Origin of the sequence: Janthinobacterium fluminis (assembly GCF_028595325.1) — a bacterium.
GTDB lineage: Bacteria > Pseudomonadota > Gammaproteobacteria > Burkholderiales > Burkholderiaceae_D > Janthinobacterium > Janthinobacterium fluminis.
The window spans coordinates 456180-571522 of the sequence record NZ_JAQQXR010000003.1; the positions used below are offsets into that span (position 1 = coordinate 456180).

Annotated in this window: 72 protein-coding genes (2 of these 72 cut by a window edge); 37 read left to right on the plus strand and 35 right to left on the minus strand. The window is 67.1% G+C overall.

What is annotated here, in order from left to right:
- Positions 1–547: the 3' end of an ATP-binding protein gene (locus tag OIK44_RS10710; RefSeq protein WP_273670732.1), read on the plus strand. It extends 851 nt beyond the left edge of the window; 547 of the gene's 1398 nt are visible here — the last part of the coding sequence; its start codon lies beyond the left edge, outside the window; the stop codon is at positions 545–547.
- Here the strand turns inward: OIK44_RS10710 and OIK44_RS10715 are convergent.
- Genes OIK44_RS10715 through OIK44_RS10735 form a run of 5 tightly spaced genes read right to left on the minus strand, consistent with a single transcriptional unit; the run spans position 544 to position 5470 of the window.
- A complete protein-coding gene (locus tag OIK44_RS10715) occupies positions 544–1269 on the minus strand; it encodes a 4'-phosphopantetheinyl transferase family protein (protein ID WP_273670733.1) in 726 nt (241 codons plus the stop codon). The genes OIK44_RS10710 and OIK44_RS10715 overlap by 4 nt on opposite strands.
- The gene (locus OIK44_RS10720; RefSeq protein ID WP_273670734.1) at positions 1266–2678 is read right to left on the minus strand and encodes an efflux transporter outer membrane subunit; all 1413 of its coding nucleotides are present in this window, start codon (positions 2676–2678) and stop codon (positions 1266–1268) included. The genes OIK44_RS10715 and OIK44_RS10720 overlap by 4 nt, the downstream gene beginning before the upstream one ends.
- Positions 2675–3625 carry an HlyD family secretion protein gene (locus OIK44_RS10725; protein WP_273670736.1) on the minus strand — a complete coding sequence of 317 codons (951 nt, stop codon included), beginning with the start codon at positions 3623–3625 and terminating at the stop codon, positions 2675–2677. The genes OIK44_RS10720 and OIK44_RS10725 overlap by 4 nt, the downstream gene beginning before the upstream one ends.
- The gene (locus OIK44_RS10730; protein ID WP_273670737.1) at positions 3622–4338 is read right to left on the minus strand and encodes an ABC transporter ATP-binding protein; all 717 of its coding nucleotides are present in this window, start codon (positions 4336–4338) and stop codon (positions 3622–3624) included. The genes OIK44_RS10725 and OIK44_RS10730 overlap by 4 nt, the downstream gene beginning before the upstream one ends.
- Positions 4339–4342: 4 nt before the next feature.
- On the minus strand, positions 4343–5470 hold the full coding sequence (locus OIK44_RS10735) for an ABC transporter permease (RefSeq protein WP_273670738.1): 1128 nt from the start codon (positions 5468–5470) through the stop codon (positions 4343–4345).
- A gap of 974 nt (positions 5471–6444) precedes the next feature.
- Here OIK44_RS10735 and OIK44_RS10740 point away from each other — a divergent pair.
- The 14 genes from OIK44_RS10740 (at position 6445) to OIK44_RS10805 (ending at position 53202) form a co-directional block, all read left to right on the plus strand.
- The gene (locus OIK44_RS10740; RefSeq protein WP_273670739.1) at positions 6445–13485 is read left to right on the plus strand and encodes a type I polyketide synthase; all 7041 of its coding nucleotides are present in this window, start codon (positions 6445–6447) and stop codon (positions 13483–13485) included.
- 150 nt (positions 13486–13635) lie between these two features.
- Entirely contained in the window at positions 13636–17946 is a 4311-nt protein-coding gene (locus OIK44_RS10745) for a hotdog fold thioesterase (RefSeq protein ID WP_273670740.1), read from the plus strand.
- Positions 17943–21017 carry a PfaD family polyunsaturated fatty acid/polyketide biosynthesis protein gene (locus OIK44_RS10750; protein ID WP_273670741.1) on the plus strand — a complete coding sequence of 1025 codons (3075 nt, stop codon included), beginning with the start codon at positions 17943–17945 and terminating at the stop codon, positions 21015–21017. Before OIK44_RS10745 ends, OIK44_RS10750 begins: the two co-directional genes overlap by 4 nt.
- A complete protein-coding gene (locus OIK44_RS10755) occupies positions 21014–21781 on the plus strand; it encodes an SDR family NAD(P)-dependent oxidoreductase (protein ID WP_273670742.1) in 768 nt (255 codons plus the stop codon). The genes OIK44_RS10750 and OIK44_RS10755 overlap by 4 nt, the downstream gene beginning before the upstream one ends.
- A 96-nt stretch (positions 21782–21877) precedes the next feature.
- A complete protein-coding gene (locus OIK44_RS10760) occupies positions 21878–23146 on the plus strand; it encodes an SDR family oxidoreductase (RefSeq protein ID WP_273670743.1) in 1269 nt (422 codons plus the stop codon).
- Positions 23124–23810, plus strand: a complete 687-nt coding sequence (locus OIK44_RS10765) for a hypothetical protein (RefSeq protein ID WP_273670744.1) — start codon at positions 23124–23126, stop codon at positions 23808–23810. Before OIK44_RS10760 ends, OIK44_RS10765 begins: the two co-directional genes overlap by 23 nt.
- Before the next feature lie 4 nt (positions 23811–23814).
- Complete coding sequence (locus OIK44_RS10770) at positions 23815–24597, plus strand: amidohydrolase (RefSeq protein ID WP_273670745.1); 783 nt, start codon at positions 23815–23817, stop codon at positions 24595–24597.
- Positions 24598–24645: 48 nt separating this feature from the next.
- Positions 24646–37284 (plus strand): non-ribosomal peptide synthetase, encoded by a 12639-nt coding sequence (locus OIK44_RS10775; protein ID WP_273670746.1) that lies wholly within the window; start codon positions 24646–24648, stop codon positions 37282–37284.
- Positions 37285–37402: 118 nt separating this feature from the next.
- Positions 37403–43930, plus strand: coding sequence for a non-ribosomal peptide synthetase (locus OIK44_RS10780; RefSeq protein WP_273670747.1), 6528 nt, complete (start codon positions 37403–37405; stop codon positions 43928–43930).
- A gap of 25 nt (positions 43931–43955) precedes the next feature.
- Positions 43956–48470, plus strand: a complete 4515-nt coding sequence (locus OIK44_RS10785) for a type I polyketide synthase (RefSeq protein WP_273670748.1) — start codon at positions 43956–43958, stop codon at positions 48468–48470.
- Positions 48467–50113, plus strand: a complete 1647-nt coding sequence (locus tag OIK44_RS10790) for a condensation domain-containing protein (RefSeq protein WP_273670749.1) — start codon at positions 48467–48469, stop codon at positions 50111–50113. The genes OIK44_RS10785 and OIK44_RS10790 overlap by 4 nt, the downstream gene beginning before the upstream one ends.
- Positions 50114–50159: 46 nt before the next feature.
- Entirely contained in the window at positions 50160–51062 is a 903-nt protein-coding gene (locus OIK44_RS10795; protein WP_273670750.1) for an ABC transporter ATP-binding protein, read from the plus strand.
- Entirely contained in the window at positions 51055–52164 is a 1110-nt protein-coding gene (locus OIK44_RS10800) for an ABC transporter permease (RefSeq protein ID WP_273670751.1), read from the plus strand. The genes OIK44_RS10795 and OIK44_RS10800 overlap by 8 nt, the downstream gene beginning before the upstream one ends.
- Positions 52165–52305: 141 nt before the next feature.
- Entirely contained in the window at positions 52306–53202 is an 897-nt protein-coding gene (locus OIK44_RS10805; RefSeq protein ID WP_273670752.1) for a recombination-associated protein RdgC, read from the plus strand.
- A 63-nt stretch (positions 53203–53265) separates the two neighbouring features.
- Here the strand turns inward: OIK44_RS10805 and OIK44_RS10810 are convergent, their stop codons facing one another.
- Entirely contained in the window at positions 53266–53751 is a 486-nt protein-coding gene (locus OIK44_RS10810) for an asparaginase domain-containing protein (RefSeq protein ID WP_273670753.1), read from the minus strand.
- A 164-nt stretch (positions 53752–53915) separates the two neighbouring features.
- On the opposite strand from OIK44_RS10810, the gene OIK44_RS10815 reads away from it, so the two are divergent.
- Positions 53916–54671 (plus strand): L-asparaginase, encoded by a 756-nt coding sequence (locus tag OIK44_RS10815; protein ID WP_273670754.1) that lies wholly within the window; start codon positions 53916–53918, stop codon positions 54669–54671.
- A 12-nt stretch (positions 54672–54683) separates the two neighbouring features.
- On the opposite strand, the gene OIK44_RS10820 is transcribed toward OIK44_RS10815, so the two are convergent.
- A complete protein-coding gene (locus OIK44_RS10820; protein WP_273670755.1) occupies positions 54684–55685 on the minus strand; it encodes a D-2-hydroxyacid dehydrogenase family protein in 1002 nt (333 codons plus the stop codon).
- A gap of 352 nt (positions 55686–56037) precedes the next feature.
- Here OIK44_RS10820 and OIK44_RS10825 point away from each other — a divergent pair, with 352 nt between their 5' ends.
- Entirely contained in the window at positions 56038–57903 is a 1866-nt protein-coding gene (locus OIK44_RS10825; RefSeq protein WP_273670756.1) for a phosphoenolpyruvate carboxykinase (GTP), read from the plus strand.
- A gap of 120 nt (positions 57904–58023) precedes the next feature.
- Here the strand turns inward: OIK44_RS10825 and uvrA are convergent, their stop codons facing one another.
- Complete coding sequence (gene uvrA, locus OIK44_RS10830) at positions 58024–60870, minus strand: excinuclease ABC subunit UvrA (protein ID WP_273670757.1); 2847 nt, start codon at positions 60868–60870, stop codon at positions 58024–58026.
- A gap of 375 nt (positions 60871–61245) precedes the next feature.
- Between uvrA and ssb the strand changes: the two genes are divergently transcribed.
- Positions 61246–61785 (plus strand): single-stranded DNA-binding protein, encoded by a 540-nt coding sequence (ssb, locus tag OIK44_RS10835; RefSeq protein WP_273670758.1) that lies wholly within the window; start codon positions 61246–61248, stop codon positions 61783–61785.
- A gap of 115 nt (positions 61786–61900) precedes the next feature.
- Here ssb and OIK44_RS10840 read toward each other — a convergent pair whose 3' ends face one another.
- Positions 61901–62230 carry a winged helix-turn-helix transcriptional regulator gene (locus tag OIK44_RS10840; protein WP_273670840.1) on the minus strand — a complete coding sequence of 110 codons (330 nt, stop codon included), beginning with the start codon at positions 62228–62230 and terminating at the stop codon, positions 61901–61903.
- 133 nt (positions 62231–62363) lie between these two features.
- On the opposite strand from OIK44_RS10840, the gene gstA reads away from it, so the two are divergent.
- From gstA to dmeF, 4 genes are all read left to right on the plus strand, one after another.
- Positions 62364–63005 (plus strand): glutathione transferase GstA, encoded by a 642-nt coding sequence (gene gstA / locus OIK44_RS10845; protein WP_273670759.1) that lies wholly within the window; start codon positions 62364–62366, stop codon positions 63003–63005.
- Between the two features lie 78 nt (positions 63006–63083).
- On the plus strand, positions 63084–63362 hold the full coding sequence (locus tag OIK44_RS10850) for a metal/formaldehyde-sensitive transcriptional repressor (RefSeq protein WP_273670760.1): 279 nt from the start codon (positions 63084–63086) through the stop codon (positions 63360–63362).
- Positions 63363–63371: 9 nt separating this feature from the next.
- A complete protein-coding gene (locus OIK44_RS10855; RefSeq protein WP_273670761.1) occupies positions 63372–63578 on the plus strand; it encodes a DUF1289 domain-containing protein in 207 nt (68 codons plus the stop codon).
- Positions 63568–64539, plus strand: coding sequence for a CDF family Co(II)/Ni(II) efflux transporter DmeF (gene dmeF / locus OIK44_RS10860; protein WP_273670762.1), 972 nt, complete (start codon positions 63568–63570; stop codon positions 64537–64539). The genes OIK44_RS10855 and dmeF overlap by 11 nt, the downstream gene beginning before the upstream one ends.
- Here dmeF and cadR read toward each other — a convergent pair.
- The gene (gene cadR, locus OIK44_RS10865; RefSeq protein ID WP_273670763.1) at positions 64524–64952 is read right to left on the minus strand and encodes a Cd(II)/Pb(II)-responsive transcriptional regulator; all 429 of its coding nucleotides are present in this window, start codon (positions 64950–64952) and stop codon (positions 64524–64526) included. The two genes, dmeF and cadR, sit on opposite strands and share 16 nt — an antisense overlap.
- A gap of 81 nt (positions 64953–65033) precedes the next feature.
- Between cadR and OIK44_RS10870 the strand changes: the two genes are divergently transcribed.
- On the plus strand, positions 65034–67265 hold the full coding sequence (locus tag OIK44_RS10870; RefSeq protein WP_273670764.1) for a heavy metal translocating P-type ATPase: 2232 nt from the start codon (positions 65034–65036) through the stop codon (positions 67263–67265).
- Between the two features lie 23 nt (positions 67266–67288).
- On the opposite strand, the gene OIK44_RS10875 is transcribed toward OIK44_RS10870, so the two are convergent.
- Both OIK44_RS10875 and OIK44_RS10880 read right to left on the minus strand, forming a co-directional pair.
- The gene (locus tag OIK44_RS10875) at positions 67289–68143 is read right to left on the minus strand and encodes a GIN domain-containing protein (protein WP_273670765.1); all 855 of its coding nucleotides are present in this window, start codon (positions 68141–68143) and stop codon (positions 67289–67291) included.
- A gap of 148 nt (positions 68144–68291) precedes the next feature.
- Positions 68292–68765: a glycine zipper 2TM domain-containing protein gene (locus tag OIK44_RS10880; RefSeq protein ID WP_273670766.1), complete on the minus strand. Its 474-nt coding sequence runs from the start codon at positions 68763–68765 to the stop codon at positions 68292–68294.
- Between the two features lie 246 nt (positions 68766–69011).
- Between OIK44_RS10880 and OIK44_RS10885 the strand changes: the two genes are divergently transcribed.
- Positions 69012–70001 (plus strand): MORN repeat-containing protein, encoded by a 990-nt coding sequence (locus OIK44_RS10885; RefSeq protein ID WP_273670767.1) that lies wholly within the window; start codon positions 69012–69014, stop codon positions 69999–70001.
- Positions 70002–70014: 13 nt separating this feature from the next.
- Here the strand turns inward: OIK44_RS10885 and OIK44_RS10890 are convergent, their stop codons facing one another.
- The 5 genes from OIK44_RS10890 to OIK44_RS10910 form a co-directional block, all read right to left on the minus strand.
- The gene (locus OIK44_RS10890) at positions 70015–71358 is read right to left on the minus strand and encodes a sigma-54-dependent transcriptional regulator (protein ID WP_273670768.1); all 1344 of its coding nucleotides are present in this window, start codon (positions 71356–71358) and stop codon (positions 70015–70017) included.
- Entirely contained in the window at positions 71351–73264 is a 1914-nt protein-coding gene (locus OIK44_RS10895; RefSeq protein WP_273670769.1) for a sensor histidine kinase, read from the minus strand. The genes OIK44_RS10890 and OIK44_RS10895 overlap by 8 nt, the downstream gene beginning before the upstream one ends.
- Positions 73265–73411: 147 nt before the next feature.
- Entirely contained in the window at positions 73412–74728 is a 1317-nt protein-coding gene (locus tag OIK44_RS10900; RefSeq protein WP_273670770.1) for a dicarboxylate/amino acid:cation symporter, read from the minus strand.
- Between the two features lie 370 nt (positions 74729–75098).
- Entirely contained in the window at positions 75099–75779 is a 681-nt protein-coding gene (locus OIK44_RS10905; protein ID WP_273670771.1) for a Fe2+-dependent dioxygenase, read from the minus strand.
- A 74-nt stretch (positions 75780–75853) separates the two neighbouring features.
- Entirely contained in the window at positions 75854–78160 is a 2307-nt protein-coding gene (locus tag OIK44_RS10910; RefSeq protein WP_273670772.1) for a catecholate siderophore receptor Fiu, read from the minus strand.
- A gap of 282 nt (positions 78161–78442) precedes the next feature.
- Here OIK44_RS10910 and nudC point away from each other — a divergent pair, with 282 nt between their 5' ends.
- Both nudC and folE read left to right on the plus strand, forming a co-directional pair.
- The gene (nudC, locus tag OIK44_RS10915; RefSeq protein WP_273670773.1) at positions 78443–79261 is read left to right on the plus strand and encodes an NAD(+) diphosphatase; all 819 of its coding nucleotides are present in this window, start codon (positions 78443–78445) and stop codon (positions 79259–79261) included.
- Between the two features lie 135 nt (positions 79262–79396).
- Complete coding sequence (folE, locus tag OIK44_RS10920; RefSeq protein WP_273670774.1) at positions 79397–79963, plus strand: GTP cyclohydrolase I FolE; 567 nt, start codon at positions 79397–79399, stop codon at positions 79961–79963.
- Positions 79964–80002: 39 nt separating this feature from the next.
- On the opposite strand, the gene OIK44_RS10925 is transcribed toward folE, so the two are convergent.
- Together OIK44_RS10925 and OIK44_RS10930 are read right to left on the minus strand one after the other, a co-directional pair.
- Entirely contained in the window at positions 80003–80368 is a 366-nt protein-coding gene (locus OIK44_RS10925; protein WP_273670775.1) for a hypothetical protein, read from the minus strand.
- A 54-nt stretch (positions 80369–80422) separates the two neighbouring features.
- A complete protein-coding gene (locus OIK44_RS10930; protein ID WP_273670776.1) occupies positions 80423–81316 on the minus strand; it encodes a LysR family transcriptional regulator in 894 nt (297 codons plus the stop codon).
- A 132-nt stretch (positions 81317–81448) separates the two neighbouring features.
- Here OIK44_RS10930 and OIK44_RS10935 point away from each other — a divergent pair, with 132 nt between their 5' ends.
- Both OIK44_RS10935 and OIK44_RS10940 read left to right on the plus strand, forming a co-directional pair.
- Positions 81449–82453, plus strand: a complete 1005-nt coding sequence (locus OIK44_RS10935) for an aldo/keto reductase (protein WP_273670777.1) — start codon at positions 81449–81451, stop codon at positions 82451–82453.
- A 357-nt stretch (positions 82454–82810) separates the two neighbouring features.
- Positions 82811–84445, plus strand: a complete 1635-nt coding sequence (locus OIK44_RS10940) for a methyl-accepting chemotaxis protein (RefSeq protein ID WP_273670778.1) — start codon at positions 82811–82813, stop codon at positions 84443–84445.
- 60 nt (positions 84446–84505) lie between these two features.
- Here the strand turns inward: OIK44_RS10940 and OIK44_RS10945 are convergent, their stop codons facing one another.
- Positions 84506–84934 (minus strand): hypothetical protein, encoded by a 429-nt coding sequence (locus OIK44_RS10945; protein ID WP_273670779.1) that lies wholly within the window; start codon positions 84932–84934, stop codon positions 84506–84508.
- Between the two features lie 256 nt (positions 84935–85190).
- On the opposite strand from OIK44_RS10945, the gene OIK44_RS10950 reads away from it, so the two are divergent.
- Positions 85191–85889 (plus strand): glutathione binding-like protein, encoded by a 699-nt coding sequence (locus tag OIK44_RS10950; RefSeq protein ID WP_273670780.1) that lies wholly within the window; start codon positions 85191–85193, stop codon positions 85887–85889.
- A gap of 10 nt (positions 85890–85899) precedes the next feature.
- On the opposite strand, the gene OIK44_RS10955 is transcribed toward OIK44_RS10950, so the two are convergent.
- The 8 genes from OIK44_RS10955 to OIK44_RS10990 all read right to left on the minus strand — a co-directional run bounded on the left by OIK44_RS10955 (position 85900) and on the right by OIK44_RS10990 (position 98973).
- Positions 85900–89220, minus strand: coding sequence for a DEAD/DEAH box helicase (locus OIK44_RS10955; RefSeq protein WP_273670781.1), 3321 nt, complete (start codon positions 89218–89220; stop codon positions 85900–85902).
- A gap of 122 nt (positions 89221–89342) precedes the next feature.
- Positions 89343–90989: a methyl-accepting chemotaxis protein gene (locus OIK44_RS10960; RefSeq protein WP_273670782.1), complete on the minus strand. Its 1647-nt coding sequence runs from the start codon at positions 90987–90989 to the stop codon at positions 89343–89345.
- Positions 90990–91306: 317 nt separating this feature from the next.
- Positions 91307–92992: a methyl-accepting chemotaxis protein gene (locus OIK44_RS10965; RefSeq protein ID WP_273670783.1), complete on the minus strand. Its 1686-nt coding sequence runs from the start codon at positions 92990–92992 to the stop codon at positions 91307–91309.
- Positions 92993–93314: 322 nt separating this feature from the next.
- Complete coding sequence (locus OIK44_RS10970) at positions 93315–94667, minus strand: TRAP transporter large permease (protein ID WP_273670784.1); 1353 nt, start codon at positions 94665–94667, stop codon at positions 93315–93317.
- Positions 94664–95218, minus strand: a complete 555-nt coding sequence (locus OIK44_RS10975) for a TRAP transporter small permease (RefSeq protein WP_273670785.1) — start codon at positions 95216–95218, stop codon at positions 94664–94666. Before OIK44_RS10975 ends, OIK44_RS10970 begins: the two co-directional genes overlap by 4 nt.
- On the minus strand, positions 95215–96252 hold the full coding sequence (dctP, locus tag OIK44_RS10980) for a TRAP transporter substrate-binding protein DctP (protein WP_273670786.1): 1038 nt from the start codon (positions 96250–96252) through the stop codon (positions 95215–95217). The genes OIK44_RS10975 and dctP overlap by 4 nt, the downstream gene beginning before the upstream one ends.
- A gap of 53 nt (positions 96253–96305) precedes the next feature.
- Positions 96306–97820 carry an AMP-binding protein gene (locus OIK44_RS10985; RefSeq protein WP_273670787.1) on the minus strand — a complete coding sequence of 505 codons (1515 nt, stop codon included), beginning with the start codon at positions 97818–97820 and terminating at the stop codon, positions 96306–96308.
- Positions 97821–97833: 13 nt separating this feature from the next.
- Positions 97834–98973 (minus strand): Clp protease/crotonase-like domain-containing protein, encoded by a 1140-nt coding sequence (locus OIK44_RS10990; protein ID WP_273670788.1) that lies wholly within the window; start codon positions 98971–98973, stop codon positions 97834–97836.
- Positions 98974–99167: 194 nt separating this feature from the next.
- Between OIK44_RS10990 and OIK44_RS10995 the strand changes: the two genes are divergently transcribed.
- Positions 99168–99848 (plus strand): GntR family transcriptional regulator, encoded by a 681-nt coding sequence (locus OIK44_RS10995; RefSeq protein WP_273670789.1) that lies wholly within the window; start codon positions 99168–99170, stop codon positions 99846–99848.
- On the opposite strand, the gene OIK44_RS11000 is transcribed toward OIK44_RS10995, so the two are convergent.
- Positions 99803–100744 (minus strand): LysR family transcriptional regulator, encoded by a 942-nt coding sequence (locus tag OIK44_RS11000; protein ID WP_273670790.1) that lies wholly within the window; start codon positions 100742–100744, stop codon positions 99803–99805. The two genes, OIK44_RS10995 and OIK44_RS11000, sit on opposite strands and share 46 nt — an antisense overlap.
- Positions 100745–100866: 122 nt before the next feature.
- Here OIK44_RS11000 and OIK44_RS11005 point away from each other — a divergent pair, with 122 nt between their 5' ends.
- From OIK44_RS11005 to OIK44_RS11015, 3 genes are all read left to right on the plus strand, one after another.
- Complete coding sequence (locus OIK44_RS11005; RefSeq protein WP_273670791.1) at positions 100867–102051, plus strand: serine hydrolase domain-containing protein; 1185 nt, start codon at positions 100867–100869, stop codon at positions 102049–102051.
- The gene (locus OIK44_RS11010) at positions 102048–103223 is read left to right on the plus strand and encodes an MFS transporter (RefSeq protein ID WP_273670792.1); all 1176 of its coding nucleotides are present in this window, start codon (positions 102048–102050) and stop codon (positions 103221–103223) included. Before OIK44_RS11005 ends, OIK44_RS11010 begins: the two co-directional genes overlap by 4 nt.
- 162 nt (positions 103224–103385) lie before the next feature.
- Positions 103386–104177 carry a mechanosensitive ion channel family protein gene (locus tag OIK44_RS11015; protein WP_273670793.1) on the plus strand — a complete coding sequence of 264 codons (792 nt, stop codon included), beginning with the start codon at positions 103386–103388 and terminating at the stop codon, positions 104175–104177.
- Between the two features lies 1 nt (position 104178).
- Here OIK44_RS11015 and OIK44_RS11020 read toward each other — a convergent pair whose 3' ends face one another.
- The gene (locus tag OIK44_RS11020; protein WP_273670794.1) at positions 104179–104691 is read right to left on the minus strand and encodes a DinB family protein; all 513 of its coding nucleotides are present in this window, start codon (positions 104689–104691) and stop codon (positions 104179–104181) included.
- A 214-nt stretch (positions 104692–104905) separates the two neighbouring features.
- On the opposite strand from OIK44_RS11020, the gene dsdA reads away from it, so the two are divergent.
- The gene (dsdA, locus tag OIK44_RS11025; protein ID WP_273670795.1) at positions 104906–106264 is read left to right on the plus strand and encodes a D-serine ammonia-lyase; all 1359 of its coding nucleotides are present in this window, start codon (positions 104906–104908) and stop codon (positions 106262–106264) included.
- 54 nt (positions 106265–106318) lie between these two features.
- Here dsdA and OIK44_RS11030 read toward each other — a convergent pair whose 3' ends face one another.
- Positions 106319–106915 carry a MarC family protein gene (locus OIK44_RS11030; RefSeq protein ID WP_273670796.1) on the minus strand — a complete coding sequence of 199 codons (597 nt, stop codon included), beginning with the start codon at positions 106913–106915 and terminating at the stop codon, positions 106319–106321.
- A 228-nt stretch (positions 106916–107143) separates the two neighbouring features.
- Between OIK44_RS11030 and OIK44_RS11035 the strand changes: the two genes are divergently transcribed.
- Positions 107144–107473, plus strand: a complete 330-nt coding sequence (locus tag OIK44_RS11035) for a DHCW motif cupin fold protein (protein WP_273670797.1) — start codon at positions 107144–107146, stop codon at positions 107471–107473.
- An 8-nt stretch (positions 107474–107481) separates the two neighbouring features.
- On the opposite strand, the gene OIK44_RS11040 is transcribed toward OIK44_RS11035, so the two are convergent.
- From OIK44_RS11040 to OIK44_RS11055, 4 genes are all read right to left on the minus strand, one after another.
- Positions 107482–108258, minus strand: a complete 777-nt coding sequence (locus tag OIK44_RS11040; protein ID WP_273670798.1) for a hypothetical protein — start codon at positions 108256–108258, stop codon at positions 107482–107484.
- A 206-nt stretch (positions 108259–108464) separates the two neighbouring features.
- The gene (locus OIK44_RS11045; RefSeq protein WP_273670799.1) at positions 108465–109076 is read right to left on the minus strand and encodes a hypothetical protein; all 612 of its coding nucleotides are present in this window, start codon (positions 109074–109076) and stop codon (positions 108465–108467) included.
- A 92-nt stretch (positions 109077–109168) separates the two neighbouring features.
- Positions 109169–110377 (minus strand): hypothetical protein, encoded by a 1209-nt coding sequence (locus tag OIK44_RS11050; RefSeq protein WP_273670800.1) that lies wholly within the window; start codon positions 110375–110377, stop codon positions 109169–109171.
- 311 nt (positions 110378–110688) lie between these two features.
- Positions 110689–111839, minus strand: a protein-coding gene (locus tag OIK44_RS11055; protein WP_273670801.1) for an IS3 family transposase whose coding sequence is annotated in 2 segments (ribosomal slippage) — positions 110689–111593 and positions 111593–111839 — 1152 coding nt in all. Because the reading frame shifts where the segments join, the coding sequence is not laid out codon by codon here.
- 188 nt (positions 111840–112027) lie between these two features.
- Here OIK44_RS11055 and OIK44_RS11060 point away from each other — a divergent pair.
- Both OIK44_RS11060 and OIK44_RS11065 read left to right on the plus strand, forming a co-directional pair.
- Positions 112028–114931 (plus strand): DEAD/DEAH box helicase, encoded by a 2904-nt coding sequence (locus tag OIK44_RS11060; RefSeq protein WP_273670802.1) that lies wholly within the window; start codon positions 112028–112030, stop codon positions 114929–114931.
- Between the two features lie 151 nt (positions 114932–115082).
- A protein-coding gene (locus OIK44_RS11065; protein WP_273670803.1) for an ABC-three component system protein crosses the window boundary here: on the plus strand, positions 115083–115343 show its beginning. 978 nt of this gene lie beyond the right edge of the window; only the first 261 of its 1239 coding nucleotides appear in the window; it begins with the start codon at positions 115083–115085; its stop codon lies off the right edge, out of view.

Genomic DNA, 115343 nt, shown 5'->3' on the forward strand with positions numbered 1-115343 from the left:
TATCGCGCGCCACGCCGGCCTGGTCAGCAAGCTGCTGCTGTTGTCGCGGCTGGACGCGGAGTCGACCAAGACGCCGCCGCAGGCGCTCGACCTGGCCCGCCTGGCGCGCGCCGCCGTGGCCCGCCACGCGCCGCACGCGGTGGCGCGCGGCATCGAGCTGGCCTACGACGGCACGGCCGCCGCCGCGCCCTACCGCGGCGACCCGGCGGCGCTCGACAGCCTGCTCGACAATCTGGTCGACAACGCCATCCGCCACTGCCCGCCGGGCGCCGCGATCAGCGTCGAAGTCGTCGAGGGCCGCCATTTCGCCCGCATCTCCGTGTGCGACGACGGGCCGGGCATCGCCCCCGCGTGGCGAGAGGATGTGCTGAAGCGCTTCGTCCGCCTGCCCGACGCCACGGCCACCGGCAGCGGCCTTGGCCTGGCCATCGTGAAAAAAGTCGTCGAGCTGCACGGCGGCACGCTGCTGTTCAGCGACGGCATGTCCGGGCGCGGCCTCGGCGTCGAGATCCGCCTGCCGCACGCGCTGCAGGGCGGCGCCGTTTAAGCGGCCACCAGGCAGCGCGTGACCAGCCGCTGGCGGCCCAGCGCGAAGTCGATGGCGTAGCGGGCGCCGGCGTGGTGCCGCGGCGTCAGCGTCGTCGTCAGCCGCAGGTGCAGTACGCGGCCCTCCCGGTCCAGCGATTCGGCGGCCGCGTCGGGGAAATGGAAATACCGCCCGACGGACGGATACAGGGCCTTGAACAGGCTTTCCTTGGCGGAGAACAGCAGCGTCGTCCAAGTCTCGAACGCCAGGCCGGCGGCCGCGCCGACGGCCATCTCGGCGGCGTTGCCGATGTGCGCGCCGACCGAGCGCGCGGTGCGGTCGTCCATGCAATGTTCGAGGTCGATGCCGACGCCGCTGAGGGTGTCGCTGGCGGCCGTGATGGCGACGGCCCAGCCCTTGCTGTGGCTGATCGAACCGAGGTAGCCGGCCGGCCAGCAGGGCGCCCGCTGCGCGCCCACGCCGATGGCCGGCGGGCCGCGGTAGCCGCTGCGGCGCAGGGCGCGCGCGGCGCACCAGCGCCCGGCGGCGAATTCCACCTGGCGCTTCAGCACGGCGCCGGCCAGCGCCGGCGGCGCCGGCGCGTCCGGCTGCGCCAGCTCGCGCAGCGCCGCGGCGCTGACCGTGAACGGCCGCGCCACCATCGCCAGCGCCTGGGGCGGCGGCGCCAGCCGCGCCAGCATGGCGTCGGTGTCGTCGCCGTCCTCGTGGTGCTGCGGCATCATGGCCGGCGCGGCGCCGCCTCGGCGGCGCCGTCCCAGCCGCCGCCGAGGGCGGCGATCAGGTTGACGGCGGCCAGCAATTGCTCGTGCCGCGCCGCCACGCTGTCCTGTTCGGCCTGCAACTGCGCCAGATGCGCGCTCCACTCGGCGCTGCCGTGCACCATGCCGGCGCGGCGCGCGCGCCGCACACTGTCGAGCTGGGCCTCGGCGATGGCGTGCTGGCGCTGGCGCGCCGCGTAATTGACCTGGCTGTGCAGCACGGCGGCGCTGCTGTCCTCGACTTCGTGGACGGCGCGGGCGATGCTGCCGTGCCACTGCGCATACTGTTCCGCCGCCGCCGATTTGGCGCGCGCCAGGTCGGCCTGGCGGCGCCCGCCGTCGAACAGCGGCAGCTCCAGCTGCGGCATCAGCGACCAGCTGCTCGCGCCGCTCTTGCGCAGCGCGCCCAGGCCGCCGGCGTTGATGCCCACCGCGCCGCCCAGCGTCAGCGCCGGCCAGCGCGCCGCGTCGGCCTCGTCGATGCGCGCGCGCGCGGCGTCGTAGCGGGCCTGGGCCGCGGCCAGGTCGGGGCGGCGCTGCAGCAGTTGCGCCGGCACGGCGTTGCCCACGGCCGGCAGGCGCAGCTGCCGCAACGGCTGCGCCGGCGGCAGGGCGCAATCGGCCGGCATGCTGGCGGCCAGCAGGCACAGGCCCCGTTCGATGCGCTGCGCGGCGTCGCGCTGGCGCTGGACCAGCAGGTCGGCGCCGACGCTTTCGCTGTCTTGCTGGCGCAGCGGGTTGGCGTTGCTCAGGCCGGCGCCGAGGCGCGCCTGCTCGCCCTGGCGCCACTGCCGGCGCAGGCGCGCGCTGTCCTCGGCCAGCCCGGCGGCGGCGTGCAGCTCGGCGCGCGCCAACCACAGCTCGGCCGTCTGGCGCGCCAGGCTCAGGCGCAGCGCCGTCAGGTCGTGGCCGCTGGCGGCCCGCTCGGCCTGGCCGGCGCGCACGGCCGCGCGCACCCGCCCGCGCAGGTCCAGCTCGTAGCCGAGCGTCAGCTGGCCGGCGTAGCGGGTGGCCGGGTTGCGCGTGTCGGCGTCGCTCTCGCCCTGGTCGAATTTGGACAGCTTGCGCCGCTCCACCGATGTTTCCAGCGCGACGCGCGGCGATTGCTCGGCCGTGGCCGCGCGCAAGTCGGCGGCGGCGGCGTCGAGCCGCGCCAGGCCGGCGGCGATGTCGGTGTTGCCGGCCCAGACCCGCTCTATCCATGCCGTCAGGCCGGCGTCGCCCAGCGCCGCCCAGGCGTCGGCGCCGGGCGCGGCGCCGCCGACGGCGCTGCTGAAGTGCGCCGGCACGGCCGGCGCCGCGCGCGGCGGCGCGGTGTCGTGGGCGCAGGCGCCCAGCGCGGCGCAGATCAGGATGGCAAGCGGGCGCTTCATGGCGCCGCCGCCCCGTTCTGGCGGGCGATGCGGACGATGACGCGCTGGCCGATGCGCAATTCCGGCGCGTCGATCTGCAGCACGCATTCGATCACCCGCACATCCTGTTTCTCGTTGGGGTCGTCGCTTTCCGGGCGGTTGCCGAACACCTGGCCGAGGCGCAGCACGCGCGCCTTGTAGACCTTGCTCTCGTCGGCCTCCAGGGCCACCTCGGCCGCCTGGCCCGCCTTCACGGCGCCGACGAAGCGCTCCTCCAGGTCGGCGCGGACGATGCGCGGACCGTGCGGGGCGAACAGGAACAGCGGCGTCACGTTCAGCGTCGAGGCGCCGTCGCCGGGGCGGGCCTGGCGCCGCACGATGCGCCCGTCCAGCGGCGCGCGCACCAGGTGCTGCTCCACTTCGAACTTGGCGGCGGCCACGTGGGCGCCGCTGGTGGCCAGCGCGGCCTGCTGGCGCGCCACCTCGGCCGCGGCGATGCCGACCTGGTCGCGCGCCTGGTCGCGCTCCTGGTCGGAGACGACGTCGTCGCCGGCCAGGCCGGCCAGGCGCTTCAGTTCGCGCTGGGCGATGCCGTGGCGCAGCTGCAGCAGCGCGAGGGCCGGCCTGGCCTCGTTGTACTCTTGCTCGCGCACGCGCAGCGCCAGTTTCGCCTCGCCGTCGTCGATGCGCGCCAGAATCGTGCCGCCCTTGACCTCGGCGCCCTCCTCGGCCAGCACCTGGCGGATGATGCCGGGGCGGGTGGCGGCGATGTTGATGACGCCGCCCTCGATGCTGATGCTGCCCTTGGCGATCGCGGCCCACGGCGACGCCGCCGGCGCCGCGTTGACCGGCGTCTCGTCGCAGCCGCCGAGCAGCAGGCAGGCCAGCGACAGGCCGCAGACCGCCAGCAGGCCGGGTGGCCGGGCGCGCCGGGACGGCGCCGTCAGGGTGGGGTGAAACACAGTCATGTAGTCTCCATAAGGTGGCGGGCGCGTTGATCCATGACCACCCGGCCGTCTTCCAGCGTGACGACGCGGTCGGCGTGTTTGATCAGGCGGTGGTCGTGCGACACGCCCAGCACCGTGGTGCCCTGGGTTTGTGCCGCGTGGTGCAGGATGTCGATGACGATCTGGCCGTTCTGGCTGTCGAGCGCGCTGGTCGGCTCGTCGGCGAACAGCAGGCGCGGCCGTTTGACGAGGGCGCGGGCGATGGCGACGCGCTGCTTTTCGCCGCCTGACAGCTCGGTCGGGCGCAGGTGCATGCGGGCGCCCAGGCCGACCTCGTCGAGCGCCTCGCGGGCGCGCGCCGTGGCCGTGGCCGGGTCCACCTTGGGGCCGTACTTCAGTGCCAGCAGCACGTTTTCCAGCGCCGTCAGCGAGGCGAACAGATTGAAGCCCTGGAAGACGAAACCGCAGTTTTCCAGGCGGAACTGGTCGAGTTCCGTGCGCGACAGGCGGTTGAGTTCGATGCCGAGGGCGTGCACCGTGCCGGAGTCGGGCGTCAACAGGCCCGACAGCACCGACAGCAGCGTGCTCTTGCCGGAGCCGGACGGGCCGATGATCAGGGTCAGTTCGCCGGGCAGCACCGACAGCGACACGGCATGCAGCACGGTTTGCTCGGTCTTGCCCGTCGTGAAGGAACGGCTCAGCTGCTTGCCGACAATGGCGGGGGGCGTGGTCATAGGCTTAGCGCAACAGGGTGAAGGGTTCTGCCTGGTTCAGCGCGCGCAGGGCGCCCAGGCCGGACAGCAGGGCGATGCTGAGCACCAGGATGCCGGTGGCGATGCCGCCCCACAGGGGCAGTTCCAGCGACACGTGGGCGGCGCGGGCCAGCATCACCAGCACGGCGCCGACGAGCAGCGTGATCAGCTGGCCGGCCAGGCCGACCCAGAACGACTGCTCGAGCACGACGGCGCGCAGCGAAGCCGTCGACACGCCCAGCGCGCGCAGCGTCGCATATTCGCGCAGGGCGGCGACGATGGCGCCCATCAGCGTCTGGCTGGTGATGACGATGCCCACCAACAGGCCCAGCGCCGAGGAGAACAGGAAGCCGGCCCCGGCGCCCGACTCGAACAGCCAGTAGGCTTGCGACTGTATCGACAATTCCTCGGCCGTCCAAACCTGGAACTGTTTCAGCGTGCCGTTCGGCTGCAGCGCGTCGCGCACCGCCTCGGCCCGCTCCGGATGCTTGAGGCGCACCAGGAAATAGTCGGTGGTGTCGTGGCGCAGGTTCGCGTCCATGCGCCGCGCCGTGCTCAGCGAGGTCAGCACGTTCGCCCCGCCCATCGAGCGCATGCCGTTGACGGTGCCGGCCACGCGCACGCGCTTGCCGACCACTTCCGTATAGTCGCCGACGGCCACGCCCAGCTTGCTGAGGTCGGCCACGTCCACCAGCACATTGCCGGGCTGTGTCAGCAATTGCCGTAATTGTGGCGTAAGAAGATTGGCAAAGGTCAGGGCATCGGCATCGGGATTGATCCCGATCAATACGGCGCTTAATTTTCCGCCTTGCGGCCGCTTCCAGTCGCCGACGGTCCAGGTGAAGCGCTCGACGGCCGCCACGTCGGGATGCATGCGCAGGCTGTTGGCCACCTTGCCGGGAATCGGCCGGGCCAGGTCGACGCTTTGCGTGTCCGGATAGCCGACCCACAGGTCGGCGCTGGAGCGGTCGATGTAGACGGAGATCGAGCTGAACATGCCCAGCAGCAGGCTCAATTGCACCTGCACGAGCAGGCCGGCGAAGGCGACGGCCAGCGCCGCGGGCAGGAAGCGGCGCCATTCGTAGATCAGCGCGGAACGGGCTATCGATACCATGCTCAGCGCCGGCCCGCGCCAACGGCGGGGGGCCGCCGGGGCGGCGACGGCGGGGGCGAGCAAACAGGACGTGGCATGGCGTGCTCCAGAATTGAATGCCGCGTAGTGTGCCCGCCAATGCTGAGTTTTTCCTGAGTGCGGAGGCAGAATGGTGTTTTTTTGCAAAATTGACTTTAAGATAAAATTTCCACTTGACAAGCAATTTATCGCGCTGTAACTTAAAAAAAAGACATTCTCTATCCAATTATCTTCGGCCCTGGGGCGCGCGGATTGTTATCGGAAAAAATAATCGCCACACTGTTTTCGCTGTGGTTCTGCTGCAAGGGCCACAGCTGCCCTCGTATTCATGTTTATGGCGCCTCGCTAGCCGCATAAACTGCGGCCCGGATGTATTCCCGGACGGCCGCCATGGTTTCATTTCAGGACGCTTGAAAATTTTTTGCTTGCTTGAATCGGAACTATTGTTGCTAATTGCAAACGATTCCCATTCAATGCCGTGAACGACGACGATGGACGTGGCGCGGGCGCCGCCGCGCCCGCCGTGTCGGCATTTTCCTACTACATGTTTGTGCGTTGCAAAATATTTTGAACACATTGATTTAAAAGGTTTTTGTGTGCTTGCGGCGGATTTTCAGGCGCTTGTTTGTTGTATTTGCACATCAATTTCGCCCGCGGACCGGGCGCGGCGGCCGTGCCGCCGCCCGGCGCGGCGAAATGTCACGATATTGAAATATATATATTCAATTGCGGCGCTCTTGACATGCGATTTTTACCGCTGTAATTTAAAAAAAGACAAGGTTTTGTTATTCGGTTTTACGCATTATGAAATACCGGTTTTACTCGATTATGTGACTGTTCGTTTCTATCCCGGCGAACAGTTTGTGAAAATGCCGGCGCGCCCGACTCTTACCCGAAAACGGTAATGGGGCAGCCTTGCAGAAAACGATCTGTCGATGTGAAAAGAGGAATGGATTATGTATAAAGCGCATTTGAACGACGCAGAAACGCGGGGGGCGGATATCGCCATCGTCGGCATGGCGAGCCACTTTCCGGACGCCGCGACGCTGTACGATTTCTGGACCAACGTGGTCAACAAAAAGGACTCGATCGTCGACGTCGACTCCATGGACAGCGGCGAATACTGGCGCAAGGCGGACTTCTACGACCCCGACCCGAGCGCCGTCGACAAAACCTACGGTTACAAGGCCGGCTTCGTGCCGCCGATCGAATTCGACCCGGTCGAATTCAAGCTGCCGCCGCTGATGCTCGAATCGATCAGCACGGCGCAGATCTTCGCCTTGCACGTGGCCAAGCAGGCCATGCTCGACGCCCGTTTGACGGGCGAGAACGCGCTGCCGGTGGACCGCGACCGCGTCGGCGTCATCCTCGGCGGCGCCGGCAACGGCAACACCTCGTTCTCGCTCGGCTCGCGCCAGCAGGCGCCCTACCTGAAAAAAATCATGCTCAACGCCGGCCTGTCGGCCGCCGTCGCCGACGAGGTGATCGAGCGCGCCAACGGCCTGTACCTGGACTGGACCGAGGATAGCTTCCCCGGCTTCCTCGGCAACGTCGCCTGCGGCCGCATCGCCAGTTATTTCGACCTTGGCGGCACCTCCTACATGGTCGACGCGGCCTGCGCCAGCAGCCTGGCGGCCATCAAGGCGGCCATGGGCGAGCTGGCCGACGGCAGTTGCGACGTCGTGCTGACGGGCGGCGTGAACCTGGAAAACTCGGTGTTTTCCTTCCTCTGCTTCAGCAAGACCCCGGCCCTGTCGAAGAGCAATGTGTCGCGCCCCTTCGACGACGCGTCCGACGGCATGATGCTGGGCGACGGCGTCGGCTTCCTGGTGCTCAAGCGCCTCGCCGACGCCGAGCGCGACGGCGACCGCATCTACGCCGTGATCAAGTCGCTGCAGGCGTCCAGCGACGGCCGCGCCAAGAGCATTTTCGCGCCGCGCCTGGAGGGCCAGGTGAAGGCGATGAACCGCGCCTATGCGCGCGCCCAGGTGACGCCGGCCGACATCCAGCTGGTCGAGGCGCACGGCACCGGCACGGCGTCCGGCGACAAGACCGAGATCAAGAGCCTGCGCGCCGTCTACGAAGCCTGCAATCTGGCGCCCGGTTCGGTGGCCATCGGCAGCGTCAAGTCGCAGATCGGCCACACCCGCTGCGCCGCCGGCGCGGCCTCGATGATGAAGGTGGCGCTGGGCCTGTACCACAAGGTGCTGCCGCCGACCATCAACGTGAAAAAGCCCAGCACCGACCTGGTGGTCGAAGGCGGGCCCTTCTATGTCAACGTCGAAAGCCGCCCGTGGTTCCGTCCGGCCGGCGGCGCGCCGCGCCGCGCCGCCTTGAGCGCCTTCGGTTTCGGCGGCACCAACTACCACGCCATCCTCGAAGAGCACCGGCCCGAGGCGGCCGGCAATTTCCGCCTCAACCGCCGCCCCGAAGTGGTGTTGCTGCAGGCGTCGACGCCGGCGCAATTGCTGGCGCAGTGCCAGGAGCGCCTGGCGTCTTTCGGCTCGGCCGAGGGCGCGACCCACTTCCGCATGCACCAGCAGCAGGCCGACGCGGCCAAGGTGCCGGTCGGCGCCGCGCGCCTGGCCTTCGTCGCCGACGGCGCCGGGCAGGCCGTGGACTTGCTGAGCGAGGCCGTCAAGCAATTGGCGCTCCAGTCCGACACGGGCTGGGAGCATCCGCTGGGCATCTACTACAAGCCCCGCGGCGCGGCGCTGGACGGCGCCGTCGTCGCGCTGTTCCCCGGCCAGGGCGCGCAGTACGTCAACATGGGCCGCGACATCACCAACGACTATCCGCAGATGCGCCAGGCGATCGAGGCCATGGATGCGGCGGCCGCCGCGGCCGGCGTGGCGCCGTTGTCGGCCAGCATCTACCCGATCCCGGTGTTTTCGGAGGAGGCGGCCGAGCGCCAGATGGGCGAGCTGACCCGCAGCAGCCGGGCCCAGCCCGCCATCGGCGCGCTCAGCGCCGGCTACTACCAGATTTTGCGCGGCATGGGCTTGCGCGCCGACTTCCTGGCCGGCCACAGCTATGGCGAGGTGACGGCCCTGTGGGCCGCCGGCGCCCTCAGCGACGCCGACTTTTACCGCGTCTCGCTGGCGCGCGGCGCGGCCATCGAAACGCCGGGCGGCGGCGCCGAGCCGGGCGCGATGGTGGCGGCCTCGCTGACGCCGGAGCGGGCCAAGGAGGTGCTGGCCGCATTCCCCGACGTCGTCGTCGCCAACTACAACTCGCCGGAGCAATTGGTGTTCGGCGGACCGACGGCCTCGGTGCGCGCCGTGCAAGCCTCGCTGGCCGCGCGCCAGGTGCGCAGCCAGTTGCTGCCGGTGGCGGCCGCCTTCCACACGCCCCTGGTGGGGCATGCCTGCGCGCCGTTCCGGCGCAGCCTGGCCGGGATCGCGTTCGCGGCGCCGGCCGGCGCGGTGTTCTCGTCGGCCACCGGCGAGCGCCACGGCGCCGACCCGGCGGCGCTCGCCGAGGCCCTCGTCACGCAACTGGTCAGCCCGGTGCGTTTCACGCAAACGATACAGCGCATCTACGAGCAGGGCGGCCGCGTCTTCGTCGAAATCGGACCGAAGGGGATTCTGGGCAAGCTGGTGGCCGACATTTTGAAAGGCCAGCCGCACACGGTGGTGTCGCTCAATCCGAGCGCCAACGGCGAAGAGGCGCGGCAATTCAAGCGCGCCATCGCCAAGCTGGTGGTGGAGGGGGCCGAGCTGAACAGCCTCGATCCGCAACTGGCGCCGCTGCCGCCGGCCGCGCTGAAGAAGAAGTCCTTGACCTACACCATGCGGGGGGGGTTCTTCCTGTCCGCCAAGGCAAAACAGAAGCGCGCACACGCGCTGCGCAATGACACGGCAATTGTCGATGCGTTCGTCGGCGCGCGCCGGGCGGCGCTGCCGCCCGCCGCCGCCGCCGCGGAGGAAGTGGCGGTGCCCGCCAAGCCGGCGGTCGCCGTGGCAGTGGCCAGGGCCGCCGAAGCGGCGCCGGCGGCGGACGTGGCCAAGGTCGTGGCCAAGGTCGTCGAAGCGGCGCCGGCGGTGGACGTGGCCAGGGTCGCCGCAGTGGCGGCCGCAGAGGTACAGCTAGTCGAGGTGGCCGTCGCGGCCGCGCCGGTCGCAGCGACCGTCGCCCAGCCGCAAGGTGAGGTAGTAGTGCAAAGCTTGCTTGAAACCGAAACCAGCATGGATGGGGTAGGCCCAGACCATGCTTTAACTGGAGAGGGAATGATGCAAAACGTTAGCCCGGAAAATGAAGTGCTGAGCATTTTAGATGCCCAGATTCATGCACAGAATGTGCTGAGTCAGGTGCATCAACAGTTCCAACTGAATCAGAAAGACTATATTCAGTTCCTCAACACGCTGGTCAGCAAACAGCACTCCTTGCTGGAGAAATTCCATGACAGCAATCAACTGAAGGAGGTCGTGGGCAGCTTGAGCCAAAGCCTGCAACTGCTGGATAAAAACCAGGAGATGTACCACATCAACCACGAGCATTATTTCGACAACCAGCAGATCATGCTGGGCGGCAGCGCCCTGCGCGGCAGCCGCGTCAATGCCGGCGTGGCCCAGCGCGTGCCGGTGCAGATCGCGCCGCGTCAGCAAGCGCTGGCCGTCGAGTTGCCGCAGGTCAGCCCTACGCTGAGCGTGCCGCAGCCGGCCGCCGTCGTGGCCCAGCCTGCCCCGGCTCCCGTCGTCGCCGCGGCTCCTGTCGCTGCTGCCCCTGTCGCCCCGGCCCCCGTCGCCGCCGCGCCGGTGGCCGCCGTGCAGGCGCCCAAGCCTACATTGCAAGACCTGCCCGTCGCCGCCCCGGCGCCCGTCGCCGCCCCGGCGCCGGTCGCCGCGCCGGCCCCGGCCGCCGCTCCCGTGGTGCATGCCGCAGCGCCTGCCGCACCCGTCCTCAGCGCCGAAGACCGCGCCACGGTCGCCCGTTTCGAGGCGATCACCCAGGCCGAGCTGGTACGCCAACTGATCGCCATCGTCAGCGACCGCACCGGCTATCCGGCCGATATGATCAATGAAAACATGGACCTGGAATCGGATCTGGGCATCGACTCGATCAAGCGCCTGGAAATCCTCGGCGCCATGTTCGACGCGCTGGCCACGTCCGTGCCGCAATTCCAGAACGCCGAAGAGCACAAGGAAATGGAAACCTTCGACATCGACGCCTTCAGCAGCATTCTGAAAATGGCGATCTTCTTCGAGGAAACCATCGCCGAGTTGCTGGCCAAGCTGAAAAACGGCGGCGCCGCGCCGGCCGCCGAAGCGCCGGCCGCCGCGCCTGTTGCCGTCGCCGACAACGCCGCCGCCGCCGTGGCGATCGTCGAAACCCCGCATGCCGATGCCGCACCGCTGCGCAAACTGGGCTTCGTCGCGACTACCCGAAAACTGGAAGGCAGCGAGGAGGAGTTCGAATCAAAAAAGCTTTCAGCTGAACCACGGGAGACTGCATCTGCCCCGGTTCAGCGTGTACTTGTCAGTGATGCAGAGACAACGTCTGAGACCATTCATCGGTATCAGGCACAGAAATTCAATTTGCCCAAGCCGGACCGGACGGCCTTGCAACTGCCGCCAGGACAGATATGGTTGCTGACGGACGACGGCATGGGTTTGAGCGAGGAGTTGGCCAAATTACTGTTGGCGCAAGGCCAGGCGGTGGCGCGCCTGGTGTTGAGCTGGCAACCGGGGCCGGGCCGCCCCGCCCGCAAAGCCATCCCCGGCGTCAGCGACCACCTGCTGGAGCGCGTCGACGAGGCGGCCCTGCAGGCGCTGCTGGCGAACGTCACGGCGACGCGCGGCGCGGTCGGCGGCTTCATCCATCTGAGCCCGACGCGCAGCAACGTGAAGACGCTGGACTGCGCCTTCAGCGCCGCCGAGTACGACACGGCGTGGGCCGTGTTCACCATGGCCAAGCTGCTGCAGCCGGGCTTTGCCGACAGCGAGGGCGGGCGCCACTACTTCTTCACCGTCAGCCAGATGGACGGCGAGCTGGGCACGGCGCAGCGCCAGCCCTTCCCGGTGGTGGCCTCGGGCATGAGCGGTTTGACGAAGTCCCTGAACATCGAGTGGCCGGGCGTGTTCTGCCGCAACGTCGACATTGAGCCGAGCTGCGCCAAGGCGCACGCCGCCGAGATGCTGCTCGAAGAATTGGGCGACGCCCGCACCGACCTGGCCGAGGTGGGCCGCGGCGCGCACGGCGAACGCATCGGCATCGGCTTCCGCCAGGCCGCCGACGCCGCGCCGCAGCTGGACCCGACGATAGACGCGCGCAGCGTGTTCCTCGTCACCGGCGGCGGCCGCGGCATCACGGCCGAATGCGTGATCGCGCTGGCCAAGCGCTATCCGGCCCGCTTTGCGCTGCTGGGGCGCACGCCGATCGACGCCGAGTTGCCGGCCTGGGCCGAGGGCGGCGGCGAGCTCGGCGTGCTGAAGACGCGCGCCATCCGCCACCTGCAGGCCCAGGGCGAACAGCCGACCCCGGTCAAGGTGGAGCGCATGCTCAAGCAAGTGCTGCAGATGAGCGAGGTGAAACAGACCGTCGCGCAGATCGAGCAGGCGGGCGGCCAGGCGCTGTACCTGGCTTGCGACATCACCGACGGCGCCGACGTGGCCCGCGTCGTCGCCGAGGTCGAGCAGCGCCTGGGCCCCGTTTCCGGCCTGATCCACGGCGCCGGCAACCTGGCCGACAAGCGCATCGAAAAGAAAACCTCGGCCGACTTCAACGCCGTCTTCGACACCAAGGTCAGGGGGCTGGAAAACCTGCTGGCGGCGCTGCGGCTGGAGCGCCTGCGCCACATGGTGCTGTTCTCGTCGGTGTCGGGCTTCTTCGGCAACGCCGGCCAGACCGATTACGCGATGGCCAACGAGGTGCTGAACAAGTTCGCCCATCTGTTCCAGTCGCTCTACCCGGACCGCTTCGTGCGCAGCATTAACTGGGGACCGTGGGACACCGGCATGGTCAACGACGTGCTCAAGCGCGCCTACGCCGAGCGCAAGTTGGAGATCATCCCGACGGCCGTCGGCACGGCCTGCTTCGTCAACGCCTTCGGCCGCGACGGCGAGGTGCAGTTGATCGTCGGCGGCGGCAGTTACAAGGTGGCGCGCAAGATCAAGACGCTGCCGGCCGTCAGCCGCGCCGAGCGCCAGTTGGCGCCCGAGCACAACCGCTTCCTGCAAGACCACGTCGTGGGCGCCAATGCGGTGCTGCCGGCAACGGCGGCGCTGGGCTGGATGGTGCAGTTGTGCGAAGACCTGTTGCCCGGCTACCGCATGGAAAAGGTGGCCGACTTCCGTGTCCTCAAGGGGGTGGTGTTCGACGCCGCCGAACAGCGCCACTTCGTCGCCGAGGCGCGCGCCGTGCCCGGCAGCGAGCGCGGCGGCGAGCGGCACACGCTGGACGTGTCGATCTTCAACGAGAGCAATGGCAAAACGCTGCAGCGCTACCAGGCCCGCGTGACGATGAGCCTGGCCGGAGCGGAGCAGCCGCCGCCGCAGGCGCCGGCGCGCCGCGCCGGCGCGGCACTGGCGACGCCGGCCATTTACGGCGATATGCGCGGCGGCGCCCTGCTGTTCCACGGGCCGGCCTTCCGCGGCATCGACGCGGTGCTGCAGGCCGACCAGCGCGGACTGCTCGCCAGCGGCGTGCTGGCGGCCGGCAACGCGGCCGCGCAGGGGCAGTTTGCGGTGAATTCCTTCAACCCCTACATCGGCGACGTGTTTTTGCAGACGCCGCTGCTGTGGTTGATGCTGCAGAGCGACATGGCCGGCCTGCCGTCGCAGATCGGCCAGTGGGAACAGTTTGCCGCGCTCGGCTTCGGCCAGCCCTTCCAGTTGTCGATGACGCTGGTGTCGCACAGCCGCGCCGCCCTGGAGGTCGACGTCGTCGTCCACGACGAGGCGGGCAAGGTGTTCAGCAAGCTGTCCGGCCTGGTGTTCACCGTGTCGAAAAAGATGCGGCAACTGCTTTGCGATCCGGAGACCGCCACCACGGCCTGATCGGGCCACGACACATCACCGGGACGGGCGCGCGCGCCCAACAGTGCGGCGAGACGGGAAGCCGGCGGCATGGATGCCGCCGGCGCCCGGAGGGCGGACTGTGGCGCCTGGCGATCCTGAAACATAGGCAACTTCAAGCTTGGAATGCACATGGAAAAAATCGCTATCATCGGCTTAGGCTGCCTGTTCCCCGGCGCCGAAACGCCGGAACAATACTGGCGCAATTTGCTGGAGCGCCAGGACAGCAGCAGTGAGTTGTCCAGCGCGGAGCTGGACGCCGACCCGGCCTTGTACCACCACCCGCAGGCGGGCACCGCCGACAAGATCGGCTACAGCAAGAACGGCCACGTGCGCGGCTTCGCGTTCGACGCCGAGGGCTACCGCCTGCCGGCCGCGCAATTGCGCCAGCTCGACCCGCTGTTCCAGTGGACCCTGTACGCGGCCGAGCAGGCGCTCAAGGACAGCCGTTATGCCGACAAGGCGCCGGCGCTGGCGCGCTGCGGCCTGATCATCGGCAACATCGGCATGCCCACCCACGCCGGCAAGAAGCTGATGAACGGCTTCTACCAGCAGGCGCTGGAGCCGTACCTGCAAACCCTGACGGGCCGCCCGGACTTCCATTTCCACAGCGACTGGAAGGCCGACGGCTTGTCCGAGCTGAACCTGAAAACGGTCAGCCACAACGCCACCATCGCGGCCCAGGCGCTGGGCCTGGGCGGGCCATGTTTCGCGCTCGACGCCGCCTGCGCCTCGGCGCTGTACGCGATCCAGATGGCCAGTTACTACCTGCAAAGCGGCAAGGCCGACCTGATGCTGGCCGGCGCCGTCTGCCGCGCCGACCATATCTACATCGACCACGGCTTCAACGTGCTGCAAGCCTTCCCCAGCCACGGCGCGTCGACGCCGTTCGACCGCGATTCGCAGGGTTTGAAGGCGGGCGAGGGCAGCAGCCTGATCGCGCTGAAGCGCCATGCCGACGCGGTGCGCGACGGCGACCAGATTTACGGCGTCATCGAATCGATCGGCCTGTCCAACGACGGCGGCGCCAAGCACATCCTGGTGCCGGACGTGAACGGCCAGCTGCTGTCGCTGCAGCGCGCCTACGCCGGCATCGAGCGCGGCATCGACTACCTCGAATGCCACGCCACCGGCACGCCGGTCGGCGACCAGGTCGAACTGGCTTCCGTGGAAGCCTTCTTCGGCGGCTGCGCGCGGCGTCCCCTGATCGGCGCCAACAAGGGCAATATCGGCCACATGCTGACGGCTTCGGGCATGGCCAGCACCCTGAAGGTGCTGCTGGCCATGCGCCACGGCGTGATTCCGCCGACGCTGAACGTGCAGAACATGGTGGCCACGCCGAAGGGCGAACTGAACCTCGGCCACATCGTGCGCGAGGCCACGCCGTGGCCGCAGCAGGGCGCGCTGAAGCGCGCCGGCATCAACGCCTTCGGTTTCGGCGGCGTCAACGGCCACATGGTGCTGCGCGAGCATGTCGCCCAGGCGGCGCCGCCGCGCGCCGCGGCGCCGGCGCCGCTGGCCAGCCTGGCCATCATCGGCAGCGCCGTGCTGATGGCCGATACCGAGGCCAACGAGGGTTTCGACGACACCATCCTGCAGGGCCGCAGCGTGCTGGGCGCCTTGCCGCACACCCGCTGGCTGGGGCTGGAGGGGCGCGCCGACATCCTGCAGACGCGCGGCCTGAGCCAGGCGCCGCTGGGCGCCTACATCGAAAAATTCGAGTTCGACTGCAAGCGCTTCCGCCTGCCGCCGAAAGTCGTCGGCACCCATCTGCTGGCGCACCTGTCGCTGATGCCGACCGCCGAGCGGGCCTTCCACGACGCCGGCTATGTCATCGACGGGCACAAGCGCAACATCGCCGTCATCGTCGCCGGCGACATCGATTACAGCTGCCTGCGCTACCAGGCCCGCAATGAAATGGCCTGGCAGGTGCGCGACAGCCTGGCGCGCTGCGGCATCGAGCTGAGCCCGGAGCAGGTGGACGCGCTGGAGCGCATCGCCAAGGACAGCCTGTTCCCGGCGCCCTACCCGGAGGGCATCACCGGCGGCATCGGCAACGTCGTCGCCAGCCGCATCGCCGCCCACTTGAAGCTGGACGGCCCGGCCTTCTTCCTCGGCTCGCATGAAAACGCCGCGTTCAAGGCCATCGAACTGGCGCAGTTCATGCTGTCGAACCAGCTCGTCGAGGCCGTCATCGTGGCCGGCGGCAGCTTCGCCGGCGGCATTGAAAACGTCTTGTGGGGCGAGCGCGACGCGAACGGCGCGGCGCTGCCGGCAGGCGACGGCGCCGGCGTCATCCTGCTCAAGCGCGAGCAGGACGCGCGCGCCGCCAACGAGCGCATCTATGCCGTCATGCGCGGCCTGGCGATCGTCCACGAGTGCGGCGACGACACGCGTTACCGCCCGGCGGCCGGCGCCGTCGCGCGCGCCGCCGCCGCCGCCCTGGCGCAGGCCGGCGCCGCGGCCGGCGCGGTCGACTATATCGAGCTGGGCGGCGGCCAGGCGGCCGAGCGCGGCGTCGAGCTGGACGGCCTGGCGCAAGCCTACGCCGGCCGCAGCGCGCCGCTCGGCGTCGGCAGCGTCAGCGCCAACTACGGCAACCTGGCGGCCGCCCAGGGCATCCTCGGCATCATCAAGACGGCGCATTGCCTGTACCGGCGCGCGCTGCCGGCCGGCGCGGGCGTGGCCGGCTCGCCGGAAGGGGCGGCGCGGCCGGCCTTCCAGCCGGCCGCCGCCAGCCTGGCGTGGCCCGCGCCGGCCGCCGGCCTGCGCCTGGCCGCCGTCAACAGCCTGGGCATCGACCGCGCCTACGCGCACATGCTGCTGCAGGAGCCCGACGAGGACAACCGCCGCACGGCGCGGGCGCCGGCGGCGGCCGCCGCCGCCACCGGCAGCCTGATGACGACCGTCTACACGGGGCGCGAACAGACGATCCCGGAGATGATACTGAATCCGGCCAATTGCGCGCTGTTCGGCACCACGTATGTGCCGGCAGCCGCTCCCGCGGCCGCGGCGGCGCCTTCCGGCGTCGCCGCCCAGCTGGACGGCGAGCACCCGGTCGAGCGCGCCTGCCTGCGCAACGCCCAGACCCAGTTGCGCTATCTGCAGGCCGAGCAGCATTTCTACCAGCGCATGGCGGCCATGATGGAGGGCCAGTGGCTGGCCGTCGAGCCGCTGCGCGCGGCGGCGGCGCCGGTGCCGGCGCCGCGCCGGCTGGTGTTCGACGAAGCCCAGCTGGTCGAGCTGACCAACGGCTCGGTGGCCAAGGTGCTGGGGCCGGACTACGCCGAGGCCGACACGTATCCGATCCGCACGCGCATGCCGTCGCCGCCGTATATGTTCGCCTCGCGCGTCACCGCGATGTCGGCGCAGAAGGGCAAGCTGGAACCCTGCTTCATCGAGTGGGAATGCGACTTGCCGGTGGACGCCTGGTACGTCAACAACGGCATGGTGCCGGCCTTCGTCGCGCTGGAATCCTCGCACGCGATGATCGTCGCCTTCACCTATATCGGTTGCGACCAGCTGTTCAAGGGCCAGTTGCGCTACCGCGCGGTGGACAGCCAGACCACCGTCTACGGCGCCATGCCGAAGGCCGGCGAGGTGCTGCGCGGCCGGGTCAACATCAAGTCCTTCCTGCGCGTCGGCCGCAATGTGCTGATCGCCTACGAGTTCCTGTGCTATGTCGGCACGCGCCTGGCGTTCAAGCTGGAGGCCAATTCCGGCTTCTTCCTGCCCAAGGACATTGAGAAGTCGAAGGGCGTCAACACGGCGCCGTATCTGAAGACGGACGGCCCGGCGGCGCCGTTCACGCCGCCGCTGCGCTGCGAGCGCGGCGCCTTCGACGACGCCGCCATCGACGCGCTGCTGCGCGGCGACCTGGCGCGCTGCTTCGGCCCGGCCTACCACACGCCGCACGCGGCGCCGCTGTGCGCGCCGGCCGCGAAGATGCTGCACCGCGTGCTGTCGGTCACGGCCGACGGCGGCGCCTTCGGCCTCGGCGAGGTGCTCGGCGAGTGCGACATCGACCCGGCGCACTGGGTCTTCAAGGCCCACTTCATGAACGATCCGGTGATGCCGGGGACCTTCCTGGTCGAGGGCTGCGAGCAGATGGTCAAGTTCTACCTGTGCTACCTGGGCCTGTACACCCAGCCGCAACTGACGCCGCATGTGCTGAGCGACCACCACTACAGCGCCAAGTTCCGCGGCGAGGTCAAGTGCGAGGCCGAGACGCTGCGCTACCGCCTCACCTGCAAGGCGATCGAGCGCAGCTACGGCGCCGACGGCGCGCTGGAGCGGGTGGCGCTGGTCTTCCTCGCCGAGATCATTTACCGCGGCAATGTGATCGGCATCTGCGACAACCTCGGCGCCGGCTTCAGCACGCTGGCGCTACCCAACGGCGCGCCGCAGGCGGCGCCGCAACCCGTCACGGAGGCATCGACTTGAACCAAACAAAACTGAGCATGGCGCCGCGTTTGGCGCCACCGACTTGCAAATGGCAGGGCCGCGCCGGCCTGGCGCCGCAGACCCTGGAGCAGGCGCAGCAGTTGCTGCTGCAACTGGAGCTGCCGCTGCATGTGCTGGAGCAGCAGGGCGCCCTGCTGCTGGAGCCGGGCGGCAGCCTGGGCGGCGCCGGCCAGACGGCCTGCCTGGGCACCGTGCCGGCGTGGCCGCCGGAATCCTTCGGCGACCCGTCCTTCCTGCGCGACTACGGCGTGCGCTTCGCCTATTACGCCGGGGCGATGGCCGGCGGCATCAACTCGGAAGAGATGGTGATCGCGCTCGGCTCGCGGCGCATCCTCAGCGCCTTCGGCGCCGGCGGCCTAACGGTCGAGCGGGTGCGCAGCGCGATCCGGCGCATCAAGGACGCGCTGCCGAACGGCCCCTACGCGATCAACCTGCTGCACAACCCCGGCCAGCCGGAGTGGGAGATGGCGTGCGTCAAGCTGTTCATCGAGCAGGACGTCAAGGTGGTCGAGGCTTCCGCCTACATCAACCTGTCGCCGGCCATCGTCTACTACCGCATCACGGGCTTGAAGGCGGGCGAGAACGACAGCGTGGTGCGGCGCCACCACGTCATCGCCAAGGTGTCGCGGCGCGAGGTGGCGCAGCACTTCCTCAAGCCGGCGCCGGAAAAGATCGTCCGCCAGCTGCTCGCCGACGGCCTCATCACCGAGCAGCAGGCCAGCCTGGCCGCGCGCGTGCCGATGGCCGACGACATCACGGTCGAGGGCGATTCGGGCGGCCACACGGATAGCGGCGTGTTGAGCTGCATCTTCCGCTCGATCAGCGACCTGCGCGACGAGATCGCGGCGCAGCAGCGCCACCCCTTCCACGTGCGCATCGGCGCCGCCGGCGGCATCGGCAGCCCGCACGCCGTGGCGGCCGCGTTCGCGCTGGGCGCCGCCTATGTCGTGACGGGCTCGATCAACCAGGCCTGCGTCGAGGCCGGCACCTCGGAGTCGGTGCGGCGCCTGCTGGCCAAGGCCAGCATCCAGGACGTGGCGATGGCGCCGTCGGCCGATATGTTCGAGCTGGGCGCCAAGGTGCAGGTGCTCAAGGGCGGCAGCATGTACGCGGTGCGGGCGCAAAAGATGTACGGCTTCTACAAGCAGTATGAGCGCATCGAGGACTTGCCCGAGGCCGAGATCGCCAACCTGGAAAAGAACGTCTTCAAGAAGTCGCTGGCCGAGGTGTGGGCGGAGACGGAAGCCTTCTTCACGGGGCGCGGCAACCTGGCGCCGCTGGCGGCGGCCAGGGCCAACCCGAAGAAAAAGATGGCCCTGCTGTTCCAGTGGTATCTGGGCAATTCCTCGCGCTGGGCCATCGCCGGCACCGCCGAGCGCAGCGTCGACTTCCAGGTGTGGTGCGGCGCGGCGATGGGCGCGGCCAATGAATGGCTCAAGGGCGGCCCCTTCGAGGCCGTCGAACAGCGCCGCGTCGCCGCCATCGCGCTGGAACTCATGGCCGGCGCGGCCTATCTGGGCCGCGTCCACGCTTTACAGCAACTGGGCGTGCTGGTGCCGCAACCCTTGCAGCGCTACCAGGCCCGCGCCGCCGACGGCGCCGACCAGGATGGCGACGAGGCCGAACTGGCCGAACCGCAACTCGCTTCACCCATCGATTCACCTACCCTTCTGAAAGAGGAACGTAAAAACATGGACGCTAAAACGAAACTTTCCCTGAGCAAATCGAAAGACTTCTACAAACAGTGCTGGGACTTGCTGCCGGGCGGCACGCACTACAATTTCGGCGACCCCGAGCGTCCGCTGGTGATCCCCTTCAACCGCGGCCGCAACTCCCGCGTCTGGGACCTGGACGGCAACGAGCACCTGGACTTGTTTTGCAAATTCGGCGCGCTCTTCGTCGGCCACCACAACGAGGCGTACAACGCCGCGCTGATCAAGTACATGGAGAAGGTCACCTCGGTCGACACCTGCGACCTGGAGGTGGAGGTGTGCTCGCAGCTCATCAAGCACATCCCCTGCGCCGAAATGGTCCGTTTTTGCCTGAGCGGCACCGAGGCCGTGCAGAACGCGCTGCGCCTGGCGCGCGGCTACACGGGCAAGAACCGCTTCATCCGCTTCCACGGCCACTACCACGGCAACGCCGACAACATCATGGGCTGGCGCAAGAAGAAGGACTTGAGCTTCCCCGTGCCCGAGCAGTTCAAGGGCGATTTGCTGGACACCCTGGGCCGCTCCGGCAGCCTGCTGGAAGACCAGTCCTTCATGCTGCCATGGAACGACATCCAGGCGCTGGAAGCGACCATCGAGCGCTACCACCATGAAATCGCGGCCGTGCTGATGGAGCCGATTTGCATCAACGGCGGCGGCATCATGCCGCGCGAGGGCTACCTGGAGCGCGCCAAGGAAATTTGCGAGAAGCACAACGTCGTGCTGATCTTCGACGAAATCATCACCGGCGTGCGCCTCGGCCTGTCCGGCGCCCAGGGCATCCTCGGCGTCACGCCGCATCTGGCCACCTTCGGCAAGGCGCTGGGCGGCGGCTCGATGCCGATCGCCGCCATCGTCGGCCGCCGCGACATCATGGACCTGTATTCGCGCGGCAAGGTGATCCACGCCGGCACCTTCAACGGCTACCCGCTGGGCCTGGCCGCGATCAAGGCCACCTTCGACCTGGTCGAGCAGGACCCCGGCTGCTACGAGCGCATGGCCGGCTTCACCTCGCAGATTTCCGACATCTTCATCCGCGCCGCCCACGCCAACGGCCTGCCGCTGGTGGTGCAGGGCATGCCGACGGCCCTGGTCTATCACTCGCAGGAGACGACGGTCGACTTCTCCGAGGGCTATAGCGACAAGGTCAAGTTCTGCGACATCATCATCCGCGAAATCTCCAAGCGCTACGGCATCCAGTTCTCGCCGCTGTCGCGCATGTACTCGAACATGCTGATGAACCAGGACGACGTGCGCTTCTTCGAGGAGCGCATCTTCGACGCCATGGCCAACGCGCGCCAGGTCATCGACATCACCTTCAAGGAAGGGATCGCCGCATGACGCAGCAGGTGGCCATCGTCACGGGCGCCGGCGGCGGCTTCGGCGCCGCCATCGCCAAGTCCCTGCTGGAGGTCGGCTACGCGGTGGCGGCCACCGACGTCGACGCCGCCGCGCTGGAGCAGCTGCTGGTGCGCCTGGAGCGCCACCCGCGCCTGCGCACCTTCGACATGGACGTGACGGACCCGGCCAGCGTCGAGCAGGCCGGCCTGGCGATCGCCGACGCGATGGGCGCGCAGATCACGGTGCTGGTGAACAACGCCGGCATCATCGGCCGCGGCTACTGCATCGCCGAGAGCAGCATCGCGCTGTCGCGCCGCGTCATCGACGTCAACCTGACGGGGGCCTTCAACTGCACGGCCGTGTTCTCGCGCTATATGGCCAAGGGCAAGTACGGGCGCATCGTCAACATCGCCTCCGTGGCCGGCATCTGGGGTTCGGCCGGCGGCGCCGCCTACGCGGCCTCGAAGGCCGGCCTGATCAAGGCGTCGGAGTCGTGGGCGCGCGAGCTGGGGCCGCTGAACATCAGCGTGACGGCGCTGGCGCCCGGCATTTGCAAGACGAACATGCTCAACAAGTTCGTCGACGAGGAGGCGCAGATGTCGGCCGACGAGGCGAAGATCGTCAAGTCCATCGTGCCGGTGGGGCGCTGGGGCACGCCCGAGGATGTGGCCGAGGTGGTCACCTTCCTGGCGACGTGCAAAACCAACTACCTGAACGCGGCCGTGATCCCGATGGATGGCGGCATGCGCGTCGGTTCGTTGTAGCAGCAAGACAATTGGGAGGGGACAGCGGCGGGCCGCCCTGGCGGCGCCCGCGCTGCACCCGGTGTTCATGCAGACATTTCGCAGGGGAGGTTTCGAATGAATCAGCTGGCCGATACAACTGTAAAAAACATTTTGCTGACGGGCGCGACGGGCGTGCTCGGCGGCCGTCTGCTGCAGGAAGTCCTCAGCGCCACCGGCGCCGAGGTGCATTGCGTGGTGCGCGCGGCCGACGCGGTGGAGGCGCGGCGGCGCATCGAGGAAGTGCTGTTCTCGTATGACGAGCAGGGCGCGCTGAAGGACCAGGCCTGGCGCATCCGTCCGGTGCTGGGCGACGTCAGCCTGCCGCAGTTCGGGCTGGCCGACGCCGCCTACGCCGAGCTGGCCGGCGCCGTCGACCTGGCGCTGCACTGCGCCGCCAACGTCAGCCTGGTGGCGTCCTACGCGAAGATCGCGCCGGTCAACGTCGGCGGCGCCGCCAACGTCGTCGAGTTCTGCCTGGCGGCCGGCGCGCCGCTGCTCTACACGTCCAGCTTCAGCGTCGTCGGCGACAAGCTGTACGAGGACGGCTTCGTGCTGAAGGAAACCGACCTGGACGTCGGCCAGGGCTTCGAGGACATGGCTTACGAGCGCTCGAAGTTCGACGCCGAGCGGCTGGTGCAGGAGGCCGGCGCGCGCGGCCTGGAGTGGGTGATCGTGCGGCCGGGCAATATCTGGGGCGACAGCCGCACCGGCTGCTATCCGCTCAAGCAGACCAAGGTCAAGGGCATCTATTACGAGATGCTCAAGGCGCTGGTGGAAACGGGGCTGAGCTTCAAGTCGGACGAGGACTTCGACATTTCGCCGGTCGACTATGTGGCCAAGGCGGCCCTGTTCGCGGCGCTGAACCTGCCGGCGACGCGGCACCGCACCTACAACCTGACGAGTCCGGCGCCCATCAGTTACGACGCCATCGTCGAGCAGGTGCGCGGCTACGGCTACCGCGTCGACGCCGTCGAGACGCGCGTGTATTTCGAGGCGCTGCAGGAGGGCCGCATCAGCCGCGCCGGCAAGCCCTACCGCTCGACCTTCACCGACCTGATGTCGATTTTCTACGACGGCAGCGATTGCAAGGAGCGCGCCAAGTACGACACGCGCAAGATCGACGCCTTGCTGGCCGGCAGCGACATCGTTTGCCACGCCTCGGACGCCACGCTGATGGCGCGCTACCTCGACTACGCGATCCGCAGCGGCTTCATCGCCGCGCCGCGGGAGCAGCAGCCGCTGGCGCAGATCAGCGCGGCGGCGATCCGCGGCGGCGGCTACATGGAAAGCCTGTACGACGCCGATTTGAGCGAGGTCGGCCATGTCGCCAGCGCCGCTGCTTAAGAGCGCGCCGGCGGCGCCGGCCGCGCCGCTGCAGCTGCAGTACCAGCTGCTGAGCAACGGCGCCGTCGTCGGCAGCATCGAGGCCAGCCGCAGCCGCTTCGACGAGGACGGCGAGGCGCTGCTGGCGCTGCACTACCGGGTGCGCATCCGCAGCGGCGGCATCTGGTCCGACTACAGCCTCGACGCCGACGAGGAGATCGTCATCGGCGCCGGGGGCGTGCGGCGCTACGCCAACGCGGCCCACGAGGACGGCGACAAGAGCTCCGTGCTGGGCGGACTGGAGCACGGCGTGATGACCTTGCGCGTCGACGACGGCAAGGTGCGCCTGAGCACCTTCCGCCAGGCCGAGTACGACGCCACCTCGGAGGACGCGCCCGGCCTGTTCCTGGCCAGCGGGCGCGAGGCGGCCGTGCTGCGCGTGCTGGACCTGGAGCACGTCGACATCGACGAGGTGGCCTACCGGCGCTTGCCGGACGAGACGCTGGCGCTGCCGGGCCGGCCGCGGCTGGCGCGGGTGCTGTCGTTCGCCTCGACGCGGCGCAAGCTGGCCGGCCAGCAGTGGTATGTCGAGGACGCCAGCGGCGACGTGCTGGTGCGCGAGCACAGCGAGGAGCCGGGCGAGCGCAATGAAGTATTACTGATCAACTGGACAATGGGGAAATGAGCCTATGCACACGCAAGATTTGAATGTCACCCTGCTGCAAACGGATATCGCCTGGGAGGCGCCGGCGGAAAACCTGCACCGCCTGGAGCAGCGCCTCAACGACGTCGGCGCCACCAGCCTGATCGTGCTGCCGGAGATGTTTACCACCGGCTTCACGATGAACCCGGCCGGCGTCGCCGAACGCATGGACGGCCCGGCCGTCGCCTGGATGCGCGCCAAGGCGGCCGCCAAGGGCTGCGACATCGTCGGCAGCCTCGTCATCGAGGACGGCGGCCGCTATTTCAACCGCCTCGTCTGGGCCAAGGCGGACGGCGGCCTGCTGCACTACGACAAGAAGCACCTGTTCACCTTCGCCGGCGAGGACCGCCACTACACGGCCGGCGCGGCGCCGCTGATCGTGCCGGTCGGCGGCTGGAAGGTGGCCACCTTCATTTGCTACGACCTGCGTTTCCCCGCCTGGTCGCGCAACACCGACGGCCAGTACGACATCGCCCTGTACATCGCCAGCTGGCCGGAGCGGCGCGCCAAGCACTGGCAGGCGCTGCTGCAGGCGCGGGCCATCGAAAACCAGGCCTATGTGATCGGCGTGAACCGCGTCGGCACCGACGGCAACGGCGTCGCCTACAGCGGCGATTCGATGCTGATCGACCCGCTCGGCGAGGTGCTGTTCCACGAGCGCCACAAGGAATGCCTGCACGCGGCGGCGCTGTCGGGCGCGCGGCTCGACGAGGTGCGCAGCACCTTCCCCTTCCTCAAGGACGCCGACCGTTTCGTGCTGAGCCGCTGACGCCGCGCGCCGCCCGCTCCCCCCTCCACCATTGAAAAAAAGTGCGTCATGAACATATTGCTTGAATTCAGTCAAATCGCTGCGCGTTTCCCCGACCATCTGGCCATCGATGGCGAGGGTGGGCCGCTCAGTTATAGGCAGTTACAAGGGCAATTGGAGGGGGTGCGCAGCGCCGTCGCCGCCGTCTGCGGCGCCAGTCCGATGGTGGTGACGCTGCTGCCGCAGTCGCTGGCGCTGGTGCGCGGCGCGCTCGGCAGCATGGGCGCGGGCAAGGTCTTCGTGCCGCTCGACCCGCTGCTGCCGGCGGGCCGGCTGGCGCTGCTGCTGGCGCAGCTGGACATCGGCCTGGTCGTCACCGAGCGCCAATGGCTGCCGCTGCTGCAAACGGCGCTGCCGCGGGGCGCCGAGCCGCCGCCCGTGCTGCTGCTCGACGACGTGGCGGCGGCCGCGCCGGCCGGCGCCGCCGAGTATCCGGCGGCGCCGCACTGCTATCTGTATTTCACGTCGGGCTCGACCGGCACGCCGAAAGCCGTGCTGGGGCGCACCGACAGCCTGCTGCACTTCATCGGCTGGGAGGGCCGGGCCCTGGCGCTGACGCCGGCCGACCGCGTCAGCCTGCTGACGGCGCAAATGTTCGACCCCTTCCTGCGCGACCTGCTGCTGCCCTTGCTGCACGGCGCCACGCTGTGCATCCCGCCCAGCCGCGAGCTGGTGTATGCGCCGATGGCGCTGCTGGCCTGGTTCGCCCAGCAGCGCATCAGCATCACGCACATGATTCCATCGCTGTTCCAGATGCTGCTGGAGCAGCCGGGCGCGGCCGCCGGCCTGGCGCGGCTGCGCGTGGCGGCGCTGGCCGGCGAGATGCTCAAGGGCTCGCTGGTCGAGCGCTTCTACGCCCTGGAGCTGGGCAACACCCGGCTGTTCAACCTGTACGGCCCGACCGAGACGACGCTGGCCAAGTTCCACTACGAGGTCGGCATCGCCGACCGCAGCCGCGCCGTGATCCCCGTGGGCCGGCCGATCGACGGCGCGGCCGCCTATCTGGTCGACCAGGACGGCTGCCTGGTCGCCGACGGCGTCGTCGGCGAGGTGCTGATCGCCACGCCGCATATGTCGGCCGGCTACCTGCACGCGCCGGCCGGCGCGGCCGCGCCCTTCTTCACCGGCGCCGGCGAGCTGGCCGGGCTGGCGCTGTACCGCACCGGCGACCTGGGCCGGCGCCTCGACAACGGCGACCTGGAACTGGCCGGCCGCAAGGACTTCCAGATCAAGATCGACGGCCAGCGCATCGAGCTGGGCGAAATCGAGAGCGCGCTGGAGCGCCACGCCGGCGTGAAACAGGCGATCGTCCACTATGTCGACGGCGCCGCCGGCCAGAAAATCCTGATCGCCTACCTGAAACTGCGCGCCGGCGCGGCCGTCCCCGACGCCGCCGCGTGGCGGGCCTTTTTGGCGCCGCAGCTGATTGCCGGCGCGATCCCCTCGCACTACCAGTTGCTGGACAGTTTTCCGATGCTGGCCAACGGCAAAATCGACCGCGGCGCGCTGCGCCCGGAGCTGACGCTGCGCGCCGCCGGCGGCGCCGCCGACGCGCCGCTGACGCCCTTGCAGGCGCAGCTGGCGCAGATCTGGCGGCAGGTGCTGCGCATCGACCGCGTCGGCGTCGAGGACGGCTTTTTCGCGCTGGGCGGCAGCTCGCTGCTGGCCATCCGCATGCTGGCCCAGGTGCAGCAGATGAGCGGCGTCGGCGTGCCCTTCGGCCGCTTCTTCGCCGAGCCGACGCTGGCCGCGCTGGCGCTCTACCTGGCCAGCGACGCCGGCGGCCACGCCGCCGCGCCGCAGGCGCGCGGCGCGCAACGGGGCCTGCCCAGCGCCGACCAGCAGCGCATCGTCTTCCACCAGCACCTGGCGCCGGACAGCTGCGTCTACAACATGGCCTATACGGCGATCTGGGAGGGGCCGGTCGAGCGCGCCGCGCTGCAGGGCGCCGTCGACGCGCTGCTGGCGCGCCACGCCGCGCTGCGCACGCGCTTCGTGCTGGAGCGCGGCGAGGCGGTGGCCGAGATCGACGCCTCGGCGACGGCCGCCGTCAACTGGCTGGCGCCGGCCTCGGCGTCGGCGGCCCAGGCCTGGCTGGCGGCCGACGCGCGCCGCCCCTTCGACCTGGCGCAGCCGCCGCTGCTGCGCGTGGCCGTGCTGAGCCTGGCGCCGGCCGAGCATGTGCTGTATCTGTGCCTGCACCACAGCGTCGCCGACGCCTGGTCGCTGAACCTGATCTGGGAAGAGCTGTTCGGCGCGTACTGCCGCACGCTGGACGGCCAGACCGGCGCGGCCACGCCGGCGCCGGCGCTGACGCTGCTCGACGTGGCCGACTGGCAGGCGCGCCAGCTCGACGGCGCCGCCTTCGCCGACGCCAGCCGCTACTGGCTGGCGCGCCTGGCGGCGCTGCCGGCCGTCGCGCAACTGCCCTACGACCGGGCGCCGGCCGCCGCGCCCAGCCAGCGCGGCGCGCGCTTCCCCTTCACCCTGCCGGCGGCGCTGACGCGCGACCTCAAGGCGCTGGCCGCCGCGCACGGTGCGACGCCGTACATGGCGCTGCTGGCGGCCTTCTCCACCTTCCTGCAGCGCTACACGCAGCAGCGCGACGTGCTGGTCGGCACGCCGCTGGCGCGGCGCCAGCAGGCGGGGCTGGCCGATCTGGTCGGCTTCCTCGTCAACATCCTGGTGATCCGCAGCGACGTCGACCCGCAGGCCAGCTTCGCGGCCGTGCTGGCCCAGGTGCGCCAGGGCGTGCTGGAGGCGATCGCCCACCAGGAGATGCCCTTCGATAAACTGGTGGAATTGCTCAATCCGCCGCGCGAGCCCGGCGTATCGCCGCTGTTCCAGGTGATGTTCGCCTACCAGGACGCGCCGCCGGCGGCGCGCCGGGTCGGCCCGGCCCGCGTGTCGGCGCCGGCGCAGTTCGACAACGCCACGGCGAAATACGACTTGACGCTGGAAATGTGGGACGACGGCCAGCACTTTTCCGGCCTGCTGGAATACGCCAGCGAGCGCTTCGACGCCACCACGGTGGCGCGCATGGCGGCCAATTTCGAGTGCCTGCTGGGCGCCATCGTCGCCGCGCCGCAGGCCGAGCTGGGCCGCCTGGCGCTGCTGGCGCCGGGCGAGCGCGCCACGCTGGCGGCCTGGAACGACACGGCCGCGCCGTTCAGCGACCGGCTCTGCATCCACCAGCTGATCGAGCGCCAGGCCCGCGCCACGCCGGACGGCGTGGCCGTCGTCTTCGGCGCCGAACAACTCAGTTACGCCGAGCTGGACGCCCGCGCCAACCAGTTGGCGCAGCGCCTGGTCGGCCTGGGCGTCGGCCGCAACGCCACGGTCGGCATCAGCGTCGAGCGCTCGCCGGCGCTGGTGATCGGCTTCCTGGCCATCCTCAAGGCCGGCGGCGTCTACGTGCCGGTCGACCCCGACTATCCGCTGGAGCGGCGCCGCTTCATGATCGGCGACGCCGGCCTGCGCCTGCTGCTGACGCAGGAGAAATTCGCCGACGTCTACCGCGAAGTGGCGGTCGAGACGCTGTTCCTGGAGCGCGACGCCGCCGCCATCGCGCGCTGCCCGGCGACGCCGCCGGCCGTCCATGTGGGCGCCGAGGACAGCGCCTACATCATCTACACCTCCGGCTCGACGGGGCGGCCGAAGGGCGTGCTGGTGGGCCACCGCGGCGTGTGCAACCTGGCCGAGGCGGAAATCGCGCTGCTGGCGATGACGCCGGCCAGCCGCGTGCTGCAATTCGCCTCGTTCAGCTTTGACACCTCGATCTGGGAAATCGTCATGACGCTGTGCGCCGGCGGCGCGCTGGTGATGGCGCCGGCGCGGGCGCTGCTGCCGGGGCCGGACCTGCTGACGCTCATCGAGCGCCAGCGCGTCAGCCACGCGACGCTGCCGGCGTCGGCGCTGGCGGCGCTGCCCTTCGCCGCGCTGCCCGCGCTGGAAGTGCTGATCGTCGCCGGCGAAGCCTGCGGCCTGGACCTGCTGCGCAAATGGGCGCCGGGGCGCCGCTTCGTCAATTCCTACGGCCCCACCGAGGCCACGGTCAGCGCCAGCAATGCCGTGCTGCCGGCCGACGCCGCCCGCATCCACATCGGCAAGCCGCTGCACAACACCCAGATCCACCTGCTGGACGGGCAGATGCAGCAATTGCCGATCGGCGTGGCCGGCGAGTTGTACATAGGCGGCGTCGGCCTGGCCAGCGGCTACCACCGCCGCCCCGAGCTGAGCGCCGAGCGCTTCGTCGACAACCCCTTCGGCGCCGCCGGCAGCCGCCTGTACCGCAGCGGCGACCTGGCCCGCTGGCTGCCCGACGGTAACATCGAATACCTGGGCCGTATCGACCAGCAAGTCAAGATCCGCGGCTTCCGCGTCGAGCTGGGCGAAATCGAAACCGTGCTGCGCGGCCTGCCGGCCGTGCGCGACGCGGTGGCGATGGTGCGCGCCGACTATCTGGACGCCAGCGCCGTCGTCGCCTATGTGCTGCTCGACGCGCCGGACGGCGCCGACCTGGCGGGGTTCCAGGCGCAGCTGCGCGCCAGCCTGCCGGAGTTCATGCTGCCGGCGGCCCTGGTGCCGCTGGCGGCCTTCCCGCGCCTGCCCAACAACAAGGTCGACCGGGCCCGCTTCCCCCGGCCGGAACAGCAGGGCGGCGCCGTCGCCGCCGACGCCGCGCCGCGGGGCGACATCGAAACGGCGCTGGCCGCCGTCTGGTCGCAACTGCTGGGCCGCGGCGGCATCGGCCGCGCGCAATCGTTCTTCGAGCTGGGCGGCCATTCGCTGCTGGCGGCGAAGGCGGCGGCGCTGCTGGCCGCCGAGCATGGCATCGGCCTCGGCGTGGCCGAGGTGTTCGAGCACAAGAGCATCGCCGAGCTGGCGCTGCGGGCCCGCCGGCTGCGCGCCGACACGGCGCTCGACCCGCTGCTGCTGGACGGCGCCGGCGCCGCGCCGCTCAGCTTCGCGCAGCAGCGCATGTGGTTCGTCGAGCAGCTTGACGGCGGCTCGGCCGCCTACAACATCGGCGTCGTCAAGCATGTCGACGGCGCCGTCGACGCCGCGCTGCTATGCCGCAGCCTGGACCTGCTGCTGGCGCGCCACGGCGTGTTCGCCACGCGCCTGGGCCTGGACGGCGGCGCGGTCAGCCAGTCGGCGGCCGCGCCGCTGCCGCCATGCCGGCCGCAGGCGCTGGGCGCGCTCGACGCCGCCGCGTGGCAGGCGGCCGTGCGGGCGCAGGCCGAGGCCGACGCCGGCGCGCCGTTCGAGCTGCTGGGCCAGCCGCTGTACCGGCTGCGCGTGCTGCTCGGCGGCGCCGGCCAGTGCGCCGTCGTGCTGGTGGCCCACCACCTGCTGCTCGACGAAGCGTCGATGGCGGTGCTCGACGACGAGCTGCCGGCCATCTACGCCGCGCTGGAGCAGGGCCGCGCGGCGGACCTGGCGCCGCTGGCGCTGTCCTACCAGGGCTTTGCGCGCTGGGACCGCTCGCCGCGGCGCCAGGCCGCGTGGCAGCCGCAGCTGGCCTATTGGCAGGCGGCCTTCGCCAGCCTGCCGCCCCTGCTGGCGCTGCCGGCCGACTTCCCCCGCGACGCCGCGCGCGAGCGCGACCGCCGCGCCGGCGGCGCCCACTTCGCGCTCGACGGCGCCGCCAGCGCCGCCGTGCGCGCGCTGGCGGCCCGTTGCGGCACCACCGCCTTCAACGTGCTGCTGGCCGCCTTCCAGCTGCTGCTGCACCGCTACACCGGCGAGCGCGACATCTGCGTCGGCGTGCCGGTCGCGGTGCGTCCGCTGCCCCAGCTCGACGGCGTCGTCGGCCTGTTCCTGAACACCGTGGCGCTGCGCGCGCGGCTGGCGCCGGGGCAGTCCTTCCTGACGCTGCTGGCGGCGGCGCGCGACAACAGCGCCGCCGCGCTGGCCAGCCAGGAGGTGCCGTTCGAGCGCGTCGTCGACGCCGTCGATCCGCGCCGCGAGCGCGCCGGACAGGGCCTGTTCCAGGTCATGCTGGCCTTCACGGGGCGGCGCGCGCCGGCCGGCGCAGACCAGGCGCTGCGCGTGCGCAGCGCCAACATCGACACGCCGGCCGCGAAGTTCGACCTGACCCTGTTCATCGACGAGCACGAGGCCCACTTCAGCGGCAAGTTCGAGTACCGCAGCGCGCTGTTCCTGCCGGAGACGATGGCGCGGCTGGCGGCGCATTTCGTGCACCTGCTCGGCAGCGTCGCGGCCGAGCCGGAGCGGGCCGTGGCGGAATTGCCGATGCTGGCGCCGGACGAGCGCCAGTTGCTGCTGCACGAATGGAACGCCACCGAGGTGGCGTTGCCGAACTGGTGCGCGCACCAGCGCTTCGAGGCGCAGGTGCGGCGCGTGCCCGGCGCCACCGCCTGGTCCTGCGGCGCCGCGCGGCAGGATTACCGCACCTTGAATGAGCGGGCGAACCGGCTGGCGCGCCACCTGCGCGGCGCCGGCATCGGCCGCGACAGCGTGGTCGGCGTGTTCCTGCCGCGCTCCGAGCACCTGCTGGTGGCGCTGCTGGCCGTGCTCAAGGCCGGCGCCGCCTATCTGCCGATCGACGCCGGCCTGCCGGCGCAGCGCCTGGATTTCATCCTGCGCGACTCGGCGGCGCGGCTGCTGATCACCAGCGCCGGGCTGGCCGGCAAGCTGCCGGCCGACGCCGACGCGCTCGTGCTGGACCGCTTCGAGGCTACGCTGGCCGGCAACGACGCCAGCGACCTCGGTCTGGAGGTGGCGGCCGACGACCTCGCCTACGTGATTTACACCTCCGGCTCGACCGGCCAGCCGAAGGGCGTGATGATGCCGCACCGGGGCTTGAGCAATTACCTGGCGCACGCGCTGGAAGTCTACGACCGCGCCGACGGCATCGGCAACCCGGTGCATTCGTCGATCGCCTTCGACGCCACCATCACCAGCCTGTACCTGCCGCTGCTGACCGGCAAGCAGTTGTTCATCGTGCCGGAGGAGGACGAGATCGCCTGCCTGGGCGAGCTGTGGCAGAACCAGCCCGGCCTGACGCTGGCGAAGATCACGCCGGCCCACCTGGAATTGCTGAGCAAAATACTGCCGGCCGGGGCGGCCAGCCACACGGCCGTGCTGGTGATAGGCGGCGAAGCCCTGCACGCCAACGCGCTGCGCTTCTGGCGCGAGCATGCGCCGGCCGTGCGCGTCATCAACGAGTACGGCCCGACCGAGGCGACCGTCGGCTGCTGCATCCACGACATCGCCGCCGGCGAGTGCGGCATGCCGGGCGCCGTGCCGATCGGCCGGCCGATCCGCAACACCCGCCTGTACGTGCTGAACGAGGCCATGCAGCCGCTGCCGCTGGGCGCCGTCGGCGAGTTGTACATCGGCGGCGCCGGCCTGGCGCGCGGCTACCTGAACCGGCCCGACCTGACGGCCGAGCGCTTCGTCAGCGACCCCTTCAGCGCCGACCCGTCGGCGCGCCTGTACAAGAGCGGCGACCTGGTCAAGTACGCGCCGGACGGCGTGCTGCACTTCCTCGGCCGGCGCGACCACCAGATCAAGCTGCGCGGCTACCGCATCGAGCTGGGCGAGGTCGAGGCCAGCCTGAGTGGCCACCCCTTCGTGCTGGAGGCCGCCGCCGCCGTGCTGGAGCGCCACGGCCGCAAGCATTTGCTGGCCTATGTGGTGCTGGCCGAGGGCATCGGCGACACGGCGGCGATCCGCACCCACCTGGCCGAGCAACTGCCCAGCTACATGGTGCCGTCCGAGATCGTCGCGCTGGCGGCCCTGCCGCTGACCAGCAACGGCAAGATCGACCGCGAGGCCTTGGCGCGGCTCGACGTGAAGACGGCGGCGACGCCCCACGCGGCCGCCCGCACGCCGCTGGAGGCGACGCTGGCCGAGATCTGGCAGGGCGTGCTGGAATGCCCGGCCGTCGGCGTCAACGACAATTTCTTCGAGCTGGGCGGCGACTCCATCCTCAGCCTGCAAATCGTCTTCAAGGCGCGCCAGGCCGGGCTGCTGATCCATCCGCGCATGGTGTTCGAGTACCCGACCATCGCCGAGCTGGCCAGCGTGACGCGGGCCGGGCCGGCGGCGCCGGCGGCCGAGCAGGTGGTCGGCGGCGCGCTGGCGCTGACGCCGATCCAGCGCTGGTTCTTCCAGTACAACGCGGCCAATCCCCACCATTTCAACCAGTCCTACCTGTTCGACGTCGCGCCGGCGCTGGACCTGGCGGCGCTGGAGGCGGCCTTCGCCGCCGTGCTCGAGCACCACGACGGCCTGCGCACGCGCTACAGCAAGGTCGGCGGCCAGTGGCAGGCCAGCATAGGCGCGGCCGGGGCGACGCCGTTCCGCCTGCAGCGCTGCCGCCTGCCGGCCGACGCCGGCGAGCTGGGCCAGGCGCTGGCGCAGCACCAGCGCATGCTCAACATCGAAACGGGGCCGCTGCTGAAGGCCGTGCATTTCGACGGCGCCGGCGGCGCCCTGCTGCTGGTGGTCGTGCACCACCTGGTGGTCGACGGCGTCTCCTGGCGCATCCTGCTGGACGACCTGCTGCACGCCTACGCGGCGCTGGCGGCGGGCCGCGCGCTTGCGCTGCCGGCCAAGACGGCCTCGTTCCAGCAGTGGGCCGGCCATCTGGCGCACAGCGCCGGTACGGCCGCGATGGCGGCCCAGGCCGGCTTCTGGCGCGACTATCTGGCGCGGCCCGTGACGCCGCTGCCGCGCGACCTCGACATGGCGGCGGCGCGCAACAGCGCGGCCTCGTCGCGCAAGGTGGTGTTCGCCCTCGACGCCGACGCGACGCGGCAGTTGCTGGCCGCCGCGCCGGCGGCCTACCACGCCAAGGTCAGCGACGTGCTGCTGGCGGCGCTGGCGGCGACGCTGCGCGGCTGGGGCGGCGGGCGCGACTGGCGCATCGACATGGAGGGCCACGGCCGCGACGGTTTCGACGCGGCGCCGGACGTCAGCCGCACGGTCGGCTGGTTCACCACCATCTATCCGGTGCTGGTGGCGCTGGGGCCGGACGCGGACGATCTCGACGCGCTGCTGAAAACCGTCAAGGAGGCGGTGCGCGGCGTGCCGCAGCAGGGCGCCGGCTTCGGCCTGCTGGCGTATGGCGGCGCGGACCAGGCGCCGCCGGCCGGCGGCGAGCTGTGCTTCAACTATCTGGGCCGCTTCGACCATGGCTTCACCCGCGCGCCGCTGCTGGGCGTGTCGGCGCTGCCGACCGGCCCGCGCCAGGCGGCCGAGAACCGGCGCGCCTATCTGCTGGAAGTGGACGCCTTTGTCCACGGCGCCACGCTGACGGTGGAATGGACGTATAGCGAATGCTGCCACCGCGAGGCCACCGTGCGCGCGCTGGCCGCCGATTTCGGCGCCCGCCTCGGCGCGCTGATCCGTCATTGCGCGGCGCAGGCGGCGCCGCAGCACACGCCGTCGGACTTCCCGCTGGCCGCGCTGGACCAGGCGCAGACGGACCTGCTGTGCGCGCGCGACGCGCAGCTGCGCGACGTCTATCCGCTCACGCCGACGCAGGAGGGCATGGTGTTCCACGCGCTGAGCGCGCCGGCGGCCAGCCTGTATGTCGAACAATTGTGCTTCCGCCTGGCGCAAGCGGTGGCGCCGCAAGCCTTGCGGGCCGCCTGGCAACGGGTGGCCGAGCGCCACCCGGCGCTGCGCACCCGCTTCGACCTGGTCACGGCCGGCACGCCGCTGCAGCTCGTCAGCGAGCGCGCCGCGCCCGACTGGCGCGAGCGCGACTGCCGCGCCGGCGGGGCCGACGACGCGGCGGCGCTGGACGCCTTCCTGCTGGCCGACCGCCTGGAGGGCTTCGACCTGCGCGCGCCGCTGTACCGCATCACGCTGCTGCAACTGCCGCAAGGCGGCCAGTGCATGGTGCTGAGCCACCACCACGCGCTGCTGGACGGCTGGTCGGTGCAACTGCTGCTCGACGAGGTCGGCGAGGTGTGCCGCGGCGGCGCGCCGGCGCAGCAGCCGCGGCCTTTCCGCGACTACCTGCAGGCGCAGCGCCTGCGCCAGGACGCCGACGCGGCCCATTGGCGCCAGCGCCTGGGCGGGCTGGCCGAGGCGACGCCGCTGCCGGCGGCGCGCGCCGTGCTGGCGCCGGAGGACGGCATCGGCCGCGCCGAGTTCCGTCTGGCGCCGCAGGCGCAGCGCGCGCTGGAGGGCTTCGCCCGCGGCCAGCGCGTCACCGTCAGCACCGTCGTGCAGGCCGCCTGGGCGCTGCTGCTGCAGCGCTACACGGGCAGCGCCGACTGCCTGTTCGGCGTCACCGTGTCCGGCCGCGCCGGCGCGCTGCCCGGCATCGAGGCGATGGTCGGCCTGTTCATCTGCACCGTGCCGGCCCGCATCGGCGTCGACGGCGCGGCGCCGGTCGGCGACTGGCTGCGGCGCATCCAGCGCGAGCACCAGGAGAACGAGCAGCACACCGGCCTGTCGCTGGCCGACATCAAGCAGCAGGCCGGCATCGACTGGCAGGGCGGCCTGTTCGAGTCGATCCTGGTGTTTGAAAACTACCCGGGCAGCGCCGCGCCGCAGGAGCCGCTGTTCCGCTTCGAGCAGGCCGCCGAGCGCACCAACTTCCCGTTGACGGTGGTGCTGTCGGCGCGCGGCGGCCTGCACGGCCACATCCACTACGAGCGGCGCCATTACACGGCCGCCGCCGCCGAGGGGCTGGCGCGCCACCTGCTGCAGCTGGTCGAGGCGCTGGCCGCGCGCGCCGACGCCGCGCTGGACCAGGTGGCGATGCTGGCGCCCGAGGAAAGCGCGGCGCTGCTGGCGGCCTGGGCGCCGCCCGCGCGGCCCTTCTTCGACGGTTGCGCGCACCAGTTGTTCGAGGCGCAGGCGCGCGCCACGCCGGAGCGGGCGGCGCTGCGCTACCAGGGCGCGGACATCAGTTACGCCGAGCTGGAGCGGCGCGCCGAGCACATGGCGGCGCAGTTGCGCGCCCGCGGCGTCGGCCCGGACCGTCTGGTCGGCCTGTACCTGCGGCGCACCCCGGAACTGGTGGTGGCGATGCTGGCGACGCTGAAGGCCGGCGGCGCCTACATTCCCATCGACGCGTCCTATCCGGCCGAGCGGGTCGCCTACATGGTCGCCGACAGCCGGGCCGCGCTGCTGATCACCGAGACGGCGCTGCGGGCGGCCTTGCCGCAGCAGAGCGGCACCGTGCTGCTGGTCGACGGGCCGTGGCCGCCGGCGCCGGCCCACCCCGCCGTGGCGCAGGCGCCGACGGCCGCCAGCCTGGCCTATGTGATCTATACCTCGGGTTCGACCGGCCAGCCGAAGGGCGTGATGATCGAGCACCGCGGCCTGGTCAACTACCTGACGTATGCGCGCCGCGCCTACGGCGCCGGGGCGCACACGCGCGCCTTCCTGCACTCGTCGATCAGCTTCGACGCCACCATCACCAGCCTGTGGCTGCCGCTGATCGCCGGCGGCACCGTGCTGATCGTGCCGGACGAGCGCGACGCCACCGGCCTGGCCGCGCAACTGGCGGCCGAGGGCGGCGCGCACCTGCTGAAGATCACGCCGGTGCACCTGGAGCTGCTGGGCCAGACGCTGCCGGCCGGCGCGGCCGCCAACGTGGCGGCGATGGTGGTCGGCGGCGAAGCCTTGCCGGGCGCGGCGCTGGCGCCGTGGCGCGCCGGCGCGCCGGCGATCCGCATCTTCAACGAGTACGGCCCCACCGAAACCGTGGTCGGCTGCTGCGTCTATGAAGTGGCGGCCGGCGAGCGCCTGGCCGGCAGCGTGCCGATCGGCCAGCCCATCGACAACACCCAGTTGTACGTGCTCGACGCGCAACTGCGGCCGTTGCCGTTCGGCGCCACGGGCGAGCTGTACATCGGCGGCGCCGGCGTGGCGCGCGGCTACCTGGGGCGCGCGGAGCTGAGCCGCGAGCGCTTCGTCGCCAGCCCCTTCGCCGCGTCGCCGGGGCGCCTGTACCGCAGCGGCGACCTGGTGCGCGCCCTGCCGGACGGCAATCTGGACTATGTCGGCCGGCGCGACCAGCAGGTCAAGCTGCGCGGCTACCGCATCGAGCTGGGCGAGATCGAGGCGCAGCTGGCGGTCCACCCGGCGCTGCGCCAGGCCGCCGTGGCCCTGCACCGCGACGGCGCGGCGGCGGGCGACGCCAGCCTGGTCGCCTATGTCGTCGCCGAGCGCGGCGAGGGCCCCGGCGCGGCGGCCCTGCGCGAGTACCTGCGCGCGCGCCTGCCGGAGTACATGGTGCCCAACCATTTCGTGGTGCTCGACAGCCTGCCGCAGACGGCCAACGGCAAGCTCGATTACAAGGCGCTGCCGGCGCCGGCGGCGCGCGCCGGCGCCGGGCGGGCGCCCGCCACGCCGCTGGAACAGTCCCTGCACGCGATCTGGTGCGAGGTGCTGGGGCGCGCCGACATCGGCGTCGACGACAGCTTCTTCGACCTGGGCGGGCATTCGCTGAAGGCGCTGCGGATGATGGCGCGCATCGAGCAGCAACTGGCGGTGGCCCTGTCGGTGCGCCAGGTGTTCGACCAGCCGACGATCGCGCAGCTGGCGCTGCTGGTCGGGCAGCGCCGCGGCGCCGGCGTCGCCGCCGGCGGCGCGATTCCGCGCGCGGCCAGGGAGGGCCGGCGCGTGGCGGCCCTCGACAGCGGCAAGTAAGGAGCAGGTAAGGAGCAGGTAAGGAGCAGTGGAGCAGCACCGGGGCGGCCCGACGAGGGGGGGCCGCTCTTTCATTGACGTTATGTGGCAATTCAACAACCAACAGAAGAAAGCGCATATGCAGGCCTCATCCTATTTGTTTACGCCATCGTTTGCCCAACAGCGTTTGTGGCTGCTGGACCAATTGGAGCCCGCCACGGCCCAGTACAACATCGTCACGGCGCTGCGCCTGACGGGCCGTCTCGACGGCGCCGCGCTGGCCGCCGCGCTGAACGCCGTGGTGCAGCGGCACGAATCGCTGCGCACGGTGTTCCAGTACGAAGACCAGGTGTTGCAGCAGCGCTGCCTGGAAACGCTGACCCTGCCGGTCGAGCTGAGCGAGGCCGACGCCGCCGACGCGCACAGCGTCAGCCGCTTCCTGCTCGACGCCTACCACCAGGGCTTCGACCTGGCGCGGCCGCCGCTGCTGCGCTGCCGCCTGCTGCGCCTGGCCGACGAGCAGCACGTGCTGGCGCTAACCATGCACCACATCGTCTCGGACGGCTGGTCGGCCGAGATACTCGGGCGCGAGCTGGCGCACTGCTACCGGGCCTTCCGCGAGGGCGCCGAGCCGGCGCTGCCGGAACTGGAGATCCAGTACGCCGACTTCGCCGAATGGCAGCGCGGCGCCGCCGCCGCCGTCGAGCCGCAGCTGGACTACTGGAAGACGCAGCTGCGCGGCGTCACGCCGATCGCCCTGCCGCACGACCGGCCGCGCCCGGCGCGCCAATCCTTCAAGGGCGCCACCCATTACTTCGACCTGCCGCCGGCGCTGACGGCGCGCATGGCGGACAGCGCGCGCGCCCAGGGCCACACCCTGTTCATCGAATTGCTGACGGCGTTCTACGTGCTGCTGCACCGCTACACGGGGCAGAGCGACCTGGTGGTCGGCTCGCCGGTGTCCGGGCGCAGCCGCCTGGAGCTGGAAAACCTGATCGGCTTCTTCGTCAACACGCTGGCCTTCCGCGTCGACGTCCAGCCCGAGGCCAGCTTCGCCGAGCTGCTGCAGCAGGTGCGCCGCGTGGTGCTGGACGGCCAGTCGCACCAGGACGTCACTTTCGACCGCGTGGTGCAGGCGCTGCGCCCCGAGCGCGACCTGAGCCACGCGCCGATTTTCCAGGTGATGTTCGCCTACCAGGAGTCGTCCGGCCAGCACTGGCAGTTCGACGGCCTGGCCGTCGAGCGTCTCGACATCCCCGTCGACACCGCCAAGTTCGACCTGACGCTGTCGCTCGACAACGTCGACGGCCAGGTGCGCTGCGCGCTCGAATACAGCAGCGACCTGTTCGACGCCGCCACCATGGTTCGCCTGGGCGAGCACTACACGACGCTGCTGGCGCAGATCGGCGAGCGCGGCGCCGAGCCGATCGCCGACTACACGCTGCTGTCGGCGGCCGAGCGGGCGACGCTGCTGTCGTGCTGGCAGCAGCCGGTGGCCGAGTATCCGGTCGAGCTCTGCCTGCACCAGGCTTTCGAGCGCCAGGCGCGCCTGAGGCCGGACGCCGAGGCGCTCAGCGCGGGCCGGCAGCGCCTCAGCTACCAGGCGCTGAACGCGCGCGCCAACCAGCTGGCGCACTACATCCGCTGCTCGCTCGGCGCGGCCGGCGCGCCCGCCGACGCCGCGGCGCTGATCGGCATCTGCCTGCCGCGCCAGGAAGACCTGGTGGTGGCGATGCTGGCCGTGCTGAAGGCCGGCTACGGCTATCTGCCGATCGACCCGGCGCTGTCGGCCGAGCGCGTCGGCTTCTACGTGGCCGACTCGCAAGTGTCGCTGGTCATCAGCAACGCCGAGCACAGCGCGCTGTTCGACGGCACCGGCATCGACACGGTCGGCATCGACAGCGAGCTGCTGTTCATCCTCTCGATGTCCGACGAGAACCTCGATCTGCCCTGCCAGCCCTCGCAGCTGGCGTATGTGATCTACACCTCGGGCTCGACCGGCACGCCGAAGGGCGTGATGGTGACGCACCATAACGTGATGCGCCTGTTCAAGGCCACCGACGCCTGGTTCGGCTTCCACGGCGACGACGTCTGGACGCTGTTCCATTCCACCGCCTTCGACTTCTCCGTGTGGGAGATCTGGGGCGCGCTGCTGTACGGCGGCCGCCTGGTCGTGGTGCCGTATCTGGTGTCGCGCTCGCCGGAAGCCTTCCACCAGCTGGTGCTGGACGAGGGCGTGACGGTGCTGAACCAGACGCCGTCCGCGTTCAAGCTGTTCAGCGCGGCCGACGCCGCCGCGGCGGCGCCGGCCGGCGCGCTGAAACTGCGCTACGTGGTGTTCGGCGGCGAGGCGCTGGAGCCGTCCAGCCTGCGCTCCTGGTTCGCCCGCCACGGCGACGCCGCGCCGCGCCTGATCAATATGTACGGCATCACGGAAACCACGGTGCACGTGAGCTACCGCCCGATCACGGCGGCCGACGCGCTGCGCAGCGGCGCCAGCCCGATCGGCGTCGCCATCCCCGACCTGCGCCTGTTCATCCTTGACGCGCGCCTGCGTCCGGTGCCGATCGGCGTCACCGGCGAAATCCACGTCGCCGGCGCCGGCGTCGCCACCGGCTACCTGCGCCGCGAGGCCCTGACGGCCGAGCGCTTCATCGCCTGGCCGGCCGCGCTGGCCGGCGCCGCCGGCCACAGCGACGGCGCGCGCCTGTACAAGACCGGCGACCTGGCGCGCTTCCTGGCCGACGGCAGCGTCGAGTACCAGGGCCGCGCCGACGACCAGGTGAAGATCCGCGGTTTCCGCATCGAGCTCGGCGAGATCGAGGCGGCGCTGCGCCACTGCGCCCAGGTGCGCGAGGCCACCGTGACCACCCTGCGCGACGGCGTCGACGGCGACGCCCGCCTGGTCGCGTATGTCGTCGCCGACGACGCCGCCGTCAAGGTCGAGCAGTTGCGCGCGGCGCTGAAGACCACCCTGCCGGACTATATGGTGCCGGCCAGCTTCGTCTTCCTCGACGCGCTGCCGCTGACGCACAACGGCAAGATCGACCGCAAGGCGCTGCCGGCGCCGGCCGCCGCCCGGCCGCAACTGGCCAGCGACTACGCGGCGCCGTCGAACCAGGCGGAGCGCCAGTTGGTGGAGATCTGGTGCGCCGTGCTGGGGCTGGAGCAGATCGGCGTGCACGACAACTTCTTCGCGCTGGGCGGCGACTCGCTGCGCGGCGTGCAGGCGATCGGCCAGGCCCGCGCGCTCGGCCTGCAACTGGCGCTGGTCGACCTGTTCGCGCACCAGAACATCGCCGCGCTGGCCGCCGCGGCCGCGCGCCAGGCCCCGGCCGCGGCCCGTCCGGCCGACGCGCGCCAGCCCTTCAGCCTGATCGAGGCGGAAGACCGGGCGCGCCTGCCGGCCGGCGCCGTCGACGCCTATCCGCTCAGCCGGATGCAGGGCGCGATGTTCTATCACATGCAGCTGGCGCCGGAATCGAACGTCTACCATTGCACCGGCACCTCGCACATCGGCCTGAAAAGCCCGTTCGACGAGGCCGCCTTCCGCCAGGCCGTGCAGGACACGGTGGCGCGCCACGACGTGCTGCGCATCTCCTTCGAGCTGGCCGGCTACAGCCAGCCGCTGCAGGTGGTGCACGGCCACGCCGTGCTGCCGCTGGTGGTCGAGGACTTGCGCGGGCTCGACGACGCCGCCCAGGAGCGGCGCATCAAGGCCCTGCTGGAGACGGAGCGCAACACGCCGTTCGACTTGTCGAAGCCCAGCCTGCTGCGCTTTTTCATCCAGCTGCGCGGCGACCGCTCGCTGCAGTTCACGATGACGGAATGCCACCCGGTGTTCGACGGCTGGAGCTACCACACGATGATCGTCGAGGTGTTCAACCGCTACGCCGGCCTGAACGGCGACGGCCATTTCACCGAGCCGGCGCCGCTGGCGGTGAACTACCGCGACTTCGTCGAAATGGAACTGGCCGCCGTGGCCGACCCGGCGCACCAGAACTACTGGTCGGACAAGCTGGCCGACTGCACCATCCTGCGCCTGCCGCGCCTGCAGGGCGCGCGGGCGAAGGGCGCCGCGCCGAGCCTGAAGGCGCTGCGCCTGGACTTGCCGGAGGCCGTCTACGCCGGCCTGCAGCGGCTGATGCACGACGCCTCGGTGCCGATGAAGAGCGTGCTGCTGGCCGGCCACGTCAAGGTGATGAGCCTGGTCACCGGCGAGGCCGACATCCTGACCGGCATTCCGACCAACGGCCGTCCCGAGGAGGTCGGCGGCGACCAGTTGTACGGCCTGTTCCTGAACACGCTGCCGTTCCGCTTCAAGCTGGCGCGCGACGCGTCCTGGCGCGACACGGTGCGCGCCGTGTTCGCCAACGAGTGCGAGGGCATGCCGTTCCGCCGCTTCCCGCTGGCCGAGATCCAGCGCCGCTTCGGCCGCCAGGCCCTGCTCGACGACGTGCTGTTCAACTATATGGACTTCCACGTGTATGAGCGGCTCGACGCCGATCTCGGCTTCGAGGTCGTCGACACGCTCGACAGCGGCGAGGTCAACGAGGGCACCAACTTCGCGCTGAACGTGCATTTCCAGCACCTGACGCTGTCCTCGCGGCTGCAGCGCCGCCAGTTGTCGATCCAGATCGACTACGACGCCACCCAGCTGAGCCGGGCCCAGGCCGAGCAGTTGTCGGACTTCTACCTGGCCGTCTTCACGGCGATGGCGGAGACGCCGGCGCAGCCGCACCACGCCCAGGACTTCCTGCCGGCGGCCACGCGCGCGCAGGTCCTCGAACAGTTCAGCGGCGCCGGCGCCGCCTACCAGGGCCAGGCCACGCTGGCGGCGCTGTTCGCCGAGCAGGTCGCGCGCCGCGGCGACGCCCTGGCGCTGACGGACGGCGAGCAGGAGCTCAGCTACCGCCAGCTGAACGTGCGCGCCAACCAGCTGGCCCGCCACCTGGCCGAGCGCGGCGTCGCGCCGGGCCAGCGCGTCGGCCTGCACCTGGCCCGCTCGCCCGAACTGATCGTCGCGATGCTGGCCGTGCTCAAGGCCGAGGCGGTGTATGTGCCGATGGACGTGGAAGACCCGCGCGAGCGCATCGACACCATCCTGCACGACAGCGCCTGCTGCATCGTGCTGACGCAGGAGCGCTATCTGGCGCGCTTCAACGCGGCCACGCCGCTGGTGCTGCTCGACCGCATGGCCGGCGGGCTGGCCGCCCTGCCGGCCGGCGACCCGCCGGTCACGCTCGACGCGGCGGCGCCGGCGTATGTGATGTACACGTCCGGCTCTACCGGCACGCCGAAGGGCGCGGTGATCCGCCAGCGCGGCGTGGCGCGGCTGGTCAAGCAGGCCGGCTACGTCGATTTCGAGCGCAACGGCCGCGTGCTGCAGATGTCGAGCGCCAGCTTCGACGCGTCGACGCTGGAAATCTGGGGCGCGCTGCTGAACGGCGGCACGCTGGTGCTGTATCCGAACACCCTGCCCAGCATCCCCGTGCTGGAAACCTTGATCGCCCAGCAGCGGGTGCAGACGCTGTTCCTGACCACCTCGCTGTTCAACGCCGTCGTCGACGAGAAACCGCAGGTGCTGGCGCCGCTGCGCCAGGTGATCACCGGCGGCGAGACGATGTCGCCGGCGCACGCGCGCAAGCTGCTGGCGGCGCTGCCGGAGCTGCGCCTGACGAACGGCTACGGCCCGACGGAAAACACGACGTTCACGACGACCCACGACGTCACGCCGGCGCAGGCCGACGGCGTCGAGGCGATCCCGCTGGGCCGGCCGATCGCCCACACGCAGATCTATGTGCTGGACCAGTTCATGCAGCCGGTGCCGCCGGGCACGCCGGGCGAGCTGTATGCGGGCGGCGACGGCGTCGCGCAGGGCTATCTGAACCGCGACGAGTTGAACGCGGCCAGCTTCCGGCCCGACCCGTTCCGCGCCGCCCCCGGCGCGCTGCTGTACCGCACCGGCGACCTGGCCAGCTTCGACGCCGACGGCGTGCTGCGCTACCTCGGCCGCATCGACGGCCAGGTGAAGATCCGCGGCTTCCGCATCGAGCTCGGCGAGATCGAAAGCGCCCTGTGCCGCCACGCCAAGGTGCGCCAGGCGGCCGTGCGCGTGGTCGACGAGGCCGGCGGCAAGCGCATCAGCGCCTATGTCGTCGCCGACGCCGCGCTGGAGGGCGACGCGCTGGCGCTGAAGACCCACCTGGCGCAGTTGCTGCCGAAGTACATGCTGCCCACCTATGTGGTGTTCCTGGCGTCGCTGCCGCTGACCCGCAACGGCAAGCTCGACGCCAGGCGCCTGCCGCCGCCGGCGCCGCTGGCGGCGCCGCGCGCGGCCGACCCGGCCAGCGACCTGGAACGCGCCATCGCCGCCGTGTGGGCGCAGGTGCTGGGCGTGGCCCAGCCCGGCATCGACGACAACTTCTTCGACCTGGGCGGCCATTCGCTGCTGCTGGCGCGGGTGCACCAGCAACTGCGCGCCCGCGGCCACGCCGCGCTGTCGATCGTCGACCTGCTGAACTACCCGACCATCCGCGCGCTGGCCGGCCACCTGCAGCGCGCCGGCGCCGGCGCCGGCGGCATCGGGCTGCCGCAGATCGAGCAACAGCTCAACGACGGGCGCCGCCGCCTGGCCCAGTTGCAGCAGCAAAAACAGAGGGCATGATATGGACGGCCACACAGAGATGGACATGACTACGCAGACGGAGAACGGCCTGGAGATCGCCGTCATCGGCATGGCCGGGCGCTATCCCGGCGCCGCCGACATCGGCCAGTACTGGCGCAACATCGAGGCGGGCACGGAATCGGTGCGCCCGCTGACGCCGGAGGAACTGGCCGCCGCCGGCGTCGACCCGGCGCAGCTGGCGCAGCCGGAGTATGTCAATTCCGGCGCCTTCCTCGACGACATCGAGCACTTCGACGCCGGCCTGTTCGGCTACGCCGCCAAGGAGGCGCAGCTGATGGACCCGCAGCACCGCCTGTTCCTGGAAACGGCCTGGCAGGCGCTGGAGCACGCCGGTTGCGCGCCGGAGCAGTTCGACGGCCAGATCGGCGTGTTCGCCGGCGCCTCGGCCAGCAGCTATCTGGTGGAAACCGTGGTCAACAATCCGGCCGCGCTGCGCCACGTCTCGCTGCAGGACCTGATGTATGAAAACAACCACGACTTGCTGGCCAGCCGGGTTTCCTACAAGCTGAACCTGACCGGCCCCGCCATCGTCGTCGGCACCGCCTGCTCGACCTCGCTGGTGCTGCTGCACTACGCCTGCCAGTCGCTGCTGGCGGGCGACTGCGACGTCGCGCTGGCCGGCGGCGCCCGCGTCAGCGTGCCGCACAAGTCCGTCTACGCCTACGCCGAGGGCGGCATCCTGTCGCGCGACGGCCACTGCCGCAGCTTCGACGCCAAGGCGTGCGGCACGATTTCCAGCAACGGCGTCGGCGTCGTCGTGCTGAAGCGCCTGAGCGACGCGCTGCGCGACGGCGACACCGTGCACGCCATCGTCAAGGGCACGGCCGTCAACAACGACGGCGCGCAGAAGGTCGGCTTCACGGCGCCGTCCGTGGACGGCCAGGCCGAGGTGGTGAAGAAGGCGCTGGCCGCCGCCGGGGTGCCGGCCGAGTCGATCGGCTACGTCGAGGCGCACGGCACGGCCACCCACCTGGGCGATCCGGTCGAGGTGGCGGCGCTGAGCAAGGCTTACCGCCACTTCACCGGACGGCGCGGCTTCTGCGCGCTCGGCTCGGTGAAGGCCAACATCGGCCACGCCGACACGGCCGCCGGCGTGGCCGGCGTCATCAAGGTGGTGCACATGCTGCGCCACGCGGTGCTGCCGCCCAGCGTCAACTTCGACGCGCCGAATCCGGAAATCGACTTCGCCGACACGCCGTTCTATGTGTCGGCCGCGCGCCGGCCGTGGCAGGACGCCGTGCGGCGGGCCGGCGTCAGCGCCTTCGGCATCGGCGGCACGAACGCCCACGCGATCCTCGAATCGGCCGCCGCGGCGGCGCCGTCGGGGCCGTCGCGGCCGTGGCAGCTGCTGTGCTTCTCGGGCAAAAACAAGGCCGCGCTGCAGGCCAACATCGCCCAGTTCCGCGCCTGGCTGGCGGACGCCGGCGAGGCCGCCCTGGCCGACGCCGCCTACACGCTGCAAAGCGGGCGCACGGCGCTGGAGTACCGCGCCGCCGTGCTGTGCCGCGACAGCGCCGACGCGCTGGCCAAGCTGGGCCAGGCGCTGGCGCCCAGCCACAGCCGCCTGGCCAACCGCCCGGTGGTGTTCATGTTCAGCGGCCAGGGCACGCAGTATCCCGACATGATGCGCGGCCTGTACGAGGCCGAGCCGGCCTTCCGCCGCAGCGTCGACGCCAGCGCCGCCATCCTGCTGCCGCTGCTGGGGCGCGATATCCGCGAGCTGCTGTTCGCGCCCCCCGGCGCCAGCCAGGCGGCGCCGGGCGAGCTGCAGCGCACCCGCTACACGCAGCCGGCCCTGTTCGTCGTCGAGTACGCGCTGGCGCAGTTGCTGATGGGCTGGGGCGTGCGGCCGAAGGCATGCATCGGCCACAGCATCGGTGAATACGTGGCCGCCTGCGTCGCCGGCGTGTTCACGCCGGAGCAGGCGCTGGCGCTGGTGGCGGCGCGCGCCGCCGCGATGGACGCCATGCCGGCCGGGGCCATGCTGTCGGTGGCGCTCGGCGAGGCCGAGGTGGCGCCCTACCTGCTGCCGGGCGTGTCGCTGGCGGCCGTGAACGCGCCGCAGATGGTCGTCGTCGCCGGCCCCGGCGCGGCCATCGACGCCGTCGAGGCGGCGTTGCTGGAGGCCGACGTGGCGGTGCGGCGCCTGCGCAGCGCCCACGCCTTCCATTCGGCGATGATGGAGCCCTGCCTGGAGGTGTTCGGGCGCGCCTTCGATGGCATCGTGCCGCAGGCGCCGGCGATCCCCTTCATCTCGAACGTGACGGGCACCTGGATCACGGCGCAGCAGGCCGTCTCGCCGGCGTACTGGCTGAGCCAGCTGCGCGCGCCGGTGCGCTTCGCCGACGGCGTCGCCGGCGCGCTGGCCGACCCGGCCAGCGTGCTGCTGGAGGTGGGGCCGGGCCGCACGCTGGCCAGCCTGGCCGAGCAGCAGCTGCCGCCGGAGCGGCGCGCCCAGGTGCTCGCCTGCGTGCGCGACATCAAGCGCCACGCCGCCGACGAGGCCGTGCTGTACGGCGTGCTGGGCCAGTTGTGGAGCCTGGGCGTGCACGTCGACTGGCGCGGCTTCTACGGCGCCGAGCGGCGCCGCAAGGTGCCCTTGCCGACCTACGCCTTCCAGCGCCAGCGCTACTGGCTGGAGCAGGTGGCGGGCGCCAAGGCGGCGCCTGCCGCCGGCGCGCGCCTGCCGCTGGCGCAATGGTTCCACCAGCCGGTGTGGCGCCAGGCGGCGCTGCCGCTGCCGGCCGCCGCCGCGCCGCGCCAGCGCAACTGGCTGCTGTTCGAGGACCAGCGCGGCCTGGCCGGCGCGCTGGCGCGCGAGCTGGAGGCGGCCGGCCAGCGCGTCTGGCTGGTGCGCGCCGGCCGCCGCTTCCGCATGCTCGGGCCGCAGCGCCTGCAACTGCGGCCCGGCAGCGGCAAGGACGTCGAGCAGTTGTTCGACTGGCTGGCCGCCCAGGCGGCGCTGCCGGAGAAGATCGTCAACTGCTGGGGCGTGACGCCGCTGGCCAAGCCGGGCGCCGCCGTCGACTACGCGCAGTTTGAAACCCTGCTGCACATCGGCCGCGCGTTTTCCCAGTCGGCGGCCGGCGCCGGCTGCGAGTTGTATGTGCTGAGCAGCCATCTGCACGACGTCGGCGGCAGCGCCGTCGACCCGGCCAAGGCGCTGCTGGACGGCGTCTGTCGCGTGATGCCGAAGGAGTTCGAGCAAATCCGCTGCAAGAGCATCGACTTGCCGCTGCCGCCGAAAAAACGCCTCGGCGGGGCGCCGCGGCTGGACCTGGCGGCGCTGCTGGCGGAGCTGCACGGCGGCGCCGCCGGCAGCGTGGCGCTGCGCGGGCGCAGCCGCTTCGTGCCGGCCGTCGAGCCGGTGCCGCTGCCCGACGCCGGGCACGCGCCGGCCTTCCGCCAGCAGGGCGTGTACCTGATCACGGGCGGCTTCGGCGGCATCGGCGCGACGCTGGCGCGCCACCTGGCCAGCCGCTACCGCGCGCGCCTGATCCTGACCTCGCGCGGCGGCGTGCCGCCCGAGGCGGACTGGGCGGCCTGGCTGGCCGGCCACGACCCGTCCAACGACAAGTCGCAGCGCATCCGGCTGCTGCAGGAGCTGGGCGCGGCCGGCGCGCAGGTCCACGTGATCGGCGCCGACATCGCCGACGCCGGCGCGATGAAGGCCGGGTTGGCCCGGGCCGAGCGGCGGCTGGGCCGCGTCAACGGCGTGATCCACTCGGCCGGCATCGCCGACGGCGCGCTGATCCAGCGCCGCACGGCGGCCGACTCGGCGGCCGTGTTCGCCGCCAAGGTGGCCGGCACCCAGTTGCTGGGCCGTCTGCTGCGCCGCCACGCGCTCGACTGCTTCGTGCTGTGCTCCTCGCTGGCCGCGCACATCGCGCCGGTCGGCCAGGTCGCCTACTGCGCCGCCAACGCCTTCGAGGACGCCTTCGCCCTGGCCGGCGCGGCGCGCGGCGGCCCGACCCGCTACCTGAGCGTGGGCTGGGATTCGTGGCAGGAGGTCGGCATGGCCGTCAATAGCCTGGGCGCCGCCCAGCTTGGCTACATCAGCCACGGCATCACGCCGGCCGAGGGCGTGGCGGCGCTGGAGCGGGCGCTCGCCAGCGGCTTGAGCCATTGCTACACCTCGACCCGCGGCCTGCCGCTGCCGGAGGCGGCGCCGGCGCCGGCCGACGCCGTGGACGGCGCCGACGGCGGCGCCGACGCGGCGCCGGCCGGCTTCCATCCGCGGCCGGACCTGGCGGCCGCCTTCGTGGCGCCGCGCAACGGCGTCGAAGCCTGCATCCGCGACATCTGGCAAGACAAGATCGGCGTCGCGCCGCTGGGCGTGTTCGACGATTTCTTCGAGCTCAACGGCCATTCGCTGATGGCGGTGCAGATCATCGCCGAGATCAAGCGCAAGCTGAAGGTGGCGCTGCCGACCGGCCTCATTTACGATAACTCGACCATCGCCCAGCTGGCCGAAAACGTCGCGGCGCGCGCGCCGCAGGCAGTCGGGGAGCCGTCATGAAGCCGCTGCCGCAGACGCTGCCGGCCGCGGCGCGCGAGCCGGCCGGCGCGGCGCCGAACAATGTCGCCGATCTGGACCGCTGGCGCGTGGCGGCCGGCCCGGCCGAGGCCGGCATCGTCGCGCTGCACACGCCCGAGGGCCGCGATTTCCCGCTCGGCTATGCGCAACTGTGCTTCTGGTTCGTCTATGTGGCGCTGGGCGACACGGCCAACAGCCTGTCGCGCCTGATGATAGACGGCGCGATCGACGTGCGCACCATGGAAAAGGCGCTGAACCACATGCTGCAGCGGCACGAATCGCTGCGCGCCAGCATCTCGGACTGGAATCCGCTGCAGCGCGTGCTGCCGTTCCAGCCCTTCGACCTGGCCTACCTGGACGGCTCGGCGCTGGACGAGGCGGAGCTGGGCGCGCTGGTCGGCGCCGTCTCGCACAAGATGGTCGACACGCCGTTCGACCTGGCGCGGCCGCCGCTGCTGCGCGCCCAGCTGGTGCGCACCGGCGCGGCCAGCCACGTCATGCTGCTGTGCTTCCCGCACATCGTCGCCGACGGCGGCGCCGTGCACCTGTTCGAGCAGCAGCTGATGGACACCTACCGCCGCCTGGCGCAGGGCGACGGCCGCCTGCCGGGGCGGGCGCAGACGCTGCAGATCGCCGACTTCGTCGCCTGGGAGCGCCAGCGCAACGCCATGCACGGCGAGCGCGCCCTGCAGTTCTGGCGCGGGCAGTTGCGCGGGCATCCGTATGCGCGCTTCCCCGACGCGCTGCTCGAACGGGGGGCGCTGCGGCACCACGACTGCTACGCCGCCTTCCCCGACGACTCCTTCGAAAAACTGGGCGAGCTGGCCAGGCGCCACAAGGCGACCTTGCAGATGTGCCTGATCGCCGTCATCGGCTGCGCCGTGCACAGCGTGACGGCGCAGGCGCGCTTCACGCTCAACTCGGTGCTGGAAAGCCGCGAGGAGAACGGCACCGAGGGCTTGATGGCGGCCCTGCTGCGCGTCATGCCGGTGCCGCTGAGCTTCGGCGCCGACGCCAGCTTCGCGCAGGTGCTGGGCGAGGTCCGGCAGCGCGTGCTGGAAGCCTACGAGCACAAGGATTGCCCGTGGAGCGTGCCGGTCGGCGTGCTGGCCGAGCAGCGCTGGCGCCACAGCCCGCGCCTGTACACGGGCTTGATCCGCGCCGCCGGCTGGCTGTTTGCGCGGCTGTTCCGGCGCGCCCGCCTGTACCCGCGCTTCCTGGCCGACTTCCTGTTCATGGAGCCCTTCCCGCCCGAAGCGGGCTGGCGCGCGCGCCTGCGCGCCAGGCCGGCGCGGGCCGCGCGCGGCGGCATCGCCGACCCGGTGATCAACGTGAACATGCTGCAGAGCGTGTTCAAGCGGGATGGCGGCGCCGGCGGCGGCGTGCACGCCGAGCAATTGAAGGACCCGACGCGCTTGTTGCTGAGCGAGGCCACCAGCAGCAATTGGGAGGAGGACAGCATTAATTTTTACATCGTCGACACGGGCCGGGAACGGCCCAGCATCCGCATGGTTTGTTCGAACCTCAACGCGCACGGCATCGAGCAGTTGCTCGCCGCCGTGCAGACCGCGCTGCGCGCCGCCAGCCGGGCGCCGCACAGTGCACTCAACCACATGGATAACTAGGGTAATGGATACGACAACAAGAGAAGCAGTCATTGAATTCAAGGGCGTGACGAAACGTTTCAAGGACCTCACCGCCGTCAACGACGTGTCGCTGGACATCCACCGCGGCGAATTCATCGCCCTGCTGGGCCCCAACGGCGCCGGCAAGACGACGCTGGTGGAAATGATCGAGGGCTTGAAAAAGCCCGACAGCGGCAGCATCCGCATCCTCGGGCGCGGCTGGGCCAAGGACGAGGCTTTCCTGCGCACGCGCCTGGCCGGCGTGCTGCAGGAGCCGCTGTTCATCAACAAGCTGCGCGTCGACGAGACGGTCAACCTGTTCGGCAGCTTCTACAAACTGCCGCGCCGCCGCAGCGAGGAGGTGCTGGAGCTGGTCGAACTGCTGGGCAAGCGCAAGGCCCTGGTCGAGGAACTGTCCGGCGGCCAGCGGCAGCGGCTGGCGCTGGCGATCTCCGTGCTGAACCAGCCCGAAGTGCTGATCCTCGACGAACCGACCACCGGCCTGGACCCGCAGGTGCGGCGCGGCACCTGGGACATCTTGCGCAGGCTGAACCAGGAAACCAAGTCGACGGTGATCCTCACCACCCACTACATGGAGGAGGCCGAATACCTGTGCGACCGCATCTGCATCATGCACCAGGGCCGCATCCTGACCCAGGGCACGCTGGCGCACCTGCTGCAGGTGCACGAGCCGGGCGAGATCGTCGAATACCGGGTCCGCGACGAGGCCGCCTGCGGCGACTTGACCAGCCACGACAACGTCATCCACTACCAGTACGACCAGGCCTCGTCGAAGGCCCGCATCCTGGTCCACAACGGCACCGACTTCCTGTTCCGCCTGTCGCGCTTCGTCCAGGACCGCAAGGTCGACATCGACCAAATTGTAGTACGCAAGAAAACACTAGACGATTTATTCCTTTCCATCGCCGGCCGAGGTTTCCATGAATAATGCACTGTTTAATTTGACGGCGACCCAGTTTCGCCAATACCTGCGCGAGCCGCAAATCCTCTTCTGGTCCTTCGGCTTCCCGCTGTTGCTGGTGTGGCTGCTGGGTGTGTCCTTCGCCGAGGCCGACGTCAACGAGCGCGTCGTCGGCGTCGTGCTGCCGGCGGCCGACGTGCGCGCCCAGACGGAGCTGAAGGCCTGGGCCGGCCGCGTCGAGGCGAAAGAGCACACCCTGCCGTCGATCGCCAACAGCGGCGAGATCAAGCGCACCCACCTGGTCAAGGTCAAGTACCGCTTCAAGTACTACAACAGCCGCGACGACGTGGTGCGCGGCCTGAAGCGCGGCGACGTGCAAGTGTTCATCGAGCCCGACGCGTCCGGCAAACACCTGTACTTCCTCGACCCGCAGAACAGCGACGCCATGCTGACCTATTTCTTCCTGCGCGACGACCCCGACGGCCTCAGCAAGGCGGTCGAGAAGAATATGTCGGTGCTGGAAAGCCCCGGCCTGCGCTACATCGACTTCCTCGTGCCGGGCCTGATCGGCATGGCCATCATGGAAACCTGCCTGATCGCCGTCGGCTGGACGCTGATCGAGAAGCGCGCCACCAAGGTGACGCGGCAGATGCGCATCACGCCGATGAACAAGCACGACTTCCTCGGCGCCCACGTGCTGGCCTGCTTCGTGTTCAGCTTCGCGGAAATCCTCGCCATCTACTTCTTCGCGCAAAGCTACTTCGACGTCCACGCCCAGGGGGGGCTGGCGCCCTTCGTGCTGCTGATCGTCGCCGGCAATCTGTGCTTCGCCGGCATCGCCATCCTGGCCGCCTCGCGCGCGCTGAAGGCGCAGACGGCCAGCGGCCTGCTGGAGGTGACGATCCTGTTCATGGTGATCTTCTCCGGCATCTTCTTCAGCTACAAGCACTTCCCGGAATGGATGGTGCAGATCATCCAGTACCTGCCGCTGACCATCCTGGCCGACGCCATGCGCATGGTCTTCGTCGAAGGCGCCGGCGTGGCCGACATCGCCCGCGCCGCCATCATCCTCAGCGTCACGGGCCTGCTGACCTTCCTGACCGGCGCTAAAGTGTTCCGCTGGTACTAAGCCCCGCACCACCGCGCCGGGAGCCGCAGGCAGGGGCTCCCGGCGCCCCTGCCACGAGCGCATGCATCAACGTCCCTCCGTCCGCCTGAGCGTGTAAAATGACGTTCCCCTGGCAATAGTGAAACAACGGAAGACAAAACTATGTGGTTCAAGAATCTGCAGATTTACCGTCTGCCCGCTCCGTGGGCATATACCCCCGAACAATTGGAAGCGGCGCTCGCGTCGAACACCTTTACGCCAGCCACCAGCATGGACCTGATGCGCCAGGGTTGGGATTCGCCGCGCAACAACGGCAGCTTGGTTCACGTCGTCAATAAACAGATGTTGATCTTGCTCGGCACGGAAAAGAAACTCTTGCCGGCGACCGTCATCAACCAGGTGGCCAAGGCGCGCGCCGCCGAGATGGAAGAAGCCCAGGGCTTTGCCCCGGGCAAGAAAGCGATGAAGGAGCTCAAGGAGCGCGTCGCCGACGAGCTGTTGCCGCGCGCGTTCAGCATCCGCAGCAACGTCTGGACCTGGATAGACCCGGTCAACGGCTGGCTCGTGGTCGATGCCGCCAGCCCGGCGAAGGCCGACGAAGTGATCAAGTTGCTGCTCAAAGCCGTCGATAAGCTGCCGCTGGAAAGCCTGCGCGTGCAGCGCTCGCCGGTTGCCGTGATGACCGAGTGGCTGCAGGCCGACGACGCCCCGAGCGGCTTCACGGTCGACATGGACACGGAATTGCGCGCCACCGGCGAAAGCAAGGCGACCGTGCGCTATGTGCGCCACACGCTGGAGGCGGACGACGTGCGCCGCCACATCGCCGCGGGCAAGCAATGTACGCGCCTGGCGATGACGTGGAACGACAAAATTTCCTTCGTGCTCACCGAATCGCTGGCGATCAAGAGCATCAAGCCGCTCGACGTGATCAAGGAAACGGAATCGAGCACCAAGAACGACGACGAGCGTTTCGACGGCGATGTGATGCTGATGACGGGCGAACTGAGCAAGTTGATGGCCGACGTCGTCGAAGCGCTGGGCGGCGAAGCGACCGCTTAAACGCGCCGCGCCGCCGCCACGCAAAAAAGCCCGCGCAGCGGGCTTTTTACATGGCCGTGCCGTTTACAGCGGCTGGAACACGCCGGCGGCGCGGTTCTTTTGCACATTGTCCCAGGCGAAAATCTGCCCGTTCATGGCCACATACACGCCGGGGGCCAGGGTTTGCGCGACGCCGCAGGCAAAGCCGAGGTTGAACAGCGCGTCCGAATTCGCGATTTCATAGGGGATCATCGCGCCGGTCAGCACCAGGGTCTTGTCGAGCTTGGCCGCGCCCAGCACGGCGGCCGTTTCCGGCATGGTGTCGGTGCCGTGGATGATGACGACGGCGCGCTCGGCGGCGGCGCCGCACGAGGCGAGGATGCGTTGGCGGTCGGCGTCGACCATGTCGAGCGAGTCCAGCAGCGGCAACTGTTCCAGCGCGACGGGCACGGTGATGCGGGCGCGGGCGACGGCGACGGGCAGGTGGCTGTCGCTGAAACCGAGCACGCCATTCAATTCATTGTAGTGTTTGTCGAAGGTGCCGCCGGTCGAGAGAATGCGCAGTGTCATGATGAGGTCACGATGTCAGTGGAGAATGAGGCGCATCATAACGCGAAGCGCCGCGCCCGTGGGGCCTGCGCGGTGTCATACAGTTCGCCGCGCCCGTCTGGAAAGTTGGCCGATCTGTGGGTACACTAGCTTCTTTGCCCGATTCACCCGCCCATGCCGCCCATATGAAAGCGCTCGCCCCCGGAACCGTCATTTTCCACCGCCACCGCGGCTACGGCGTCATCACGTCCGTGAATTTGCTGACGGGCTGGATCGCCGCCCGCTTCGGCAGCGAGGCGCGCACGCTGGACTTGAATCTGTCGACCGACGAGGTGCAGTTCGCCGACGGCGAGGCGATCCTGTTCCGCCGCGCGCCGCCCGACCGCATGCCGCACGCGCGCCTGATGGCGATGGTGCGCGCGCTGCACCAGGCCGGTTACGAGCGCCTCTACCTGTACTCCTGGCCCAAGCCGTCCGGCCTGCACTGGCGCTGGCACCTGTTCACCGGACCGCGCGACTGGATGCAGCGGCCGTGGCGCGAGGGCTGGTACGGCTCGGGCGCCGACTACAACGTCAATCCGGTGATGGGCTGGGGCGACACGCCCGGCGCGACGACGGAGGAACTGATACACGCGCTGGCCAGGTTCGACCCGCAGGGCCTGGCGCGGGCGCTCGGGCGCGACGAAGACCACACGGCCTGGTTCGCCGGCGTCTGCGACGCCTTGCTGCCGGGATATATGTACAGCCTCGACATGCAGCGTCCGGCCGGCGGCTTGCCGGCGCAGGCGCCGCCCGTGCCGGTGATCGCCGTGCGCGCGACGCTGCCGGCTTACGCGGGGCCGGCGCTGTCGTGGCCGCCCGGCTGGGCCGGCCTGTGGAGCGGCGTGCACGTGGTGCCGGCGCCCGCCATCAAGGTGACGGGCGTGGCCGAGCTGCGCTGAGGCCGCCGCTGCCTATGCGACCCGCTGCTTCGCCGCGTAGTCCGGATTGAGTATCCGGCTGCAACGGCCCAGGGCGAAGTCGGCGACGTTCTGCAGCGCGTACTGGAAATACAACTCGTAACTATCTTTCTCGACATAGCCGAGGTGGGGCGTGGCCAGCACGTTCGGCATGCGCAGCAGCGGCGAGTCCGGCGTCAGCGGCTCCGTGTCGAACACATCCAGCGCCGCGCCGCCCGGCTTGCCCTGCTGCAAAGCGGCGACCAGGGCGCCGTCCGCCACCAGCTCGGCCCGGCTGGTGTTGACGAACAGCGCCGTCGGCTTCATCTGCGCCAGATCCTCGGCCGTGACGATGCCGCGGGTGGCCTCGTTCAGACGCAAATGCAGGCTGAGCACGTCGGCCTCGGCGAAAAACGCCTGGCGCGACGGCGCCGCCGTGTCGCCGGCCGCCACCGCCGCGTCGCGGCTGGCCTGGCTGCCCCACACCAGCACCCGCATGCCGAAGGCGCGGCCGTAGCCGGCGATCAACTGGCCGATCTTGCCGTAGCCCCAGATCGCCAGCGTGCGGCCCTTGAGCACGCTGCCCAGCGTGTTGACCGGCTGGTAGGTCGACACGGTCTGCCACAGCCCGTCCTTGAGATTGCTGGCGTAGGGCACGATCTTGCGCTGGGCCGCCATGATCAGCGCCCAGGTCAGCTCGGCCGGCGCCGTCGGCGAACCTATGCCCTCGGCAATTGCAATGCCCAGCTCGCTTGCGGCCGCCACGTCGATGTGGCCGGCCACCTTGCCTGTCTGCGAGATCAGCTTCAGCTTCGGCAGCTTGGCCAGCATCGCGCGGTTCAGTCTGGTGCGCTCGCGGATCAGCACCAGCGCGTCGTAGGGCGCCAGGCGTACCGCCAACTGGCCGGCGCCGCGCACCGTGTTGCTGAACACTTTGACCTCGTGCCCGTCCAATAATTTGAAGCAGTCGAGTGCGCGGATGCAATCCTGATAATCATCGAGAATGGCAATTTTCATGGGAGTTGGCCGATCTTGGTAATAATTTGGTAGGGAAATAACGGGATTGGGCGAATGCTGAATAGCCTACTACTTTACTCAACCATTTCTCCTACATTTTTGGGTAAAACGCATATTGGCAGGTGTACAATCGCCGACAATTTTTAGAATTCCTTGTATGAGTTCACGCAACACGTTCCTTCAGCCCGATCACATCATTGGGGTGTGCGTCCACCGGACGCAAGCAATCGACACGACCGCCGTACCGCAACTCCCATTCGCCCGCGAATGGCCGCAGCGCAAGCCACAGGGCTGACGACGATCCTGCCGTGCCGGAACACGAGAAGTTTTCTTTATTGGCATTGGAGGTACTATGAATCAGCCCGTCATGGGTGGCGTTGCAGCACTCAACGTCCCAGCTTACATTAAACAACAAAAACTGATCAATTGGGTTGCGGACATTGCATCGCTGACCAAGCCGGACCGCATCTACTGGTGCGACGGCTCGCAGGCCGAATACGACCGCCTGTGCGCGGAAATGGTCGCCGGCGGCACGATGACCCGGCTGAACCCGGAGAAGCGCCCGAATTCCTACCTGGCCTGCTCGGACCCGAGCGACGTGGCGCGCGTCGAAGACCGCACCTACATCTGCTCGGCCACCAAGGAAGAGGCCGGCCCGACCAACAACTGGACCGAGCCGTCGGAGATGCGCGGCACGCTCAACGGCCTGTTCGACGGCTGCATGGCCGGCCGCACGATGTACGTGGTGCCGTTCTCGATGGGTCCGCTGGGCTCGCCGATCGCCCACATCGGCGTGGAACTGTCCGATTCGCCTTACGTGGCCGTCAACATGAAGATCATGACGCGCATGGGCCGCGCCGTCTACGACGTGCTGGGCACGGACGGCGAGTTCGTGCCTTGCGTGCACAGCGTCGGCGCGCCGCTGAAGGCCGGCCAGGCGGACGTCAAATGGCCGTGCAACCCGACCAAGTACATCGTCCACTTCCCTGAAACCCGGGAAATCTGGTCCTACGGCTCCGGTTACGGCGGCAACGCCCTGCTGGGCAAGAAATGCTTCGCCCTGCGCATCGCCTCGAACATGGGCCACCAGGAAGCCCAGGCCGGCGGCACGGGCTGGCTGGCCGAACACATGCTGATCCTCGGCGTCGAATCGCCCGCCGGCAAGAAGCACTATGTCGCGGCGGCCTTCCCCTCGGCCTGCGGCAAGACCAACTTCGCCATGCTGATCCCGCCGGCCAGCTTCAATGGCTGGAAAGTGACCACCATCGGCGACGACATCGCCTGGATCAAGCCGGGCGCCGACGGCCGCTTGTACGCGATCAATCCGGAAGCCGGCTACTTCGGCGTGGCGCCGGGCACGAATGAAAAGACCAACTTCAACTGCATGGCGTCGATGCGTGAAAACACCATCTTCACCAACGTCGCGCTGACCGACGACGGCGACGTCTGGTGGGAGGGCTTGAGCAAGGAAGCGCCGGCCCACCTGATCGACTGGCAGGGCAAGGACTGGACGCCGGCCGGCGGCACCAAGGCGGCGCATCCGAACGCGCGCTTCACCGTCGCGGCGACGCAAAATCCTGTGATCGACGCGGCCTGGGACGACCCGGCCGGCGTGCCGATCTCGGCCTTCATCTTCGGCGGCCGCCGCTCGACCACCGTGCCGCTCGTCACCGAAGCGCGCAACTGGACGGAAGGGGTCTACATGGCCGCGACGATGGGCTCGGAAACGACGGCCGCGGCCGCCGGCCAGATGGGCATCGTGCGCCGCGACCCGTTCGCGATGCTGCCCTTCATCGGCTACAACATGAGCGACTACTTCCAGCACTGGCTGAACATGGGCGAGAAAATCGCCGCGCTCAAGAGTGCCGCGCTGCCGAAGATCTACTGCGTCAACTGGTTCCGCACCGACGACAGCGGCAAATTCGTCTGGCCTGGCTTCGGCGACAATATGCGCGTGCTGAAATGGATGCTGGAGCGCATAGAAGGCAGTGCCGGCGGCGTGGAAAACGTCTTCGGCACGACGCCGCAGTTTGGCGACCTGAACTGGGACGGCCTGCCGTTCACGCAAGCGCAGTTCGACACCATCACCTCGATCGACAAGGCGGCGTGGCTGGAAGAGCTGAAATTGCACACGGAACTGTTCGAGCGCCTGGAATACCACCTGCCGCAAGCGCTGGTGGCCACCAAGGCGCAGCTGGAAAAGCGCCTGGCCAACTAAGCTGGCGTGACAAATAAAAAACGGCGCGTGTTGATACGCGCCGTTTTTTTTGACCCTTGGGGACAGACCACGATTTCCGAGAAAGTATTTCTCGGAAATCGTGGTCTGTCCCCAGCTTGTTTACTTCAGCAAAGGCCCCAGGTAGCGCCCCGTCACGCTGGCGGGATTCTTCGCCACGTCTTCCGGCGTGCCGCTGGCGATGATCTGGCCGCCTCCGGCGCCGCCTTCCGGCCCCAGGTCGACCAGCCAGTCGGCCGTCTTGATGACGTCCAGGTTGTGCTCGATGATGACGAGGGTGTTGCCCTGGTCGCGCAGGCGGTGTATCACTTTCAGCAGCAGGTCGATGTCGTGGAAATGCAGGCCCGTGGTGGGCTCGTCGAGGATGTACAGGGTGCGGCCGGTGTCGCGCTTGGACAGCTCCAGCGACAGCTTGACGCGCTGCGCCTCGCCGCCCGACAGCGTGGTCGCGCTCTGGCCCAGGCGGATGTAGCCGAGGCCGACGTCGAGCAGGGTTTGCAGCTTGCGCGCGATCAGGGGCACCGGCTTGAAGAAGAGGTGCGCCTCTTCGACCGTCATGCCGAGCACCTCGGTAATGCTCTTGCCCTTGTAGTGCACTTCCAGCGTTTCGCGGTTGTAGCGCTTGCCGTGGCAGACGTCGCAAGGCACATAGACGTCCGGCAGGAAGTGCATCTCGACCTTGATGACGCCGTCGCCCTGGCAAGCCTCGCAGCGGCCGCCCTTGACGTTGAAGGAGAAGCGGCCCGCGCTGTAGCCGCGCTCCTTGGCCGTCGGCACCGAGGCGAACAGGTCGCGGATCGGCGTGAACAGGCCGGTGTAGGTGGCCGGGTTCGAGCGCGGCGTGCGGCCGATCGGCGCCTGGTCGACGGCGATGACCTTGTCGAAATGCTCCAGGCCGCTGATCGCGTCGTGCGGCGCCGGCTCCGTCTGCGAGCCGTACAGGTGGCGCGACAGGGCCGGATACAGCGTGTCGTTGACCAGCGAGGACTTGCCCGAGCCGGACACGCCGGTGACGCAGGTCAGCAGGCCGACGGGCAGGCTCAGCGAGACGTTCTTCAGGTTGTTGCCGGTGGCGCCGGTGATCGTCAGCTGCTTGGCCGGATTCGACGGGTGGCGCTGCGCCGGCACGGCGATTTTCAGCGTGCCGTTCAAGTACTTGGCCGTCAGCGAATTCTGGTTGCCCAGGATGTCTTCCAGCGTGCCCTCGGCGATGATCTCGCCGCCGTGCACGCCCGCGCCCAGGCCCATGTCGACGACGTAGTCGGCGGTGCGGATCGCGTCCTCGTCATGCTCGACGACGAGCACGCTGTTGCCGATGTCGCGCAAATGCTTGAGCGTCTCGATCAGGCGGTCATTGTCGCGCTGGTGCAGGCCGATCGACGGCTCGTCGAGCACGTACATGACGCCCGTCAAGCCGGAGCCGATCTGCGAGGCCAGGCGGATGCGCTGCGCCTCGCCGCCGGACAGGGTGTCGGCGCTGCGGTCCAGCGACAGGTAGTCGAGGCCGACGTTGTTCAAGAACTTGAGGCGGGAAATGATTTCCTTGACGACCCGGTCGGCGATTTCCTTCTTCGCCCCCGTCAGCACCAACTCCTCGAAGAAGCTCAGGGCCTGGCGCAGCGGTTTCGCCGCCAGCTCGTAGATCGCGCGCTCCTGCTTGCCGCTGCCGACCTTGACATAGCGGGCCTCAACGCGCAGGCGGGCGCCGTGGCAGGACGGGCATTGCTTCTCGTTGATGAACTTCGCCAGCTCCTCCTTGACGGCCATCGAATCCGTCTCGCGGTAGCGCCGCGACAGATTGTTGACGACGCCCTCGAAGACATGTTCCTTGATGACCGTGCGGCCCCGTTCGTTGACGTAGGAAAAGGGAATCGCCTGCTTGCCGGAGCCGTACAGCACCACTTGCTGGGCCGCCGCCGGCAACTGCTCGAACGGCAGGTCGAGGTCGAACTCGTAGAACGAGGCCAGGCTCGCCAGCATCTGGAAATAGAACTGGTTGCGGCGGTCCCAGCCCTTGACGGCGCCGGACGCCAGCGACAGGTTGGGGAAGGCGACGATGCGTTTCGGGTCGAAGAACTCGATGTGGCCCAGGCCGTCGCATTCGGGGCAGGCGCCCATCGGATTGTTGAACGAGAACAGGCGCGGCTCCAGCTCCTGCAGCGAATAGCCGCAGACATTGCAGGCGAACTTGTTCGAGAACATGGTTTCCTTGCCGCTGTCCATTTCCAGCGCCACCGCGCGGCCGTCGGCCAGGCGCAGCGCCGTCTCGAAGCTTTCGGCCAGGCGCTGCTTGATCTCCGGATTGACCTTGACGCGGTCGATCACCACGTCGATCGTGTGCTTTTCCGTCTTCTTCAGCTTCGGCAAGTCGTCAATCTCGACGATCTTCGCGTCGTGCGTGCCGCTTTGCACGCGGAAGCGCACGAAGCCGTGCGCCTGCATCTGCTCGAACAGGTCGGCGTGCTCGCCCTTGCGGTTGGCGACGACGGGCGCCAGTATCATCAGCTTGGTGTCTTCCGGCATCGCCAGCACGGCGTCGACCATTTGCGAGACGGACTGGGCGGCCAGCGCGTTTTCCGGGTGGTCCGGGCAGTAGGGCGTGCCGACGCGCGCGTACAGCAGGCGCAGATAGTCGTGGATTTCCGTGACGGTGCCGACCGTCGAACGGGGATTGTGCGAAGTGGCTTTTTGCTCGATGGAAATGGCGGGCGACAGGCCCTCGATCAGGTCGACATCCGGTTTTTCCATCAATTGCAGGAATTGGCGCGCGTAGGCAGACAAAGACTCGACATAGCGGCGCTGGCCCTCGGCGTACAGCGTATCGAACGCCAGCGAAGACTTGCCGGAACCGGACAGGCCGGTAATCACGATCAGCTTGTTGCGGGGCAGGTCGAGATTGATGTTCTTTAAGTTGTGCGTGCGAGCACCGCGGATGCGGATCTGTTCCATTATTGTTTGCCTTGCTTTCATGAGGTAATGCGAGGCCGGCGCGCGCCAAAACCAGCGATAACGGGCCAAAACGGGTCAACCTGACACTATAGCCGGGTTTTGACCGGCCCGCCTGCCGCCGGCATGGCGCAGGCCGGATGGGCGCATCGACAATCCTTGATCAATATGGCCTGTCTGGCGCTAAATACTGTATATAATACCAGTATTCATTGCCGTTGTTTCCAGCGCGACAGAAAAATGTTTGGCGACATTGCCGGCCGCCAGAGGGCGCGTTCGCGTGGCAAAAAGATCGCCTTGCATGATTGAGTGGCTTATAATCGCCGTCTAGTAAAACTAACGCGCGGGGCTCCCGCTGCAGTTCAACAGGAGTTATTCATGGCATCAGTCAACAAAGTCATCATCGTCGGCAACTTGGGCCGCGATCCGGAAATCCGTTACATGCCAAGCGGCGACGCCATCGCCAACATTGCCGTTGCGACTTCGTACCGCTCGAAAGACCGCAACACCGGCGAGCAAAAAGAAACGACGGAGTGGCACCGCATCTCCTTCTTCGGCCGCCTGGCAGAAATCGCCGGCCAATACCTGAAAAAAGGCTCGTCGGTCTACGTCGAAGGCCGCCTGCAGACCCGCAAGTACACGGACAAGGACGGCGTCGAGAAGTATGCGACCGACATCGTCGCCGAACAAATGCAAATGCTGGGCGGACGCCAGGGCATGGGCGGCGGCGACGGGATGGATGACGGTGGCGGTTCCTACGAGAACAGCCGTCCGGCATCGTCGGGTGGCGGCGGTTCGTATGAAAACAGCCGTCCGGCGCCAGCGCCGCGCCAGCAGCAGGCTCCTGCGCCGGCACCGCGCCCGGCACCGAAGCCGGCGCCGAACTTCTCGGACATGGACGACGACATTCCGTTCTAAACCAGGTCAACTTGATTCTGGAAACTATGCCCTGCAAGTCTTTGATTTGCAGGGCATTTTTCTTATTCTCGTTTTTATATTGAGCACATCGGGCTTGCCGAACTCCCGCTGGCAACTACGATGTCGCGCTTCCCTGTTCCTTAAGCCACAGTCCGAAGCCCTTCATCACGTCGACGACCGGCAGCAATCGTTGGCCATCGGAAGTCAGCGCATATTCAACTTTGACAGGCACCGTTGGGTAAATCGTTCTCGTGACGAGCCCAGCATTCTCCAAGGCCCTGAGGTCTAATGTAAGCATGCGCTGCGAGATGTTGGGAATATCGCGCCGCAGTTCGTTAAAGCGCTTAGGCCCGTCTATAAGATACGAAACCAGCAATAGTCTCCATCGCCCACCCAGTAGGCGCATTGCCTCTTCAATCGAGCATCCAGTCACGCTCTCCTTCATCATGACACCCTTAGAGTTAAGTATAAAAAATGTACCTATATGACATTATAGTGCCTTCTTCCGTTTTTATCCTTAGTGCCCAATAATAGGATGCATGGCACCTCAATTCGAAGCTGCCCCTAACGGAGTCACTATGAAGTTTTACTATATGCCTGCGAGTTGCTCGCTTTCCCCGCACATCATCCTCAACGAACTCGGCCTCGATGTTCCGCTGATTAAAGTCGAGCATAAGACTCATACGACGGAAAACGGGGCCAATTTCTATGAGGTGAATCCCTTCGGTTATGTCCCGGCCCTGGAGTTTGACGATGGGAGGGTGTTGCGCGAAGGACCGGCCATTGTCCAGTATCTGGCCGACCTGAAGCCTGAGCTGAACCTGGCCCCGCCGAACGGCACCTTCGAGCGTTACCAGTTGCAGGAATGGTTGAGCTTTTTGACGTCGGAGGTACATAAGGGCTATATCCCCCTTCTGTATGCTGTGCTTGCTGGCAAGTACGTAGACACGGCCAAGCCTAAACTGGAGAAGCGCTACGAATGGATTAATGAGCAACTTGCCAATCGCCAGTACCTCCTTGGCGATACGTTCAGCGTCGCTGATGCCTATTTGTTCGCCTTGACCGGCTGGGGACAAGCACCGTGGTTGAAATCCTATTACAAGGCCGATATCCACTTCGATAACCTCGACAATCTGCGCGCCTGGTATGAACGTGTGCGTGAACGGCCTTCCGTTCAGAAAGCGCTGCGTGAAGAAGGATTGTGCCGCGCCGTGTCCTAGCGCGATTGTCCTGGCAGGCAGAACCTTGTGGCATGATAGTATACCCCCCTATAGTAATTTGAGATTCAGGGGAGCATCATGGGGCACACATCACGAGAGAAGACCAAACTGCTGAACCGGGTGCGCCGCTTGCGCGGCCAGGTGGAGGCGATTGAGCGGGCGCTGGAGGGCGAAAGCGGCTGCGCCGAAGTCTTGCAATTGATCGCCGCCACGCGCGGCGCGATCAATGGGCTGATGGGCGAGGTCATCGAGGACCATATCCGCGAGCATGTCGCCAGTCCCGCCATCGTCAGCGACGCCGAGCGCGCCCAGGGGGCCGACGAGTTGATCGACGTTATCCGCACTTATCTGAAGTAGGGGCGTAGGATGGCATTGAAATCGCCCTGTATCGAGCTATGCTCCTTCGACGGCCCGACGGGTTTGTGCGTCGGCTGTTTCCGCACGCTCGAGGAAGCCCGAGGCTGGAAGAAGATGACCGATTTTAAGCGGCATCAAATTATCAACGACAGCGCCCGGCGCAAGAAGAAGGTCGGGCGCGCCTTGCCCGTTCGGGAGGAAATGCATGACGACTAGCCAGCCGCAGCGCGACAATCTGTCCGCCTGGCGTCACGAGCATGTGTTCGACGCCGGCAACCATGCCGCCGAGCGCGGCGCCCGCACCGTCATGTGGATTACGCTGGTGATGATGGCCGCCGAAATCGGCGCCGGTTATTGCTTCAATTCGATGGCGCTGCTGGCCGATGGCTGGCACATGAGTTCGCATGCGCTGGCGATCGGCCTGAGCGCCTTCGCCTATGCGGCCGCGCGCAAGTACGCGCGCGACCCGCGCTTCGCTTTCGGCACGTGGAAGATCGAGGTGTTGGCCGGCTTCGCCAGTGCGCTGTTCTTGATGGGGATCGCCGCGCTGATGGTGTTCGGTTCCGTCGAGCGCCTGCTGGCGCCCCAGCCCATCCATTACCGTGAGGCGATGCTGGTCGCGGCGCTGGGCCTGTTCGTGAATATCGTCTGCGCCTTCATTTTGGGCGGCGCGCACCATCACCACCACCATGACGATGACGACGGCCACCATCACGGCCACGGCGAGCATCACGACCTGAACCTGAAGTCGGCCTATGTCCACGTCATCGCCGACGCCGCCACGTCGGTACTGGCCATCGGCGCGCTGGCGGGGGGCTGGATTTATGGATGGGTCTGGCTTGATCCGGCGATAGGCATCGTCGGCGCCGCGCTGGTGGCCGTCTGGGCCAAGGGGCTGATCGTGCAAACGGGAAAGGTGCTGCTGGACCGGGAAATGGACCATCCGGTGGTCGACGAGATCCGCGAGGTGGTCGAGTCCGGCTCAACCGTGGTCGTCGACCTGCATGTGTGGCGGGTCGGCAAGCAGGCGTATGCATGCGCGCTCAGCGTCGTCACCAGCGACCGCTCGCTGACGGCCGCCGCCATCCGCGGCCAGATCGCCGAGCATGGGGAGGTGGTGCACACGACCATCGAGATTCACTACCGCGAGCCGCTCGCCCCTCAGCCGGCCGCGTGACAGGCGCAGTCGTGGCTGTCGCTGCCTTCCGACAGGCTTTGCATGATTGCGCATTGCTGGATCGATTGCGGCGCCGCGCACTGGTGGCGCAGGGCTTGCAATTGCCCTTGTAGCGTGCGCAGTGCCTCCATCTGCCCCTGTATCCGCTCGATGTGGTGGTCGAGCAAGTCGTTGACCCCTTCGCAGCCCGCCGCCGGATTGCTCTTCAAGGCCAGCAACAGGCGGATCTCGGCCAGGCCGATCTGCAGCGAGCGGCAGTGGCGGATGAATTGCAGGCGTTCCTGGTGCTCGTCCTGGTATTCCCGGTAGCCGGCCGCGTTCCTGGCCGGCTCGTCGAGCAGGCCGGATTTCTCGTAATACCTGACAGTTTCGACGTCGCAGCCCGTGCGTTTCGCCAGTTCGCCTATTTTCATTGCGTTTTCCATATTCCGCTTGACCCTGTAGCGACTACAGGGTTTCTAATACAGAATACACCAATTGAGCGAGGATGTGCGATGTCGAATACCGTTGAAACGAAGGCGAAATGTTGCTCTGGCTCGGCTTGTGCCAGCATGGCGCGGCCGGCGGCGCCAGCCCTGCTCGCCGTTGCCGCCGGGACCAGCTCGGCAAAGTACCGCATCCAGAACATGGATTGCCCGACGGAAGAGCGTCTGATCCGTAACAAGTTGGAAGGCATGCACGGCGTCGTCGCCCTGGACTTCAATTTGATGAGCCGGGTGCTGGACGTCCATCACCGGCTCGATAGCCTGGACGCGGTGGTGCACGCGCTGAAGTCGATCGGCATGGACGCCGTGGCGGTGGATGCGGATGCGGATGCCGCCGGCGCGGACGCCGTTTCGCTGTCGGTCCGGCAAAAGCTTTTGCTGGGCCTGTCCGGCGCCTGCGCCGTCGCGGCGGAGGTGGGCGCGTGGATCTCGCACACGGATGCGTCGCCGGCCATCATCGCGCTGGCGCTCGTCTCGATCGCCGCCGGCGGCTTGCCGACGCTGAAGAAGGGCTGGATCGCCCTGAAGAGCTTTACGCTGAACATTAATTTCCTGATGTGCCTGGCTGTGTTCGGCGCCGTCGCCATCGGCCAGTGGCCGGAGGCGGCCATGGTGATTTTCCTGTTCGCCGTTGCCGAGCTGATCGAAAGCCTGTCGCTGGACCGCGCGCGCAACGCCGTGCGGGGGCTGATGCAATTGGCGCCGGACAGCGCGAGTGTCCGCTCGGCCGGCGGCGAGTGGCAAACGCTGCCCGTGCTGGCGGTGAAGGTCGGCGACCTGCTGCGCGTCAAGCCGGGCGAGCGCGTGGCGTTGGACGGCGTCGTCGCGCGCGGCGAGTCCTCGGTCAACCAGGCGCCCATCACCGGTGAAAGCATGCCGGTGCCCAAGCGTGCCGGCGACGTCGTCTATGCGGGAACGATCAACGAGAACGGCGTGCTGGAGGTGACGGTGTCGGCCGACAGCGCCGGCAGCACGCTGGCGAAAATCATCCGCGTCATCGAGGAAACCCAGGGCAAGCAGGCGCCCACCCAGCGCTTTGTCGACAACTTCGCCCGCTATTACACGCCTGCCGTGGTGCTCATGGCGCTGCTCGTCGCGGTCGTGCCGCCGCTGTGGATGGGCGCGCCGTTTGCCGCCTGGCTGTATAAGGCGCTGGTGATGCTGGTTATCGCCTGCCCGTGCGCGCTGGTCATTTCCACGCCCGTCACCCTCGTCAGCGGGCTGACGGCCGCCGCGCGCCGGGGCATCCTGATCAAGGGCGGGCAATTCCTGGAGGCGGGCAGCCAATTGAAGGCGCTGGCGATCGACAAGACCGGCACGCTGACGGTGGGGCGGCCGGAAGTCACCGACGTGGAGGCGCTGGGCGACATGGAGCGCGACGCCATCCTGTTGCTGGCCGCCAGTCTGGATGCCAATTCCGAGCATCCGCTGGCCACGGCCATCGTCAAGGCCGGCCCGGCCGCGGCCGCGCACAAGGCGGTGGCGAAGTTCGAGGCGCTGCCCGGCCGCGGCGTGAAGGGCGAGATCGATGGCCAGACATACTACCTGGGCAACCAGCGCCTCATCGAGGAAATGCGGCTGATGTCGCCGGCGCTGGAGGCGCTGTTGCGGCGCATGCAGGGCGAGGCCAAGACGGCGATGGTGCTGGCGTCCGGCGACGCGGCGCTGGCCGTCATCGCCGTGGCCGATGTGCTGCGGGCCGACGCGGCGCGGGCGATCGCCCGCTTGAACGGGCTCGGCATCGCCACCGTCATGCTGACCGGCGACAATGCGCTGACCGCGCAGCGCATCGGCGCCGATGTCGGCATCTCGGCGGTGAAGGCGGACCTCTTGCCTGAGCATAAACTGGATGAAATCCGCCAGTTGCAGGCGCGCTACGGCGTGGTCGGCATGCTGGGCGACGGCGTCAACGACGCGCCGGCGCTGGCGCAGGCCGACGTCGGCTTCGCGATGGGCGCCGCCGGCAGCGACACGGCGATTGAAACGGCCGATGTCGCCCTGATGGACGACGATCTCGGAAAATTGGCGGGGTTTATCGCCTTGAGCCGGAAAACGCGGCGCATCCTGACGCAAAACATCGGCGCCGCGCTGGGCATCAAGGCGATCTTCTTCATGCTTGCGCTGAACGGCGCCGCCACCCTGTGGATGGCGGTTTTCGCCGATGTCGGCGCGAGCCTGCTGGTCGTGTTTAACGGCTTGCGGCTGTTGTCGCGGGATGCCGCGAAACCACCCTCAGCCTAACCCGGATGCCGCTGCGCCGCCGCTTATTCCGTGACGGTGATGCGCCGCCCGGTGACGGAGCGCTGCTGCGGATTGCCGCGCACCGTGATGGCGCCGGAGCCGACGTTTTGCGCCACCAGTTTTTGCGTGACCGCCGTGGCGATGCTGCCCGAGCCATAAGTGGCCAGGTCGGCCACCTCGCTGCGCAGGCCGTCGAACTGGGCGCTGCCGGAGCCGTGCAGCTGCACGTTGAGGTTGCGCACGGCGCCGCCGGCGCTGATCGAGCCCGAGCCGTGTAATTCCGCGTTCAATTTCTCGCCGCGTATCTGTCCCAGCATCAGGCGGCCGGAGCCGCGCAGGCTGGCGTTCACGGAGTTGCTTGTCAGCGCCGCCGCGTTGACGCTGCCCGAGCCGTTCAGGCGCACGTCGAATTGCTTGAGCCGGCCAGCCAGTTGGATGGGCGCCGAGCCGGCGCTCGTGACGGTCAGCGCGTCGCCGTCGAGTTCATTGACGATGACGCGGCCCGATCCGTTGACGGTCAGCTCGCTCAGCCGCGTCACGGTGTAGGTGGCGCGGACGCCGTTGCGGCTGCGGATGCCGCCTTCGACCCACAGCTTGAGCGTGTCGCCGCTCGTTTCGCTGCGGATTTTTTCGAGCAGGTTGCTGTCCGCCTCGATGTCCAGCGACGGCGCGCCGCCGACCCGCACCTCGACGCGGATCGGGCCGCTCACTTCCAGTCCGCCCAGGTTGCCCACGGGCCGCAGCTCGTGCTTGATCTGTTCATTGCCCTGCACGCCGCCGCTGTCGAACGTCGAGTAAGCCTGCGTGTCGCCGTTGGGGACGACGACGACGCAGCCGCTCAGGACCAGCAGGCCGGCAATGCTCAGAAGAGTGCGCATGGAAGTTCCTTTATAGATTTTATGGACAAAAAAACCGGGCCAGTGACCCGGTCAATGTTGTAAATAAGATAAACTCAACGGCCGCCGCCCACCATCCGAATGCGATGAGCTGCAAGAATCGGGTGACGGACGGTAAAAGGGCGGGGGCTTAGCGTTGGGCCACCAGTTTGCCCTGGACCACTTTGACGTACTGGCCGGCGTGGCGGCGGCTGGCGCCGGCCTCGACGAAGCTGCGCACGGAGCCGTTGTTCATCCTCACCTTAACCTGCGTTTTCGTCGTCGAACGTGCCTGTTTTTCGATGGCATTGCCGGCAAAGCCGCCACCCACCGCGCCGGCCACCGTGGCCAGCTTGCGGCCGTTGCCGCCGCCGATCTGGTTGCCCAGCAGGCCGCCGACGACGGCGCCGCCGACCGCGCCCACGCCGCTGCCGTGCGCGGCCGCCTGTTGGTAGGTGCGCGTCGAGATCACGGTGCCGCAGCTCTGGCAGGCGGCGGCGTGTGCGCCGCGCTGCGAAGGCGCAGCCTGGGCCGCCAGCGGCGCGGCGGCCAGCAGCGAGGCGAAGGCGGCGCACAGGGCGGCGCGCGCCAGGCCAGGGAAACGGGTGGTGGATGCTTGCTTCATGGGTGTCCTTTAGATTGCAATGTTGCCACGGTGGCATAGGTGCCTAGCATACTATCTGCGCGCGGCCCTGGGTAGGGCGGGCATCGTTTCAGACGCAAGCAGATGTAAGCGGCGCAGGTGTGAAAAACGCGCCGTTCCTGCCGGCCGCAACCCATGTCAATTAGCCAATCCCGCGCTGCGCTGTTACACTTCCGCCCCAATCGTTGATGTACGGAAATTAATCCACAATAGAGGTAGTTTAAATAGATGAAATTAGCCGCATGTTTTTTTTCGCTGTGTTTGTTCGCGGCCGGCGCCGCGCTGGCGGATGGGCCAGCGTCCCCCCCGGCGGCCAAAGATTGCCGCCTTGTCATTTCCCCGCCCGAGGCGGACGAAACCGTCAGTTGGGACGGCCCCTGCGAAGACGGTTACGCTCACGGAAACGGGGTGGTGCAGTGGTTGGCGGGGGATAAGCTCAAGGCTCAGTACAAAGGGCCGATGGAGCGCGGCCGCATGCACGGGGCCGGCGCCTACCAATATGCGAACGAGAAGCAGTATTGGGGGGAGTTCAAGAATGGCCAGCGCGACGGCCAGGGCATCGAAGTGGACAAGTATGGCAACCGCTACGAAGGCGCATGGAAGGAAAATCGCTATGACGGCGTCGGTGGCAGGGTCTTTAGCACCGGCGGGCGCTACGACGGTGAATGGAAGCAGGGGAAATTCCATGGCCATGGCGTGATTGTCTACGCGGGCAATGTCAGCCGTTACGAGGGGGAGTTCAAAGACGGTTTGCGACTTGACGAAAGTCCCGGCGCGCCCCTGCCCAAGGAACACTTCAGCATAAGGCGGTCCGGGGCAATGCTAAATTCTAACAATACTCTGGCGACAAGCACGATGGCTCCGTTCGACAAAGCCTACGCCGATCTGACGCCGGAGCAACAGCGTCGCTACAAGAGTTACTATCCTTTGCTGGCGGACGGCGATGAGCCACCGTATCCGCTGAAGGGGATAGGCACGCTGACCAGGGCGATGCACGAACTGCAGCGCAAGCTGAAGATGGAAGGTTCGGTGACCTTGTATGCCACCGTCGACAGCGAGGGCAAGGCTACCAGCGTTTCCATGATGGGCGACCTGGGGCCGGAGGCGAAAAAAATCGCCGCGATGCTGATGATGGTGGAAAAGTACAAGCCGGCCCGGTGCAGTGGCCAGGCATGCGAGATGGTCTTCCAGATGGCGTTCAATTTTAGCTATAAATGAAGGACGCGGGGCTTTAGCGGAACTCTTCGGCCACCAGATTGTATTTCTGCATCTTGTGGTACAGGGTCTGCTTCGGCAGGCCCAGCACGGCGCTGGCCTCGGCAACATTGCCGGCGTAGTTGCGCAGTTCCTGCTCGATGAGCGCGCGTTCGAAGCCGTTGACCTGTTCGGCCAGCGACACGGGCGCCGCCTCGCGCGGCCCCAGCAGGCCGGACGCGCCGCCGGCGATGCCGAGCACGAAGCGGTCGGCGATGTTGCGCAGCTCGCGCACATTGCCCGGCCAGGCGTGCGCCATCAGGCTGCGCATCTGCGCGCCCGAGACGACGGGCGCGGCGCGGTTGTAGCGCGCCGCCGCCGCCAGCGCGAAGTGCTCGAACAGCATCGGGATGTCTTCGCGCCGTTCGCGCAGCGGCGGCAGGTGCAGCACGATCAGGTTCAGGCGGTAGTACAGGTCGCTGCGGAATTTCTGCTGCTGCGACAGTTCCTCCAGGTCTAGTTTGGCGGCGGCGACGACGCGCACGTCCAGCGGCACGGCCGTGTTCGAGCCGAGCCGCTCGATGTAGCGCTCCTGCAGCACGCGCAGCAGCTTCACCTGCAGCACCAGCGGCAGGCTTTCGATTTCGTCGAGGAAGAAGGTGCCGTGGTCGGCGTGTTCGATCTTGCCGGTCTGGCGCTTGGCCGCGCCGGTGAACGCGCCCTGTTCGTGGCCGAACACCTCGCTTTCAAATATGCTCTCGGGGATGGCGCCGCAGTTGACGGCGACGAAGTTGTGCTTGCGCCTGTGGCTGTACTCGTGCAGGCAGCGCGCCACCATTTCCTTGCCGGTGCCGGTGTCGCCGTAGATCAGCACGTCGGCCGGCTCGTCGGCAACGTCGAGGATCAGGCGGCGGATGTCGCGCATCGCCGGCGCATTGCCCAGCAGGCGGGATTCGATGCCGTCGCCGTCTTCGAGGCGGCGGCGCAGGCTGTGCACTTCCAGCGTCAGGCGGCGGGTTTCCAGCGCGCGCAGGATGACGTCGACCAGTTGTTCGGAGGAATAGGGCTTTTCGATGAAGTCGTAGGCGCCGTTGCGCATCGCCTGCACGGCCATCGTGATGTCGCCGTGGCCGGTGACGAGGATCACCGGCAGATTGGCGTCGAGGGCCTTGACGGCCTGCAGCAGTTCCAGCCCGCTCATGCCGGGCAGGCGCACGTCGGTGACGATGATGCCGGGGAAGTCGGGCGCCAGCAGCTTGTAGGCCAGCTCGGCCGAGTGGAAGGCTTGCACTTCCAGGCCGGCCAGTTGCAGCGCCTGCTCGCTGCCGGCGCGCACGGTCGGGTCATCCTCGATCAACAACACTTTCAAGCCGTCAAACATGTTTTTCCTCCTGCTGAGCAATTTGCAGCTCGATGGTGAAGCGCGCGCCGCCGCCGGGCGGATTGTCGGCGCGCAAAATGCCGCCGAACTGGCGCGTGATCTGTTCCGAAATGGCCAGGCCCAGGCCCAGCCCGACGCCTTGCGGCTTGGTCGTGAAGAAGGGCTCGAACAGGCGTTCGCGCACCTCGTCCGACAGGCCGGGGCCGCTGTCGCTGACGCAGATGAGCACCTTGTCGTCCTGGCGCGTCACGTCCACCGTCAGCGCGCGCCGGCTGGCGCCGGCCATCGAGTCGAGGGCGTTGGCGAACAGGTTCACCAGCACCTGTTCCAGGCGGTTACTTTCGCACAGGGCGAAGACGTCGTCGCCGCACACGTGCATGGCGAAATGCACGTTCTCGACCTGCAGGCGGCGTTCGACGAGGAACAGGGCGTTGCTGATGGCCGTGGGGATCGAGACGGACGTCAGGCTGGTCGTCGACTTGCGCGCGAACACCTTCAACTGCCCCGTGATGGCGCCCATGCGCGCGGCGATTTGCGAGATCGTCGCCAGGTTGTTTTTGGCGTCGTCGAGGCGGCCCCGTTCGAGCAGGATGACGGCGTTGTCCGACATCGTGCGCAGGGCCGTCAGCGGCTGGTTCAGCTCGTGCGTGATGCTGGCCGACATCTGCCCGAGCACGGCCATTTTACCTGCCTGGAACAGCTCGTTTTGCGTCAGGTGCAATTTGTGCTCGGCCTGGCTGCGCACGGCGATTTCCTGGCTCAGGCTTTGCGTCATCGCGTTCAGCTCGGAGGTGCGTTCGGCCACCATCGTTTCCAGGTTGTCATAGGCGTACTGCAACTGCTCCTTGGCGCGCAATTTGTGCGCCAGGGCTTGGCGGCGCTGGCGCACGTAGAAGAACAGCAGCAGGAAAAAGCCCAGCACGACGCAGGAAAACACGGCGGCGGCCTGGGCGCTGGAGCGGGCTTGCAGCAGGTCCGACAGGTAGATGAATTGCCAGTTGCGCGGCGATTTCAGTTGCAACTGGGTCATCACGCTGGAACTGGTCTTGGCGGCCGCCCCCGGCAGCGCCTGGTCGCGCACGGTGATGACGCGCGCGCCGTTGCCCAGGCGCCGGTCGGACAGGAAGGGGATGGGTTCCAGTTTGTGCGAATAGTACTGGCGGGTCTGGGTCAGCAGCGCGCCGACCTCGGGCGCCAGCGGCGCCAGCGTCCGGTATTTCCACGCCGGCACCGAGGTCAGGAAGATGACGCCGTGCTCGTCGGCCAGCATCACCTTGTCGGCGCCCTGGACCCAGCGCTTCTCCAGGCTTTCGATGTTGACCTTGACGGTCGCCAGGCCCAGCATCTTGCCATCCTGGTAGATGCCGTGGGCGAAAAAGTAGCCGGGTTCCAGGTTCGTCGTGCCGACGCCGTAGAAGCGCCCCGGCGTGCCGCGCAGCGCGTCTTGCGCGTAGGGGCGGAAGGAGACGTTGTCGCCGATGAAGCTGTCCTTGCCGCGCCAGTTGCTGGCCGCGTGGGTGATGCCGTTCAGGTCGCTGATATAGATCGCCGTCGATTTCGCCTGGGCATTCATCTGCTCCAGGTACTGGTTGACGGCGGCCACCAGGGCCGGGTCGTCCGGCGTTTGCAGCAGGCGGATCACGTCCTTGTTCAGCTCCAGCGTCTTCGGCAGGAAGTCGTATTTCTCCAGCGCGTTTTCCAGGCTGCTGACATACACTTCGAGGCGCTGGGCGCCGCCGGCCTGCAGCTTGTCGATGGCCAGGCGCTCGGTCCAGAAATACACCAGGTAGACCACCAGCAGGAAGCCGGCCAGCACGGCGCCCCAGGCCATCGACTGCCGGCCCGACCATGGCGCGGCCCCTTGCCGCGCGCGCGGCGCGATCTTGCTCCCAGTATTCATCGTCATCGTGTGTTCAGGCAGGTTCCAGGGCATTAGTATCGCATTGAAGAAGTCGCTGCTGCTAAATGAAATGAGCCGCCGTGCATTTGCTGCACGGCGGCTCATGGCTCAATCTGGGTAAGGCGGCGCGGCATCAGCCGCGGCGCCCGGCGCTTAAGCGGCCTGGCGCGCGGCTTGCGCCTCGTTCCATTGCGGATCGGCCTGCTGCGCCGCCGCGTGCTGGCGCGCCGCCTCGTCTTCCGTGGCCAGGCCGCCCTCCCATTTGGCGACGACGGCCGTGGCGATGGCGTTGCCGACGGCGTTGGTGGCCGAGCGGCCCATGTCGAGGAATTGGTCGATGCCCATCAGCAGCAGCAAGCCCGCTTCCGGAATGTGGAAGTGGTTCAGCGTGGCGGCGATGACCACCAGCGAGGCGCGCGGCACGCCGGCCATGCCCTTCGAGGTCAGCATCAGCAACAGCAACATGGTGATCTGGGTGCCGATCGGCAGGTCGATGCCGTAAGCCTGGGCGATGAACAGCACGGCGAAGGTGCAATACATCATCGAGCCGTCCAGATTGAAGGAATAGCCCATCGGCAGCACGAAGCTGGAGATTTTGCGCTGCACGCCGAACTGGTCCAGCGCCAACAGCAGTTTCGGATAGGCCGCTTCCGAGCTGGCCGTCGAGAAGGCCAGCAGGAAGGGTTCGCGGATCAGGCCGACCAGCTTGAAGACGCGCGGACCGAGCACGCAGAAGCCGGCGCCGATCAGCAGCGCCCACAGGCAGAACAGGCCGAGGTAGAAGCCGCCCATGAATTTGGCGAAGGTGGCCAGCACGCCCAGGCCCTGGGTGGTGACGACGGACGCCATCGCGGCGAACACGGCCAGCGGGGCCATCGTCATGATCGCGCCGGTAATGCGCAGCATCACTTGCGCCAGTTGGTCGACGACATTGGTGAGCGTCTTGCCCGCTTCGCCGAGGCCGGCCAGGGCGCCGCCGAAGAAGATCGAGAACACCAGCACTTGCAGGATTTCATTGTTGGCCATCGCCTCGATCGGCGATTTCGGCACCAGGTGGGTGACGAAGTCCTTCAGCGTGAACGAGGCGGTTTTCAGGTTGGTGGCCGCGCCCACGTCGGGCAGCGGCAAGCCGAGGTTGGTGCCGAGCTGGAACATATTCGACAGCACCATGCCCAGCGCCAGCGACACCAGCGAGGCGATGACGAACCAGCACAGGGCCTTGGCGCCGATGCGGCCGGCGGTCTTGCCGTCGCCCATGTGGGCGATGCCCACCGTCAGCGTGGAAAACACCAGCAGCGAGATGATCATCTTGATCAGGCGCAGGAAGACGTCCGTGACGATCGAAATATGGGCGGAAATATCCGAGGTGATGGCTTTTTCGGGGAATGTTTCGTGGCAGGCATAGCCCACCAGAATGCCCAGTACCATCGCAATCAGGATGTATACCGTTAGTGGCCGTGTCTTTTTCATTGTGACTCCTCCGTGTAGATCGCCGCCGGGTGCGGACTTTGTGATTTTTCAGCGAGCAACGCAAGCACGCCAGGCGCTGGTGTCGCACCCTCCCGTGTTTTTGAATGCTGCAAGGTCTTGATTCGACTTCAATACATAGCAAGGGCCATGCCTGCGGCGGCCCGGCCGGGCGCGGTGGCTAAGTATCTGTTTTAGAAGTGATTTATGGTTACGCGGCGCGTGGCGCGGGGGAGGGTTGCGCGAAAAGTTGGACGCGGCGGCGCTTTGGCGTATCAGATTTCATACGGGCCGGGGACAGACCACGATTTTCAAGAAAATATTTCTTGAAAATCGTGGTCTGTCCCCAGCTGTGTAGCTGTGCAGCTATGGCTCAGATCTCGGCCCACTGGCGCAGCAGGTTGTGGTAGTGCGACGTCAGGCCGACCACTTCTTCGCAGTCGCCGATTTTGCCGCGCAGTTTCTGGATGTTTTGGTCCAGCTCGAACAGCATGGTGCGCTGCCAGTCTTCGCGCACCATGCTCTGGGTCCAGAAGAAGGAGCAGACGCGGGCGCCGCGCGTGACCGGCTCGACCTTGTGCAGGCTGGTCGAGGGGTAGACGATCAGGTCGCCCGCTGGCAGTTTCACTTCGTGGGTGCCGTAGGTGTCGACGACGACCAGTTCGCCGCCCTCGTATTCGTCGGGCTCGCACAGGAACAGCGTCGACGAGACGTCGGTGCGCAGCGGCACGCTGCTGCCGGCCACCTTGCGCACCGAGCCGTCCACGTGCAGGCCGTAGTGCTCGCCGCCGGCGTAGCTGTTGAACAGCGGCGGGATGGTGCGCAGCGGCAGCGCGGCGGCGAAGAACAGGGGATTCGCCGCCAGCGCGTCGAGGACGATCTGGCCCAGTTCCAGGCCGACGGGCGAATGTTCCGGCAGTTGCCGGTTTTGCTTGACCAGCGCGCCCTGGGCGCCGACGGTGGCGCGGCCGTCGACCCAGTCGGTCTGGTCGAGGCGGGCGCGGATCGCGGCGACTTGTTCGCGTGTTAATACATTGGGGATATGCAGCATCATGGCGCGGATTTCCTAAAAAAAAGGCCCCTCCTGGTGGGGAGGGGCCGCACGACTATACCATCGGGTTCAGGCGATTAGAACTTGAAGTTGGCGGTCAGGCTGGCCGAACGGGGCGTGCCTGGGGTGTAGCGGTAGCCGCTCTTGTTGATGGCGCCGACATAGGCTTTGTTGGCCAGGTTGTAGACGTTCAACTGCAAGTCGACGTTCTTGCTGACGCTGTAGGAAGCCATGGCGTCGAAGACCCAGTAGGATTCGGTTTTCGTCGGCGTCGGCGTCGGCTTGTCGGCCGGGCCGTCGGTGCCGCGCATCAGCGCATCGACGAAGCGCGCGCCGCCGCCCACTTTGAGGCCGAACGGCAGCGTGTACGAGGTCCAGCTGGTGAAGGCTTGCTTCGGCGTGTAGCTCAGGTTGTTGGCGCCGCTGGCGGTGACGATCTTGCCCGATTCCACGCTGGTGTCCATGCGGGTGTAGCCGGCGCTGACGAGCCAGTTGCGCATGATTTCGCCGGTGATGCCGATTTCCAGGCCCTGCACGCGCTTCTTGCCGGTCTGGTAGTAGGCGTTCAGGTCGGTGGCATCCTGTTCCACTTCATTTTTGACGTCGGTGCGGTACAGCGCCGCCGTCAGCGACAGTTTTTGCTTGAGGAAGTCGAACTTGGCGCCGATTTCCTTCGTCGTCGTCGCTTGCGGATCGAACTTCGGATTCGCCGCGCTGTTGGCCGAGGCGCTCAGCGCAAAGTTGGCGCCGCCCGGCGGCTGCTTCGACGTCGCGATCATCGCGTACACGCTGCTGTCGGGCGTTGGCTTGTACAGCGCCGCCAGCTTGCCGTTGACCAGCGTGTCGGAAGGCGAGAAGCTGGTCGGCACGAGCGTGCCAACTGGCAATTTCGGATGCGATTTCTCGGTCGACAGGGCCAGGCTGGTGTAGCTGGTGTTGAAATGGTCGACGCGCACGCCGCCGTTGAACTGCCATTGCTCGCCCACTTTCAGGGTGTCGAACAGGTACAGGCTTTGCGTGCTGGTGCTGCCTTCGCTGCCGGCGCCGCTGCGCCGCAGGTTCAGGCCGGCGACGGGCGCGTTGCTGTCCGGGCGGTACAGGCTGACGGTGGGCAGGGTGCCGGTGCCGACGTAGCCGTAGTTGGTTTGCTTTTCGTGGGTCAGTTCCAGGCCGGCCACCAGCGAGTGCTTGACGGCGCCCGTGTCGAATTGCGCCGTCACCGTGGTCTGGTTGGTCAGGATCTGGTTTTCCTGGTCCTTGACCGTCGGCAGGGTGCGCACCAGCAACCATGTCGATGGGTCGCCGGCAAGCGGCGTTTTCAGGTTCTCGGCGCTGCCCATGAAGGAGGTCAGCAGGTAGTCTTGCTTGGTCTTGCCATAGCGGCTGGTGTTTTGCAGCTTCAGCGTCGGCGCGAAGTCATGTTCGAGGCGAATGGTCAGCATGTCGGCCGTGACCTTGTTGAAGTCGGTCTGGGCGCCGTAGAAATTGCTCGGGTCGACCATGGGGGCCTTGCCGAGGAAGGGACGGGCGACCGGGTCCGGACCGCCGTAGCCGGGGAAGCCGATGGTCGGCACGCCGCCGTCCGGCACATTGTCTTGCTTCACGTGCAGGTAGCTCAGGTGCGCGCGGGTGGCGCCGTTCAGGCCGAACGAGATGGTCGGGGCGATGGCCCAGCGCTTGTTCTTCACTTCGTGGCGGCCGGCCACGCCGCTGTCCTGGTCCATCACGTTGAGGCGGAAGGCGGTGCCGGTGTTGGAGTCGATGAGCTTGTTCCAGTCGGCGCTGGCGCGTTTTTTGCTGCCGCTGCCGACCGAGACGGACGAGTAGAAGGCATCTTCCTGGTTGGCCTGCTTCGACGCCAGGTTGATCGAGCCGGTCGGCGCGCCGCGGCCGCTGTCGGTGCCGGCCGGGCCTTTGAGGACGTCGATCTGTTCGATGTTGAAGGTGTCGCGCGAGATCGAGCCGACGTCGCGCACGCCGTCGACGTAGATGCTGCCGGAGGTGTCGAAGCCGCGCATGTACACGGCGTCGCCGGTGTTGGTGTTGCCGTTTTCACCGAGGAAGAAGGTGCCCACGCCGGGCGTGTTTTGCAGCGCTTCCGTCAGCGTGACGGCGCCTTGCTGCTCGATCAGTTCGCGCTTGATGACGGTGATGCTTTGCGGCGTGTTGATCAGCGCCTCAGTGTATTTCACGGACGCGGCCTTGTCGGCCTTGAAGTCGTTGCTGGTCTTGTTGCCGACCACCGTCACTTCCTGCAGCGCCTGCGGTTTGGCGGGCGCGTCCGCTGCGTGCGCAGCCACCGGCAACAGCATCGCGGCCAGCGCGGTGCTCACATGTTGGTTGAAACGGGACTGGGTGTGCTTGCGGCTTTTAATCGGCGCCATATGCATCTCTCTGCTGAAAATAGGGGTGGTGCCCGCTGCGGCAAGCCTTCATGCTTGTCCGCAGCCGGCTGGAATAAGGGGGGAAATCGTGGAGCATTGTAACGAATTCTCACAAATTCGTAAATGAGAATTGTTATCACTTGTATTCGCGCTCAATAATATGCCGGGCAAATGGCAGGAAGATGTTGCGAAATAACGTCATTTGTTGTTATATTGTTTAGCGAAGTGCCGAAAAACATACCGCGATCCCACGCCGTCGCCCCCACCCTGGAAATGCCGCGCATGTTACACACACCCGCCTCCTTCACTCCCCTGATGGCGCCCCAGGCGCATGCCGATGCGCTGACCTTTGTCTTCCACGGCGAGCGCCTGCTGCTGCGCGAGGCCGACCTGAGCCTGCCGGCGCCGGAGCGGCTGGCCGGGCTGGGGCTGGACTTCGGCCGCGCCCATCCGCTCGGCCTGTGGGGCGGCCGCTACTGCCAGGTGCTGTGGGCCGACAGCGACACCGTGCCGGACGCGGGGCATGCGTTCCGCGGCCTGCGCTCGCTGTTCGACGCCGTCGGCGACGACATGCTGGGGCTGGCCAGCCGCGCCCGCCAAATCGCCGAATGGGCGCGCACCCACCGCTACTGCGGCGCGTGCGCGACGCCGATGGCGCTGGCCGGCGGCGAGCGCTGCTTCAAATGCCCGGGCTGCGGCATGCTGGCCTACCCGCGCATCTCGCCGGCGATGATGGTGCTGATCCGCAAGGGCGACGCGGTGCTGCTGGCGATGCACACGGCGTCGCCGTCGCAGCGTTTCAGCCCGCTGGCCGGTTTCCTTGAGGCGGGCGAATCGGTCGAAGAGGCGGTGCACCGCGAAGTGATGGAAGAGGTCGGCCTGCGCGTGCACAATTTACAATACTTCATGAGCCAGTCCTGGCCCTTCCCCCACTCGCTGATGATCGCCTTCACGGCCGATTACCTGGACGGCGAGATCCGCGTCGACCCCGATGAAATTGCCGAGGCGCGCTGGTTCGGGCCGGACGACGCCTGGCCGGAGCCGGCGTCGGCGGTGTCGATCTCGGCGCTGCTGGTGAACGCCCACCGGCCGCCCCGCTAGCCGCCGAAAGCTGGGGACAGACCACGATTTTCAAGGAATAATTCCTTGAAAATCGTGGTCTGTCCCCAGCTGCCAAGCGTGGCTGGGCCACATTCTATATACTGGCGGCAATTGTAATTTTTAGGGTGTTTGAGCATGTCCAAAGAAGAATTTTCAGAAAAAGACTGGCGTCGCCTGTTGACCAGCCTGGGCGAGGATCCGGGGCGTCCGGGCTTGGTGGAGACGCCGTCGCGGGTGGCCAAGGCGTGGAAGCACTGGACTTCCGGCTATGCGCAGGACCCGGCCGAGCTGTTGAAGGCTTTCGAGGATGGCGCCGAGCAGTACAACGAGTTGATCGTGGTGCGCGGCATTCCCGTCTATAGCCATTGCGAACACCATCTGGCGCCGTTTTTCGGCAAGGCGACCATCGGTTACGTGCCGAACGGTAAAATCGTCGGCCTGTCGAAGTTGACCCGCCTGGTCGATTGCTTCTCCAAGCGCCTGCAGGTGCAGGAGCGCATGACGATCCAGATCGCCAACGCGCTGATGGAGGCGCTGGAGCCGAAGGCCGTCGGCGTGGTGGTGCGCTGCCGCCACATGTGCATGGAAAGCCGCGGCATCCGCACGCCGGGCGAGGAAACCATCACCTCGGCGATGCTGGGCGAGTTGCAGCCGAATCTGGCGCTGCGCACGGAATTCCTGGCGCTGGCGCGCGAGAGCTGATGGCGCCGCCGGGCTCCCCGCGGGAGCCCGCTCCGCCCCTCAGTGGCGGTATTCGTGGACCACGTGGCGCGTGAAGTTGTATTTGCTGCCGCCCTGCAGCAGGTCGATCAGGCGCTTCGGCGTCGCGGCCGACAGGAAGGCGTCGGCGGCGCCGTCGCTGCTGCGGAATTTCATCCCCGGGCTGAGAATCTGGTTCGCGTGTATGGTCAAATGCTGGAAGTTTTTTGTCTTTTCATTATTCAAAATGAAATGTAGTTCCTGTTTGAACGTCAAATACGGAATTTTTAACCACCAGCCTTCGTCCGTGCCATAGGGCGCGACGTTGGCGAAGTGCGTGTTCTTGTCCGTCAGCGCCGGCGCGCCGAGGCGGTCGTTGATGCGTTTCATGGCTTCGATCTTGGTCATGGCGTTTCCTTCTGCTGCGGCGGGCGGGGGGCGTGCATTTTCTCACAGTTCGCCTCAGCCCAGTTCCAGGATGCCGCTCAGCCAGTCGACAAACACCCGCACGCGCGGCGACAGGTGTTTGTTGTGCGAGTAGACGATGGCCACCGGCAGCGGCGCCGGACGCCACTGCGGCAGCACCTCCTCCAGTTCGCCCGAGGCCAGCAGCGCCTCCATGCCCAGGCGCGGCGCCTGGATCAGGCCCAGGCCGGCGCGGCAACTGGCCACGTAGGCTTCCGCGCTGCTGACCGAGACGAGGCTGCGCATGGACAGCGTGCGCGTGGCGCCGTCCTCCTCGTACTCCCAGTCGAGGTCGCGGCCGCTCTGGCTGGAAAAGAAGTTGACGGCGTAGTGCTGCGCCAGTTCGGCCGGCGTGTGCGGCCGGCCGTGCTGGCGCAGGTAGCCGGCCGAGGCGCAGTTAATTTGCTGCATGGCGCCGATGCGCCTGGCGATCAGGCTGGAGTCGCGCAGCGCGCCGGCGCGCACGGCGCAGTCTATGCCCTCGCCGACCAGGTCGGCGTAGCGGTCGTTCGAGCCCAGGCGCAGCTGGATGTTCGGGTAGCGCCGGAAAAACTCGGGCAGGGCCGGAATCACCAGCAGGCGCGCCAGGCGCTCCGGCAAGTCGACGCGCAGGACGCCGCTGGGCAGGTGGTCCGGCCCGAGGAACAGGGCGTTGACATCCTCCAGGTCGTTGAGCAGGCGGATGCAGCGTTCCAGGTAGATGCCGCCCTCGACTGTCAGGCTGACCTTGCGTGTGGTGCGCTGCAGCAGGCGCACGCCGAGCTGCTGCTCGACGCTTTGGACGGCGTTCGTCACGGTCGGCTTGGGCAGGTCCAGCTGTTCCGCCGCCTGCGTGAAGCTCTTGCACTGGGCCACGCATTTGAAGATTTGCATCGCCTTGAACTGGTCCATCGCCACCTCCCTCATTATTCTTTTTTCTCGAATAAACTAATAAATTCTAGCGTATTTATCCCCTGATGCGCGAGCCGCATAATGCTCTCACCGGGCCATGCAGGCCCCCACCGTCCACCCCTGGGAGAGAATATGGAACTTCGCCAACTTGGCCGCACCGGCCCGCAAGTGGCCCAACTGGGCCTCGGCCTGATGGGCATGTCCGACCTGTACGGCCCGGCCGACCGGGGCGAGAGCATCGCCACCATCCAGGCCGCGCTGGAAGCCGGCGTGACGCTGCTCGACACGGGCGATTTCTACGGCATGGGCCACAACGAGATGCTGCTGCGCGAGGCGCTGGCCGGCGGGCGCCGCGACAACGCCGTCGTCAGCGTCAAGTTCGGCGCGCTGCGCGACCCGGACGGCGGCTGGAGTGTCAGCGACGGCCGCCCCGTGGCCGTGAAGAACTTCGCCGCGTATTCGCTGCAGCGGCTGGGCACCGACCACATCGACATCTACCGCCCGGCCCGGCTCGACCCGGACGTGCCGATCGAGGACACGGTGGGCGCCATCGCCGAGCTGGTCAAGGCGGGCCATGTGCGCCACATCGGCCTGTCCGAAGTCAGCGCCGAGACGCTGCGGCGGGCCCACGCCGTGCACCCGATCAGCGATTTGCAGATCGAATATTCCTTGATCTCGCGCGGCATCGAGGACAGCATCCTGCCGGTGGCGCGCGAGCTGGGCATCGGCATCACGGCCTACGGCGTGCTGTCGCGCGGCCTGATCAGCGGCCACTGGTCGAAGCGGCGCGAAGGCGAGCAAGACTTCCGCGGCCAGCTCAGCCCGCGCTTCCAGGGCGCCAACCTGGAGCGCAACCTGGACCTGGTCGAGCGCCTGCGCGGCGTCGCCACGGCGCTCGGCGCGACGGTGGCCCAGGTGGCCATCGCCTGGGTGGCGGCGCAGGGCGCCGACATCGTGCCGCTGGTGGGGGCGCGCCGCCGCGACCGCCTGCAGGAGGCGCTGGGCGCGACCGCGCTGGCGCTGTCGGCGGCCGACCTGGCGCGGCTGGCCGAGGTGGTCCCGGCCGACGCGGCGGCCGGCGGCCGTTATAACGACTACCAGACGGCCCATCTCGACAGCGAACAGGGCGCCCATTAAGCGCGCCTCGCCCGCGCCGCCGCCGGCGCCGCGAAGGCGGCCGGCGGCGGCGCAAACATCGGCCGCGACAATGAACAATTCAGCGCTTTTCCCTATTTTCAATGAATGGAATGAATCGATTTTGGAATTGATTCTCAATTAATAAAAAAAGAAACTTTACTATAAAAACATTATTATATTTTTATGGGAAACATCTATTGTTGTGTAGCTATCGCGCTATTAACATTGCCGTGCAGATATTGCTTTACGGCACTCCAATTTCGCGTATATTGACCATGTCCGAGTAGCACCGACCGGCGTCGATACGCCGGCGCCGCGTATTCTCGAATTTGAATCAATCAATACGTTGGAGACCCCATGAAGAAACTGACATTCCAGCAGAAACTGTGGATTCCCTTGTTGTGCAGCTTATTGTGCATCACCGGCATCTTTATTTATAACGCGCTGCAAACGCGGACCCTGCGTATTGAAGAGCGCAGCAACGATTTGGCGAATGTCGCCGATATGGGCATCAGCGTTTTGAAAATGTACGGCGAGCTGGCCGACGGCGGCAAGATGACGAAGGACGAGGCGCAAAAGCTGGCTTCGGCCACCATCAAGAATCTGCGCTACGGCAAGGACGGCTATCTGACCATCGTCAGCATGGACGGCGTCGCGCTGATGAATCCCTTCAAGCCGGCCAACGACGGCAAGAACATGCTCGACTTCAAGGACGCCAACGGCACCTATCTGTACCGCGACATCACGGCCATCGGCAAGGGCGACAGCGGCGCCGGCTTCGCGCGCTACGTCTGGCCGCGGCCGGGCGAAACCGTGCCGGCGCCGAAGATGAGCCGGGTCGCCTCCTATAAACCGTGGGGCTGGATCATCGTCTGCGGCGTCTATATGGATGACATCGACGCCGCCTTCCGGGAGTCGCTGATCGGCGCCGGCGTGCTGCTGCTGGCCGTGTGCGCGTTGCTGTCGGTGATCGTCACGATGATCAACCGCAGCCTGCGCCATGCGCTGGGCGGCGCGCCGGAATACGCCGCCGAGGTGGCCGAGAAGATCGCCCGCAACGACTTGAGCGGCAGCGTCTTGACGCACCAGGATGACCGCGGCAGCGTGCTGTATGCGATGAAAACCATGCAGAGCAATTTGGCCAGCACGATAGGCGAAATCCGCGCCAGCGCCGACACCATCGCCACCGCGTCGAGCGAGATCGCCAGCGGCAATATGGACCTGTCCGGGCGCACGGAATCCCAGGCCAGCGCGCTGGAGGAAACGGCCGCGTCGATGGAGCAGCTGACCTCGACCGTGACGCAAAACGTCGACAACGCCGTGCAGGCCAACCAGCTGGCGCTGTCGGCCTCGGAAGTGGCGCAGCAGGGCGGGGCCGTGGTGGCGCAAGTGATCGCCACGATGGACACCATCAACGCCTCGGCGGCGCGCATCGTCGACATCATCAGCGTCATCGACGGCATCGCCTTCCAGACGAATATTTTGGCCTTGAACGCGGCAGTCGAGGCGGCCAGGGCCGGCGAGCAGGGCCGCGGCTTCGCCGTGGTCGCCAGCGAGGTGCGCAACCTGGCCCACCGCAGCGCGGCGGCGGCGAAGGAAATCAAGCTGCTGATCGGCGACTCGGTCGACAGCATCGCGGCCGGCAGCGCGCTGGTCGGCCAGGCCGGCGCAACGATGGAAAAAGTGGTGGCCAGCGTCTCGCGGGTGACCGACATCATGTCGGAGATCTCGGCGGCGTCGCGCGAGCAGAGCACCGGCATCGGCCACGTCAACCAGGCCATCGCCGAAATGGATTCGGTCACGCAGCAGAACGCGGCGCTGGTCGAAGAGGCGGCCGCCGCGGCCGGCAGCATGCAAGACCAGGCGGCCAATCTGGCGGGCCTGGTGGCGCGCTTCAAGCTGGAAGAACACGCCGGCGCCGCCGCGCGTCCGGCGGCGGCGCCGGCGCGCGCGGCCAAGACCAGCGCCGTGCGCGCCCTGGCCCGCGCCTAAACCGGCCCGCGGCACCGGGGTCTGACCCGCCCTTCGGGTCAGACCCCCGCTTTCAGATCCTTACTGGGCCGGCGCCGCCTGCGCCGGCAGCGCCTCGAACACCAGCTTGCCGTCAACGACGACGAAGCTGCCAACCGGCTGCCCCAGGTCGGCCTTGGGATCGTTCTCCAGTTCCGTCAGGCTGTTGCAGGTGTTCGTTTCGACCTGCCACAACTGGCCGCCCAGGCGCAGATACCAGTTGCCGTCGCCGGCGGAAAACACCTCCCCCTTCAAGTCGCCGGACGCCTCCGTCGTCGTCAGGCGGTGCAGGCGTTGGCATTCCGGCAGGTGCGAGGCCACCAGCGACACGGCCGCCTCGTCCTTCCAGAAATAGCCTTGCTGGCGGCGCAGCGTCAGTGCGTGGTCGCGTCCGTCGATGTAGTAGGAGGCGGAATCGTCGACACAGCCAGCCAACAATACAGTCATCAGAACGATCAGGGTCTTGCGCATGGGTGTCGCTTTCCAGTGTGGTGCTGCGGGATAAGAGTCGGAAAAAACGCGCTGCCCCGGCGCGCCCCGCCGTCGCCGCCACGCATGGCGGGGTAGTGAGCGCTCACAAGGAAGTGCGGGGCGGGGGCCGCCAAATATTTTTCCGCTGACGTGGCATTATATCGGTGCCCGCCGGCGCCGGCATGTTCAATCTTGCCGCCGCGCAGACGGCGCCCTGGCACCGCTTGAATACCCACGAACAATGGAAAGAGCCACTATGATCGACCTGTATTACTGGACCACGCCGAACGGCCACAAAATCACGCTGTTCCTCGAAGAAAGCGGCATCCCCTACCGCATCATCCCCGTGCACATCGGCAAGGGCGAGCAATTCCAGCCGGAGTTCCTGGCGATCGCGCCGAACAACCGCATTCCCGCCATCGTCGACCACGCGCCGGCCGATGGCGGCGCGCCGATTTCGCTGTTTGAGTCCGGCGCGATCCTGCAATACCTGGCCGAGAAAAGCGGCCAGTTCCTGCCGGCCGACGTGCGCGGCCGCGCCGAGGTCAGCCAGTGGCTGTTCTGGCAGATGGGCGGGCTGGGGCCGATGGCCGGCCAGAACCACCATTTCGTGCAGTACGCGCCGGAGAAAATCCAGTACGCGATCGACCGCTACGTGAACGAGACGAACCGCCTGTACGGCGTGCTGAACCGCCGTCTTGCCGGGCGCGACTTCATCGCCGGCGACGCGTATTCGATCGCCGACATGGCCGCCTACCCGTGGATCGTGCCGCATGAAAAGCAGGGGCAGAAGCTGGCCGACTTCCCGCACCTGGCGCGCTGGTTCGCGGCCATCGAGGCGCGCCCGGCGACCCGGCGCGCCTACGCCCGCGCCGCCGAGATCAACGCGGCGCCGACCGTCGACGAAGACGCCAAGCGCGTGCTGTTCGGCCAGACTGCCGCCAAGACGGCGTAAGGCCGGCGGCTTATCCGATGCGCGCCAGAAAACTGCGCGCATCGGTCTTCGGCAAGTCCGCGTGGGCCGTCGAAAAATACGGCTGCGCGCTCCACACGGCGGCCTCGCCGACGATGTAGACGTAATGCGCGGCGCGGGTCAGCGCCACGTTCAGCAGGTTCGGCTTGGCGGCCGCCCAGGCCGCCGCGCCGGCGTTGTCGCGGTCGGCGCCCAGCACCATCACGACCATGCTCTGCTCCTTGCCCTGGAAGGTGTGGACCGTGCCTATCCTGTCGCGGCACCACTGGGCCAGGGCGGCTTTCGCCGGCGCCGCGTGGGCGCCCGTGTCGTCGTCCCAGGCGATGCCGAGCACGCGTTTCCTCACCTCTTCCTGGACCGCCTTGAACGGCGAAATGATGTACAGCGGCGGCAGCTCGCCCGCGCGCCGGTACAGCCGCAGCAGCATCTGCGCCACCAGGTCGATCTGCTGCGGCACCACTTGCTTGAAGGCGACCGCGCCGGCGACGTCGATCCAGGCGCTGGCGCCGATGCCGGGCGCGCCGGCTGGCGGCTGCCGGTCGCGCATGCCGAAGACCATCTTGCCGCCATAGGCGATGTTGTTCGACAGCGAAAACATCGGCTCGGCGCAGCGCCGGTGCACGCGCAGCGGGCTGCCTATCCACAGTCCGCCGTCGCCGCCGGCCACTTGCGTGCCGTAGGGGTTGGCGGCGTCGGCCAGGCGCTGCACCGACACCTTGTCGGGCGCGTAGGCGTCGTCGGCGGTGTGCGGCGACTGCGCCGACAGCTTCCTGATCAATTGCGCCGGCGCCGTGAAGACCGGCTCGATCTGCAGCGGGTCGCCGACGACGACGGCGCGTCTGGCGCGCCACAGGGCGCCGACGGCGGCCTGCGGCACGGCCTGGCCGGCTTCGTCGATGAAGAGCCAGCCCAGCGACTCGGCGTCCATGCCGCGGAACTGGCGCGCGAACGAGGCGAAGGTGGTGGAGACGACCGGCACCACCATGAACAGGCTTTGCCAGATCGGGGCGACGTGGGCGTCGTCGTCCGGGCGCTTGTTGTCGAGCAGCAGGGCGAGGGCGAACAGGTTGCCGCCGAAGCCGGCGCCGCCCTTTTGCGCCACTTCGGCCAGCCAGGCTTCGTGCAGCGCGAGCGCCTTGGCGAACAGCGCCGAGCGCAGTTGCGCCAGCGCGGCGTCGTGCCACAGGCCGGCGATCTGCACCTGGTCCTGCTCCAGTTGCGCCGGCTGGTCCGGCGGCGCCAGGTCGGGGTAGCGGCTGCGGTAGGCGGCCAGCCGGGCCTGGGCGGTGTCCCAGTCGCGCTGCAGGGCGGCGACGGCGGCGCGGGCCGTCGCCGCCTCGCCGGCGGCGCGCGCGTGCTGCGGCGCCAGCGCGCTGGCGATACGGGTTTTGGCGGCGGCGATGGCGCGCCCGGCGCCGCGCTGGGCGTCGGCGTTCGCCGCCACCTCGGCGCGGTGGCGGCGCGCCGCCGCCGTGCGCAGCAGGCGGGCGAAGAAGCCCGGCGCGGCGCGGTCGAGCAGGCGCTCCTCTTCCTGCAGCGCGGCCTTGTCGTCGAGCAGGGTGGCCAGCGCGCCCTCGGCGCCGGCCAGCGCCTGTTGCGCGGCCTCTTCCTGCGCCGCCGCCAGCTCCAGGCGCGTCTGGCCGGCGCGGCAAAACTGCGCGCGCGTCAGCAATCCGGCGCCGCGCCACAGGTCGGCGTAGTCGGCCAGTTCGGCCAGTGCCGCCTCGACGGCTTGCGCGGCGGCGCGGAACTCGGCCGCCGCCTGCTGGAAGCCGATGCCGCGATAGTTTTCCAGCCATAGGCGGATGTGCTGCATGGCGCCGGCTTGGGCGGCGCGCTGCTTGCCGTCGTAATAGAATTTCGCGACGAAGCGCTTGCGGTTCTGGCTCTTGCCGAGCGCGCAGGAAATCAGCCCCCACGGCAGCTCGCCGGCCGCCAGCGGTTTGACGCGGCCGTCGTCGCCCTCGGCTGCCAGGCGCTGCGCCACCGGCTGCAGATAGCTGGCGCCGGACCAGGCCGCGCCCAGTTGTTTGCGCTTGGGCAGGTCGGTGGAGATGTTTTCCACCGCCGCGTTGTTCGACGAGGCCACCACCATTTCAAATCCGCACAGTTCGGGGATCAGGCGCGCGATGGTGGCTTGCCGGGTGTCGCCGTTGAAGCCGACCCTGAGCTTGCCGCAGAAGGCGTCGGCGGCCCGCTCCAGGCGCGCCAGCACGGCGGCGCGGCGCACGATGTTTTCCGCGAACAGTTCGCGCAGCAGCGTGGTTTTGCCGGTGCCGGGCGGGCCGTTGACGGAGAACAGGCCGCGCTCGGCGACGTGGCGCAGGCCGGCGTTGACGGCGAATTGCTGCATCAGGCTCATCGAGCGGCCGGCGTCTTCCAGCCAGTGGCCGCGGTTGCCGCGCGCCGGGTGCAGCATGTCGATGATGCACTGGCGGCCGGCGTCGGTGTAGAGGTCGGTGCGCCGCGCCGGCGCCAGCGGCGTCAGGTAGGCCGCCAGCGTGGCCGGCACGGCGCCGCCGCGCACCGCGCAGATGGCCCGTTCCAGGTCTTCAATGTAGAAGCTGTTCAAGATGTCGACCGAGGCTTCCGGCGCGGCCGTGAAGTCGAGCTCGCCGTTTTCCTGCGCCGGCGGGGCGTCCGCCGCGCGCTCCTTCTGCGCGGGGATTTTCTCGGTGCCGATTTCCAGCAGCGCGACCGGCTGGGCGTGCGCCGGCGTGAAATCGGCCCACGCCGTGAACAGCTCGAACAGCGCGAGGATTTCCGCGCCGTCCAGCGGCGCTGTCGGCGCGCTGTCGGCGTCGGCCGCGACGGCGGGCCGGCGCGCGGCGTGGAAATTCCGCAGGCGGTCTTTCAAGTCTTGCTGGGCGTCGTCGAAGGCGTCGAGCCCCAGTGCGTTCAAACCCCGGCCCAGCGCCCAGGGCACGGTGGAGACGGAAACCGGATCGAAATTCGGCTCGCCCGCGGCGTTCAGCGTGATGCGGGCGAAGCAGGAGCGGCCCTGCAGGGCGCCTTTCTCGGCCTCCTCCAGCTGCTCGGACGGCGAGGCCACGGCATTGCCGGCGCGGGCGATTTCCGCCTTGTCGAATACGCCGAGGAAGAGTTTGAAGCCGCTGATGCGCAGCTCGGGCGGCACGCGCAACTGTGTCAGGAAGGTCGACGGCAGCGTGGCCAGATCGCCGCGCGTCAGCCAGCGCAATTTCCACTCGTCCGGCGTGTCGCTGACCTGCGCCAGATCGAAGGGAATGAAAAACTCGATCTTATGCCAGTACTCCAGAATGGCGAGGAGGCGCTGTTGTTCTGCCTGGGTCATGATGATGTGGGGGGACGCTGCCGCGGCGGAATGATCGAAGGCGACAGCATAGCCGTTTTTGCGCATGCCAGCGGCGAAAAACCGGCTTCAGCCGCCGGATAATCGCCGCTGTTTGGCGTGCGTCAGAACGCTTCCCAGGCCGTTTCGCGCGCGGCGATCCGCTGCGGCGGCGCGCCCGGGCGCACTGGCTTGGCCGGGGCACGCGGCGGCGCCGCCGCGGCTGTGGCGCCGGTGTTGAAGAAGCCCACCAGCCCGGCCAGGTTGGCGGCCTGTTCCTGCATGCTTTGCGAGGCGGCGGCCGCCTCCTCGACCAGCGCGGCGTTCTGCTGGGTGACGTCGTCCATCTGCGCGATGGCCATATTGATTTGCTCGATGCCGCTGGTCTGTTCCTGGCTGGCCGAGGTGATCTCGCCCATGATGTCGGTGACGCGCTGGATGCTGTCGACGATGTCGCCCATGGTCTGGCCGGCGTCGTTGACGAGCTTCGAGCCGGCGTCGACGTTGGCCACGGAGGCGGCGATCAAGTCCTTGATTTCCTTGGCGGCGGCGGCCGAGCGCTGCGCCAGGTTGCGCACCTCGGAGGCGACGACGGCGAAGCCGCGGCCCTGCTCGCCGGCGCGGGCCGCCTCGACGGCCGCGTTCAAGGCCAGGATATTGGTCTGGAAGGCGATGCCGTCGATGACGCCGATGATGTCGACGATCTTGCGCGAGGAATCGTTGATCGAGTCCATCGTGTCGACCACTTGCGCCACCAGCGCGCCGCCGCGCACCGCCACGTCCGAGGCGCTTTGCGCCAACTGGTTGGCCTGGCGCGCGTTGTCGGCGTTCTGCTTGACGGTGCCGGTCAGCTCTTGCATCGACGAGGCCGTTTCCTCCAGCGAGCCGGCCTGCTGCTCGGTGCGCGCCGACAGGTCCAGGTTGCCGGCGACGATCTGGTTCGAGGCCGTGGCGATGGTTTCGGTGCCGCTGCGCACCTGGCCGACCACCTTTAGCAGGCTGGCGTTCATCGCCTGCAGCGCGCCCAGCAGGCGGCCCGTCTCGTCCGTGGCCGTGACTTCGATGCGCGAGGTCAGGTTGCCCGAGGCCACCGTTTCGGCCAGCCGGACGGCTTCGTGGATGGGCCGGGTAATCGAGCGCGTGATGAGCCAGGCCACCAGCGCGCCGACCGCCACGGCGATGCTGCCCAGCACGCTCATCTGCACCAGCGCCGCGTCCTGCACGGCGCCGGCTTGCGCGCCGGCCTGGTTCGCCAGTTCCGTTTCATAGGCGACGATGGCGTTGATCGCCTTCAGCATCACCTGCAGGTTCGGCCCCACCTCCGTCGTGAAATAGGCGGCCGCCTCGGCCACCTGGCCGGCCGCGCGCAATTCCAGCATCTTGTTGTTCTTCACCGCGCCGCCCTTGAGCAAGTCGGCCAGCGTCGCCACCAGGGCTTTTTCCTTGTCGTCGGCGAGCAGCTTGTTCAAGGTTTGCGTGGCCGCGCCGTATTCCTTGCGGTTCGCCGCGATATCGGCCAGCTTGGCCTGCACCTCGGCGTCCGTCTGCACGACCAGGATGCTGCTGAGGGCCAGCGTGATGTCGCGCGCCCGGTCGGCCATGGTGTTGGCGGCCGTCATCTTGACGATCTTGTCGGAGACGATGTCGTCGGTGCGCGCGCCGATGCGCGACATGGAGTTCAGGCCCAGCAGCAGCAGGGCCAGCAGCAAACCGAGGACGATGGCAAAGCCGAGCCCGAGACGGGCTCCGATGTTGAGATTGGAAAGTGACATGGCTTCCTTCGAGTATGGTTGAAGTCGGGGTAACAAATGGGCGTGTGGAGGCGGGGGAGGCGATGGCATCCGGCTCGTGCATCGGTGCCGCTTTTGGCGCGGGGGCGTGCGGCTGGCGTGTGCGTTCGCGACGCACTGGCTGGCCGGGTCTCGGGATTGGGGCTCTACACTGATAGAGTGTAAATGTAACTTATTTTAACAAAGTTGTCAACGGGAAATAAAGATTGGCAATAGCTACATATTGCCGGGGTGCTGGCGCTGCACAAAAAAAAAGCCACGGACCGGGGCGCCGGTACGTGGCCATGAGGCTTGCTGCTTTAAAACTCTTCCCAAGCCTCTTCTTTTTCCGCCGCGCGCTTGGCGGGCGCGGCGGGCAGGGCGGGCCTGGCCGGCGCGCGCGGCGCCGCGGCCGGGCGCGGCGCCGCCTTGACTGGCGCCGGCCTCGGCGCGGCGGCGCCGGCGCCGGTCTTGAAGAAGTCGACGACGTCGGCCAGGCTGGCGGCCTGCTCCTGCATGCTTTGCGAGGCGGCGGCCGCCTCCTCGACCAGCGCGGCGTTCTGCTGGGTGACTTCGTCCATCTGCGCGATGGCCATATTGATCTGCTCGATGCCGCTGGTCTGCTCCTGGCTGGCCGAGGTGATCTCGCCCATGATGTCGGTGACGCGCTGGATGCTGTCGACGATGTCGCCCATGGTCTGGCCGGCGTCGTTGACGAGCTTCGAGCCGGCGTCGACGTTGGCCACGGAGGCGGCGATCAAGTCCTTGATTTCCTTGGCGGCGCCGGCCGAGCGCTGCGCCAGGTTGCGCACCTCGCTGGCGACGACGGCGAAGCCGCGGCCCTGCTCGCCGGCGCGGGCCGCCTCGACGGCCGCGTTCAGCGCCAGGATATTGGTCTGGAAGGCGATGCCGTCGATGACGCCGATGATGTCGACGATCTTGCGCGACGAGGCGTTGATGGTGCCCATCGTCTCGACCACTTCGGAGACGATGGCGCCGCCGCGGGTGGCCACTTCCGAGGCGCTTTGCGCCAGCTGGTTGGCCTGGCGCGCGTTGTCGGCGTTCTGCTTGACGGTGCTGGTCAACTCCTCCATCGACGAGGCGGTTTTTTCCAGCGAGCTGGCCTGTTCCTCGGTGCGCGCCGACAGGTCCAGGTTGCCGGCGGCGATTTCATTGGAGGCGTTGGCGATCGTGTCGGTGCCGCTGCGCACCTGGCCGACCACCTTCAGCAGGCTGTCGTTCATCGCCTTCAGCGCGCCCAACAGGCGGCCTGTTTCGTCGCTGCTGTTGACGTGGATGGTCGAGGACAGGTCGCCCGAGGCCACCGTCTCGGCCACGGCCACGGCGGCGTTAATCGGCCGCGTGATCGAGCGCGTGATGAACCACGCCACCAGCGCGCCGACGAGGATGGCGATGCTGCCCAGCGTCAGCATCAGCGTTTGCGCGTGGCTGTAGACGGCTTCCGCCTCGGTGCCGGCCAGCTTCGCCTGCTCCGCCTCGTAGCTGACGATGTCGTTGATGGCCGTGAGCAGCAATTGCAGCGACGGCGCCGCCTCCTGGGTGAACGCGGCCACGGCCTCGGGGATCTGGCCGGCCTTGCGCAATTCGATGACCTTGTTGTTCTTCACCGCGCCCGATTTGATCAGGTCGTTGACGACCGTCATCATGGCTTTTTCCTTGTCGTTCGCCAGTTTGCTGGTCAACAATTCCTTGGCGGCGCCGTATTTCTTGCGCGCGTCGGCCACCTTGGCCAGCTCCGCCTGCACCACCTCGTCGGTCGGCGCGATGACGATGCTGCTGATCGAGAAAATCACGTTGCGGACATTGTCGACCATGGTGTTCGCCGCCGCCGTTTTCACATTCTTATCGTCGATGATGTCGCGGGTGCGCTCGCCGATGCGCGACATCGAATTCAGGCCAAGCAGCAGCACGGCCAGCAGCAGGCCGAGCACGACGGCGAAGCCCAGCCCGAGCCGGGTGCCGATGTTGAAATGGGTGGTGGACATAGCTTCCTTAGAGGTGGGTGGCGCGGAGGGCGTTGTCGGTTACGCCAAGGTTGCAAATTAGAAACGATGAATGGTAGCAAAGAAAATGCTGCAGTGCAATAAGTATGGCTGCACGGCTACCACGCAAGTCAAGCAAAAGCAGGGGACAGACCACGATTTTCAAGAAATCTTTTTTTGAAAATCGTGGTCTGTCCCCTGCTGTTCTGTTTTTGCAGCCGGTGGCGATGCCTGGAACCGGGCAGAGCAGCGCACGCTTGGGGACAGACCACAATTTTCAAGAAATATTGTCTTGAAAATCGTGGTCTGTCCCCAGCTTTTGCCGCTAGGTGGCCGCGCCCATCACCAGGTCGGGCAGCCAGGTGGCGATGCCGGGGACCAGGCAGAGCAGCGCGACGGCGACGAACATCAGGCCGACGAAGGGCAGCACGCCGCGTATCACGTCCTGCAGCGGAATGTCGGGCGCGACGTTTTTGATGACGAAGATGTTCAGCCCCACCGGCGGGTGGATCAGGCCCATTTCCATGACCACCGTCATGACGACGCCGAACCAGATCAGGTCGAAGCCGGCCGCCTTCAGCGGCGGCAGGATGATGGGCGCCGTCATCAGGATCAGCGACACCGGCGGCAGGAAGAAGCCGAGCACGATCACCAGCGACAGCACGGTGCCCAGCAGCGCCCACTTCGACAATTGCTGCGCGACGATCCACTCGGCCGCCGACTGGCTGATGTGCAGGTAGCTCATCACGTAGGAGTACAGCAGCGACATGCCGATGATGAACATCAGCATGGTCGATTCCTTCAGCGCGCTGGCCAGGATCGGCGTCAGTTGCGCCGGGCGCCACATGCGGTAGACGATGGCGATCAGGCCCAGCGCCAGGACGCCGCCCAGGCCGGCCGTTTCCGACGGCGTCGCGTAGCCGCCGTACAGCGCCACCATGACGCCGATCAGCAGGACCACGAAGGGCAGCACGCGCGGCAGCATGCGCGTCTTGTCGGTCAGCGTCATGGTCTGTTCGTCGAGGCAGGCCGATTTGGCGCCGCCGGCCGCGTAGACGGCCAGCGCCTGGCGGTATTCCTTGCGGTAGCGCCAGGCGGCGTAGATGGAGAACAGGCCGACCAGCAGCAGGCCCGGGCCGATGCCGGCCAGGAACAGGCGGCCCAGCGACTGCTCGGCCGCCACCGCGAACAGGATCATCGTGATCGACGGCGGCAGCAGGATGCCGAGCGTGCCGCCGGCGGCGATGAGGCCGGCCGCGAAGCCGGGCGAGTAGCCGCGCGCGCGCATTTCCGGGATGCCGGCGCCGCCGATGGCCGAGCAGGTGGCCGGGCTGGAGCCGGCCATCGCCGCGAACAGCGCGCAGGCGAATATGTTGGCGATGCCGAGTCCGCCCGGTATCTTGTGCATCCACGCGTGGATCGCCGCGTACAGGTCGGCGCCGGCGCGCGACTTGCCGATCGCCGCGCCCTTCAGGATGAACAGCAGGATGGACAGCAGGGTGATGCTGGCCATTTCCTCGTAGACGTTGAGCGTCACGGTGTCGAGCGAGGCGCCGGGCATGAACAGGATCATGAAGGTGACGGCGATGGCGCCCAGGGCGAAGGCGATCGGCATGCCGGAGAACATCAGCAGCAGCGTGCCCAGGCCGTACAGCCCGCCTATCATGGCGGTGCTCATGCGGCCTCCGCGGCGGCTTGGAAGTGCTGCAGGGTTTGCACCAGCAGTTGCAGGGCCAGCAGCGTCACGCCGACCGCCATCGTGCTGTAGGGGATGGCCAGCGGCGGCGCCCACGCCGACGCGCTGGTCTGGCCGTCGACGACGGCTTCGTGCAGCATCTGCCACGCTTTCCACGCGAAGAAGCTGCAGAACAGGCAGGAGGCGGCGTCGCAGAAGATGCGCCGCAGCCGGTTGGCCCAGGCCGGCAGCATGCCGGCCAGCGATTCGATGCCGACGTGGCCGCGGTGCTGCTGGACGTGGGCGGCGCACAGGAAGGTGGCGCCGACCAGCAGGAAGACGGCGGCCTCGTCCTGCCAGTCGGTGGGGGCGTGCAGGTAGTAGCGCAGGAACACGCTGGTGGTGAGGATGACGGCGGCGGCCAGCATGGCCAGCATCGACAGGGCCAGGATGGCGCGGTTGACGGCGTCGAGGGCGCGCACGGCCAGGCCGAGCAGGCCGGCGGCCGGCGCCGGCGCGCGCGTCGGCGCCGCCAGGTCGAGGGCGTGGCTCATGCGACCACCTTTTCCGCCATCTGCAGCAGGCGCGCGCAGTTGGCCGACTTGGCGGCGTAGTCCTTCCAGGCGCTGTCGCGGGCGATGGCGCGCCATTTGTCGACGGCGCCGGCGTCCAGGTCGTAGGTCTTGGCGCCGGCTTTCTGGTACGCGGCCGCCAGCGCGACGTCGTCCGCCTTGACCGCCTCCAGGCCGTATTTCTGGACCTCGGCGCCGACCGTCATGATCAGCGCCTGCTGGTCCTTGGGCAGTTTTTCGAAGACGGCGCGCGACATCAGCAGCGGCACCGCCATGAACCAGAACGATTTGCCGCGGCCCGTCGTCAGGTGCTTCGACACCTCCTCCAGGCGGAAGGACAGCAGGCTGGTCGAGGAGGTGATGGCGGAGTCCACCGCGCCCGTCTGCACGGCCGCGTACAGCTCGTTCGACGGCAGCGTGACGACGGCCGATCCGGCCGCCTTCAGCATCAGGTCGACCTCGCGGCTGCCGCCGCGTATCTTCATGCCCTTGACGTCGGCGGGCAGGATCACCGGGCGGGTCCGGCTGGCGATGCTGCCGGCTTCCCACACCCAGCTGATCGGCACCGCGCCCTTGTCGAACAGCAGGTCGTTGAGGGCCTTGCCGATCGCCCCCGTGTGCCAGGCGTAACCCTGCTCGTAGGAGGTGACCAGGCCCGGCATCAGCGCGATGTTCAATTCCTGCACTTCGCCGCCGGCGTAGGAGATGGGGAAGAAGCTCAGGTCCAGCGCGCCGCGCCGCAGCGCGCTGAACTGGGCGTTGGTCTTCATCAGCGAGGAGCCCGGGTAGACGCTGAACTTGAGCGCGCCGCCGGAGCGTTTTTCCACCTCGGCCGCGAACAGGCGGCACAGGCGGTCGCGGAAATCGCCGTCGTTGCCGGTCGAACCGGGGAATTGGTGCGAGATCTTCAGCGGCGCGCCCGCCTGGGCGAACGCCGCGCCGGGCAGGCCGACCAGGGGCAGGCCGGCCAGCGCGCCGCACAGCAGGCGGCGCTTGGTGTCGATGGATGGGGTCATGCTCGTCTCCTCCAAGGGAATGGATATGAATGGCTGAAAAATGCGGATGCGGCTCAGGCCGTCTTGTCGCCGCCGTAGGTGCTGCGCAGTACGTTCTTTAACACTTTTCCCATTGCGTTGCGCGGCAGTTCGGCGACGAAGTGGACGTGCTTGGGAACCTTGTAGTTGGCCAGTTGCGTCTTGAGCGGCGCGATCACGGCGGCGCCGTCCAGGGGCGCGCCGCGGCAGACGACGACGGCCGTCACGGCTTCGCCGAAATCGCGGTCGGGCACGCCGATGACGGCCGACTCCAGCACGCCGGGCAGGGCGTCGATGGCCATCTCGATTTCCTTCGGATAGACGTTGTAGCCGCCGCTGATGACCAGGTCCTTGGCGCGCCCGACGATGTTCAGGTAGCCGTCGGCGCCCAGCGTGCCCAGGTCGCCGGTGCGGAACCAGCCGTCGGCGCTGAACTCGGCCGCCGTCAGCTCCGGCTTGCGCCAGTAGCCCTTCATCACGCCGCTGCCGCGGATCTGGATGCCGCCGACTGCGCCGGCCGGCAAGGCCATGTCGTCGGCGTCGGCGATGCGCACCTCGACGCCGTCGATGGCCAGGCCGACCGAACCGATGCGCCGCTCGCCGTGGCAGGGGTTGGAGCTGATGATGGCCGACTCCGTCATGCCGTAGCGTTCCAGCACGATCTGGCCGGTGCGCTGTGCGAAGGCGCGGTTGGTTTCCGCCAGCAGCGGCGCCGAGCCGGAGATGAACAGGCGCATATTGGCGGCGCTGGCGGCGTCGAAGGCCGGCAGGTCGAGCAGGCGGGTGTAGAAGGTCGGCACGCCGACCATCACGGTGGCTCGCGGCAGCAGGGCCGCCACCTGTTCGGCCTTGAATTTTTTCAGGAACAGCATGCGGCTGCCCGACAGCAGCGCGCAGTGGCTGGAGATGAACAGGCCGTGGGCGTGGAACAGCGGCAGCGCGTGCAGCAGCACGTCGGCGGCGCCGAAGTTCCACAGCTTGGTCAGCGCGCGGCCGTTGCTGAGCAGGTTGGCGTGGGTCAGCATGGCGCCTTTCGGGCGGCCCGTGGTGCCGGAGGTGTAGATGATGATGGCGATGTCGTCCGCCGCCAGCGTGGCGGTGGCGAAGCGGTCCCGCTCGCCCGCCGCCAGCGCGCTCAGGGAGCCGCCGCCGTCCTCGTCCAGGGTCAGCGTGTGGGCGACGCCGTGCTGGGCCGCCAGCGCGCTCTTGGCGGCGTGGCCGGCCGGCGCGCAGACGAACACGTGCGGCGTCGCGTCTTCCAGGAAGTAGGCCAGTTCGCCCAGCTGGTAGCCGGTGTTCAGCGGCAGGTAGACGGCGCCCATGCGCAGCGCGGCCAGGTACAGGCAAAAATTCTGCACGGATTTGTCGACCTGCACCGCCAGCCGGTCGCCCGGCCGCACGCCGAGGCGTTCCAGCGTATTCGCGTAGCGGGCCGTCAGGGCCAGCATCTGGGCATAGCTGAGCCCGGGGCCGGTGTCGGTGTCGAGGAAGGCGGCGTCGCCGGCGGCAAGGGCGATGCGTTCAAAGGTGGCGAAGAGGTTGGCGTTCATGGCGGCTGTCGGATCAAGGGTGGAGGGAAACCGTGTCGGCCACGCCGCATGCCGCGTAGGGGGCGGGGGCGTTGTCGGCGGGGCGGTGCAGGATTTGCTCCAGCGCCGCCTGTGGCAGGGTGCGCACGCTGCCGCCGGGGACGATGGCGACGCTGCTGGCGGCGCCGGCGCTGGCGATGTACAGGCCGCCGGAGATGGCGCCGCCAATATGCAGGTGCACCGCTTCGCCGCCATGCACGCGCAGGCGCAGGGTTTTCGCCAGGTGCACCAGGTATTGGCTGAGCAGCGCGCGCTCGTCGTCGAGGTCGATGCTGTGGCCGATGCAGTCGAGGCGCAGGTCGAGCGCGCCGTCGGCGCTGTTGGCCAGCGCCGCCAGTTGCAGCGCGTCGGCCGCGCCGACGAAGGCGTGCTGGCGGCAGGACAGGGCGCCGGCGGCGCGCTCGACGTGCAGCGCGGCGGCCGGCGTGCGCGGATGGGCGCGCAGGCGCCGCTCCAGCATCAGGCGCTCGTCGAAGAGGGCCTCGGCCGGGCTGGCGGCGCGGCGCGCGCCCAGCCATTGCCGCAGCGCGCAGGCATAGGCTGCCAGCGTGTCGTCGAGCAGTTCCTCGGCGCCGCCGAAGCGGCTGCGGGCCGTGCCGTTGATGGCGGCGATGACGGCGGCGTGGTCGTCCCCGCCCGTTTGCAGCACGCGCGGGCCGCTCATCGCCAGCAGCGTGGCCGGCGCGTAGCAGCGGTGCTCGGCCGCCAGGGCCAGCATGCTGGCGCCGCCGAAGACATTGCGGCCGAGCAGGGCGATGACGGGCAGGCCGTCCAGGCCGGCGTCGAGCAGCTCGCGCATCAGGCCGCGCAGCGCGCCCTGGATGGCGACGCCGTCGTACAGGCGGGCGCCGGCCGAGTCGAGCAGCAGCACCAGGGCGCGCCGTTCCTCGCGCGCCAGCCGGATCGCGCCGCGCAGCCCGGCGCATTCGGCGATGCCGAACACGCCTTTTTCGGCGCCGGGGTCGGTGGCGACGGCCAGCACCGGGTGGCCGTCGATGACGCCGCTCGTCAGGCGCAGCGTCGACGCCGAGTCCAGCGGCGTGGCGCTGTCGGGGGAGAACAGCGCGGCCAGCCTTTGCGCGGCGCTCGCCTGGGTGAAGGTGGTGTGAGGCAAGGTGAATCCTCCTGTGGGTGTGCTGCTGTCTCGCTTGATTGCCGCTTTTCCGTGCAGAAGCGCTTGAACAGAATATATACCGTTAACTATTTTTGGTATACCAAAATATATGTGTGGTTTTTTATTCTCATCATGCTGAGTACCAGGTTGGAACTGCTGTATGATTTCCGGATTATTTCCGGGGATTGAAAGCCATGTCAGAAAACGAGAGCGTCCCGCAGGCCGAACGGATCAGTCGTGCGATCGAAGCGGCCATTCTCAACGCCAGTTACGCGCCCGGCGAGCGCCTGGACGAGCGGGTGCTGGCCGCCAGCTTCGGCGTGTCGCGCACGCCGATCCGCGAGGCGCTGAACCGCCTGGTCGCGGACGGCCTGGCCGAGCACCGCGCGCGCCAGGGCGTGTTCGTGGCGCGCATCACGCTGGCCAATGTGTTCGAGCTGTTTGAAATGCTGGCGGTGCTGGAGTCGGCCGCCGCGCGGCTGGCGGCGCGGCGCATCAAGCCGGCCGACGCGGTGCAACTGCTGCTGGCCGCGCGCGACACGGTCGACGCCGCGCTGGACGAGGACGCCGCCGTTTACACTGCCTCGAACACCCGCTTTCACGAATTGATGTACGCCGGCAGTTGCAACCAGTTGCTGGAAGATTCGATCAAGCAGTTGCGCCGCCGCGCCGCGCCCTACCGCGGCCACATCCACCGCGTCGCCGGGCGGCGCAGCGCCACCGCGCAGGAGCACGTCGCCATCGCCGAGGCGATCCAGGCCGGCAAGGGCGAAGTCGCGGCCGAACTGATGTTCCAGCACCTCGACATCCACCGCCCGGAATTCTCCGACTACGTCTTCATCCTGTCGCGCGCGGTGGAAAACGGCATGGCCTGAGTGGCCGCGCCGGCGGGGAACACCCGCTCGCTCAGATAGTCGATGAAGACCCGCAGCTTGGGCGACAGGTGTTTGCTGGACGGCCACAGCACGCGGAAGGCGCCGGCGTGCCGCGTGGCGCCCTCCAACACGCGCTGCAGCGTGCCGGCGGCCAGGGCCTGGCGCACGGCGAAGTCGGGCAGGCAGGCGATGCCCAGGCCGGCGATGGCGAAGTGCATCAGCGCGTCGACCGTGTTGCAGCTGATGGCCGTCGGCAGGCCCGCCGCGTACAGCTTGTCCCAGTCCGCCAGCGGCCACGGCTCGCTCTTGCCGGTGCTGGGGAATTTGTACAGCAGGCAGCGGTGCGCGCGCAATTCTTCCGGATGCACGGGCGCGGCGCGCCCGGCAAGATAGGCGGGCGCCGCCACCAGTTGCAGCTCGAAGCTGCCCAGCTGGCGGCTCATCAGGCGCGAGTCGTCGCTGTCGCCGGCGCGCACGACGGCGTCGAAACCCTCCTCGATCAGCTCGACCCGGCGGTCGCTGAAGTCCAAGTCCAGCTCCACTTGCGGATACTGCCGCGCGAAACCGGCCAGCACGGGATTGAGCAGGCTGCCGACCAGCGGCAGGCTGACGCGCAGCTTGCCGCCCGGCCTGGCCTTGCTGTTCGACAGCTCCAGCTCGGCCGCCTCGATTTCGCCGAGGATGCGGCGGCAGCGCTCCAGGAACACCGTCCCCTCCGCCGTCAAGGTGATGCTGCGCGTGCTGCGGTGGAACAGGCGCACGCCCAGCCTTTCCTCCAGCCGGGCGATGCTCTTGCCGACGGCCGAGGCCGACACGCCCAGCAAGCGCCCGGCGGCCACGAAGCTGCGCGTTTCCGCCGCCTGCACGAAGGCCGTGAAGCCCGCCAGATTGTCCATGCATCCTCCCTGATTGCGGACATCGGCGTCCGCTAAGTCGGGAACTATAGCCCATTTTTCTTTCCCCGACGCGCGCCTATGCTGGAAGCCATCCCATCCACCGTTTATGAAGGAAGCTTCGCATGGCACTGCTCAATCCCCCCTCCCCCTACGCGTCCGCGCTGGCCGGCCGCATCGACGCCGTGCTGGACGCCGCCCTGGCCGAACGCCGCCTGGTCGGCGCCGTCGTGCTGGTGTCCCGCGCCGGGCGGGAAGTCTACCGCCGCGCCGCCGGCATGGCCGACCGCGAGGCCGGCCGGCCGATGCGCGAGGACGCGCTGTTCCGCCTGGCCTCCGTATCCAAGCCCATCGTCTCGGTGGCGGCGCTGGCGCTGGTGGCCCAGGGCAGGCTGAGCCTCGACGACAGCGTGGCCCGTTGGTTGCCGGCGTTCCAGCCGCGCCTGCCGGACGGCGCGCCGGCCGCGCCGACGGTGCGCCAGTTGATGACGCACACGGCCGGCCTGGGCTACCGCTTCTTCCAGGAGGAGGGCGGCAGTTACGCGCGCGCCGGCGTTTCCGACGGCATGGACAGTTCGGGTCTGACGCTGGCGGAGAACCTGCGCCGGCTGGCATCGGTGCCGCTGCTGTACGCGCCGGGCGACGCGTGGAAGTATTCGATCGCCACCGACGTGCTGGGCGCGCTGATCGAGGCGGTGACGGGCACGCCGCTGGCGCACGCCGTGCGGACGCTGGTGACGGGGCCGCTGGAGATGCGCGACACGGACTTCGTCGCCGTCGACCCGCAGCGGCTGGCGGCCGCCTACACCGGCGCCGAGGCGGCGCCGCGGCGCCTGCGCGAACCCGATCACCTGCCCTTCCTGGACGGCACGGCGGGCTTCCTGCTGGCGCCGCAGCGGGCGCTCGACGCCGCCGCCTACCCGTCCGGCGGCGCCGGCATGGTCGGCTCGGCCGGCGACTTGCTGCGCCTGCTGGAAGCGCTGCGCCTGGGCGGCGCGCCGGTGCTGCCGGCCGCGCTGGCCGGCGACATGGCGCGCAACCAGATCGGCGACCTGCCGATGGCGTTCTGGCCGGGGCGCGGTTTCGGCCTGGGCTTCACCGTGCTCAAGGACCCGCGCGCCGCCGCCACGCCGGAATCGCCCGGCACCTGGCGCATGGGCGGCACCTACGGCCATTCCTGGTTCGTCGACCCGCTGCGGGAACTCAGTGTGGTGGCGTTCACCAACACGGCGCTGGAAGGCATGTCCGGGCCCTTCGTGTCCCAGTTGTGCGAGGCCGTCTACGGCGTGCCGGCCGGAGCGCCGCAATGAGGCGGCCGCATCCGCTGATCTTCCTGGCCACCGGCCTGTTCGGCGTCTACTGCATCGAGTTCGGCGTGGTCGGCATCCTGCCCGCCATCATCGAACGCTACCGGGTGACGGCGCAGCAAGCCGGCTTGCTGGTGGGCATGTTCGCGCTGGTGGTGGCGGCCCTCGGCCCCTTCCTCGTGCTGCTGGCGTCGCGCTGGCGGCGCAAGACCGTGCTGGTGGCTTCGCTGTGGCTGTTCGCCGCCGTCAGCGCCCTGTCGGCGTATGCGGACAGCTTTGCCGCGCTGATGGGCTGGCGGCTTGTCGCGGCGCTGTGCCACCCCGTGTATTTCTCGCTGGCGATGGTGGCCGCCGCCGCGCTGTATCCGCCGGCGCAGGCGAGCAGGGCCGGCGCGCACGCGCTGGTCGGCACGAGCATGGGCATGGTGCTGGGCATCCCGATGACGACCTGGGTGGCGGCGCAGTACTCGTATCAGGCGTCCTTCCTGTTGTGCGCCGCCGCCAACGCCGTCGCCGCGCTCGGCGTGATGCTGTGGCTGCCGTCCGCGCCGGCGGGCGCGGCGCTGCCCTACGGCCGGCAACTGGCGATCCTGCGCAAGCCGGCCCTGTGGCTGAATATCGCCGCCGCCGTGATGATCTTCGCCGCCATGTTCTCGCTGTACGCGTATGCGGCCGAGTACCTGCGCCGGGAAACCGGCATGGACGGGCGCATGATCAGCGCCATGCTGGTGATCTTCGGCGTTGGCGGCGTGCTGGGCAATTTGCTGGCCGGCAGCTTGTTGGCCGGGAACGCGGCGCGCACCGTTTTGCTGCATCCGCTGGCGCTGGCCGCCGCCTATCTGCTGCTGCACTACGGCGCCGGCCAGGCGGGCACGGCGGCGATGGCGGCCATCGCGCTGTTCTGGGGCGCCGCCCACACCAGCGGCCTGATCGTCACCCAGGTGTGGCTGACGTCCGAGGCGCGCGAGGCGCCCGAGTTCGCCGTCGGCGTGTATATCTCCGCCATCAACCTGGGCGTGACGGTGGGATCGCTGGCCGGCGGCTGGGGCATCAGCCGCTTCGGTATGGCCGGCACGATCGGCAGCGGCCTGCTGTTTGCCGCGCTGGCGGCGGCGCTGGTCGGCGCCCGGCTGGCGCTGTACGGCGCGCCGCGCGGGCGTTTGCGGGCGGCCTGACACGGACGGCGTTTCCTTGCGCGGTGCACAGATCCGCCTGCGAATTGCTCAAACCGGCCGGGGATAGCATAAACTTTTCCCACCGCGCCGGGTCTATTGGCTAAAGCCGGCGCTTCCGTGCCGGTTCGCGTATCCGATCAATCCACGCACACTGGAGCAACTATGCAAACGCAAATCACCGAATGGAGCACCGCGTTGATGACGTCGCTGGCGGCGGCCATGGCCCTGTTTTTCTCGTCCATCCCGAAAATCCTGGGATTTGTCGTCATCCTCATCGTCGGCTGGATGGTCGCGGCCGTGTTCGAGAAGGCCGTCGCCGCGATCTTGCGGACCGTCAAGTTCAACGAGCTGGCGCAGCGCTCGGGCTTTTCCGACTTCGTGCAGAAGATGGGCAGCGGCACCGATTCGGCCGGCATGATAGGCGCCGTCGTCAAATGGTTCGTGCGCCTGGTTGCGCTGGTGGTGGCCTTCGACGCGCTGGGGCTGCCGGCCGTGTCGGACGTGTTGCGCCAATTGCTGATGTGGCTGCCGAACGTGGCGGTGGCGCTGGTGGTGCTGGTCATCGCCGGGCTGGCGGCGAACGCCTTGAGCAGCGTGGTGCGCGGCGCCGCGAGCGAAGGCGGCTTGAGCAATCCCGACATGCTGGCGAAGGTCGCCTCGGGCCTGATCTGGGCCTTCGGCATCGTCGTCGCCGTCAACCAGATCGGCATCGCGACGACGCTCGTCAACACCCTGTTCATGGCGGTGGTGGGCGCGCTGGCGCTGGCGCTCGGCCTGTCGTTCGGCCTGGGCGGGCGCGAGACGGCGGCGCAGATCGTGCGCAACTGGTACGACCGGGGCCGCCGCAACGCCGGCCAGCTGGAGCGCACCGCGCAGGCCGCCGCCAACCTGGCCGAAGGGGCGGCGGCCGGCTCGTTCACCGAAAGGCGCACGATGCAGCGCCGCGCCGGCTAGCCTAGGGCGCGACGTTGGGGATCAACGCCAGCAAGTCGGTGTCGCCGATGGCGACGCCGGCTTGCGACAACAGCGTCGTGGCTTGGCCGCGGTGGTGGGTCTGGTGATTGAAGAAGTGCATCAGCAAGCTGAAAAAATTCCTGCCGAACGGATCGCCGCGGGTGTTCTGGTAACGCAGCACGTGGTCGAGGTCGGCCTCCGTCAGCGTGCCGGCCCAGGCGATGATGACGCCGTCCAGCCACTGGCGGTACTGCGCCAGCGCGTCGAAGTCCGGGAACAGCATCTGGCTCAGGCCGGCGGGCGGCGCCAGCGCGCGCACCGCATCCAGCGCCGCAAAATGCGCCGGGTGCTGGGCGAAGCGCTGCAGCCAGATCGTATCGCCGGCCGCCAGATGGTTCAAGGTGCCGAACAGCGAACCGAAAAACGCCTTCCGGTCGGCGGCCAACTCGGCATCGGGCAGCGTCCGCGCCGCCGCGTACAGCCTGGCGTTCATCCACTGATTATATTCGGCCATCAAACAAACATGCTGGGTGCGGCTCACTGGACTGTCCTGGCGTGGGTTGGCGAAAGAATATTGTAACCCCGGACAGCCCAAGGCCGGCGCCGCCCAGCTGGGGACAGACCACGATTTTCAAGAAAAGATTTCTTGAAAATCGTGGTCTGTCCCCCCGGCGTACATCGTTTAAGATGGCGGGACAGCGCTTCGCCCCCACCCCAAGGATAATTTCATGATTTTGAACAAACCGCTGGCCGCCTGGTGCGCCGACTACCCCCTGATCAATGACTTGATCGCGCTCAAGGAAATCAGCTGGTTCAATCCCGCCACCGCGCCGGCCGCCGAGGCGCTGGCCGACGCCGGCCTGACGGCGGCCGACGTGGCCGACGCCAGCGCCCGGCTCGACCGTTTCGCTCCCTATATCGCGCGCGTCTTCCCCGAGACGGCGGCCAGCGGCGGCATCATCGAATCGGCCATCCAGGCGATTCCGCAGATGCGGGCGGCGCTGGCCGAGCGCTACGGCCTCGCCATCGGCGGCGCGCTATGGCTGAAAAAAGACAGCCACCTGCCGATCTCCGGCTCGATCAAGGCGCGCGGCGGCATCTACGAGGTGCTGCAACACGCGGAAACGCTGGCGCTGGCGGCCGGCCTGCTGAAGGCCGGCGACGACTACGCCACGCTCGACAGCGACGCGGCGCGGGCTTTCTTCGGCGGCTACAAAATCGCCGTCGGCTCGACGGGCAACCTCGGCATGTCGATCGGCATCATGAGCGCGCGCCTGGGCTTCCAGGCCACCGTGCACATGTCGTCCGACGCCCGCCAGTGGAAAAAGGACAAGCTGCGCGCCCACGGCGTGCGCGTGGTCGAGTACGCCTCCGACTACAGCGTCGCCGTCGCCGAGGGCCGCAAACAGGCCGACAGCGACCCGCTCTGCCACTTCGTCGACGACGAAAGCTCGACCAGCCTGTTCCTCGGCTACGCCGTCGCGGCCGAGCGCCTGAAGCGGCAACTGGCGGCGGCCGCCGTCACGGTCGACGCCGAGCATCCGCTATTCGTCTACCTGCCCTGCGGCGTCGGCGGCGGCCCCGGCGGCGTTGCCTTCGGCCTGAAACTGGCCTTCGGCGACGCCGTCCACTGCGTCTTCGCCGAGCCGACCCACTCGCCATGCATGCTGCTGGGCGTGCACACCGGCTTGCACGACGCCGTGTCGGTGCAGGACTTCGGCATCGACAACGTCACCGCCGCCGACGGCCTGGCCGTGGGGCGCGCCTCCGGCTTCGTCGGCAAGGCCATGCAGCGCCTGATCGACGGCTACTACACCGTCAGCGACGAGGAGCTGTACCGCCTGCTGGCCTTGCTGGCGCGCAGCGAGGGCGTGCGCCTGGAACCGTCGGCGCTAGCCGGCATGCCCGGTTGCGCGCGCGTGCTGGGCGAAGCGCAGGGCTACCGCGCGCGCGCCGGCCTGAGCGAGGCGCGACTGGGCCGCGCCACGCACCTCGTCTGGGCCACCGGCGGCAGCATGGTGCCGGAGGCGGAAATGGCGGCCTATCTGGCCCAGGGTGAAGCCCTGTTGGCGGACGAGCGCCGTTGAGGGACGGCGGCAGGCAATAAGGGCCAGCGGCGGGCGCCGACCCGCCGCGGGGCCTTACAGCGACTTCAGGAAGGCGCGCACGCCGGCCAGCAGCATCTCGACGGCCATCGCCGTCAGGATCAAGCCCATCAGGCGCTCGAAGGCCGTCATCACCTGCGGCCCCAGGGCCCGCTGCAGCCGCTCGGCGCTGAGGAAGACGGCCAGCCAGACGGCGGCCACGGCGGTGAGCGCCGCCACATGGACCATCACGTCGCGCATCTCGTGCGAGGAAAACAGCAGCACCGTGGCCAGCGCCGACGGCCCCGCCAGCGCCGGGATGGCCAGCGGCACGATGAAGGGCTCGCCCTCCGGCGTGCTCTCGCCATTGCCGCCCGCCTGCGGGAACACCATGCGCATGGCGATCAGGAACAGGATCACGCTGCCGCCTATGCGCAGCGCGACTTCGGACAACTGCATGGCGGCGAGGAAGTGGCGGCCGAAGAACATGAACAGCAGCAGCACGCCGAAGGCGATCAGGCACTCGCGCACGACGACGCGCCAGCGCCGCTCCAGCGGCACCTTGACCATCGAATTGACGAACAGGGGAACGTTGCCGAAGGGATCGGTCACGAGCAGCAGCAGGATGAAGGTCTGGAAAAAATTCTGGGTCATGGCGGCGGCTTGGTCCGGCTGGGCGGCGTGGAAGAAGTCGAATAATTCCCATTCGACAAGAACCCTGATGATAGCAAAGCCCCGCCGCCGGTGGTGGCCGAAACGGCGCCGGCGCAACAAAACGACGTCCGCGCCGCTGGCATTGTTTTTTGAGTAATTCTGCTATGCTGTAATGGACCGCCGCCGCGCCGGCGGCGTTGGCAAAGTCCGATTTCAAGGGAGAGCTCGATGCAGATGGCAGATATTCCGTTCGGCGTGACGGATTGGTCGCAAGTCGAAAGGACCGAACACAAGGGCGATACCGGCATGGCCTACTGGCGCACGCAGAAGTTCGGCCCGATCCGCGTGCGCATGGTCGAATACACGCCCGGCTACCTGGCCGACCACTGGTGCGTCAAAGGCCACGTGCTGCTGTGCACGGCGGGCGAATTGCACACCGAACTCGAAGACGGCCGCAGCTTCCACCTCAAGGCCGGCATGAGTTACCAGGTGGCGGACAACGCCGAGCCGCACCGCTCCTACACGGAAACGGGCGCGACGCTGTTCATCGTCGACTGAGGGTCGCCTTACTCGCCCAACAGCGCCAACGATTCCAGCCACGCGTCTTTCCACGCCCGTAAAACCGGCTGTGTCGCAAAGGCTTTCTTCAGGTGCGGCATCGGCACCCGGTGCACATCGTGCAGACCGAACGCCAGCGTCACCGGATTCCACAAGTGGCTATGCTTCCCGCTGCGGGAGTTTTTCCGGACGCGCGCGCCATCGTCGCCAAAGATGCCCAGGCCGCCCGTCAAGGCTTTGTCGAGATCCATTTTGACCAAGCCGCCAAAAGCGTGCAGCACCTCTTCCCTGCTGATGCCTTTCAGGCTATCCCTGGGCGCGGCCACCCGCTCCGGTTCGGCCTCCTTCGGGTGCAACAACTGCTCCGCCAGCTGCGCGACATCGCGCTGGAAAAAGCGCAAGGCGTCCAGCGGCATGCGTATTCCCGGCGCTTTCAATTGAATGGCCAGGCTGCCGGAGTCGCGCGTGAAGCGCAGCCAGACGTCGTCGCTGCCGGCGGCCAGCCTTTGCGTGTCCTCGATAAAGACGACAGGCGCCGGATAGCCGGTGATGCCTTCGGCAAACAGCTCGGCATGCTCATCCGAGTACTCCAGCCAGACATAGGGCGTCAGGCCGTTTTCCAGCAAGCGCGCCAGATTCCAGGGCGTGCCCGTCTGTTCAGCCAGCCATGTACAGGTTTCGTGCGTGGTCGCACGGTTTGCCAGCGGTGTTGCGGTCATGTGGTTCTCATCGTGAAAAGTGACGCGGCGGCACTGGGCGGCGCGGCAAAATAAAAAAAAGCCCAAGCGTGCTTGGGCTTTTGCTGGCGTCCGCGTGCAGTCTTTATGTAGGGAGTCACAACTAGTGAAAAATCCCGATCATTGATTTGTAAGATTTTTTTCACTTCTGTGAACAATCCTCTATTGTACCGCGAGTCGAAATTAGTAAAAAACGCCGCATTTGCGTCACAACTACTGAAAACGCTGGAGTTCGCAGTTGGTCATGTCGATGGTCACAATTCCGAGGAACGTAGCCTGCATTCTACGCCATCCAGGAACGAAGGAATGAGCGCGCGCAGGATTGTGGTAGCCGCTGTCAATGGCACGTCTTGTATGCCTGAAAGGGCTTTTGCGCCGTGAAACAAGTTGCATCGCAAAAGGTACACAATTTTTAAAACAGACTCCGTATCGCCTGATCGCGCCAACGTGATCAGTTCGTTGTCTTTTGCGGTATCAGGCTCGCCGTTTTCAAGTTCGTGAAGGTATAGCCTCCCGATCCCGAAACCGTCGCAAAGGTCTTCAATTGCGTCTTTGCATGTGACAAGACTTTCGGCGGATCTACGCCGTCCGATCACGTCGACGACAAGGGCGGTCGCGCGTTTCTGCTCAGAGGGATATTTTTTGAATCGTCTCTTCGGCGGCCCGCCGTTACGAAAGCTCCACGTTGATATAGTGGTAGCAGCGCCATCCAACACATTTGCTGCAGCGGTATAAAGCGCGTTGAAAGAAATGTAGGTGAAGACAAATCGGTCAACAAATGGGAAGTCAGTAGAGTCTGAAACGTCGCCCGCCTTGTCTAGCCAACGGTGTACGAAGTGGTTGAGCGAATCAAGGTCTGTTTCCATCGGTCTACAGTTTCAATATTTGTCCAAGCAACATCGCCAAGTCGACGCATGCGAATAGAGTGCTCACCTTAGTCGCGAAGTACAACGCAAATCTAGATCCGTTCGCGTGGGAAGCGCCAGTTCATGAAATTTTCGATTGTAGAGTCATTGCCGAGCAACTGCCGGGCTTCATTGATTAGTTCTTGCAGCCGTTTCATGTCATGCTCGTCGAGATCGGCGACTTCCCTCTCAATCTTCGCTATGAAGCGCTCAAGGCGGTCGCGTTTTTCGGAAGCCTCGATCAACGCGTCAAGCTCAGTATAGCTCTCTTTGAGTGCGTTAAGTCGCCGCTTTTCTTCCTCATCTTCCTTCCACTTTCGGCGCATAGCCTCATACCGAAATTTTTCAGCCTCGGCGTGCTCCTTGCCGAGTTTGATCGTACTCGCGGCATCTTCTTGGCAATCCTCCACCTCTCGAACAAGGCTGGTAAGTTTTTTGACGAAATCTCCCGAACGAGTTTCTTTCCATTGCCTTGACCACTTGGTGTCATAGTAAGAAGCGTAGAGCTGAAGGCACAGGCGGCCGCTGGGAATATCTTGGGTCGACGTCCAGTGGTCCACGAGCCCTCTAGTTGATTTCGGCGCAACGTAGTCCACCTCGTGAACGTACTTTCCGTTCACGTATCTCATCTTGGTAGATTCTGTGAGCTCAAGAATAGTGATTCCGATAGGTGTACCGTTCAGGTAGAGCACAGTGTTGCGCGCGGGCGACCAGAAATTGTTATAGGAATGAGTCTTGTCAGGCTTGTCGCGCGTATCGACAGGAGGCCGAGTGATTTGCTCCCCAACCGATGCAAATGTCACGCGGTGTCCACGTCGCTCCAACGCAAGGAAAAACTGGTTTGCAAACTCAAGCGCCACATCGAGCGTCGTTTTTGTAACCTGCAGGTCCGGCAGGAGGCGTTTTGCCGGCTTTAGGTAGTCGCCACGGTGGGTGAGCCTCCCAACAAGAAATAATGCCCGTGTGTTTGCCAGTAACGCGTGCTCAGTTGCTGTATGGCGAGTGGTCGCTTTTCCTTTTCGTGGAGTGTCAGATTTTTTCGCCATGTTTGAAGGAGCATGTGAAACATCTGGTATCCCGCCATTCGGCTCCCAAGATATTTCTTCCCCAGGTTGGACTTCGGGTAAGTTGGGGCGCGGTGGTGCCTTACCGACGGCTAGTTTTGCCCAGTAGCCTCTCGCCGGCCGCGGCACGTTGAGGTGCGTGCAGACGCGCGCCAGATAGCTGGACGACACATTGAACCGCTTTCCCACGGAAAGCATTGGTTCAGTCCATACAAGCTCAAATAGTTCTAACCGGGTTAGCATGGTTGGGAAATAGGGATGACCTTTGCATGAGCGCAACCACTAGCGATGAGCTCAAATCAAGCTTCCTGGCAACTCAATGCCATTTAGCCGCCGGAACAGGATTAGAGCGAACGAATCGATCATATCAGATATGTAGTCAGTACTTGCCCTGTACTAGCTACTTCAGACTCCAACGGGCATAGCTTGGTTGCGCAGTCTTTGGGAATTTTTGCGTAGTCGTTTTTCAGCTCATCGTGAAAAGAGAGAAATGAATCGCCACGAGTCTGCTAGACACCCGCGAGCCGTTCAAAATGCCTTCGCTCAAACGCTACTGGCGAAAGCCTGTCATTGAATCCGTGACGGCGCTTCGGATTGTAGAACATCTCGATGTAGTCGAAGATATCCTGTCTGGCGTCGTCCCTGGTTGCATAGATCTTGCGCTTGATGCGCTCGCGCTTTAAAAGTTGGAAGAAGCTTTCAGCGACAGCATTATCATGACAGTTTCCACGCCGGCTCATGCTTGGCTCCAACCGATGCGCCATCAAGAAATCGCGCCAGTCCTTGCTGGTGAACTGCGAGCCCTGATCCGAATGAACCATCACAGGATCCGCTGGCTTACGTCGCCAAACAGCCATCAACAGCGCATTCATCGCCAGCGCCGTATCAATCCGCGAGCTCATCGACCACCCGACGACCTGGCGAGAGAACAGGTCGAGTACAACTGCCAGATATAGCCAGCCTTCATAGGTCCGAATGTAGGTTATGTCCGTCACCCAGACCCGGTTTGGCTCAAGCACGTCAAATTGCCGCTGCAGATGATTCGGCGCCACCACTGATGGCACGCCGCCGCCTTTCCACTTGCGCTTACCGTACCCGGTCTGCGAGCATAGCCCCGCCGAGCGCATGATGCGGTGAACGCGATTGATGCCGCACCGCTCGCCCAGTTCGCGCAGATCATCGGATACTTTGCGGTAGCCGTAGACCGTGCCGCTTTCCAGCCACGCCTGCTTGATGTGGCCAAGCAGGCGCTTGTCTTCCTTGGCCCGCTTGCTTTCAGGTTGAGCGCACCAGGCATAGAAGCCGCTAGGATGACCCCCCATCATCTTGCACAAGCACCGCACTGAAAATTCGTCCTGTACTTCCTGAATGAAGGCGTACCTTACCCGGACGTCTTGGCAAAGTACACCGCGGCCTTTTTCAAGATGTCGCGCTCCTCGGTAACGCGCTTCAATTCGGCCTTCAGTCGCCACATCTCGTCAGATTGGGCGTCCTGGGCCTTGCGTTCAACTTCGGGCACGCCATACCGCTTTGTCCACGCATAGATGCTGTGGATGCTGACACCAAGCCGTTCGGCGACCTCGGCAGCTGGATGCCTGCGATCAACAATCTGCTTGACCGCAGCGACCTTAAATTCTTCCGTGTAACGCTTCCCACTCATGATTTCTCCTTTGCCTAAATTATGGCTCAGGAGTGTCTACAATAGTCGTGGTGATTCAAATCAATATGCTATATATTGATCAATCGATCCATAGGAAGTGCGAAATCTAGATATTTTGGTTCCGCGAGGTAGTAAATGGTCGGACATCTCTGATTGCCGGGTTCGAGACACTACTTGAGAGGCAGCTTATGAAATATGCGTTCCCGGAAAATCATGGCTTATCCGCCGCGACCATCGATCAGCTCGTCTTCAAAGAAGGAGCGAACCCGGCATTGAGCAATGCACAATTTGCAGCTCTTGAAGCAGGGGTTGGTCGTGGCGATAGCCTTTTAGTAGTCTCACCGACATCGACGGGGAAAACACAAATTGCTCTTTGGGCGATAGCTAAGAGTTTGGAGTCTGGTTGCAATACAGTGTACTTGGTCACTCACCGCGCGCTCGCCCGGCAAAAATTCGATGATTTTGGTAAATTTCTGCTACCAACGTATCTTTCCGGTGACAGTTCGGCTCTAGTCATTGCGACTGGAGACTATGTGGAAGATGCCGATGGCGAGGTTCCAAAGGAACCGCTTGGTGCGCCACTTTTGGTCGCCACATATGAAAAATACCTTGCAATGTTGTCTGCGTCGGGCGTCCCAACCGATATGCGACGCACCGTTATTGTTTGTGATGAGATTCAATTGCTTGGTGATGCACATCGCGGGCAAAGCGTCGAGATTCTGCTGACGCTCTTGCGCAACGCGGGATGGAAGCAATTCGTGGGATTATCCGCAGTCCTTCAAGCGAAAGACGCACAAAGCTTAGCCGATTGGTTGGAGGTTCGACTTGTCGTCGAAACGACTAGAGAAAAGCAACTGCGATACGAGTGTTGGACACCAAAGGGTATCGCTGTGTCAAGTTCGGAGCGACCCGAGCAAATCGACGATGGAGTACCGATTCCCGCCGGCGTCGAAGTTAGACCTATATCGGTCCTCATATCATTACTTAAAGAGGGCAAACCACCAGTACCCATCATAGTTTTTTGCATGAAAAAGCAAGATACATATGACTTGGCCCGGGAATTCTTGGATGCCGCTCAGCATGCAAAGAAGGGACAGCTTTCACTCGCCTTCGATGGACTGCCAGAGACTACTGCGAATGGTTTTCTCGCCGGTACCCTTGAATGCAGAGTTGCATCTCACAACGCGGACTTGACTGAAGAGGAGCGGCGAATCGTCGAGCAGCATCTTGCGGACGGAAAACTGGATGTTGTTTTTGCGACTACTACTCTGGCCGCTGGTGTGAATTTTCCGCTTGGTGCGGCAGTTTTTGCAAGTTGGAAGCGTTGGGATGGCGATCAGAAATTACATGTCCCTATCGATTCCGCCGATTTTCATAACATGGCCGGTAGGGTTGGCAGGATGGGCTTTGACCATGAACACGGTCGGGTCATATTTTTCGCAAATAGTGAGATGGAAATTCGGAAAGCGCGTGATTATCTAGACCTTGGTGAATTGCCGGTATTGGAACCGCGCGTCACGCCAGAGAAATTCCAACAGCTTGCCCTACAGTTGGTCGCCTCCGGCTTGACCTCATCCAGAACTGATTTGGAAAAGCTCGTGTGTACGACGTTTAGTGCTCTTCGTGAACAGTCCAGAAATCAAAAGGGGTTTGGATTGTGGCCTGAAAAGCTTACAAGTGCCGTGGATGGCTTACTTCTAGACGGGCTTTTGATTCTTTCGTCCTCCGAGAATTTGAGCGCCACGCCAGTAGGAAAAGCGGTCGGATATAGTGGATTGTTACCGGCGACATGCATGTTCTTACTTGCCTATCTCGTTTCAACAGGCAACACACTAGTCCAATGTCTACCTGGATCTAAATCGGGGGGAGACATGCCAAAGCTTGCATTCCTCTTGTTCCATGCATGTTTTTCAAGTCCTGAGTTTCGACCAGTTAAGGGATCGCGTCCCACTCGCTTTTTACCTTACCCGCTGGAGAAATATCAACTCTTTGACCCAAGTGAATTCTCCAGTGACATGGCGGAACCAGTTTGGCAGGCGGATATCATGCCGGTCAACGCTGCTAAACTAAGCTGCGACTGGATGGACGGTGGCGAGATCCGTAAGCTTGAGGATGCGTTACCCTACCTAAGCGCTGGCATGCTACTTGAACTCTTCCGAAATCTATGCTGGGTGATGCAGGGTCTATCTGCAATAGCGACAGCAGCGTCTGACAAGCGAGTTCCCAATGCCCTCCGGCCTAAGGTACTTCAAAATGCACACGCTAGTTTGGACTCATTGGCCAAGTTGCCCCGCGTAATGCGAAGGTTAAGCCTTCGCGTAAGTGAAGGGCTACCCGACGAAGTTCTCTGGATGATGTCTCTGAACCTGCCTGGTTCGCCGTTCCGGCTTCAACGCGGTGAAATTTTGGCCCTTCGAGCAAGCGGTTATTCTTCACCCGAAAAAGTAATGCTTAGCTCGGCTGATGCGAACTCCGTTCGTGGCGCCGTATTTGTGAAAGCGAAGCCTACCCCATTCGCGAAGGCCAATTGGCTTAGGGATACATGTCGTGACTGGAAGATGCGTCAGAGACAACGGGCTGCTGAGCGGCATCATAAGCGAGCCTCAAAGTGTCCACGTCGCGACCTACTCGAACAGTATTACGCGATGAAGGGGAGCGAGTTCGAAATAGCATTTGAGAATGTGCTTGAGTTCTTGAAAGTTGATTTTGAAAAGCTGGACGACAAAACAAAAACAGGCGCGCCAGACTATTTACTAAGACTGAAGGGATCGCCGCCGCTGGTCATTGAGCTCAAGTCCAAAGAGGGCGATAAGCTAGTTGACTACAATAAGGCAGTCGAGGTGCTCGCTGCGTCAGAGGTACACGGCCACAAAGACACATTTTGTGTGACACTCTGTCATCCTGGTGTTGATCCTAGCGTCCCATTGGTGATTGCCACGTGTGGGCGCCTTAGTGTTGTTGAAAGCCATGACCTGGGTGAGGCGCTTCTTCGTCTTTGCGAAGGAGCATTGTCGGAAGAACAGATTTGGCAATGGCTTGCTACACCTGGACAAGCACTCGCAGGTGATTTACCGTTTAGAGAATATGGCTAGATGATAGGCTTTAGAGCAGCGAATAGGCAATAGTGACACCATCGCACTCGCAAATATGGGCGTCAACACAAACTCAAAATTGAATCGCAAATCGCACACGCTAGTATGCTTGGCAACGTAATAATTTAACCACATAGGTGACGAAAAGATCATGATTGAATTTATTTCTAAGAATAACAAAAAGAATCTTGTCATTTTTGTGCACGGATTCACAGGAGGGAAAGACACTTGGAAAAATCTAACCCATGGATTTTTCTTTGATCAATTGGCAGAATTGCCATTAGTTGCCGAAAATTTCGACGTCGCTTGTTTTGAGTATTTTACAAAACTTACTAATCTTTTCCCTGCTGCAAACTCTTACATCGCAAAAATAAAGTCAATTTTAAAGATGTCTTCGGATAAGGCCGAGAAG

Excerpts from the sequence above, each read along its gene's own strand:
- OIK44_RS10715 (WP_273670733.1), bottom strand. The coding sequence starts at position 1,269 with ATGATGCCGCAGCACCACGAGGACGGCGACGACACCGACGCCATGCTG.
- OIK44_RS10720 (WP_273670734.1), bottom strand. The coding sequence starts at position 2,678 with ATGAAGCGCCCGCTTGCCATCCTGATCTGCGCCGCGCTGGGCGCCTGC.
- OIK44_RS10725 (WP_273670736.1), bottom strand. The coding sequence starts at position 3,625 with ATGACTGTGTTTCACCCCACCCTGACGGCGCCGTCCCGGCGCGCCCGG.
- OIK44_RS10730 (WP_273670737.1), bottom strand. The coding sequence starts at position 4,338 with ATGACCACGCCCCCCGCCATTGTCGGCAAGCAGCTGAGCCGTTCCTTC.
- OIK44_RS10735 (WP_273670738.1), bottom strand. The coding sequence starts at position 5,470 with ATGGTATCGATAGCCCGTTCCGCGCTGATCTACGAATGGCGCCGCTTC.
- OIK44_RS10740 (WP_273670739.1), top strand. The coding sequence starts at position 6,445 with ATGTATAAAGCGCATTTGAACGACGCAGAAACGCGGGGGGCGGATATC.
- OIK44_RS10745 (WP_273670740.1), top strand. The coding sequence starts at position 13,636 with ATGGAAAAAATCGCTATCATCGGCTTAGGCTGCCTGTTCCCCGGCGCC.
- OIK44_RS10755 (WP_273670742.1), top strand. The coding sequence starts at position 21,014 with ATGACGCAGCAGGTGGCCATCGTCACGGGCGCCGGCGGCGGCTTCGGC.
- OIK44_RS10760 (WP_273670743.1), top strand. The coding sequence starts at position 21,878 with ATGAATCAGCTGGCCGATACAACTGTAAAAAACATTTTGCTGACGGGC.
- OIK44_RS10765 (WP_273670744.1), top strand. The coding sequence starts at position 23,124 with ATGTCGCCAGCGCCGCTGCTTAAGAGCGCGCCGGCGGCGCCGGCCGCG.
- OIK44_RS10770 (WP_273670745.1), top strand. The coding sequence starts at position 23,815 with ATGCACACGCAAGATTTGAATGTCACCCTGCTGCAAACGGATATCGCC.
- OIK44_RS10775 (WP_273670746.1), top strand. The coding sequence starts at position 24,646 with ATGAACATATTGCTTGAATTCAGTCAAATCGCTGCGCGTTTCCCCGAC.
- OIK44_RS10780 (WP_273670747.1), top strand. The coding sequence starts at position 37,403 with ATGCAGGCCTCATCCTATTTGTTTACGCCATCGTTTGCCCAACAGCGT.
- OIK44_RS10785 (WP_273670748.1), top strand. The coding sequence starts at position 43,956 with ATGACTACGCAGACGGAGAACGGCCTGGAGATCGCCGTCATCGGCATG.
- OIK44_RS10790 (WP_273670749.1), top strand. The coding sequence starts at position 48,467 with ATGAAGCCGCTGCCGCAGACGCTGCCGGCCGCGGCGCGCGAGCCGGCC.
- OIK44_RS10800 (WP_273670751.1), top strand. The coding sequence starts at position 51,055 with ATGAATAATGCACTGTTTAATTTGACGGCGACCCAGTTTCGCCAATAC.
- OIK44_RS10805 (WP_273670752.1), top strand. The coding sequence starts at position 52,306 with ATGTGGTTCAAGAATCTGCAGATTTACCGTCTGCCCGCTCCGTGGGCA.
- OIK44_RS10810 (WP_273670753.1), bottom strand. The coding sequence starts at position 53,751 with ATGACACTGCGCATTCTCTCGACCGGCGGCACCTTCGACAAACACTAC.
- OIK44_RS10815 (WP_273670754.1), top strand. The coding sequence starts at position 53,916 with ATGAAAGCGCTCGCCCCCGGAACCGTCATTTTCCACCGCCACCGCGGC.
- OIK44_RS10820 (WP_273670755.1), bottom strand. The coding sequence starts at position 55,685 with ATGAAAATTGCCATTCTCGATGATTATCAGGATTGCATCCGCGCACTC.
- OIK44_RS10825 (WP_273670756.1), top strand. The coding sequence starts at position 56,038 with ATGAATCAGCCCGTCATGGGTGGCGTTGCAGCACTCAACGTCCCAGCT.
- uvrA (WP_273670757.1), bottom strand. The coding sequence starts at position 60,870 with ATGGAACAGATCCGCATCCGCGGTGCTCGCACGCACAACTTAAAGAAC.
- ssb (WP_273670758.1), top strand. The coding sequence starts at position 61,246 with ATGGCATCAGTCAACAAAGTCATCATCGTCGGCAACTTGGGCCGCGAT.
- OIK44_RS10840 (WP_273670840.1), bottom strand. The coding sequence starts at position 62,230 with ATGAAGGAGAGCGTGACTGGATGCTCGATTGAAGAGGCAATGCGCCTA.
- gstA (WP_273670759.1), top strand. The coding sequence starts at position 62,364 with ATGAAGTTTTACTATATGCCTGCGAGTTGCTCGCTTTCCCCGCACATC.
- OIK44_RS10850 (WP_273670760.1), top strand. The coding sequence starts at position 63,084 with ATGGGGCACACATCACGAGAGAAGACCAAACTGCTGAACCGGGTGCGC.
- OIK44_RS10855 (WP_273670761.1), top strand. The coding sequence starts at position 63,372 with ATGGCATTGAAATCGCCCTGTATCGAGCTATGCTCCTTCGACGGCCCG.
- dmeF (WP_273670762.1), top strand. The coding sequence starts at position 63,568 with ATGACGACTAGCCAGCCGCAGCGCGACAATCTGTCCGCCTGGCGTCAC.
- cadR (WP_273670763.1), bottom strand. The coding sequence starts at position 64,952 with ATGAAAATAGGCGAACTGGCGAAACGCACGGGCTGCGACGTCGAAACT.
- OIK44_RS10870 (WP_273670764.1), top strand. The coding sequence starts at position 65,034 with ATGTCGAATACCGTTGAAACGAAGGCGAAATGTTGCTCTGGCTCGGCT.
- OIK44_RS10875 (WP_273670765.1), bottom strand. The coding sequence starts at position 68,143 with ATGCGCACTCTTCTGAGCATTGCCGGCCTGCTGGTCCTGAGCGGCTGC.
- OIK44_RS10880 (WP_273670766.1), bottom strand. The coding sequence starts at position 68,765 with ATGAAGCAAGCATCCACCACCCGTTTCCCTGGCCTGGCGCGCGCCGCC.
- OIK44_RS10885 (WP_273670767.1), top strand. The coding sequence starts at position 69,012 with ATGAAATTAGCCGCATGTTTTTTTTCGCTGTGTTTGTTCGCGGCCGGC.
- OIK44_RS10890 (WP_273670768.1), bottom strand. The coding sequence starts at position 71,358 with ATGTTTGACGGCTTGAAAGTGTTGTTGATCGAGGATGACCCGACCGTG.
- OIK44_RS10895 (WP_273670769.1), bottom strand. The coding sequence starts at position 73,264 with ATGACGATGAATACTGGGAGCAAGATCGCGCCGCGCGCGCGGCAAGGG.
- OIK44_RS10900 (WP_273670770.1), bottom strand. The coding sequence starts at position 74,728 with ATGAAAAAGACACGGCCACTAACGGTATACATCCTGATTGCGATGGTA.
- OIK44_RS10905 (WP_273670771.1), bottom strand. The coding sequence starts at position 75,779 with ATGATGCTGCATATCCCCAATGTATTAACACGCGAACAAGTCGCCGCG.
- OIK44_RS10910 (WP_273670772.1), bottom strand. The coding sequence starts at position 78,160 with ATGGCGCCGATTAAAAGCCGCAAGCACACCCAGTCCCGTTTCAACCAA.
- nudC (WP_273670773.1), top strand. The coding sequence starts at position 78,443 with ATGTTACACACACCCGCCTCCTTCACTCCCCTGATGGCGCCCCAGGCG.
- folE (WP_273670774.1), top strand. The coding sequence starts at position 79,397 with ATGTCCAAAGAAGAATTTTCAGAAAAAGACTGGCGTCGCCTGTTGACC.
- OIK44_RS10925 (WP_273670775.1), bottom strand. The coding sequence starts at position 80,368 with ATGACCAAGATCGAAGCCATGAAACGCATCAACGACCGCCTCGGCGCG.
- OIK44_RS10930 (WP_273670776.1), bottom strand. The coding sequence starts at position 81,316 with ATGGACCAGTTCAAGGCGATGCAAATCTTCAAATGCGTGGCCCAGTGC.
- OIK44_RS10935 (WP_273670777.1), top strand. The coding sequence starts at position 81,449 with ATGGAACTTCGCCAACTTGGCCGCACCGGCCCGCAAGTGGCCCAACTG.
- OIK44_RS10940 (WP_273670778.1), top strand. The coding sequence starts at position 82,811 with ATGAAGAAACTGACATTCCAGCAGAAACTGTGGATTCCCTTGTTGTGC.
- OIK44_RS10945 (WP_273670779.1), bottom strand. The coding sequence starts at position 84,934 with ATGCGCAAGACCCTGATCGTTCTGATGACTGTATTGTTGGCTGGCTGT.
- OIK44_RS10950 (WP_273670780.1), top strand. The coding sequence starts at position 85,191 with ATGATCGACCTGTATTACTGGACCACGCCGAACGGCCACAAAATCACG.
- OIK44_RS10955 (WP_273670781.1), bottom strand. The coding sequence starts at position 89,220 with ATGACCCAGGCAGAACAACAGCGCCTCCTCGCCATTCTGGAGTACTGG.
- OIK44_RS10960 (WP_273670782.1), bottom strand. The coding sequence starts at position 90,989 with ATGTCACTTTCCAATCTCAACATCGGAGCCCGTCTCGGGCTCGGCTTT.
- OIK44_RS10965 (WP_273670783.1), bottom strand. The coding sequence starts at position 92,992 with ATGTCCACCACCCATTTCAACATCGGCACCCGGCTCGGGCTGGGCTTC.
- OIK44_RS10970 (WP_273670784.1), bottom strand. The coding sequence starts at position 94,667 with ATGAGCACCGCCATGATAGGCGGGCTGTACGGCCTGGGCACGCTGCTG.
- OIK44_RS10975 (WP_273670785.1), bottom strand. The coding sequence starts at position 95,218 with ATGAGCCACGCCCTCGACCTGGCGGCGCCGACGCGCGCGCCGGCGCCG.
- dctP (WP_273670786.1), bottom strand. The coding sequence starts at position 96,252 with ATGACCCCATCCATCGACACCAAGCGCCGCCTGCTGTGCGGCGCGCTG.
- OIK44_RS10985 (WP_273670787.1), bottom strand. The coding sequence starts at position 97,820 with ATGAACGCCAACCTCTTCGCCACCTTTGAACGCATCGCCCTTGCCGCC.
- OIK44_RS10995 (WP_273670789.1), top strand. The coding sequence starts at position 99,168 with ATGTCAGAAAACGAGAGCGTCCCGCAGGCCGAACGGATCAGTCGTGCG.
- OIK44_RS11000 (WP_273670790.1), bottom strand. The coding sequence starts at position 100,744 with ATGGACAATCTGGCGGGCTTCACGGCCTTCGTGCAGGCGGCGGAAACG.
- OIK44_RS11005 (WP_273670791.1), top strand. The coding sequence starts at position 100,867 with ATGGCACTGCTCAATCCCCCCTCCCCCTACGCGTCCGCGCTGGCCGGC.
- OIK44_RS11010 (WP_273670792.1), top strand. The coding sequence starts at position 102,048 with ATGAGGCGGCCGCATCCGCTGATCTTCCTGGCCACCGGCCTGTTCGGC.
- OIK44_RS11015 (WP_273670793.1), top strand. The coding sequence starts at position 103,386 with ATGCAAACGCAAATCACCGAATGGAGCACCGCGTTGATGACGTCGCTG.
- OIK44_RS11020 (WP_273670794.1), bottom strand. The coding sequence starts at position 104,691 with ATGGCCGAATATAATCAGTGGATGAACGCCAGGCTGTACGCGGCGGCG.
- dsdA (WP_273670795.1), top strand. The coding sequence starts at position 104,906 with ATGATTTTGAACAAACCGCTGGCCGCCTGGTGCGCCGACTACCCCCTG.
- OIK44_RS11030 (WP_273670796.1), bottom strand. The coding sequence starts at position 106,915 with ATGACCCAGAATTTTTTCCAGACCTTCATCCTGCTGCTGCTCGTGACC.
- OIK44_RS11035 (WP_273670797.1), top strand. The coding sequence starts at position 107,144 with ATGCAGATGGCAGATATTCCGTTCGGCGTGACGGATTGGTCGCAAGTC.
- OIK44_RS11045 (WP_273670799.1), bottom strand. The coding sequence starts at position 109,076 with ATGGAAACAGACCTTGATTCGCTCAACCACTTCGTACACCGTTGGCTA.
- OIK44_RS11050 (WP_273670800.1), bottom strand. The coding sequence starts at position 110,377 with ATGCTTTCCGTGGGAAAGCGGTTCAATGTGTCGTCCAGCTATCTGGCG.
- OIK44_RS11060 (WP_273670802.1), top strand. The coding sequence starts at position 112,028 with ATGAAATATGCGTTCCCGGAAAATCATGGCTTATCCGCCGCGACCATC.